Annotated in this window: 107 protein-coding genes and 1 pseudogene (1 of these 108 cut by a window edge); 49 read left to right on the top strand and 59 right to left on the bottom strand. The window is 68.4% G+C overall.

Annotated features, from left to right (window positions below):
* From ileS to WG902_RS11905, 3 genes are all read left to right on the top strand, one after another.
* Positions 1-2,678 carry the 3' portion of an isoleucine--tRNA ligase gene (ileS, locus tag WG902_RS11915; protein WP_340060302.1) on the top strand. The gene continues 208 nt to the left of window position 1, outside the view, so the window shows 2,678 of its 2,886 coding nt (coding positions 209-2,886); its start codon lies off the left edge, out of view; the stop codon is at positions 2,676-2,678.
* On the top strand, positions 2,678-3,199 hold the full coding sequence (gene lspA / locus WG902_RS11910) for a signal peptidase II (RefSeq protein WP_340060301.1): 522 nt from the start codon (positions 2,678-2,680) through the stop codon (positions 3,197-3,199). Before ileS ends, lspA begins: the two co-directional genes overlap by 1 nt.
* 105 nt (positions 3,200-3,304) lie before the next feature.
* Entirely contained in the window at positions 3,305-4,972 is a 1,668-nt protein-coding gene (locus WG902_RS11905; RefSeq protein ID WP_340060300.1) for a Na/Pi cotransporter family protein, read from the top strand.
* On the opposite strand, the gene WG902_RS11900 is transcribed toward WG902_RS11905, so the two are convergent.
* From WG902_RS11900 to WG902_RS11870, 7 genes are all read right to left on the bottom strand, one after another.
* Entirely contained in the window at positions 4,932-5,360 is a 429-nt protein-coding gene (locus tag WG902_RS11900; protein ID WP_340060299.1) for a response regulator, read from the bottom strand. The two genes, WG902_RS11905 and WG902_RS11900, sit on opposite strands and share 41 nt — an antisense overlap.
* 109 nt (positions 5,361-5,469) lie before the next feature.
* On the bottom strand, positions 5,470-6,264 hold the full coding sequence (gene pcaD, locus WG902_RS11895; RefSeq protein ID WP_340060298.1) for a 3-oxoadipate enol-lactonase: 795 nt from the start codon (positions 6,262-6,264) through the stop codon (positions 5,470-5,472).
* A complete protein-coding gene (locus tag WG902_RS11890) occupies positions 6,261-7,361 on the bottom strand; it encodes an LLM class flavin-dependent oxidoreductase (RefSeq protein WP_340060297.1) in 1,101 nt (366 codons plus the stop codon). The genes pcaD and WG902_RS11890 overlap by 4 nt, the downstream gene beginning before the upstream one ends.
* A complete protein-coding gene (locus tag WG902_RS11885) occupies positions 7,358-8,476 on the bottom strand; it encodes a flavin reductase (RefSeq protein ID WP_340060296.1) in 1,119 nt (372 codons plus the stop codon). Before WG902_RS11885 ends, WG902_RS11890 begins: the two co-directional genes overlap by 4 nt.
* Positions 8,477-8,495: 19 nt before the next feature.
* Positions 8,496-9,635: an amidohydrolase family protein gene (locus WG902_RS11880; RefSeq protein WP_340060295.1), complete on the bottom strand. Its 1,140-nt coding sequence runs from the start codon at positions 9,633-9,635 to the stop codon at positions 8,496-8,498.
* A gap of 50 nt (positions 9,636-9,685) precedes the next feature.
* Complete coding sequence (locus tag WG902_RS11875) at positions 9,686-10,732, bottom strand: CobW family GTP-binding protein (RefSeq protein ID WP_340060294.1); 1,047 nt, start codon at positions 10,730-10,732, stop codon at positions 9,686-9,688.
* 9 nt (positions 10,733-10,741) lie between these two features.
* Complete coding sequence (locus WG902_RS11870; RefSeq protein WP_340060293.1) at positions 10,742-11,989, bottom strand: LVIVD repeat-containing protein; 1,248 nt, start codon at positions 11,987-11,989, stop codon at positions 10,742-10,744.
* A 112-nt stretch (positions 11,990-12,101) separates the two neighbouring features.
* Between WG902_RS11870 and WG902_RS11865 the strand changes: the two genes are divergently transcribed.
* The 3 genes from WG902_RS11865 to WG902_RS11855 are packed head-to-tail and all read left to right on the top strand — an operon-like array spanning position 12,102 to position 14,756.
* Positions 12,102-13,091 (top strand): Bug family tripartite tricarboxylate transporter substrate binding protein, encoded by a 990-nt coding sequence (locus tag WG902_RS11865; RefSeq protein WP_340060292.1) that lies wholly within the window; start codon positions 12,102-12,104, stop codon positions 13,089-13,091.
* Between the two features lie 10 nt (positions 13,092-13,101).
* Positions 13,102-13,830 carry a TetR/AcrR family transcriptional regulator gene (locus WG902_RS11860; RefSeq protein WP_340060291.1) on the top strand — a complete coding sequence of 243 codons (729 nt, stop codon included), beginning with the start codon at positions 13,102-13,104 and terminating at the stop codon, positions 13,828-13,830.
* The gene (locus tag WG902_RS11855) at positions 13,827-14,756 is read left to right on the top strand and encodes an NAD(P)-dependent oxidoreductase (RefSeq protein ID WP_340060290.1); all 930 of its coding nucleotides are present in this window, start codon (positions 13,827-13,829) and stop codon (positions 14,754-14,756) included. The genes WG902_RS11860 and WG902_RS11855 overlap by 4 nt, the downstream gene beginning before the upstream one ends.
* On the opposite strand, the gene WG902_RS11850 is transcribed toward WG902_RS11855, so the two are convergent.
* A complete protein-coding gene (locus tag WG902_RS11850) occupies positions 14,746-15,555 on the bottom strand; it encodes an NUDIX hydrolase (RefSeq protein ID WP_340060289.1) in 810 nt (269 codons plus the stop codon). The genes WG902_RS11855 and WG902_RS11850 overlap by 11 nt on opposite strands.
* Positions 15,552-16,535, bottom strand: coding sequence for a quinone oxidoreductase family protein (locus tag WG902_RS11845; protein WP_340060288.1), 984 nt, complete (start codon positions 16,533-16,535; stop codon positions 15,552-15,554). The genes WG902_RS11850 and WG902_RS11845 overlap by 4 nt, the downstream gene beginning before the upstream one ends.
* A 64-nt stretch (positions 16,536-16,599) precedes the next feature.
* Here WG902_RS11845 and WG902_RS11840 point away from each other — a divergent pair, with 64 nt between their 5' ends.
* Both WG902_RS11840 and WG902_RS11835 read left to right on the top strand, forming a co-directional pair.
* Positions 16,600-17,499, top strand: a complete 900-nt coding sequence (locus WG902_RS11840) for a DMT family transporter (RefSeq protein ID WP_340060287.1) — start codon at positions 16,600-16,602, stop codon at positions 17,497-17,499.
* A 411-nt stretch (positions 17,500-17,910) separates the two neighbouring features.
* Positions 17,911-18,450: an REP-associated tyrosine transposase gene (locus tag WG902_RS11835; protein WP_340060286.1), complete on the top strand. Its 540-nt coding sequence runs from the start codon at positions 17,911-17,913 to the stop codon at positions 18,448-18,450.
* A gap of 100 nt (positions 18,451-18,550) precedes the next feature.
* On the opposite strand, the gene WG902_RS11830 is transcribed toward WG902_RS11835, so the two are convergent.
* Positions 18,551-19,468 carry a sugar kinase gene (locus WG902_RS11830; protein WP_340060285.1) on the bottom strand — a complete coding sequence of 306 codons (918 nt, stop codon included), beginning with the start codon at positions 19,466-19,468 and terminating at the stop codon, positions 18,551-18,553.
* A gap of 8 nt (positions 19,469-19,476) precedes the next feature.
* Positions 19,477-20,274 (bottom strand): SDR family oxidoreductase, encoded by a 798-nt coding sequence (locus WG902_RS11825; RefSeq protein ID WP_340060284.1) that lies wholly within the window; start codon positions 20,272-20,274, stop codon positions 19,477-19,479.
* Positions 20,275-20,305: 31 nt separating this feature from the next.
* On the opposite strand from WG902_RS11825, the gene WG902_RS11820 reads away from it, so the two are divergent.
* On the top strand, positions 20,306-20,881 hold the full coding sequence (locus tag WG902_RS11820) for an SH3 domain-containing protein (protein WP_340060283.1): 576 nt from the start codon (positions 20,306-20,308) through the stop codon (positions 20,879-20,881).
* Positions 20,878-21,777, top strand: coding sequence for a M48 family metalloprotease (locus WG902_RS11815; RefSeq protein ID WP_340060282.1), 900 nt, complete (start codon positions 20,878-20,880; stop codon positions 21,775-21,777). The genes WG902_RS11820 and WG902_RS11815 overlap by 4 nt, the downstream gene beginning before the upstream one ends.
* Before the next feature lie 95 nt (positions 21,778-21,872).
* Here WG902_RS11815 and WG902_RS11810 read toward each other — a convergent pair whose 3' ends face one another.
* The 6 genes from WG902_RS11810 to WG902_RS11785 all read right to left on the bottom strand — a co-directional run bounded on the left by WG902_RS11810 (position 21,873) and on the right by WG902_RS11785 (position 28,883).
* Positions 21,873-22,769: a DMT family transporter gene (locus WG902_RS11810; RefSeq protein ID WP_340060281.1), complete on the bottom strand. Its 897-nt coding sequence runs from the start codon at positions 22,767-22,769 to the stop codon at positions 21,873-21,875.
* Positions 22,769-24,052, bottom strand: a complete 1,284-nt coding sequence (locus WG902_RS11805) for a DUF3422 family protein (protein ID WP_340060280.1) — start codon at positions 24,050-24,052, stop codon at positions 22,769-22,771. Before WG902_RS11805 ends, WG902_RS11810 begins: the two co-directional genes overlap by 1 nt.
* Before the next feature lie 68 nt (positions 24,053-24,120).
* Positions 24,121-25,632, bottom strand: a complete 1,512-nt coding sequence (locus WG902_RS11800) for a tripartite tricarboxylate transporter permease (protein ID WP_340060279.1) — start codon at positions 25,630-25,632, stop codon at positions 24,121-24,123.
* A gap of 16 nt (positions 25,633-25,648) precedes the next feature.
* Positions 25,649-26,137 (bottom strand): tripartite tricarboxylate transporter TctB family protein, encoded by a 489-nt coding sequence (locus tag WG902_RS11795; RefSeq protein WP_340060278.1) that lies wholly within the window; start codon positions 26,135-26,137, stop codon positions 25,649-25,651.
* Between the two features lie 117 nt (positions 26,138-26,254).
* Positions 26,255-28,042: a GspE/PulE family protein gene (locus WG902_RS11790; RefSeq protein WP_340060277.1), complete on the bottom strand. Its 1,788-nt coding sequence runs from the start codon at positions 28,040-28,042 to the stop codon at positions 26,255-26,257.
* Between the two features lie 91 nt (positions 28,043-28,133).
* Positions 28,134-28,883 (bottom strand): spermidine synthase, encoded by a 750-nt coding sequence (locus tag WG902_RS11785; RefSeq protein ID WP_340060276.1) that lies wholly within the window; start codon positions 28,881-28,883, stop codon positions 28,134-28,136.
* A gap of 131 nt (positions 28,884-29,014) precedes the next feature.
* On the opposite strand from WG902_RS11785, the gene WG902_RS11780 reads away from it, so the two are divergent.
* Positions 29,015-29,947: a hypothetical protein gene (locus WG902_RS11780; protein WP_340060275.1), complete on the top strand. Its 933-nt coding sequence runs from the start codon at positions 29,015-29,017 to the stop codon at positions 29,945-29,947.
* A gap of 76 nt (positions 29,948-30,023) precedes the next feature.
* Here the strand turns inward: WG902_RS11780 and WG902_RS11775 are convergent, their stop codons facing one another.
* Complete coding sequence (locus tag WG902_RS11775; protein WP_340060274.1) at positions 30,024-30,842, bottom strand: TatD family hydrolase; 819 nt, start codon at positions 30,840-30,842, stop codon at positions 30,024-30,026.
* Positions 30,843-30,960: 118 nt separating this feature from the next.
* On the opposite strand from WG902_RS11775, the gene WG902_RS11770 reads away from it, so the two are divergent.
* Genes WG902_RS11770 through WG902_RS11755 form a run of 4 tightly spaced genes read left to right on the top strand, consistent with a single transcriptional unit; the run spans position 30,961 to position 35,028 of the window.
* Positions 30,961-31,950, top strand: a complete 990-nt coding sequence (locus tag WG902_RS11770; protein WP_340060273.1) for a S1C family serine protease — start codon at positions 30,961-30,963, stop codon at positions 31,948-31,950.
* A 39-nt stretch (positions 31,951-31,989) separates the two neighbouring features.
* On the top strand, positions 31,990-32,997 hold the full coding sequence (locus WG902_RS11765) for an AAA family ATPase (protein WP_340060272.1): 1,008 nt from the start codon (positions 31,990-31,992) through the stop codon (positions 32,995-32,997).
* Positions 32,978-33,973, top strand: a complete 996-nt coding sequence (locus tag WG902_RS11760; protein ID WP_445263681.1) for a DUF58 domain-containing protein — start codon at positions 32,978-32,980, stop codon at positions 33,971-33,973. Before WG902_RS11765 ends, WG902_RS11760 begins: the two co-directional genes overlap by 20 nt.
* A 14-nt stretch (positions 33,974-33,987) precedes the next feature.
* The gene (locus tag WG902_RS11755; protein ID WP_340060271.1) at positions 33,988-35,028 is read left to right on the top strand and encodes a VWA domain-containing protein; all 1,041 of its coding nucleotides are present in this window, start codon (positions 33,988-33,990) and stop codon (positions 35,026-35,028) included.
* Between the two features lie 111 nt (positions 35,029-35,139).
* Here WG902_RS11755 and lolD read toward each other — a convergent pair whose 3' ends face one another.
* Together lolD and WG902_RS11745 are read right to left on the bottom strand one after the other, a co-directional pair.
* Positions 35,140-35,838 carry a lipoprotein-releasing ABC transporter ATP-binding protein LolD gene (lolD, locus tag WG902_RS11750; protein WP_340060270.1) on the bottom strand — a complete coding sequence of 233 codons (699 nt, stop codon included), beginning with the start codon at positions 35,836-35,838 and terminating at the stop codon, positions 35,140-35,142.
* Positions 35,831-37,084, bottom strand: a complete 1,254-nt coding sequence (locus WG902_RS11745; protein ID WP_340060269.1) for a lipoprotein-releasing ABC transporter permease subunit — start codon at positions 37,082-37,084, stop codon at positions 35,831-35,833. The genes lolD and WG902_RS11745 overlap by 8 nt, the downstream gene beginning before the upstream one ends.
* Positions 37,085-37,136: 52 nt before the next feature.
* Here WG902_RS11745 and WG902_RS11740 point away from each other — a divergent pair, with 52 nt between their 5' ends.
* Both WG902_RS11740 and recJ read left to right on the top strand, forming a co-directional pair.
* Positions 37,137-38,090, top strand: a complete 954-nt coding sequence (locus WG902_RS11740) for a hypothetical protein (protein WP_340060268.1) — start codon at positions 37,137-37,139, stop codon at positions 38,088-38,090.
* On the top strand, positions 38,087-39,796 hold the full coding sequence (recJ, locus tag WG902_RS11735) for a single-stranded-DNA-specific exonuclease RecJ (RefSeq protein ID WP_340060889.1): 1,710 nt from the start codon (positions 38,087-38,089) through the stop codon (positions 39,794-39,796). The genes WG902_RS11740 and recJ overlap by 4 nt, the downstream gene beginning before the upstream one ends.
* 133 nt (positions 39,797-39,929) lie before the next feature.
* On the opposite strand, the gene WG902_RS11730 is transcribed toward recJ, so the two are convergent.
* Together WG902_RS11730 and WG902_RS11725 are read right to left on the bottom strand one after the other, a co-directional pair.
* Complete coding sequence (locus tag WG902_RS11730) at positions 39,930-40,253, bottom strand: hypothetical protein (RefSeq protein WP_340060267.1); 324 nt, start codon at positions 40,251-40,253, stop codon at positions 39,930-39,932.
* Positions 40,254-40,261: 8 nt separating this feature from the next.
* Entirely contained in the window at positions 40,262-40,591 is a 330-nt protein-coding gene (locus WG902_RS11725) for a hypothetical protein (protein ID WP_340060266.1), read from the bottom strand.
* A gap of 114 nt (positions 40,592-40,705) precedes the next feature.
* Between WG902_RS11725 and WG902_RS11720 the strand changes: the two genes are divergently transcribed.
* On the top strand, positions 40,706-41,608 hold the full coding sequence (locus WG902_RS11720) for a delta(1)-pyrroline-2-carboxylate reductase family protein (protein WP_340060265.1): 903 nt from the start codon (positions 40,706-40,708) through the stop codon (positions 41,606-41,608).
* 36 nt (positions 41,609-41,644) lie between these two features.
* Here WG902_RS11720 and dcd read toward each other — a convergent pair whose 3' ends face one another.
* From dcd to WG902_RS11670, 10 genes are all read right to left on the bottom strand, one after another.
* On the bottom strand, positions 41,645-42,211 hold the full coding sequence (dcd, locus tag WG902_RS11715) for a dCTP deaminase (protein ID WP_340060264.1): 567 nt from the start codon (positions 42,209-42,211) through the stop codon (positions 41,645-41,647).
* A 56-nt stretch (positions 42,212-42,267) separates the two neighbouring features.
* The gene (gene guaD, locus WG902_RS11710) at positions 42,268-43,554 is read right to left on the bottom strand and encodes a guanine deaminase (RefSeq protein WP_340060263.1); all 1,287 of its coding nucleotides are present in this window, start codon (positions 43,552-43,554) and stop codon (positions 42,268-42,270) included.
* A gap of 5 nt (positions 43,555-43,559) precedes the next feature.
* Positions 43,560-44,633: a BMP family ABC transporter substrate-binding protein gene (locus WG902_RS11705; RefSeq protein ID WP_340060262.1), complete on the bottom strand. Its 1,074-nt coding sequence runs from the start codon at positions 44,631-44,633 to the stop codon at positions 43,560-43,562.
* Between the two features lie 98 nt (positions 44,634-44,731).
* A complete protein-coding gene (locus tag WG902_RS11700) occupies positions 44,732-45,769 on the bottom strand; it encodes an adenosine deaminase (RefSeq protein ID WP_340060261.1) in 1,038 nt (345 codons plus the stop codon).
* Positions 45,766-46,746: an aromatic ring-hydroxylating dioxygenase subunit alpha gene (locus WG902_RS11695; RefSeq protein WP_340060260.1), complete on the bottom strand. Its 981-nt coding sequence runs from the start codon at positions 46,744-46,746 to the stop codon at positions 45,766-45,768. The genes WG902_RS11700 and WG902_RS11695 overlap by 4 nt, the downstream gene beginning before the upstream one ends.
* A gap of 50 nt (positions 46,747-46,796) precedes the next feature.
* Positions 46,797-47,969 carry a BMP family ABC transporter substrate-binding protein gene (locus tag WG902_RS11690; RefSeq protein ID WP_340060259.1) on the bottom strand — a complete coding sequence of 391 codons (1,173 nt, stop codon included), beginning with the start codon at positions 47,967-47,969 and terminating at the stop codon, positions 46,797-46,799.
* Between the two features lie 48 nt (positions 47,970-48,017).
* Entirely contained in the window at positions 48,018-48,938 is a 921-nt protein-coding gene (locus WG902_RS11685; RefSeq protein WP_340060258.1) for an ABC transporter permease, read from the bottom strand.
* 1 nt (position 48,939) lies between these two features.
* Positions 48,940-50,013 carry an ABC transporter permease gene (locus tag WG902_RS11680; protein WP_340060257.1) on the bottom strand — a complete coding sequence of 358 codons (1,074 nt, stop codon included), beginning with the start codon at positions 50,011-50,013 and terminating at the stop codon, positions 48,940-48,942.
* A complete protein-coding gene (locus WG902_RS11675; protein WP_340060256.1) occupies positions 50,000-51,589 on the bottom strand; it encodes an ABC transporter ATP-binding protein in 1,590 nt (529 codons plus the stop codon). Before WG902_RS11675 ends, WG902_RS11680 begins: the two co-directional genes overlap by 14 nt.
* A gap of 15 nt (positions 51,590-51,604) precedes the next feature.
* The gene (locus WG902_RS11670; protein ID WP_340060255.1) at positions 51,605-52,537 is read right to left on the bottom strand and encodes a LysR family transcriptional regulator; all 933 of its coding nucleotides are present in this window, start codon (positions 52,535-52,537) and stop codon (positions 51,605-51,607) included.
* Positions 52,538-52,629: 92 nt separating this feature from the next.
* Between WG902_RS11670 and xdhA the strand changes: the two genes are divergently transcribed.
* Together xdhA and xdhB are read left to right on the top strand one after the other, a co-directional pair.
* Positions 52,630-54,126, top strand: a complete 1,497-nt coding sequence (gene xdhA, locus WG902_RS11665; RefSeq protein WP_340060254.1) for a xanthine dehydrogenase small subunit — start codon at positions 52,630-52,632, stop codon at positions 54,124-54,126.
* Positions 54,123-56,420 carry a xanthine dehydrogenase molybdopterin binding subunit gene (gene xdhB, locus WG902_RS11660; protein ID WP_340060253.1) on the top strand — a complete coding sequence of 766 codons (2,298 nt, stop codon included), beginning with the start codon at positions 54,123-54,125 and terminating at the stop codon, positions 56,418-56,420. Before xdhA ends, xdhB begins: the two co-directional genes overlap by 4 nt.
* Positions 56,421-56,519: 99 nt before the next feature.
* Here the strand turns inward: xdhB and WG902_RS11655 are convergent, their stop codons facing one another.
* The 3 genes from WG902_RS11655 to WG902_RS11645 form a co-directional block, all read right to left on the bottom strand.
* Entirely contained in the window at positions 56,520-58,619 is a 2,100-nt protein-coding gene (locus WG902_RS11655; RefSeq protein ID WP_340060252.1) for an alpha/beta hydrolase, read from the bottom strand.
* A 64-nt stretch (positions 58,620-58,683) separates the two neighbouring features.
* Positions 58,684-59,043, bottom strand: coding sequence for a hypothetical protein (locus WG902_RS11650; protein WP_340060251.1), 360 nt, complete (start codon positions 59,041-59,043; stop codon positions 58,684-58,686).
* Positions 59,044-59,162: 119 nt separating this feature from the next.
* Positions 59,163-60,302 (bottom strand): alpha/beta hydrolase family protein, encoded by a 1,140-nt coding sequence (locus WG902_RS11645; RefSeq protein WP_340060250.1) that lies wholly within the window; start codon positions 60,300-60,302, stop codon positions 59,163-59,165.
* Between the two features lie 116 nt (positions 60,303-60,418).
* On the opposite strand from WG902_RS11645, the gene WG902_RS11640 reads away from it, so the two are divergent.
* Positions 60,419-60,865, top strand: coding sequence for a helix-turn-helix domain-containing protein (locus WG902_RS11640; protein ID WP_340060249.1), 447 nt, complete (start codon positions 60,419-60,421; stop codon positions 60,863-60,865).
* An 86-nt stretch (positions 60,866-60,951) separates the two neighbouring features.
* Complete coding sequence (locus tag WG902_RS11635) at positions 60,952-61,260, top strand: hypothetical protein (RefSeq protein ID WP_340060248.1); 309 nt, start codon at positions 60,952-60,954, stop codon at positions 61,258-61,260.
* Here the strand turns inward: WG902_RS11635 and WG902_RS11630 are convergent.
* The 3 genes from WG902_RS11630 to WG902_RS11620 are packed head-to-tail and all read right to left on the bottom strand — an operon-like array spanning position 61,250 to position 64,060.
* Positions 61,250-62,143: a LysR family transcriptional regulator gene (locus tag WG902_RS11630; protein WP_340060247.1), complete on the bottom strand. Its 894-nt coding sequence runs from the start codon at positions 62,141-62,143 to the stop codon at positions 61,250-61,252. The two genes, WG902_RS11635 and WG902_RS11630, sit on opposite strands and share 11 nt — an antisense overlap.
* 34 nt (positions 62,144-62,177) lie before the next feature.
* Entirely contained in the window at positions 62,178-62,864 is a 687-nt protein-coding gene (locus WG902_RS11625) for a c-type cytochrome (RefSeq protein ID WP_340060246.1), read from the bottom strand.
* Positions 62,864-64,060, bottom strand: a complete 1,197-nt coding sequence (locus WG902_RS11620; RefSeq protein WP_340060245.1) for a PQQ-dependent sugar dehydrogenase — start codon at positions 64,058-64,060, stop codon at positions 62,864-62,866. Before WG902_RS11620 ends, WG902_RS11625 begins: the two co-directional genes overlap by 1 nt.
* A gap of 194 nt (positions 64,061-64,254) precedes the next feature.
* On the opposite strand from WG902_RS11620, the gene WG902_RS11615 reads away from it, so the two are divergent.
* From WG902_RS11615 to WG902_RS11600, 4 genes are read left to right on the top strand one after another with little or no spacing between them, the layout of a single operon-like run.
* Positions 64,255-66,408 carry an indolepyruvate ferredoxin oxidoreductase subunit alpha gene (locus tag WG902_RS11615; protein ID WP_340060244.1) on the top strand — a complete coding sequence of 718 codons (2,154 nt, stop codon included), beginning with the start codon at positions 64,255-64,257 and terminating at the stop codon, positions 66,406-66,408.
* Entirely contained in the window at positions 66,405-68,021 is a 1,617-nt protein-coding gene (locus WG902_RS11610; protein ID WP_340060243.1) for an indolepyruvate oxidoreductase subunit beta family protein, read from the top strand. The genes WG902_RS11615 and WG902_RS11610 overlap by 4 nt, the downstream gene beginning before the upstream one ends.
* Positions 68,022-68,056: 35 nt before the next feature.
* A complete protein-coding gene (locus WG902_RS11605) occupies positions 68,057-69,052 on the top strand; it encodes a Bug family tripartite tricarboxylate transporter substrate binding protein (protein WP_340060242.1) in 996 nt (331 codons plus the stop codon).
* A 2-nt stretch (positions 69,053-69,054) separates the two neighbouring features.
* Positions 69,055-69,474, top strand: coding sequence for an acyl-CoA thioesterase (locus WG902_RS11600; protein WP_340060241.1), 420 nt, complete (start codon positions 69,055-69,057; stop codon positions 69,472-69,474).
* A gap of 50 nt (positions 69,475-69,524) precedes the next feature.
* Here the strand turns inward: WG902_RS11600 and WG902_RS11595 are convergent, their stop codons facing one another.
* The 4 genes from WG902_RS11595 to WG902_RS11580 all read right to left on the bottom strand — a co-directional run bounded on the left by WG902_RS11595 (position 69,525) and on the right by WG902_RS11580 (position 72,886).
* Positions 69,525-70,121: a cysteine hydrolase family protein gene (locus tag WG902_RS11595; RefSeq protein WP_340060240.1), complete on the bottom strand. Its 597-nt coding sequence runs from the start codon at positions 70,119-70,121 to the stop codon at positions 69,525-69,527.
* 112 nt (positions 70,122-70,233) lie between these two features.
* On the bottom strand, positions 70,234-71,190 hold the full coding sequence (locus WG902_RS11590) for a tripartite tricarboxylate transporter substrate binding protein (RefSeq protein WP_340060239.1): 957 nt from the start codon (positions 71,188-71,190) through the stop codon (positions 70,234-70,236).
* Between the two features lie 116 nt (positions 71,191-71,306).
* A complete protein-coding gene (locus WG902_RS11585) occupies positions 71,307-72,377 on the bottom strand; it encodes a tartrate dehydrogenase (RefSeq protein WP_340060238.1) in 1,071 nt (356 codons plus the stop codon).
* 98 nt (positions 72,378-72,475) lie between these two features.
* Positions 72,476-72,886, bottom strand: a complete 411-nt coding sequence (locus WG902_RS11580) for a hypothetical protein (protein WP_340060237.1) — start codon at positions 72,884-72,886, stop codon at positions 72,476-72,478.
* Between the two features lie 2 nt (positions 72,887-72,888).
* On the opposite strand from WG902_RS11580, the gene WG902_RS11575 reads away from it, so the two are divergent.
* From WG902_RS11575 to WG902_RS11565, 3 genes are all read left to right on the top strand, one after another.
* Entirely contained in the window at positions 72,889-73,206 is a 318-nt protein-coding gene (locus WG902_RS11575) for a hypothetical protein (protein ID WP_340060236.1), read from the top strand.
* Positions 73,207-73,255: 49 nt separating this feature from the next.
* On the top strand, positions 73,256-73,684 hold the full coding sequence (locus WG902_RS11570) for a hypothetical protein (protein WP_340060235.1): 429 nt from the start codon (positions 73,256-73,258) through the stop codon (positions 73,682-73,684).
* Positions 73,685-73,768: 84 nt separating this feature from the next.
* Positions 73,769-74,650, top strand: a complete 882-nt coding sequence (locus WG902_RS11565; RefSeq protein WP_340060234.1) for a LysR family transcriptional regulator — start codon at positions 73,769-73,771, stop codon at positions 74,648-74,650.
* A 125-nt stretch (positions 74,651-74,775) separates the two neighbouring features.
* On the opposite strand, the gene WG902_RS11560 is transcribed toward WG902_RS11565, so the two are convergent.
* The 3 genes from WG902_RS11560 to xdhC form a co-directional block, all read right to left on the bottom strand.
* Positions 74,776-76,092: a glycerate kinase type-2 family protein gene (locus WG902_RS11560; RefSeq protein ID WP_340060233.1), complete on the bottom strand. Its 1,317-nt coding sequence runs from the start codon at positions 76,090-76,092 to the stop codon at positions 74,776-74,778.
* Positions 76,093-76,108: 16 nt separating this feature from the next.
* The gene (locus tag WG902_RS11555) at positions 76,109-77,308 is read right to left on the bottom strand and encodes a urate hydroxylase PuuD (RefSeq protein WP_340060232.1); all 1,200 of its coding nucleotides are present in this window, start codon (positions 77,306-77,308) and stop codon (positions 76,109-76,111) included.
* A 112-nt stretch (positions 77,309-77,420) separates the two neighbouring features.
* Entirely contained in the window at positions 77,421-78,224 is an 804-nt protein-coding gene (gene xdhC, locus WG902_RS11550; protein WP_340060231.1) for a xanthine dehydrogenase accessory protein XdhC, read from the bottom strand.
* Between the two features lie 121 nt (positions 78,225-78,345).
* Between xdhC and WG902_RS11545 the strand changes: the two genes are divergently transcribed.
* A complete protein-coding gene (locus WG902_RS11545; RefSeq protein WP_340060230.1) occupies positions 78,346-78,882 on the top strand; it encodes a hypothetical protein in 537 nt (178 codons plus the stop codon).
* A gap of 91 nt (positions 78,883-78,973) precedes the next feature.
* On the opposite strand, the gene uraH is transcribed toward WG902_RS11545, so the two are convergent.
* The gene (gene uraH / locus WG902_RS11540) at positions 78,974-79,327 is read right to left on the bottom strand and encodes a hydroxyisourate hydrolase (protein WP_340060229.1); all 354 of its coding nucleotides are present in this window, start codon (positions 79,325-79,327) and stop codon (positions 78,974-78,976) included.
* Positions 79,328-79,392: 65 nt separating this feature from the next.
* Here uraH and puuE point away from each other — a divergent pair, with 65 nt between their 5' ends.
* Genes puuE through WG902_RS11520 form a run of 4 tightly spaced genes read left to right on the top strand, consistent with a single transcriptional unit; the run spans position 79,393 to position 84,281 of the window.
* On the top strand, positions 79,393-80,337 hold the full coding sequence (gene puuE, locus WG902_RS11535; RefSeq protein WP_340060228.1) for an allantoinase PuuE: 945 nt from the start codon (positions 79,393-79,395) through the stop codon (positions 80,335-80,337).
* 1 nt (position 80,338) lies between these two features.
* Positions 80,339-82,129, top strand: coding sequence for a 2-oxo-4-hydroxy-4-carboxy-5-ureidoimidazoline decarboxylase (gene uraD, locus WG902_RS11530; RefSeq protein WP_340060227.1), 1,791 nt, complete (start codon positions 80,339-80,341; stop codon positions 82,127-82,129).
* Positions 82,126-83,349, top strand: a complete 1,224-nt coding sequence (locus tag WG902_RS11525) for a M20 family metallopeptidase (RefSeq protein ID WP_340060226.1) — start codon at positions 82,126-82,128, stop codon at positions 83,347-83,349. The genes uraD and WG902_RS11525 overlap by 4 nt, the downstream gene beginning before the upstream one ends.
* Positions 83,346-84,281: an MYG1 family protein gene (locus WG902_RS11520; RefSeq protein WP_340060225.1), complete on the top strand. Its 936-nt coding sequence runs from the start codon at positions 83,346-83,348 to the stop codon at positions 84,279-84,281. Before WG902_RS11525 ends, WG902_RS11520 begins: the two co-directional genes overlap by 4 nt.
* 160 nt (positions 84,282-84,441) lie before the next feature.
* Here WG902_RS11520 and WG902_RS11515 read toward each other — a convergent pair whose 3' ends face one another.
* The 6 genes from WG902_RS11515 to WG902_RS11490 all read right to left on the bottom strand — a co-directional run bounded on the left by WG902_RS11515 (position 84,442) and on the right by WG902_RS11490 (position 90,147).
* Positions 84,442-85,419 (bottom strand): SMP-30/gluconolactonase/LRE family protein, encoded by a 978-nt coding sequence (locus WG902_RS11515; protein ID WP_340060224.1) that lies wholly within the window; start codon positions 85,417-85,419, stop codon positions 84,442-84,444.
* Positions 85,420-85,428: 9 nt separating this feature from the next.
* Entirely contained in the window at positions 85,429-86,439 is a 1,011-nt protein-coding gene (locus WG902_RS11510) for an NAD(P)-dependent oxidoreductase (RefSeq protein ID WP_340060223.1), read from the bottom strand.
* Positions 86,436-87,719, bottom strand: a complete 1,284-nt coding sequence (locus WG902_RS11505; RefSeq protein ID WP_340060222.1) for a TRAP transporter large permease — start codon at positions 87,717-87,719, stop codon at positions 86,436-86,438. The genes WG902_RS11510 and WG902_RS11505 overlap by 4 nt, the downstream gene beginning before the upstream one ends.
* A complete protein-coding gene (locus WG902_RS11500) occupies positions 87,719-88,249 on the bottom strand; it encodes a TRAP transporter small permease (protein WP_340060221.1) in 531 nt (176 codons plus the stop codon). The genes WG902_RS11505 and WG902_RS11500 overlap by 1 nt, the downstream gene beginning before the upstream one ends.
* Before the next feature lie 61 nt (positions 88,250-88,310).
* Positions 88,311-89,294, bottom strand: a complete 984-nt coding sequence (locus WG902_RS11495; RefSeq protein WP_340060220.1) for a TRAP transporter substrate-binding protein — start codon at positions 89,292-89,294, stop codon at positions 88,311-88,313.
* Between the two features lie 37 nt (positions 89,295-89,331).
* Entirely contained in the window at positions 89,332-90,147 is an 816-nt protein-coding gene (locus WG902_RS11490; RefSeq protein ID WP_340060219.1) for an NAD-dependent epimerase/dehydratase family protein, read from the bottom strand.
* 113 nt (positions 90,148-90,260) lie between these two features.
* Between WG902_RS11490 and WG902_RS11485 the strand changes: the two genes are divergently transcribed.
* The 8 genes and pseudogenes from WG902_RS11485 to WG902_RS11450 all read left to right on the top strand — a co-directional run bounded on the left by WG902_RS11485 (position 90,261) and on the right by WG902_RS11450 (position 99,610).
* Positions 90,261-90,977 carry a FadR/GntR family transcriptional regulator gene (locus tag WG902_RS11485; RefSeq protein ID WP_340060217.1) on the top strand — a complete coding sequence of 239 codons (717 nt, stop codon included), beginning with the start codon at positions 90,261-90,263 and terminating at the stop codon, positions 90,975-90,977.
* 113 nt (positions 90,978-91,090) lie between these two features.
* Entirely contained in the window at positions 91,091-92,002 is a 912-nt protein-coding gene (gene kdgD, locus WG902_RS11480; RefSeq protein ID WP_340060216.1) for a 5-dehydro-4-deoxyglucarate dehydratase, read from the top strand.
* Positions 92,003-92,028: 26 nt separating this feature from the next.
* A complete protein-coding gene (locus WG902_RS11475) occupies positions 92,029-92,985 on the top strand; it encodes a Bug family tripartite tricarboxylate transporter substrate binding protein (protein ID WP_445263692.1) in 957 nt (318 codons plus the stop codon).
* A 16-nt stretch (positions 92,986-93,001) separates the two neighbouring features.
* Complete coding sequence (garD, locus tag WG902_RS11470; RefSeq protein ID WP_340060214.1) at positions 93,002-94,561, top strand: galactarate dehydratase; 1,560 nt, start codon at positions 93,002-93,004, stop codon at positions 94,559-94,561.
* Between the two features lie 13 nt (positions 94,562-94,574).
* Positions 94,575-95,900, top strand: a complete 1,326-nt coding sequence (gudD, locus tag WG902_RS11465) for a glucarate dehydratase (RefSeq protein ID WP_340060213.1) — start codon at positions 94,575-94,577, stop codon at positions 95,898-95,900.
* A 122-nt stretch (positions 95,901-96,022) separates the two neighbouring features.
* Complete coding sequence (locus WG902_RS11460) at positions 96,023-97,462, top strand: aldehyde dehydrogenase family protein (RefSeq protein WP_340060212.1); 1,440 nt, start codon at positions 96,023-96,025, stop codon at positions 97,460-97,462.
* 58 nt (positions 97,463-97,520) lie between these two features.
* Positions 97,521-98,614 (top strand): annotated as a pseudogene (locus WG902_RS11455) (SMP-30/gluconolactonase/LRE family protein).
* A gap of 21 nt (positions 98,615-98,635) precedes the next feature.
* Positions 98,636-99,610: a Bug family tripartite tricarboxylate transporter substrate binding protein gene (locus WG902_RS11450; protein ID WP_340060211.1), complete on the top strand. Its 975-nt coding sequence runs from the start codon at positions 98,636-98,638 to the stop codon at positions 99,608-99,610.
* Here WG902_RS11450 and WG902_RS11445 read toward each other — a convergent pair.
* The 3 genes from WG902_RS11445 to WG902_RS11435 form a co-directional block, all read right to left on the bottom strand.
* On the bottom strand, positions 99,597-100,640 hold the full coding sequence (locus WG902_RS11445; protein ID WP_340060210.1) for an NUDIX domain-containing protein: 1,044 nt from the start codon (positions 100,638-100,640) through the stop codon (positions 99,597-99,599). The genes WG902_RS11450 and WG902_RS11445 overlap by 14 nt on opposite strands.
* Positions 100,641-100,683: 43 nt before the next feature.
* Entirely contained in the window at positions 100,684-101,349 is a 666-nt protein-coding gene (locus WG902_RS11440) for a hypothetical protein (RefSeq protein ID WP_340060209.1), read from the bottom strand.
* A gap of 131 nt (positions 101,350-101,480) precedes the next feature.
* Complete coding sequence (locus WG902_RS11435; RefSeq protein ID WP_340060208.1) at positions 101,481-102,869, bottom strand: lytic murein transglycosylase; 1,389 nt, start codon at positions 102,867-102,869, stop codon at positions 101,481-101,483.
* A 94-nt stretch (positions 102,870-102,963) separates the two neighbouring features.
* Here WG902_RS11435 and WG902_RS11430 point away from each other — a divergent pair, with 94 nt between their 5' ends.
* Complete coding sequence (locus tag WG902_RS11430) at positions 102,964-103,932, top strand: 2-hydroxyacid dehydrogenase (protein ID WP_445263691.1); 969 nt, start codon at positions 102,964-102,966, stop codon at positions 103,930-103,932.
* A gap of 104 nt (positions 103,933-104,036) precedes the next feature.
* Here WG902_RS11430 and WG902_RS11425 read toward each other — a convergent pair whose 3' ends face one another.
* The gene (locus WG902_RS11425; RefSeq protein WP_340060206.1) at positions 104,037-104,306 is read right to left on the bottom strand and encodes a GlsB/YeaQ/YmgE family stress response membrane protein; all 270 of its coding nucleotides are present in this window, start codon (positions 104,304-104,306) and stop codon (positions 104,037-104,039) included.
* A gap of 338 nt (positions 104,307-104,644) precedes the next feature.
* On the opposite strand from WG902_RS11425, the gene WG902_RS11420 reads away from it, so the two are divergent.
* The 6 genes from WG902_RS11420 to WG902_RS11395 all read left to right on the top strand — a co-directional run bounded on the left by WG902_RS11420 (position 104,645) and on the right by WG902_RS11395 (position 108,975).
* Positions 104,645-105,679, top strand: a complete 1,035-nt coding sequence (locus tag WG902_RS11420; protein ID WP_340060205.1) for an ABC transporter substrate-binding protein — start codon at positions 104,645-104,647, stop codon at positions 105,677-105,679.
* Positions 105,676-106,509 carry an ABC transporter ATP-binding protein gene (locus tag WG902_RS11415; RefSeq protein WP_340060204.1) on the top strand — a complete coding sequence of 278 codons (834 nt, stop codon included), beginning with the start codon at positions 105,676-105,678 and terminating at the stop codon, positions 106,507-106,509. Before WG902_RS11420 ends, WG902_RS11415 begins: the two co-directional genes overlap by 4 nt.
* A complete protein-coding gene (locus WG902_RS11410; RefSeq protein ID WP_340060203.1) occupies positions 106,506-107,276 on the top strand; it encodes an ABC transporter permease in 771 nt (256 codons plus the stop codon). The genes WG902_RS11415 and WG902_RS11410 overlap by 4 nt, the downstream gene beginning before the upstream one ends.
* Positions 107,277-107,280: 4 nt before the next feature.
* Positions 107,281-108,111, top strand: coding sequence for an urease accessory protein UreD (locus WG902_RS11405; RefSeq protein ID WP_340060202.1), 831 nt, complete (start codon positions 107,281-107,283; stop codon positions 108,109-108,111).
* A 137-nt stretch (positions 108,112-108,248) separates the two neighbouring features.
* Positions 108,249-108,713: a hypothetical protein gene (locus tag WG902_RS11400; protein ID WP_340060200.1), complete on the top strand. Its 465-nt coding sequence runs from the start codon at positions 108,249-108,251 to the stop codon at positions 108,711-108,713.
* Between the two features lie 19 nt (positions 108,714-108,732).
* Positions 108,733-108,975 (top strand): hypothetical protein, encoded by a 243-nt coding sequence (locus WG902_RS11395; protein ID WP_340060199.1) that lies wholly within the window; start codon positions 108,733-108,735, stop codon positions 108,973-108,975.
* Positions 108,976-108,984: 9 nt separating this feature from the next.
* On the opposite strand, the gene urtE is transcribed toward WG902_RS11395, so the two are convergent.
* The 3 genes from urtE to urtC form a co-directional block, all read right to left on the bottom strand.
* On the bottom strand, positions 108,985-109,677 hold the full coding sequence (gene urtE / locus WG902_RS11390) for an urea ABC transporter ATP-binding subunit UrtE (protein WP_340060198.1): 693 nt from the start codon (positions 109,675-109,677) through the stop codon (positions 108,985-108,987).
* Between the two features lie 160 nt (positions 109,678-109,837).
* Complete coding sequence (urtD, locus tag WG902_RS11385) at positions 109,838-110,713, bottom strand: urea ABC transporter ATP-binding protein UrtD (protein ID WP_340060197.1); 876 nt, start codon at positions 110,711-110,713, stop codon at positions 109,838-109,840.
* Complete coding sequence (gene urtC / locus WG902_RS11380; protein ID WP_340060196.1) at positions 110,710-111,714, bottom strand: urea ABC transporter permease subunit UrtC; 1,005 nt, start codon at positions 111,712-111,714, stop codon at positions 110,710-110,712. The genes urtD and urtC overlap by 4 nt, the downstream gene beginning before the upstream one ends.
* Positions 111,715-111,916: the final 202 nt, after the last annotated feature.

Raw genomic sequence — 111,916 nt, 5'->3', positions numbered from 1 at the left:
GGCACGCCGTCAACAAGGTGCTCAAGGACATGATCGTCAAGTCGCGCCAGCTCCAGGGGCTGGACGCGGCGTACATCCCGGGCTGGGACTGCCACGGGCTGCCGATCGAGAACGCGATCGAAAAGAAGTTCGGCCGCAACCTGCCGCGCGACGAGATGCAGGCCAAGAGCCGCGCCTTCGCCACCGAGCAGATCGGCATCCAGATGGCCGACTTCAAGCGGCTGGGCGTGCTGGGCGACTGGGACCATCCCTACAAGACGATGGACTTCAGCAACGAGGCCGACGAGATCCGCGCGTTCAAGCGCGTGGTGGAGCGCGGCTTCGTCTACCGCGGGCTGAAGCCGGTGTACTGGTGCTTCGACTGCGGGTCTTCGCTGGCGGAGTTCGAGATCGAGTACGCCGACAAGAAGTCGCAGACGCTGGATGTGGCGTTCCAGGCGGATGATGCTGCCAAGGTCTATGCGGCCTTCGGCCTGCCCTCACCCCAATCCTCTCCCGCAAGCGGGAGAGGGAGTCCTGACTTCCTCCCTCTCGGTGACATCTTCGCCGTCATCTGGACCACCACCGCCTGGACCATCCCCGCCAACCAGGCGCTGAACCTGAACCCGGACATCGTCTACGCGCTCGTCGACACGCCGCGTGGCAAGTTGATCCTGGCCGAGGTGCTGGTGGAAAAAGCGCTGGCCCGCTACAAGCTCGAAGGCAAGGTGCTCGGCACCACCCTCGGCAAGAACCTCGCCGGGCTCGAATTCCGCCACCCGCTGTACGACGTCGACGCAGGCTACAAGCGCCTCGCGCCGGTCTACCTGGCCGACTACGCCACCGCCGAAGACGGCACCGGCATCGTCCACTCCTCGCCCGCCTACGGCCTGGACGACTTCAACAGCTGCGTGGCGCACGGCATGAAGTACGACGACATCCTGAACCCGGTGCAGGGCAACGGATCGTACGCACCCGACTTCCCGCTGTTCGGCGGCGAGAACATCTGGAAGGCCGTGCCGCACATCATCGGCACGCTGGACAAGGCCGGCCGGTTGCTGACGACCGAGAACATCGTCCACAGCTACCCGCACTGCTGGCGCCACAAGTCGCCGGTGATCTACCGCGCCGCGGCGCAGTGGTTCATCCGCATGGACGAAGGCGTGGGCGTGTTCACCAGGGACAAGGCGCCCGACACGCTGCGCAACATGGCGCTGGCCGCCATCGAGGAAACCAGCTTCTTCCCGGAGAACGGCAAGGCCCGCCTGCACGACATGATCGCCGGCCGCCCCGACTGGTGCATCAGCCGCCAGCGCAGCTGGGGCGTGCCCCTGCCCTTCTTCCTGCACAAGGACACGGGCGAGCTGCATCCGAAGACGATGACGATCCTGGACCTGGCCGCCGACATGGTGCAGGCCGGCGGCATCGAGGCGTGGAGCAAGGCGACCGCCGGGGAGATCCTCGCCAAGGTGGGCGCCGCGGCCGACGCGCCGCAGTACACCAAGAGCACCGACATCCTGGAGGTGTGGTTCGACTCCGGCACCACGCACACCACGGTGCTCAAGCGTTCGCATGAAGGCGCCGCGCACGAGAACGGACCCGAGGCGGACCTGTACCTGGAAGGGCACGACCAGCACCGCGGCTGGTTCCACTCCTCGCTGCTCACCGCGTGCGCGATGTACGGCCGCGCGCCCTACCGCGGCCTGCTCACGCACGGCTTCACGGTGGACAGCAAGGGCATCAAGATGTCCAAGTCGCTGGGCAACGGCATCGAGCCCCAGCAGGTGAGCAGCAAGCTCGGCGCCGAAATCATCCGCCTGTGGGTGGCCGCCTCCGACTATTCGGGCGACATCGCCGGCGACGACAAGATCCTGGCCCGCGTGGTCGACGGCTACCGCCGCATCCGCAACACGCTGCGCTTCCTGCTGGCCAACGTCAGCGATTTCGACCCGGCCAAGGACGCCGTGCCGGTGGCCGAGATGATGGAGATCGACCGCTACGCGCTGTCGCGTGCCGCGCAGTTCCAGGCCGAGGTGCTGGCGCACTACGAGGTGTACGAGTTCCACCCCGTCGTTGCCAAGCTGCAGGTGTACTGCTCGGAAGACCTGGGCGCGTTCTACCTGGACATCCTGAAGGACCGCCTGTACACCACGGCACCCAAGTCGCTGGCGCGCCGCAGCGCGCAGACGGTGCTGTGGAACATCACGCACGCCATGCTGCGCTGGATGGCGCCCTTCCTCAGTTTCACGGCGGAGGAAGCGTGGAAGGTGTTCGGCAACTCCGAGTCGATCTTCATCGAGGAATACGCGGAGATCGGCAGCCCCGACGCCGCGCTGCTGGCCAAGTGGAACCGCATCCGCGAGATCCGCGATGTGGCCAACAAGGAGATCGAGGCGCTGCGCTCCGAGGGCAAGGTGGGCTCGTCGCTGCAAGCCAACCTGGTGGTGACGGCCGGGCCTGACGACCACGCGCTGCTGGCCGGGCTGGGCGACGACCTCAAGTTCGTCTTCATCGCTTCGGCGGTGGCGCTGGAGCGCGGCGACGCACTGGCGGTGCGCGCCGTCCCCAGCACGGACGCCAAGTGCGACCGCTGCTGGCACTGGCGGGCCGACGTCGGCGTCGATCCGCAGCATCCCGCCCTTTGCGGCCGCTGCGTCGCCAACCTGTTCGGTCCCGGTGAGCCCCGGGTGCACGCCTGATGGCCCGCGGAAAAACCTTCTCCTCCCTCGGTAGCGGCGGCAGCCAGGGCAGCATGCTCCCCTGGCTGGGCCTGGCGCTCATCATCCTGATCGCCGACCAGTTCACCAAGGTGCTGATCCTCGGCTACTACCAACTGGGCGACTCCACCACCATCACGTCGTTCTTCAACATCGTGCGGGCCCACAACACCGGCGCGGCCTTCTCCTTCCTGGCGGGCGCCGGCGGCTGGCAGCGCTGGCTGTTCACCGGCATCGGGGTGGCCGCCACGCTGTTCATCCTCTATATGTTGCGCAGCCATGCGGGCCAGAAGCTGTTCTCGTTCGCGCTGGCCTGCATCCTGGGCGGGGCCATCGGCAACGTGATCGACCGGGTGCTGTATGGCTACGTGGTGGACTTCGTACAGGTCCACTGGCAGGAGCGCTGGTACTTCCCGGCCTTCAACATCGCCGACGCGGCCATCACGATCGGGGCGGTGAGCCTGATCCTCGACGAGTTGTTGCGGGTGCGGCGCAGCCGGTAGCGCCCCAGCGCCCCCACCCCACCCCTCCCCCGATGGGGGAGGGAGAGGCATCCACGCCACAGGTTTACCCAGTCCACCTGCAGCCCGGCGTATCATTGTTCAAAAATGAAGCATCTGCTGAACCTGCTGGCAGCCGTCGCGCTGTTGGTCTGGGGCACGTATCTCGTTCGCACCGGCATCCTGCGCGTCTTCGGCGCCAACCTGCGGCACGTCCTGGCCCGCAGCATCGGCACCCGGCCCGCGGCGGCGCTCGCCGGGCTCGGCGTCACGGCCCTGGTGCAATCCAGTACCGCCACCGCGCTGATCGTCTCCTCGTTCGTGGGACAAGGCGTGGTGTCGCTCGCCACCGCCCTGGCCGTCATGCTGGGCGCCGACATCGGCACCAGCCTGATGACGGTCGTCTTCTCCTTCGACCTGTCCTGGCTGTCACCGCTGCTGATCTTCGTCGGCGTGCTGCTGTTCATCGCCCGCCAGTCCACGCCCGTGGGCCGCGTCGGCCGGGTGCTGATCGGCCTGGGCCTGATGCTGCTGGCCCTGCGCCTGGTCTCCGAGTCCACCGCCATCATGGTCAAGGCGCCGGCCGTGCGGGCGTTGCTGTCCTCGCTGTCCAGCGACATCCTGCTGGAGATCACGGTGGGCGCCGTGCTGGCCGTGGTCGCCTATTCCAGCCTGGCCATCGTGCTGCTCACCGCCACGCTGGCGGCGTCCGGCGCCATCCCGCTGGACGTCGCCATCGGCCTGACGCTCGGCGCCAACCTGGGCAGCGGCCTGCTGGCCGTGCTGGCCACCGCCAACTCCACGGTGGAGGTGCGCCAGGTGCCGCTGGGCAACCTGGTGTTCAAGGCTGTCGGCGTGCTGCTGGCCGCGCCCTTCGTGGGGCTATGGCTGCGCTACACCAAGCCCTACCTGCTGGACGCGCAGACCGCCGTGGTCCTGTTCCACCTCTCGTTCAACGTGGCGATCGCGCTGATCTTCATCGCCTGGGTGCACGTCGTGGCGCGCTGGGTGGAGCACTGGCTGCCCAAGGCCGACAAGTCGATGGTGGCGGGACGCCCGCATCACCTGGACCCGTCGGCGCTGGCGACGCCTTCGCTGGCCATCTCCAACGCCGCGCGCGAGGCGCTGCACCAGGCCGACGTGGTGGAGACCATGCTGCTCGGCATGCTGCGCGTGATCAAGGACAACGACCTGCGGCTGGCCGAAGAGCTGCGCAAGATGGACGACACCGTCGACCAGCTCTATTCGGCGATCAAGTACTACCTGACCAAGATCTCGCGCGAGGCGCTGGGCGAAGAGGAAAGCCGGCGCTGGACGGACATCATCAGCTTCACGATCAACATGGAGCAGATCGGCGACATCATCGAGCGCATCCTGCTGGACATCGAGGACAAGAAGATCAAGAAGGGCCGCAGCTTCTCGGACGCCGGCATGGCCGAGATCTGCGAGCTGCACGCGCGGCTGCTGGACAACCTGCGCCTGGGGATGAGCGTGTTCCTCAACGGAACGGTGCGCGACGCGCAGAAGCTGTTGGAGGAGAAGGCGCGCTTTCGCGACCTGGAGCGCGCCTACGCGGGCACGCACCTCACGCGGCTGGCCGAAAACACCGTGCAGAGCATCGAGACCAGCTCACTGCACCTGGACCTGATCAGCGACCTGAAGCGGATCAACTCGCACATCTGCTCCATCGCCTACCCGATCCTGGACTCGGCCGGGGCGCTGTCGCATACGCGCTTCAGGCAGGTGCTGCCGGAAGAGCGTTCCCAGCCGCTGTAGCCGCCGCGTCCGCATCGTCGCTCTTCTGCCGCAGGCGCGAGCAGTACTCCATCAGCGCCTCCAGCTCCGTCGACTTGTCGAACACCGCATCGGCGCCCAGCTGCATGCAGCGCCAGCGCACGTCGCGCGAGGAATGGTTGCTCAGCACCACCACCTTCTGGCCGGCGGCCCGCACGCGGCAGGCGTCCAGCACGTTCATGCCGCTGCCTTCGCGCAGGAACAGGTCGATGATGGCCAGGTCCCAGGGGTTCTGCGCCAGCCAGCGCTTGGCTTCGTGCTCGGATTCGGTGGTGCCGACCGGCTCCACTTGCGCGAGCTCCTTCAGCGTGTCGATCAGGTTCTCGCGGATCGTCGAGCTGTCCTCGACGATGTAGGTGCGAAACGTCATTGGCGTCCTTCTGCAGCCCCAGGCACGGCCCGGGTACGGGGAGGACTTTAGGCGGCGAACCCCAGGCGCCCTGCAAGCACCCTAGCCGTGGTCGTGTAGGAGGCCTACCTCATGTGTGGGCGGCGACGAATTCGCGCCAGGCCGTGCAAAAGGCCTGCGGCTGCTCGACCGCGCCCTGGTGGCCAGTGGGTAGCGATACCAGCCGGGCGCCGGGCACGAGTTGCGCGATCTTCGCGGTGGCAGCCGGGGGCATCGCCGTGTCCTCGGTGCCGGCGACCACCAGGGTCGGGACGGCGATCCGGGGCAACAGGTCGAGCTGGGCGAGGTCGCGCACGGCCGCCGCGCAGCCGACATACCCTTCGACCGACGTGCCCAGCAGCAGATCCGTCATGCGCTGCACTTCGGCCGCATGGGCCTGACGCCACGCTTCGGTGAACCAGCGCTGCATGGTCGGCTCCGCCAGTGCAGCGACGCCCCGCTCCCGCGCCACGTCGATGCGTTCCTGCCACGCGGCCGCGGCGGCCTGCGCGGCGCCGGTATTGGCCAGCGTCAGCGTCAGCAGCCGGTGGCCATGGCGCGCGCCCACCTGCTGGCCGATCATGCCGCCGAGCGAACTGCCGACGAAGTGCACGCGATCGATGCGCAGCGCGTCCAGCAATTCGGGCACGTCGGCGGCGAGTTGCTCCATGGTGTAAGGCGCGGGGGGCGCCGTGCTGCCGCCGTGGCCGCGCACGTCGTAGCGCAGCACGGCAAAGTCCGCGCCCAGGTCCGCCGCCACCGCGTCCCAGGCCCGATGGTCGGTGAGGATGCCGTGCACCAGCAGCACCACGGGCGCGCCCTTGCGGCCCTCCAGCCGGTAGGCAACCTGCTGGCCCCGCAGGCCGATCGCGGAAGGAGCCGTCATGGCTTGCTTTCGGCGGCGATGGCGGCATTGACGCGCGGCATCACCTGCTCGGCCATCAGCTCCATCGAGCGCCTGGCCAGCGCCGGGTCCACCCAGTCGTGGCAGGCGTACAGCAAGGTGCCGAAGTCGCCGACCTGTTCGCGGAATGCGAGCAGCTGGTCGACCACGCTGTTCACCGTGCCGGCGATGGCCAGGCGGTTGGTCACGTAGTCGGGCGTGATCTCGCTGTCAGGCTGCGCCTGGTCGAGCTTGAACAGGTTGGAGCGGCCGCCGCCCACCAGCTTGCGCGAGAGCTGCTTGAAGTAGAAGTGGTACGGGCCTTCGCTGCCCTTGCCGTAACGTTGCGCGACGGATTCGTCGTCGGCGACGAAGATCGACTTGGCCACGCGCCATTCGGCCGGCGCCGCCTTGGCGCCCGCCGCCTCGCGCCCCTCCACGTACTTGGGCCAATGCGTCTTCACCCACTCGGGCAGCAGGAAGTTGGCGGAGATCGGCTGCCAGCCGCGCTTGGCCATCTCGGTCACGCCTTGCGAGAACGGCGCCACCGCGGTGCCGACGATGCGCGGATGCGGCCGCTGGTACGGCTTGAGGATGAGGCCCTGGCCGATCTCGGGAATCGCGGTCTGCCTGGTCGACACCTTGAAGAACTCGCCCTGCAGGTCCATCGGGCCTTCGCTTTCCCAGATCTTCAGGATCATGTTGATGCTCTCGACGAACATCGCATTGCGGTTCTTCTGGTAGTTGCCGAACACCTCGGCATCCGACATCAGCCCGCCCGGGCTGATGCCCATGATGAAGCGGCCCTTCAGGATGTGGTCCAGCATCGCCACCTGCGCGGCCACGGCGGCCGGGTGCGTGTTGGGCAGGTTGAGGGTGCCGCTGCCCAGCACGATGTCCCGGGTTTCGTGCGCCAGGGAGGCCAGGAACATCAGGCTGGAGGTGACGTTCTCCGCAAGATCGGTGACGTGCTCGCCGACGAACGCTTCGCAGTAGCCGAGCTTGTCCGCCAGCAGGATCGCCTCGCGGTCTTCGGCCAGCGTCTGCGTCGCGTTGCGGCCCGGCGGATGCAGGGGCATCATGAAGGTGCCGAGTTTCATTCGGGGTTCTCCTGGGAAGTCCGGGTGGAGGAAGTGGGGGGCGCGGAAGCGCCGAGCCGGCGCGACAGGGTGGCCGCGCATTCGCGCAGGCCCTTGACCAGCCGGCCCTCTTCACTGATGTCGAGGCGTAGCGTGCTGCCCAGCGCGGTGAGCGCCAGCACCATGCCGCCGGAGGGGTCGAACACCGGCACGCTCAGCGCGCTGATGCTGGCGCCGTACAGGTCGGCAAACGCATCGGTGCCCACCAGCCGCACGATGCCGGTGGTGCGGATCAGGTCCAGTTGTTCGGTGACGCCGGCGCTCGACGCCGTGGCGCCCGCCATGCCGCCTTGCGCGAGCTCCGCTTCGATGAACGGCGCGGTGGTTTCGGGCGGCAACCAGGCGGCGAAGGCCAGCCCCGTGGCGGACGCCAGCACCGGCAGCACGAGGCCGGTGCGCAGGTTGTCGCTGACCGGCTGGCTGGCTTCTTCCCAGCGCACGATGGTCGGGCCCTTGTTGCCCCACACGCCGAGGCCGAGCGTTTCGTCCAGTTCGTCGGACAGTTCCACCAGCGCGCGCGTGGCCAGCCGCACCGCCTGCAGCCGCGCGATGTTGGCGCCGCCCGCGGCGGGAGCGCCCATGTCGTGCGGCTGCGCGACCAGGTAGCGGCCGCCGCCGAACACCAGCGGCTGCCGGCCGCTGCGCTCGATGCGGTCGACCTGCCCGAGGAACACGACGTGGTCGCCGCCCGGAAAGCTGTCCATGCGCCGGCATTCCAGGTACGCCGAGCAGCCCTCGATGAGGGGGACGCCGCCGAGACCGGGGCGCGTGGCGCAACCCGAAAACTTGTCGGCGCCGCCGCGCGCGAAGCGCTGCGACACCTCCACCTGGTCATCGGCCAGGATGTTGACCACGAAGCGCTCCGCCGCGCGGAACACCGGATGGCTGGGAGCGGTGAGCGACTGGCTCCACAGGATCAGCGGCGGATCGAGCGACACCGAGCTGAACGAGTTGGCGGTCAGTCCGTGCGGGCGGCCCTGCGCATCCAGCGTGGTGATCACCGTGACGCCGGTGACGAACGCGCCGAGCACCTGCCGCAAGGCGCGGGCGTCGAAGCCGTTGTCGCTGTCCGCCATCGTGGTTCCCGCGTCGCCGTCAGAACTTGATCTTGAGCAGCCGCGCGGCGTTGCCGCCGATGATCAGGTCGCGGTCGGCCTTCGGCAGGCGCTTGACCTGCTTGACCAGGCCCAGCGGATCGTCCTCGCCCATGTCGTACGGGTAGTCGGTGCCCAGCACCACGTGGTCGGCGCCGTACTTGTCGATCAGGTGCTTGAGCATCTCCGGGTCGAACGTGATGGTGTCGAAGTAGAACTTCTGCAGGTAAGAGGACGGCGGCCGCTTGATGACGGTGCGGCAGTCCGGCCGCGCCCGCCAGGCGTGGTCCATGCGCGCCCAGTAGTGCGCGATGAAGCCGCCGCCGTGCGCCACCAAGATCTTCAGCTTGGGGTGGCGCGCCATCACGCCGTCGAAGATCAGGTGCGACACCGCCACCGTCGATTCCAGCGGGTTCCCGATCACGTTGCTGAAGTAGTGCTCCGTGAGCCGATCCCCGTGCGTGAAGCCCAGCGGATGCATGAAGATCACGATGCCCAGTTCCTCGGCGCGGGCGAAGAACTTCTCCAGGCCCAGCGACGGATCGGTGAGGTTCTTGCCGTTGACGTTGGTGCAGATCTCGACACCGCGCAGCCCGAGGTTCTTGACCGCGTAGTCCAGCTCGCGCACCGCCAGTTCGGCGTTCTGCAAGGGCACCGAACCGAGGCCGACGAAGCGATCCGGCGTGTCCGCGACCAGCCTGGCGATGCCTTCGTTGACCTCGCGCGCCAGCTGCGCGCCGTAGTCGGGCTCGGTGAAATAGAAGAAGTGGTACGGCGCCGGGCACACGGCCTGGATGTCCACGCCCATGCGGTCCATGTCCTTCAGCCGCTCGGTGATGCCGGTCAGCTTGGGGGCGCGCGTCTTCATCTGCTTGACGTTGGTTTCGCGCGTCAGCTCGTTGGCGAAGGTCACCGTGGGGTCGTACTGCGCCGCGTTGAGGTGTGCCGTCTTGGCGTTCACCTCCGGGTTCAGGTAGTGGCAGTGCAGGTCCACCACCTTGGCCTTGTTGCCGCGGCCACCGCGGACCACCGTCTTCACGGCGGTGGCGGCGCGCGCGCCGGGCAGCTTCAGGTGCGCCGAGCGGGCGCGCCCGTGCTGGTGGCGCGGGTCCGTGCAGTCAGGGGTACACGTGTAGAACAAGGCGTCTCCTTTTTGTTGATCGTATGATAATTTATCTGGCCGCGCGCCTGTCAAGCGGTGCTCGCCACCTGCGCCACGGCCTGCAGCAGGTTGCGGATGGTGTCGGCCTCGATGCGGCGCGTGATGAACACCAGGCGCGTGCGGGTGTCGTCGCCCGGCCAGCGGTCCAGCGTGACCGGCGGATGGAAGATGTGCTGCACACCCTGCACCACCACCGGCTTGCCTTCGACGTTGACGATGCCCTTGACGCGCAGCAGGTCGGGCCCGCGCAGCGTCGCCAGCAGTTCGAGCGCGGCCGACAGGCTGCTCCAGGTGAAAGGCTGGTCGAAGCGCAGCGACAGCGTGCGGATGGAGCCGTCGTGCAGCGCCGGCCGCCGTCCCAGCCGTGCCTCCCCGCCTGACCCTTCGCCTTCGAGCGGCTCGCCCAGGAACCGCAGCGTCGCGGCACCCGCCCGCGCACTCGCGAGGCCCAGGTTCACCAGGTCACGCGGTTCGACTTCGCCGTTCAGCACCGGCATCACGCCGGCGCCGGGATTGATCTCGTGGATGGCTTCGGTGAGCGCCGTGACCTGCTGCGCGCTGGCGAGATCGGTCTTGGTGAGCAGCACGCGGTCTGCCAGCGCGATCTGCTTGGCGGGTTCCGCGTGGTTGGCCAGTTGCGTGGCGCCATTGACGGCGTCCACCAGCGTCACCACGCCGTCCAGCCGGAAGTGCGCCGCGATCAGCGTGTCGCCGGCGAGCGTCTGCACCACCGGCGCCGGGTCGGCGAGGCCGGTGGTTTCGATGATCACGCGGTCGAAGTCCGCGATCTCGCCCACCCGGCGGCGCGCGAACAGGTCGCGCAGCGTTTCCTGCAGGTCGGTGCGCACCGAGCAGCAGATGCAGCCGTTGGCCAGCAGCGCGATGTTTTCGGAGGACATCGCCACGATGTCGTGGTCGATGCCGATCTCCCCCACCTCGTTGATCACCACGGCCACCCGGTTCATGTCGGGATGGCGCAGCAGCTTCGAGATGAGCGTCGTCTTGCCGCTGCCCAGGAAGCCGGTGATCAGTGTCACCGGCAGCTTGCCGGCCAGCGGGTCGCGCACCGTGTTCACGCCAGTGCCTCAGATCTCCAGCTGCAGCACGTACAGGCCGCCGGTGAAGCGGTCCACCGTGTAGACGATGCGGTTCTCGTCCACGTACACGTCGTTCAGCTGGACGGCGCCGGCGGGCGACAGCTTGGGCGCGCCGGGGACGTAATAGGCGATCTCTTCCACCCGATAGGGATCGGTGGTGTCGTACACCCGCACGCCGGCGTTGAAGAAGGTGCCGATCATGATGGTGTCGGAGCGGAAGGAGCCCGGCACCGGCAGGTTCTCGTGCAGGTTGTGCGCGCCGAAGCGGCCGCCGCGCTTGGCGAAGGCCTGGAAGGGCGGCGCCGGAAAGGTGCCGATGGGCACCGGGTTGGCCTCGTTGCGCGCGTCGATCACCCACACCAGCTTGGGCCAGTCGGCGCCCTCGTCCAGCACGCACTCGTCGCTGACGATCCACAGGCCGCGGTCGAAGAGGGGCAGCACCGTGTGGGTGAAGCCGTTGAAGGGCGGCGACGGATTCCACTGCGACACCACCTTGATGCGCGCGGGGTCCGAGATGTCCAGCACGAAGGCGCCGCCGTCGATGTAGCCGACGTAGGCGCGGTCGGGCCGCTCGGGGAACACGTTGGTGTTGTGGGCGCGAAAGCCCATGTCGAACTTCTTGGGCAGGCGCGCCGGCGCCGGCGCTTCGTCGCCCTCGCGGGTGCCGGGATACCACCAGCGCCCCTTTTCCACCGGCTTCGAAGGGTTCGACACGTCGAGGATGCGGTAGAACTGGTCGTCCAGCGGATTGCGCGGCTGGAAGTCGGCGGAGCCGGCCGACATGTGGATGGTGGTGCCGTCGACGAACCACAGCGCGTGCACGCCGCGCGAATGCGGGCCGGAACAGTCGAAGTGCGAAATCAGGCGCGGCTTCTCGGGCACGCTCACGTCGAACAGGTCCACCCCCGCCGGCTTGATGCCGACGGTGCTGGCCTGGTAGGCCACGGCCAGCGTGTCGCCCACCAGGTCGAGCGAATTGGAGCGCAGCTTCATGTGCGGCAGGTCGGTCTGCACGATCAGCCGCGGCTTGCGCGGATCGGTGACGTCCACGCCGGAAAAATTCTTGGGCGCCGATTCGTGCGCCAGCCACAGGATGCGGCGGCCGTCCTTGGTGAGCTGCAAGGCGACGCCTTCGCCCAGGCCGCCGTAGCCCTCCAGCTCATGCTGGGCCAGCAGCGTCATGTTGAGCGACAACGTCTGGTCGGCGCGCGATCCGGGGGAAGAAGGTTGGTACATGCGGGAAAGTACGGGAGTCCTTGTTTAGCAAACGATAATAGATTGGATCGGAACGCGGCGCCACGGGGTTTTTTCCGGGCGCGCGACGTCACACCATCCAAGGAGCGACCCGATGAGACAAGTCTTCCCCTTCCGCAAGAGCGTGCAGGGCTTCGTCCTGGCCTGTGCCTGCGCCGCCCTCCTGCCCATCGCCGCGCATGCGCAGAAGTTTCCCGACAAGCCTGTCAAGCTGGTCGTGACGTATCCCGCGGGCGGCAGCTCCGACCTGATGGGCCGGATCATGGGACAGAAGCTCAGCGAGTACTGGGGGCAGCCGGTCATCATCGAAAGCAAGCCCGGCGCGGCCGGCTCGATCGGCATGGAATACACGGCTCGGCAGCCGAACGACGGCTACACCTTCGTGGTGGGGAACCTCGGCCCGGTGGCGGTGAATCCGCTGATCACCAAGGTGCCGTACAGCATCGACAAGGACTTCGTCCCGGTCGCGCTGACCGCGACGGGGCCCAACGTGCTGGTGGTGCCGGCCTCCTCGCCGTACAAGAACCTCAACGACATCCTCGCCGCCGCGCGCGCGAAGCCGAGCACCCTCACCTTCGGCACCAGCGGGCCGGGCAGCATGGCGCACCTGGGCGGCGAGATGATCATGCGGCAGGGCAAGGTGAAGATGAACGGCATCAACTACAAGGGCGGCGGCCAGGCGGTGAACGACCTGCTGGCGGGCCACATCGACATGATGGTCGCCGACGCGTTGCCGGTCTCGCAGCACATCAAGGTCAACAAGCTGCGGGCGATCGCCGTGACGAGCGGCACGCGCAACCGCAACTTCCCCGACGTGCCGACCTTTGCCGAAGCCGGCCTGCAAGGCCTGGTGGCAGAGAACTGGTGGGGCGTGTTCCTGCCGGCAGGCACGCCCAAGGCGATCGTGGACAACTACCACGCGGCGCTGGTGAAGGTGATGGCCGACCCGGACCTGAAGCAGAAATTCGCCGACCTCGGCGTGGAGGCCCACGCCAGCACGCAGGATGAATTCCGGACCTTCCTGGCCGCGGAAATCGGCAAATACGCCAGGCTCGTCGCCGACAACAACATCAAGGGCGAGTGAAGCCACTCTGATGCCAGGAAGCCGGACGCCACAGCGCCAGCGCACCGGAACCGCCGGCAAGCTGCGGCTCGCTCCGGGCGACCGCGAGCGCCAGATCATCGACGGGGCCATCGCCTACTTTTCGGAGGTCGGCTTTTCGGGCCAGACGCGCGAACTCGCCAAGCGGCTAGGCGTGACCCAGCCGCTGCTGTACCGCTATTTCCCCAACAAGCAGGCGCTGGTCGAGCGCGTCTACCAGACGGTGTTCGAGGGCCGCTGGAACCCGGCGTGGATCCCGCTGCTGCAGGACCGCAAGGTGCCGCTGCGCGAGCGGCTGGTGGAGTTCTACCGGCAGTACGCGGCCGCGACGTACCGGCCCGAATGGATCCGCATCTACATGTATGCCGGCCTGTCGGATCCGACGCTGAACCGCCGCTACATCCAGCTGGTGCGCAAGCACCTGCTGCCCGCCTACTGCCGCGAAGTGCGCCACGCCTGCGGGATTCCCGACACGGACGCGCCAATCGTCGAAGAGGAGATGGAATTCGTGTGGAGCCTGCATGGCGGCATCTTCTACATGGCGATGCGCGAGCACGTGTACCAGATGAAGATCAACGTCGACTTCCTCACGCAGGTGGGCTTTGCCGTCGACAACTTCCTGGCCGGCGCCCGCACCACCTACCCGCAACTGCTGGAGCGCTTCGCACCCGAGGCGCTGGGCCGCCCGCGCGCACGCGCCATGAAATCGAGGACCGGATGAACAAGAAGATGAAAGAGGCCACGGCCGTCACCGTGGGCGTGATCGGCCTGGGCATCATGGGCTCGGCCATGTCCGCCAACCTGCTGAAGGCGGGCTTCCCCGTGGTGGGATACGACCCGGTGGCCAAGGCTCGCAGCAGGCTCGCCAAGGCGGGCGGCGTCGCGTGCGACAGCGCCGCCGAAGTCGCGCAGCGCTGCGGCTTCATCGTGCTGTCGCTGCCCAGCGAGCAAGCGCTCGAGGCCGTGTGCAACGAGCTGGCCGCATCGCGCGCGAAGAAACTGATCGTCGCGGAGACCAGCACGCTGCCGGAAGCCGCGAAGCTGCGCGCGCACGGCGTGCTGGACAAGGCCGGCATCACGCTGCTGGACTGCCCGCTGTCCGGCACCGGCGCGCAGGCCGTCACCGGCGACCTCGCCGTGTACGCCAGCGGCGACGCCAAGGCGATCCAGGCCTTCGCGCCGGTCTTCGCGGGGTTCTCGCGCGCGCGCTACGACGTCGGCGCTTTCGGCAACGGCATGCGCATGAAGCTGGTGGCCAACCTGCTGGTGGCCATCCACAACGTGTCCACGGCCGAGGCGATCCTGATGGGCGCGCGCTCCGGCCTGGACCCGGCGACCATCGTGAAAGTGGTGGCCGACGGCGCCGGCGGCTCGCGCATGTTCCAGGTGCGCGGCCCGTCGATGGTGGACCGTTCGTGGGACAAGGTGACCATGAAGGTGTCGACGTGGCAGAAGGACATGCGCCTGATCAACGACGCCTTGACCGCCAGCGCGACGGCAGCCCCGCTGTTCGCCGCCACCCTGCCGATCTACAACGCGGCGATGGCCCTGGGCCACGGCGCGGACGACACCGCGGCCGTGTATTCGGTGCTGGAACACATGATGGGCGACGCGCCCGCGGCGAAGCGCAAGCGCGTCAGCCGCTGACCGGCGCCGTCGGCGCGAAGGCGGCCACCAGGATCGCCGCCGCGTCCAGCGTGAACTCGCCGGCTTGCAGCCGCCGCGCGACTTCATCGTCCTGCATGGCGCGGAACTCGTCGACCTCGCCGTCCTGGTTGGCCGGCTGCATGCCGGCCGGCACGTTGCACAGATACCAGTCGAGCACCTCCACCACGTAGCCGTGCGGCACTTCCGGCGAAGGCCGGCGCGTGATCACCTGCCCGCCGTACCGCATCTCGTGCAAGTCCGCCAGCCGCAGCCCCGCCTCCTCCCAGGTTTCGCGCTCTAGTGCCTGCGGCACCGTGTCGCCGGCCGGCACCATGCCGCCCACCAGGGTGTCCCACAGGCCCGGGTCCGTGGGCTTGCTCGAAGCGCGCCGCTGCACCCAGTGATGGCCGTGAGGATCCAGGCCGACCAGGTGCACGGCATGCGTCGGCACGCCCAGCGGCCGCACGGCGGCGCGCTCGACGGTGCCGAGCACGGCGCCGGTGTCATCGCGAACGGCCAGCAGCTCGTCGCGCCAGGTGTGGGTGAGGCGCCGCTCGCGCAGCCGGTTGGCGAGTTCGGCCAGCGACTGCGACAGGTCGTCGCCCTCGACGTGCCAGCCGGCCGCGCTGCCGCGCACCAGTCCGCCGCCGGCAATGCCTGCGTAGGGAAAGAAGCCAGGCTCCACCGACCCGATGCGCTGGCCGTGCCACCACAAGGGCACGCGCGGGCGCATCGGCGGGCGCTCCAGCAGCGACTGCAACCGCGCCCGCCAGGCGGCCGTCAGCTGCAGCCTGTTCACAGGGTGAGGATCGTGCAGCCGGTCGTCTTGCGCGCTTCGAGCGCGACGTGCGCCTCGCGCACCTTCGCCAGCGGGAAGGTCTGGTCGATGCGGATCTTCACCTTGCCGCTGGTGACGGCGGCGAACAGGTCGTCCGCCATCTCCTGCGTGGCCTCGCGCGTGGCGATGTGGGTGAACAGCGTCTGGCGCGTGACGTAGATCGAGCCCTTCGCACCCAGGATGCCGGGGGCGAACGGGGGCACCGGGCCGGAGGCGTTGCCGAAGCTGGCCATCAGGCCGAAGGGCTGCAGGCAGTCCAGCGACTTGTCCCAGGTGTCCTTGCCGACCGAGTCGTACACCACCTTCACGCCGCGGCCGCCGGTGATCTGCTTGACCCGCTCCTTGAAGTCTTCCTTGGCGTAGTTGATGACGTGCGCGGCGCCGAGCGACTTGGCCAGCGCGCACTTCTCGTCGCTGCCCGCCGTGCCGATCAACTGCAGGCCGAGTGCCTTGGCCCACTGCACCGCGATCAGGCCGACCCCGCCGGCGGCGGCGTGGAACAGGACGAAATCGCCCTCCTTCAGGCCGCCCTGCGGCAGCGTGCGCTTGAGCAGGTATTGCGCGGTGAGCCCCTTGAGCATCATGGCGGCGCCCGTCTCGAAGCTGATCGCCTCCGGCAGCTTGACCACGCACTTGGCGGGCATCACGCGCACTTCCGAGTACGAGCCTGGCGGCTGGCTGGCGTACGCCGCGCGGTCGCCGGCCTGGAGGTGCTTCACGCCGTCGCCCACCGCCTCGACGATGCCGGAGCCTTCCATGCCCAGCGTCAGCGGCATGGGGAAGGGGTAGAGGCCGGTGCGCTGGTAGACGTCGATGAAGTTCAGGCCGACCGCGCGATGGCGGATGCGGATCTCGCCGGGGCCGGGATCGCCGACTTGCACGTCGACGATCTCCATCTCCTCCGGGCCGCCTGTCTTTCGGATCTGGACTGCCTTGGTCATGGGAGGTCTCCTGTTTTGTGGTGCGTGCCGCGCATCCTACCGCGTGGGCTAAAGTCGCGCCTCCATGCACCAGCGCCTGACTTTCTCCACCGCCTTGCTGCTGACGGTGCCGCCGCTGCTGTGGGCCGCCAATGCCGTGATCGGCCGCGCGGTGGCGCCGCTGGTGCCGCCGCTGGCGCTGAACTTCCTGCGCTGGGCATTGGCCTTCGTGATCCTGCTGCCGTTTGCCTGGCAATTGCTGCGCGCCGACAGTCCGCTGTGGGGCCGCTTCGGCCGCTTCGCGGTGCTGGGCTTCCTGGGGGTCGGCAGCTACAACGCATTGCAGTACCTCGCGGTGAAGACCTCGACGCCGGTCAACGTCACGCTGGTCGCGTCCAGCATTCCCGTCTTCATGCTGGCGCTGGGTGCGCTGTTCTTCGGCCAGAAGATCACCGCCCGGCAATTGCTGGGCGCGGCGCTGTCGATTGCGGGCGTCGTCGTGGTGCTAGCGCACGGTGACTTCGAGCACCTCGCGCAGGTGCGGTTCGTGCGGGGCGACCTCTACATGCTGGTGGCGACGGCGGCATGGGCGCTGTACAGCTGGCTGCTGACGCGGCCCGGCGATCCGGCGGAGATCCGCTCGGACTGGGCGCGTTTCCTGATGGCGCAGCTGGTGCCGGGCCTGCTGTGGTCCGGACTGTTCGCCGCGGTCGAGGCCGGAGTCACCACGCAGTCCATCCAGTGGGGGTGGCCCCTGGCGGCTGCGCTGGCCTTCATCGCCACCGGGCCGGCCATCATGGCGTATCGGGCCTGGGGCCTGGGCGTGCAGAGGGTGGGCCCGAACATCGCCGGCTTCTTCTCCAACCTCACGCCCTTGTTCGCCGCGCTGTTCTCCGCCGCGTTCCTTGGCGAGCCGCCGCAGCCGTATCACGGCGTTGCGTTCGCGTTGATCGTGGGTGGGATTGTGGTGTCGTCGCGGAGATGAGGCTGGCGGCGACCTGATCTTCCTCCCGCTCCCTTTGGGGGAGGGCCGGGGGTGAGGGCTGTCGCCCGGTCACCGGGGTTCGCCTTCGGGCTCACCGCCGGCCTACGGATGGATCGGCGCTCATCGCTCACCGGGGTTCGCCTTCGGACTCACCGCCGGCCTACGGATTGACTGGCGCTCATCGCTCACCGGGGTTCGCCTCCGGGCTCACCGCCGGCCTACGGATGGATCGGCGCCCATCGCTCACCGGGGTTCGCCTTTGGGCTCACCGCCGGCCTACGGGTAGGCCGGGGTGACCTCGTAGGCCGGGGTGACCTCGTAGGCCGGGGTGAGCGCGAAGCCGAACCCCGGTGACCGGCGTCCTCCCCCGCTCGGAGGACGCCCGCCACGCCGCGCACGCGTTGTACCTGCATGCCCCGCTACATCCGCAGCAAAGCCGAAGGAGCGACCTTCTTCTTCACCCTGGCGCTGGAAGACCGGAGTGGCCGCCATCTCGTCGACCACGTCGCCGAGCTGCGCGCCTGCATGGCCGCGGTGCGTTGCCGTCGCCCCTTCACCATCGATGCGATCGTGGTGCTGCCCGAGCACCTGCACGCCATTTGGACCCTGCCGCCTGGAGACAACGACTACGGCACCCGCTGGATGCTGCTGAAGCAATCCTTCACCCGGCGATTGCAGGCTGGCGGCGCGCTCCAGGAGGCGGCATCCGGCACGCGACGCCGCAAGGGCGAGCGCAGCTTGTGGCAACACCGCTTCTGGGAGCACCAGATCCGCGACGAGGAAGACATGGCCCGCCACATCGACTACATCCACTTCAACCCGGTGAAACATGGATGGGTGCTGCGAGCACGGGATTGGCCGTATTCCAGCTTGCACCGCTACACCCGCGAGGGGAAGTTGCCGTTGGATTGGGGGATCAGCGCGGCGATCACGGGACAGTTTGGGGATTAGAAGCGTTTGGCGGATTTCGAATTCGTAGGCCGGCGGTGACGACAGGAACCCCGGTGTCCAGCCGCCAGCCACCGGGGTTCGCCTCCGGGCTCACCCCGGCCTACGGGAGAGCCGCCCGCACCGCGGCTGCTCGCGGAATCGGATCCACGGCGCCGTACCCCTCCGTAGATAGCGCCGCTGCCACCGCCGCATAGCGCCCTGCGGTCTCCAGATCATCACCCGCCACCAACCGCGCGAGAAACGCACCTCCGAACGTGTCCCCCGCGCCCGTCGCATCCACCGGCCTGCAGGGATGCGGCGCAATGCGGATGCGCCGTTGGCCGTCGGCCAGCAAGGCGCCCTGCGCGCCGAGCTTCAACGCCACCATCTTCGCCCCGAGCGCCAGGCAAAAATCCGCCAGCGCGTCGGCGTCGTCCAGGCCGCTGATCGCACTGATGTCCTCCTGGCTTGGCAGGCAGATGTCCGACTGCCCGATGAAGTCGCGCATCACGGCGCGCGCCCGCGCGATCGGCCAGAGCTTCAACCGCAGGTTGGTGTCGAAGCACACCCGCACGCCGGCCGCCCGCGCCGCATCGACCGCCGCGAAGCAGGTGTCGCAGGCCGAATCGGAGATGGCCGCGGAGATGCCGGACAGGTGCAGCACCTTCGCCTGCCGGATCTGCTGCAGCGGCAAGTCGGCCGGGCGCATGCGGCTGGCCGCGGAGCCTTGGCGGAAGAAGCTGAAGTGATGGCCCCGCGCGTCGTGATTGACGAAGTACACGGCCGTGAAGGCCTGCGGGTCCGTCCGCACGCCGCCGTGGTCCACGCCCTCCCGCGTCCACAGTTCCCGCAGCATGCGGCCATAGACATCGTCGCCCACGGCCGAGAGGTAGCCGACGCGGGCGCCCTGCCGGGCGGCGGCGATCGCCGCATTCGACGTGTCGCCGCCGAATCCCTGCAGGTAGGTGCGCCCGCCCTCGTCGCCCGCCTGGTTGAATTCCACCATGGGCTCGCCCAGGGCGAGGATGTCCGTCGCCACCGTAGAACTCAGTAGGTGCCCGGGTATGCGCCGCCGTCGATCAGCAGGTTCTGGCCCGTGAGGTAGCTGGCCTGCGCGCTGCACAGGAACGCGCAGGCCGTTCCGAATTCATCCGGCGTGCCCAGGCGCTTCGCAGGGATGGTATTCATGCGCGCCTGGCGCACCTCCTCCACCGTCTTGCCCGTCTTCTTGGCCGAGCCTTCCAGGGTGGCCTTGATGCGGTCGGTGTCGAACGACCCAGGCAGCAGGTTGTTGATGGTGACGTTGGCCGACGCCAGCTTGCTGGTGCGCGCCACGCCCGCCACGAAGCCGGTCAGGCCGCTGCGCGCGCCGTTGGACAGGCCCAGGATGTCGATCGGCGCCTTCACCGAGCTGGAGGTGATGTTGACGATGCGCCCGAAGCCGCGCGCAGCCATGCCGTCGACGGTTGCCTTGATCAACTCGATGGGCGTCAGCATGTTGGCGTCCACCGCCTTGATCCAGGCGTCGCGGTCCCAGTCGCGGAAGTCGCCAGGCGGCGGGCCGCCGGCATTGGTCACCACGATGTCGAAATCCTTGCGGAAGGCGAACACCTTGGCGCGGCCCTCCGGCGTGGTGATGTCGGCGGCGATCGGCTCGACCTGCGTGCCCTTCGGCACCTCCGGGTCGGCGCGCAACCGCTCGGCCGCTGCCTGCAATGCGTCGGCCGTCCGTGCCACGATGACCACATGGGCGCCTTCGCGCGCCAGCGCCTGCGCGCAGCCGTAGCCCAAACCCTTGCTGGCGCCGCAGACCAGCGCCCATTTGCCTGTAATGCCCAAATTCATACAATGCCCGCGTGTTTGGAATGAGCCGCACATGATACGCACCGTCCTCCTCCACGCCCTGTGCGTGGTTGTCCTGGCCGGCGGGCTGCTGCCCGCTGCCTCAGCGCAGGAGGCGGCCGTGACGCGTCGGGCGACCGATCTGCGCGACGCCCCCGGCGACAAGGGCAGGAGCATCGCCGCGCTGCCCGCGCAGGCCGCCGTCGCCCGCACCGGCGAACGGCAAGGCCCGTGGGTCCAGGTCCGCACGGACGCAGGCGCAACCGGCTGGGTGCACCTGTTCGACATCGGCCCCGCCAGTGCGGCCAAGGAAGGCGGCAGTACCACCGGCAATGCCCTGCGGGGCGTCACCGGCCTGTTCGGCGGCAACCGCCAGACGCAGACCGGCAGCACCGCCGGCATCCGCGGCCTGGACGCGCAGGACCTGGCCAATGCGCAACCCAACCCCGGCGCGGTCACGCGCATGGAAGGCTTGCGCCAGAGCGAAGCGGATGCCCGCACCTTCGCGCGCAATGCCGACTTGCGCACGGCCACCGTCGAGGCGCTGCCCGAGCCGTCACGCCGCACCGCCTCGCCCGCCGGCAACCCGGGCCAGCAGGTCGCGCCATGAAGAACCCCGCCTCGCTCCTGCAAGCCGCCGCCTGCGCCGCGTGCATCGCCTTGGCGTCCCCGGCGCACGCGCAGTTCGGCAACATCCTGCGGCAGCTGCCGGGCAACATCGCCATCCCCGGCGTCACGTCGGCCGGCCCTGCCGCAGCGAACAGCGGCGACGTGTACCAGTTGCTGCAGCAGTCGGTGGAATCCATCGACGAGCCGAAGGAAATCGAGATCGGCCGGCAGCTTGCCGCGGTCTTGCTGGGCAGCAAGCCGCTGCACCCGGACGCCGCGCTGCAACGCTACGTGAACCGGCTGGGCCGCTGGATCTCGCTGCATTCCGACCGGCCGCAGTTGCCGTGGACCTTCGGCGTGCTCGACGATCCCGGTTTCAACGCGTTCGCCGCACCGGGCGGCTACGTCTTCGTCACCAAGGGGCTGGTGGACAGCGTCGACGAGGCCGAGCTGGCCGGCATCCTGGCGCACGAGATCACCCACGTGACCGAGAAGCACCACCTGCGGGCGCTGTCGGCCAAGGCGCGCTCCGGGCTGGCGACGCAGCTGATCGCCTCGCAACTGCGCAACAACGTGGGCGGCGTGATTTCCGCGCAGATGCTGGCGCTGGGCAAGAACCTGTATTCCAGCGGCCTGGACCAGGCGGACGAATTCGCGTCGGACCGCCAGGGCGTGGCGCTCGCGGCGCGCGCGGGGTTCGATCCGTATGGCCTGCCCGCCGTGTTGCAGCAGTTGCGCACCGCGGCGCCGGACAACCCCTTGTTCTCGCTGACGCTCAGCACGCATCCGCCGGCGCAGCAGCGGTTGGAGCAGTTGGAGGTCGCGATGGGCAATCGCCTCGATGCGCACACCGGCAAGCCGTCGGTGACGATTCCGCAGCGGGTGCGGATGCGGTGAGAGCGCCGGGGTGCGCTTCGCGCAACCCGGCCTACGGGGCCCCACGTTCGTAGGGCGGGTTCGCGAAGCGACCCCGCCGTTTCAAACCCCGCACCTCACCGCGCCCCGCGCGTGAAAACAAAAATCCCCGCGATCACCAGCACCGTCCCCGCTGCCAGCCACGCCGTGAACGGTTCGCCCAGCAGCCAGACGCCCAGGAAGATGGTCGACAAGGGTCCGACCATGCCCGCCAGCGAAGTCGTGGCGGCCCCCACGCGTTCGATTGCCATCATCACCAGCAGCACCGGCACGGCCGTGCCGAGCACGGCGTTGATCACCGACAGCCAGATCACCTGCGGCGCGACCGCGAAGGCAGCGGACAAGGGCCGCAGCGCGACGAACTGCGCGATGCACAACAGGCAGGCCACGCTGGTGGCCAGCCCCACCAGCCGCAGCGAGCCGAGCCGGCGCACCACCTGCCCGCTGTAGACCATGTACAGGGCATAGCTGATGGTGCTCAGGAACACCAGCAGGGCGCCCAGCGGGACGTTGCGTCCCTCCAGCCGCAGTTCCTGGCCGAACACCAGCAGCACGCCGGCGTAGCTCACGGCCATGCCGGCCAGCTGGGCCCGCGTCCACGGGCGGCGGTACAGCAGCCATCCGAGCAACAGGACCAGCGTCGGGTTGAGATAGACGATCAGGCGCTCCAGCGAGGCGGAGATGTACTGCAGGCCCAGGAAGTCGAGGAAGCTCGCCAGGTAGTAGCCGCTGAAGCCCAGGCCGGCGACGGCTGCCCAGTCGCGGCCGGACAGCGGCGGCTGGCCGCGGCCGGCCCACCAGGCCATCGCGGCGAAGATCGGCAGCGCGAACAGCATGCGCAACATGATCAGCGTGACCGCATCGACGCCGTACCGGTACGAGAGCTTCACGAGAATGGCCTTGCCGCTGAAGGCGATGGCGCCGAGCAGCGCCAGCACCAGCCCCGACATGCGCTGTTCGCGCGCGTCCGGCATCAGCCGGCCAGCAGCCGCGCGTGCAGCCGGCGCAGCGCCAGCCACACCGCGATCGCCACCACGGGGATCGCGCAGGCGGCGGTGCTCTCGGCGCTGAAGGGCCAGCCGATCGCGCGGGCGCCCCGGGCCAGGTAGCTCACCAGCCCCACGATGTAATAGGTGATGGCGGCGACCGACAGGCCTTCCACCGTCGCCTGCAACTTCAGCTGCAGGTCCTGCCGCCGGTTCATCGTGGCCAGCAGGGCCTGGCTGCTTTGCTGCTGCTCGATCTCCACCCGCGTGCGCAGCAGGTTGCTGATGCGCGAGACGCGCTGCGACAGCGCGTCCTGGCGCCGCACCGACCACGCGCAGGTGGCGCGCGCCGGCGACAGGCGCCGCTCGATGAACTCGCCCAGCGTCTGCAGCTCGCCCAGCTTGGCCTCGGCGATGTCCTGCACCCGCCCATCGACCAGCTCGAAATACGCGGCGCTGGCGCTGAACCGCGCGTGCGTGGCGGCGTAGTGGCTTTCCACCTGGCCGGCCAGGCGCGTCAACCGGTCCAGCAGCTGCGGCTCCTCGTGCCGGCCGGCGATGCGGATGGACTCGGCCAGCGACGCCAGCTCGATCTCCGCCAGGCCCAGCAAGGCGGACGACTCGCGCGCGGCCGGCAATCCCAGCAGTGCGGCCATGCGGTAGGTGTCGATCTCCAGCAAGCGCTGCACCAGCCGGCCCAGGCGCCGTGGCTGCAGGCCGTCGGCCTGCAGCACGATGCGCGAGTAGCCGTCGGCGTGGATCGCGAAGTCGGTGAACACGGCGCCGCGCCCGTGCGCCACCGTGGAGCCGACCAGGGACTCTTCGCGCAGCAGCTGGCGCGTCAGCGCGGATTGCGCCAGTTCGCGCGTGGGCAGCACCCACAGGTGCAACGCGGCAAGGCATTGCCCCGGCAGCGCCGCCAGCCAGTCCTGCGGCACCGCCTGGATGGCGGTGGCCGGCTCCTGCTCACCGAAGCCGGCGTCGTCGAACGGCCGCGAGAACGTCCAGGTGACGAATTCGGTGTGCAGCTCCCAGCGGATGCGAAAGCCGCCCACCTCCAGCCGGACATGCGTGCCCTGCGCATCCGGCTGCGGCAGGTGGTGGTCGCGCAGCAGCGCCGCCAGGTGTGCGCGCGAGGCCTCGCGCCCGGCGGCATCGGCCACCATGACGATGTGCGACAGCACCAGCGGCGCGGCCATCGCCGCGGGTGGGCGCGCGTGGATCTCGTTGTGCAGCGCCACCCGTTGCGGGTGGGCAGTGAGCTGGGCCATGTGCGGATTGTCGCGCAAAGAAAAAGGCGCCCGGTGGGCGCCTTTTCATGAGCGAGCAGGCAGCGCGTTCATTCCTCGACGAAGGCTTCCTCGCGTTTGCTCTTCACCGCGGGCAAGGCCACGATGACGATCAGCAGCAAGGCAGCCGCGAGCAGGCCGGCGGACAGCGGCCGCGTGACCAGCACGCTCCAGTCGCCGCGCGACAGCAGCAGCGCGCGGCGCAGGTTCTCCTCCATCATCGGCCCCAGGATGAAACCGAGCAGCAGCGGCGCCGGCTCGCACCCGAGCTTGATGAACAGGTAGCCGATGACGCCGAAGATCGCCACCATCCAGATGTCCCACGTGTTGTTGTTCGTGGAGTAGACGCCGATGGCGCAGAACAACACGATGGAGGGGAACAGCCAGCGGTAGGGCACGGTCAGCAGCTTGATCCACATGCCGATCAGCGGCAGGTTCAGGATGACCAGCATCAGGTTGCCGATCCACATCGAGGCGATCAGGCCCCAGAACAGCTGCGGGTTGCTGGTCATCACCTGCGGGCCGGGCTGGATGTTGTGGATCGTCATCGCGCCCACCATCAGCGCCATCACGGCGTTGGGCGGGATGCCCAGCGTGAGCAGCGGGATGAAGGAGGTCTGCGAGCCGGCGTTGTTGGCCGCTTCCGGCGCAGCGACGCCGCGGATGTTGCCCTTGCCGAACGGCACTTCGCCCGGATGGATCTTGGTCTTCTTCTCGATCGTGTACGCCGCAAAGGCCGACAGCAGCGCGCCGCCACCCGGCAGGATGCCCAGCGCGGAGCCCAGCGCGGTGCCGCGCAGGATGGCGGGCCACATGCGCTTGAAGTCTTCCTTGGTGGGGAACAGGCCGGTCACGTTGCCGGTGAACACCTGGCGCTCGTCCTCGTGCTTGCCCAGGTTGGAGATGATCTCGCCGTAGCCGAACACGCCCATCGCGATGACGATGAAGCCGATGCCGTCAGTGAGTTCCGGGATGTCGAACGAAAAGCGCGCCACGCCGGAGTTCACGTCGGTGCCGACCAGGCCGAGCAGCAGGCCCAGCACGATCATGCCGATGGCCTTGACCAGGGAGCCGGAGGCCAGCACCACTGCGCCGATGAGGCCCAGCACCATCAGCGAGAAGTATTCGGCCGGGCCGAACTTGAACGCCACTTCCGTCAGCGGCGCCGCGAAGGCGGCCAGGATCAGGGTGGCGACGCAGCCGGCGAAGAACGAGCCGATGCCCGCCGCGGCAAGCGCCGGGCCCGCGCGGCCCTGCCTTGCCATCTGGTAGCCGTCGATCACCGTCACCACCGAGGACGACTCGCCTGGCAGGTTCACCAGGATGGCGGTGGTGGAGCCGCCGTACGAGGCACCGTAGTAGATGCCGGCCAGCATGATCAGCGCCGCCACGGGGGGCAGGGCATACGTTGCGGGCAGCAGCATGGCGATGGTCGCCACCGGGCCGATGCCGGGCAGCACGCCGATGGCGGTGCCGAGCACGCAGCCGATGAAGCAGTACAGCAGGTTGATCGGCGTGAAGGCCACGCTGAAGCCCAGCGAAAGGTTCGAGATCAGATCCATGTTCTTCTTTCTTCCGTCAGGCGGTGAGGAAGCTCGGCCACACCGGGAACTGCAGCTTCAGCAGCAGGATGAAGGCGACGTAGCTCATGACGGCCAGGACGACGGAGAGGATGAACACCTCCTTGGCCTTGAACTCCTCGCCGGCCAGGGCGGCGACGAAGGTCAGCGCAAAGATGCCGACGATCAGGCCCATGGCGGGAACGCCGATCTTGGGCAGGCCGCCGATGCAGATGCCGAAGACGACGTTGGAGGCGATGATGAAGAACAGCGGCTTCCATGCGGCCTTGCCGATCACCTCGCCGTCTTCGGTCTCGACGACCATGGCTTCGAACACGATGAACACGCCGATGAGCGTCAGCAGGATCCCGAGCACGAGCGGGAAGTAGCCGGGTCCCATGCGGGCGCCCTCGCCGATCGTGTAAGTGGTGGCTCCCCATGCGAAGGCGATGCCCATCGCCATGAACAGGAGTCCCGAATAGAAGTCCTTCTGGCTCTTTATTTTCATAGTGTTGTCTCCTGGAACGGATATAGACCGGCGGATTGTGGGGGAACAACCCGCCGTCCCCCATGTGGGTATCACCTACAGCCGGTTACGTTACCAATTGCGAGACCCCGGCGGGGATCACTCCAGCGGAGGCGTGGCGCTGAGCACCTCTTCCACGGTGGTCAGGCCTTCGGCCACGCGCAGGGCCCCGGCCAGCCTCAGCGGTCGCATGCCGTCGGCAATGCCCTGGCGCTTGAGCGGCAGGATTCCGGGCTCCTTGGTCACCTTGTCCTTGAAGCCCTCGGAAACGGTGAGCAGCTCGTACAGGCCCATGCGGCCCAGGAAGCCGGTCATGCGGCAGTCCACGCACCCGACTGCCTTGTAGGGCTGCCAGTTGCCGCTGATCTTCCACGGCTTGACGATCTCGTCCAGCGCCGAGCGCGGCGTGGCTTCGTCCGGCTGCTTGCACTGCTTGCACAGCGTGCGCACCAGCCGCTGCGCCAGGACGCCGATCATCGTGGCGTTGATGAGGTAGGGCGGAATGCCCAGCTCCATCAGGCGGGCGATGGCCGAGGGCGCGTCGTTGGTGTGCAGCGTGGAGAAGACCAGGTGGCCGGTCAGCGCCGCCTGCACGGCCATGTCGGCGGTCTGCAGGTCGCGGATTTCGCCCACCATCAGGATGTCCGGGTCCTGCCGCATCAGCGCCCGCAGGCCCTCCGGGAAGCCGAAGTCCAGCTGCACCTGCACCTGCGTCTGGTTGAAGGCGGGCTCGATCATTTCGATCGGGTCCTCGATCGTGCTGACGTTGACCTCCTCGGTGGCCAGGCGCTTGAGCGTCGAATACAGCGTGGTGGTCTTGCCCGAGCCGGTGGGGCCGGTGACCAGCACGATGCCGTGCGGTCGCTTGACCAGCTGCTCCCAGCGCTGCGCGTCGTGGGGGGAGAAGCCGAGCGCATCCAGGTCCTTGACCGCCGTGTCGGGGTCGAAGATGCGCATCACCATCTTTTCGCCGAAGGCGGTGGGCAGCGTGGACAGGCGCATTTCCACCTCGTCGCCGCGCGGGTTGCGCGTCTTGATGCGGCCGTCCTGCGGCCGGCGCCGCTCGACGACGTCCATGCGACCCAGCAGCTTGATGCGCGCGGTCATCGCGGTGATGACGGTGATGGGCATCTGGTAGACCGGATGCAGCACGCCGTCGATGCGAAAGCGGATCACGCCCTGCTCGCGCCGCGGCTCCAGGTGGATGTCGCTGGCGCGCTGGTCGAAGGCGTATTGCCACAGCCAGTCCACCACCTGCACCACGCCCTGGTCGTTGGCATCGAGCTGCTTGTTGCTCTTGCCCAGCTCCACCAGCTGTTCGAAGCTGGCGCCGGTGTTGCCGCCGCTTTTCTGCGCCTGGCGCACGGACTTGGCAAGGGAGAAGAATTCGGCGGTGTAGCGGTGGATCTCCTGCGGGTTGGCCACCACGCGGCGGACGCTGCGGCGCGACTGGCGTTCCACCTCCTCGACCCAGTCGGTGACGAAGGGCTCGGCGGTCGCCACCACCACCTCGTTGGGCGTCACCTGCACCGGCAGCACCTTGTGCCGCTCCGCGTAGCCCGCGCTCATGGTGTCCGCCACCTTGGCCACATCGACCTTGAGCGGATCGATGCGCAGGTAGTCGAGGCCGGCGCGCTGCGCGACGTACTGGCACAGCGCCTCGATGTCGAGCGGCTTGCCGTCGGCGGAGCGCGTCATGGACACCGTGGACAGGCGCACCAGCGGGTGCTGCATGCTTTCGGCCTGCGAGCAGCGCGCGATGGTGCGCCGCGCCTCCTCCGCCGAGATCACCCCGTCCTCCGACAGCCACTCGACCAGCATCTGCCAGTGCAGCGGCCCCCGCGGAAGGGTCCGGGCCGAGATGGTGGTCTTGGGCTGCGCGCTCATGGGTACATGGTACCCACGGTGCAGCGTACGCTCACCTTTGCGGCCGGGCGGTGTGGCGTGGATGTCATTAGCCGCCATTGCGGCATCCAATTCACGTCGCCTTGAACACCCGCAACCACTTCTTCGCCGGCAGCCCCCAGCGGGCCTCGATCTCGTCGGCGCGCTGCGACATCTGGGCGCGGGTGGGTTGCATCGGCTCGCGCAGCGCCAGCACCACGGTGTTGCCTTCGCGCGTGGGCTTGAACGCCCACACGGCCTCGGCGCCGAAGGCCGAACGGATCCGCTCCAGGCTGCGCTCATAGCTGGAGGACCGCCCGAACAGGTTGACTGTCATGCAGCCGTCTTCCGTCAACAGCCGGCGGCAATCCCGATAGAAGCCTTCGCTGTCCAACACGGGCGCCGCCGCCTCGTGGTCGTACAGGTCCACCTGCAAGGCATCGATGCGGCCTCGCCAATGTTCGTGCGCCACCACCTGCGCCGCATCACCCAGCACCACGGACAGGCGCGCGTCGTCCTTGGGCAGCTTGAACCACAAGCGGCACGCCGCCACGACCTGCGGGTTCAGCTCGATGGCCGTCGTCGTCATGCGCAGCTTCTTGTGGCAGAACTTGGTGAGCGATGCCGCGCCCAACCCGAGCTGCATCGCATGGCGCTTCGCGACGCCCTGCGGCTCCACGAACAGCAGCCAGGCCATCATCCGCTGCACATATTCCAGCTCGATCTCGTACGGCGCGTCGAGCAGCATCGACCCCTGGATCCACTCCGTCCCGAGATGCAGGTAACGCACGTCCCCCTGGTCGGAGAAATTCACTTCGGGGAGCTTGGGTGCGACGGACTTCACGGCCGCGGATTATGCGTGTGCACCACACGCGGGCGACGCACGACCTTTCCGTGAAGGAATGCTCGCGCGATTGCAGCCCATCCGTTACAGAATGTATTCCAGCACGACAACGACAAAGAAGAACGATGCCCATGACGGATTACCTGCAGGATTCCGCCCGCCCGCCACTCAACCCGCCTCCGTTTTCCGCCTGGTCCTCCGGCCCCGTCACCCAGGAAGCATCGCTCCCACCCCGGTCGTCCGCCGCCGCGCTGGCCTCCAGCCTCAACGAGTTGCTGGCGGGCATCGCCGCGCGCCGCATTCCGCACCTCGAGGCCTTGCGCTACCGGCTGCAGGAAGTTCATGCCGGCACCGAGCTCGCGCAGCTGCAGCACTGCCTGAAGATGGTGCAGGACAGCGCCAGCGCGGTGGACGTGCTGTCCGCCCGCGCCGGCGGCGAGGAGGCGGACCAGTTCATGCAGCAGGTGGCCGCGCTGGCGGAGAACACCCACCAGCTCACTTTCGTCGGCGGCAGCTTCCTGCAACGCAACCAGCCGGTGTCGTCGGTGGCGCGCGCGGTCTGCATGGGCCTGAAGCTCGAGACCGAGGCGCTCATGGAACGCGTCCAGCAAGGCATGCGCTGGCTGCACGACATGGAGCAGGACGTGATGGAGCGGCGCGATTCGGCCACCGCCGAAGTCAGCCAGGAGGCCTTGCGGGAGCTGGCCCGCCGCGGCAGCGTGCTGCAGGAACGGCTGCGCCAGGTGGACCGCCTGTGCGGCCACGCGCGCAGCGCCCTGGAGCTGGCTGAACAGTTCTACGCCCAGCGCGCGGCGCTTTGCGACATGCTGCAGCGGCGCGTGCGCCCGCGCAGCCGCCGCTTGCACGAAGTGCTGCGTCCCCTGCTGCAGGCCGACGCCCGGACCCCGCAGTCGGCGGAATTGATGGCCGTGGTCGAGTCGCGGCACGAGCTGCAGGTGGTGCTGACGGAAGCCGGCGCCGACATGGCCGCGCTGCGCGCCTTCGACCGCGAGCTCGTCGCGCACCTCGACGAGATGGAGCAGGCCCTGCAGCCGGCGGCCTGAGCAGTCTTGCAGGGGGGGTTCGCGCAGCGACCCCGCCATTTCGCCGCCCATGGCGGGGTCGCTGCGCGAACCCGCCCTACGGAGGCAAAAGCGCCCGCAAGCGAGGCAGCGCCGTGCAGGCGTTGGCTGTGGTTGCCGCGGCCAGGTCGCCCGCCGCCATCCCCCGCAGCGCTGCCAGCTCGGCCCCGATCGCGGGCAACTCCCCCGGTTCGTTGCGCCCCTGGGCGGCGCCCGCCGCACGCTCCTGCGCCGTCTTGTAAAGCCAATGCGGCGGGATGTCGGGCGAGTCGGTCTCCAGCACCAGCGCGTCGAGCGGCAGCGTGCGCGCCAGCCGGCGGATCTGCAGCGACCGTTCGTACGTCACCGTCCCGCCGAACCCCAGCTTGAACCCCAGGTCCACGAAAGCCGCCGCCTGCTGGTCGCTGCCGTTGAAGGCGTGGGCGATCCCCGTCACCGGGATGCGGCGCAGGTGCTTGAGCAACAGGTCGGCCGAGCGGCGCACGTGCAGCAAGACGGGCAACCCGTGCCGCTGGGCCAGCAGGAGCTGCTCGCGATAGAAATGCTCCTGCCGCGCGGCATCCAGGCCCGGCACGAAGAGGTCGAGGCCGATCTCGCCCACCGCCACCAGCCGTGGATCGCTGCGGTGCCTGGCCAGGGCGCTGTCGAGCAAAGCCAGGTCCCCGTCGAGGGCATCCGGCGTGCACAGGGGATGGATGCCGAGCGCGTAACTGTCCCCATGCCGGTGCGCCAGTTCGCGAACCGTGTCGAAGTTGGAAACGGCCACCGCCGGCAGCACGCAGTGCACCACGCCCGCTTGCGCCGCGCGCTGGCGCACCAGCGCCGTGTCGGCCGCGAATTCGGCCGCATCCAGATGACAGTGCGTATCAATCCACATCCGCCGCCCATGATGCCGCAAGCGTGCAGGGCCCGGAAAACCGTGATACCGTGTGTCGTCGCCAGGGCTGCAACGGCGTGGCCCCCGTGTGTTTTCCAGGAAAGCCCAAGGATCTCGGATGCGCAGGCCCGCCCTCTACAGTTCCAGCCGCCCGACGCGGCCCGCCGCTTCCGCGACGCCGGAGGCGCCGGCGCCACAGTCCGACCAAGCCGGCGCGCCTGCGGCCAGGCGCCGCCTGAAGCTTTCCCCCAACCATCCGCTGCTCCTGTGGAGCGCCATCCTGCTGCTCGGCATCGCCCTGCTGGCCAGCGTGCTCGTGCACCAGCCGCAACGCCGCCTGACGCAGGAGGACATCAACGCCGCGGTCCTCAAGACCATGGAAACGCAGGTGATGCCGTCGGAGTACGCGCGGGCGTACGACAAGATCCGGCCGTCCGTGGTGCGGGTGGTCAGCTACGTCAAGAAAAGCCGCCTGAAGGAGGCCGAGGCCAAGCTCGCCGCCAAGACCGGGCCGAACCCGAAACCGCTCGGCCCCGCGCAGGCCGACATCACCGGCGATGACGACGAGATAGAGAACGGCGTGGGCACGGGCGTGGTGATCATCGACAAGGGCGTGATCCTCACCAACCTGCACGTCGTCAGCGGCGCCGACCGCATCAAGGTCATCTTCCACGACGGCCTGGAAAGCCCGGCCACCATCAGCGGCGTGCAGGCCGAGAACGACCTGGCCGTGCTGCAGGCCGCCAAGATCCCCGACGACATGATCGCCGCGACCATGCGCTCGACCGGCGACCTGGCGCCAGGCGACAAGGTGATGGCCGTCGGCTTCCCGTTCGGCATCGGCCCCTCGGCATCGGGCGGCGTCATCTCCGGCCTGGGCCGCGTGTTCCGCTCGCCCGAGGGCAAGCAGGAAATGAAGAACCTCATCCAGTTCGACGCGGCGGCCAACCCGGGCAATTCGGGCGGCCCGCTCGTCACCATGGACGGCGAGGTCGTGGGCATCGTCACCGCCATCCTCAACCCGACCTCCGCGCGCACCTTCCTCGGCATCGGCTTTGCGGTGCCCATCGAGAACGCCGCTTCCGCCGCCGGGCTGCCGCCGTTCTGACGGCGCTGTCCCTTTCCCCTTCCACTTCCCGCAGGACCCATGGAAACCAGCAGCCGCACCGACAGCGCCACGGCGCAGATGATGGAACAGATTCTCTACGAGGTGAAACGCGTCGTCGTCGGACAGGACCGTTTCCTCGAACGCGTGATGGTCGCCATGCTCGCGCAAGGCCACCTGCTGGTCGAAGGCGTGCCCGGCCTGGCCAAGACGCTGACGGTCAAGACGCTGGCCAACACCATGCGCGGCCAGTTCAAGCGCATCCAGTTCACGCCCGACCTCGTTCCGGCGGACCTGGTGGGCACGCGCATCTACAACCAGAAGACCGGTGACTTCTCCACCTCGCTGGGGCCGGTGTTCGCCAACCTGCTGCTGGCCGACGAAATCAACCGCGCCCCCGCCAAGGTGCAAAGCGCGCTGCTCGAGGTGATGCAGGAGCGCCAGGTCACCATCGCCGGCGAGACGCACAAGGTGCCCAGCCCCTTCCTGGTGATGGCCACGCAGAACCCGATCGAGACCGAGGGCACCTACCCGCTGCCGGAAGCGCAGGTGGACCGGTTCATGATGAAGGTGCTGGTCGACTACCCGACGGACGAGGAAGAGTTCGTCATCGTCCAGCGGGTCACCGGCCCGGCCGTGGACGTGACGGCGGTGGCCAGCACCGACCAGCTCGCCATGCTGCAGCGCGAATGCCGCGAGATCTATGTCGACCCCTCGCTCGTGCAATACGCGGTGCGGCTGGTGTCGGCCACGCGCTGGCCCGACCGGCACGGCCTGAAGGAACTGGCGCCGTACATCACCTACGGAGCGAGCCCGCGTGCCACCATCAACCTGGTGGAAGGCGCGCGCGCCCTGGCCATGCTGCGCGGCCGCGGCTACGCGCTGCCCGAGGACATGTCGGACCTGGTGCCCGACGTGCTGCGGCATCGCGTGGTGCTGTCATACGAAGCGCTGTCCGATGGCCTGACCTCCGATGCGCTGATACAGAAGATCATGGCCAGGATCCCGGCCCCGGCCAAACCCCTTGAACATGAGAAATTGGCTGCGTAAAAAGCCCGCTGTGGCTCCCGTGGCGGAGGCGCCTCCCGCCACGGCGACGGGTGCCCACCACGCCGAGCAGGTGTTCCGCCGCCTGGAGTGGAAGGTGATCCGCCGCCTGGACGGCCTGCTGCAGGGCGACTACCGCACGCTGCTGCGCGGCACCGGGCTGGACCTGGCGGACCTGCGCGAATACCAGTTGCACGACGACGTGCGCCACATCGACTGGAACGTGACGGCGCGCATGCAGTCGCCGTACGTGCGCGTGTTCCTGGAAGACCGCGAGATGTCGGCCTGGTTCCTGCTGGACCTGAGCCCCTCGGTGGACTTCGGCTCCGGCGAGCTGCGCAAGCGCAACGTCTCCGCCGAGTTCGTGGCCGTGCTGGCGCGCCTGCTCACGCGCCATGGCAACCGCGTGGGGGCGATGCTGTACGGCGCCGGCGTGGACACCGTGATTCCCACGCGCACCGGCCGAACGCACGTCCTGCACCTGCTGCACAGCATGCTCGACCGCGCGCAGTCCACGGAGAGCGGACCGACGCGGCTGCAGGACCTGCTGGCGCAGGCCGCGAACATGATCAAGCGCCGCTCCACCATCTTCGTCGTGTCCGACTTCATCAGCGAGCCCGGCTGGGAAAAGGGGCTGGCCCAGCTAGCGCAGCGCCACGAGGTGGTCGCCGTGCGCGTGATGGACCCGCTGGAGCTGGAGCTGCCCGACCTGGGCCTGCTGACGCTGCGCGACGCCGAGACCGGCGAGCAGATCCTGGTCGACACCCACGACGCCGGCTTTCGCAAGCGTTTTGCGCGCATCGCGGCGCAGCGCGAGGCGGAGCTGCGCGAGTCGCTGGTTCGCAGCAATGTCGATGCGCTCGAACTATCCACCGATGCGGACCTGGTGGACGCCATCGTCCGGTTCGTCGAAATGCGCAAGCGGCGCACGCAGTTGTCCGCCGGTTCGATGCCGGCCCACCTGCGGCGCGCCGCCTGATCGCGGAGAAAGCCATGCAATTCCTCTGGCCGCAGTTCCTCTGGCTGCTTCTCGCCCTGCCCCTGCTGGTAGGCCTGTACGTGCTGCTGTTGCGGCGCAAGAAGAAGATGGCCGTGCGCTATGCGTCGCTGTCGATCGTGAAGGAAGCGATGGGACGCGGCCAGCAGATGCGGCGCCACATCCCGCCGGTGCTGTTCCTGCTGGCGATGGCCGCGCTGCTGCTGGCCGCTGCACGCCCGGTCGCGGTGATTACGCTGCCGTCCAACCAGCAGACCATCATCCTGGCCATGGACGTGTCCGGCAGCATGCGCGCCACCGACGTGCAGCCGAACCGCATGGTCGCGGCGCAAAACGCCGCCAAGGCCTTCCTGACCGAGCTGCCGCGCCACGTGAAGGTGGGCATCGTGGCGTTCGCCGGCTCGGCCCAGGTGGCGCAGCTGCCGACGGTGAACCGCGAAGACCTGGTGACGGCCATCGACCGCTTCCAGCTGCAGCGCGCCACGGCCACCGGCAACGCCATCGTGATCTCGCTGGCCACGCTGTTCCCGGATGCCGGCATCGACCTGGAGTCGATGCAGACCGGCCGTGACCGGCAGCGCGGCTTCTCGCTGGACAAGGAAAAGGCAGCGAAGAGGGAGTTCACGCCGGTCGCGCCAGGCTCCTATCCCTCCGCCGCGATCATCATGCTCACCGATGGCCAGCGCACCACCGGCGTCGACCCGCTGGAGGCCGCCAAGCTGGCCTCCGAGCGCGGCATCCGCGTCTACACGGTGGGCATCGGCACGGTGGATGGCGAGACCATCGGCTTCGAAGGCTGGTCGATGCGCGTGCGGCTGGACGAGGAAACGCTCAAGGCGATCGCCAACAAGACGGCGGCCGAGTACTTCTATGCCGGCACCGCGCAGGACCTGAAGAAGGTGTACGAGACGCTCAGCTCGAAGCTGACCGTGGAGAAGAAGGAGACCGAAGTGTCGGCGCTGTTCGCGCTGGCCGCCGCGGCGCTGGTGCTGATGTCGGCGGGGTTGTCGCTGCTCTGGTTCAACCGGATTTTGTAGGTCACCGACCACCGGGGTTCGGCTTCGCGCTCACCCCGGCCTACGAGCCAGCCGTGCCTGCCGTTCGGGCCTTCGCAGGCCGGGGTGAGCGCGCCAGCCGAACCCCGGTGATCAGGCGTCCAACTTCCCCGACGTCAACCGCACCATCCGCCCGCACCGGGCCGCCAGCTGCTCGTCGTGCGTCACCATCACGAACGCCGTGCCGCGGTCGCGAGCCAATTGCAACATCAGCTGGAACACCCCGTCCGCCGTGCCGCGGTCCAGGTTGCCGGTGGGCTCGTCGGCCAGCACGCACGCCGGATGCGCCACCAGCGCCCGGGCGATCGCAACCCGCTGGCGCTCGCCGCCGGACAGCTCCGAGGGCCGATGCTTCATGCGGTGCTCCAGGCCCACGGCCGCCAACATCTCCTGCGCCGCCTTGTTCATCGCTTCCGCCGGCAACCGGCGAATCCGCAGCGGCATGCTCACGTTGTCCAGCGCGCTGAACTCCGGCAGCAGGTGGTGGAACTGGTAGACGAAACCGAGGAAGCGGTTGCGCAGGCGGCCTTGCGCGGCGGCGTCCAGCTTCGACAACTCCTCGCCCATGAGGCGGACCGATCCGGCGGTCGGCGCATCCAGGCCGCCCAGCAGATGCAGCAGCGTGCTCTTGCCGGAGCCGGAAGCGCCGACGATGGCCAGGGTCTCGCCGGCATGCACCTGCAGGTCCACGCCGCGCAGCACCTCGACATCCAGCGGCCCCTCGTGGAACCGCTTGGCCAGCCCTTGCGCGTCGATGACCAGGCCGCTGTGCGGCGCCTCTTGCTCACTCATAGCGCAAGGCCTCCGCCGGATTGACGCGCGAGGCGCGCCAGCTGGGATACAGCGTGGCGGCGAAGGACAGCACCAGCGAGATGATGGCCACCGGCATGATGTCCGAGGACTGCGGCTCGCTCGGCATGCGGCTGATGAGGTAGATGTCCTTGGGCAGGAAGCTGGCATTGAGCATCTGCTCCAGCGCCGGCACCAGCACGTCGATGTTGGTGGCGATGGCCAGGCCGAACAGCAGGCCGGCCAGCGTGCCGATCACCCCTACCGCGGCGCCCTGCACGACGAAGATGCCCATGATGCTGCCCGGGCTGGCCCCCAGCGTGCGCAGGATGGCGATGTCGGCGCGCTTGTCGGTCACCGTCATCACCAGCGTGCTCACCAGGTTGAAGGCGGCCACCGCGACGATCAGCGTCAGGATGATGAACATCATCCGTTTTTCCAGCTGCACGGCGGAGAACCAGGTGCGGTTCTGCCGCGTCCAGTCACGCACCAGGAAGTCGCCACTGAGGGTGGTGGCCAGCTCCGCCCCGACCTCGCGCGCCCGGTTCAGGTCGCGCAGCTTCAGGCGCACGCCGGTGGGACCTTCCAGCCGGAAGATGCGCGCCGCGTCGTCGACGTGCACCAGCACCAGGCCGCTGTCGTATTCGAAGTGGCCGGAGTCGAAGGTGCCGACCACCGTCATCTGCTTCAGGCGCGGCACCACGCCCGCCGGCGTGACCTGGCCACCGGGGGCGATCAGGGTGACCGCATCCCCGGTGCGCACGCCCATGGCGCGCGCCAGTTCGGCGCCGAGGACGATGTTGAACTGCCCGGCCACCAGCTTGTCCAGCGTGCCCTTGCCCGCCGCCGCCAGGTCCGTCACCTGCGGCTCCAGGGCCGGCTCGATGCCGCGCACGATGGCGCCGCGCATGTCCTCGCCGCGCGCTATCAGCGACTGGGTGGTGATGAAGGGCGCCGCGCCCACCACCTCCGGGTTCCTGCGCACTTCCTCCAGCGTGCGATTCACGTCCGGCAGCATGCCGCCGCCGGGGCCGTACACCTCGATGTGCGAAACCACGCCGAGCATGCGGTCGCGCACCTCCTTCTGGAAGCCGTTCATCACCGACAGCACGATGATGAGGGCGGCCACGCCCAGTGCGATGCCCAGCATGGACACCCCGGAAATGAAGGAGATGAAGCCGTTGCGGCGGGTGGCCCGGCCGGCGCGGGTGTAACGCCAGCCCAGCACGAGCTCGTAGGGGAGGGCCATCTAGTTCGCGGTTTCCATCGGGCCGCATTGTGGCATCCCCGACAATACGCAGGTGCCAGACGCCGTCCACTTGCTCGTTCCCTTCGCCATGGCGGCGGACGAGGGCTGCCGCACGGCCGCGCGGGGGCTGCGGCTGCCCCAGCTCCAGCGCCTCCTGGGGCGGCTGGCAGCGCACGACACCGAAACCACGGGGCTGGACACCTTGTCCCCGCCGCACGATCGCATGCTGGCCCGCGCCTGGGGCCTGCCCGAGGTGGACGGGCTGATCCCGTTTGCCGCCCTGCAGGCCGCCCAGGCCGGCGACGCCGCGCGCACCGAGGGCTGGGCCTGGATCACCCCCGGCCACTGGCGCGTGGGCCGTGACAACATCGTGCTGGCGCACCCGCAGGAATTGCAGCTGGATGCGGATGATTCGCAGACCCTGCTGCAAGCCATGCAGCCTTACTTCGCCGAAGACGGCATCACGCTCACCTTCGACGCCCCGCTGCGCTGGCTGGCCCGCGGCGAGATCTTCCGTACGCTGCCGACAACGTCGCTGGACCGGGTGATCGGCCGCCGGATCGACGGCTGGATGCCCGCGGGCGACGCCGGCCGGCCGCTGCGCCGGCTGCAGCAGGAGATGCAGATGCTGCTGTACACGCTGCCCCTGAACGACGAACGCCAGCGCGGCGGGCTGCTGCCCGTGAATTCCTTCTGGGTCAGCGGCACCGGCGCCCTGCCCGCGGGCTACGATGTGGCGCTGGCCCGCGGCCTGCAGGTGAGCCCCTATCTGCGCGACGCCGCGCTGCAGGACGACTGGGCCGGCTGGTCGGCCGCATGGCAGCAACTCGATGCACGCGAAGGCAAGCGCCTCGCGGGCGAATTGGAACAGGGCCGCGAGGTGCGCATCACCTTGTGCGGCGAGGCGGGCGCGCGCACCTGGACGTCCGCGGGCGCCGGCGGCTGGCGGCGCTGGGCCGCGCGCTTGCGCACCCCGTCGGTCGAAAGCTTGTTGGAGGGCCTCTGAAGATCATCACCCGCGACGTCCCGCCGCGCGCCGCCTGGGCGCTGGAGCAGGCCGGCATCCATCCGCTGCTGGCGCGCCTGTATGCGGCGCGCGGCGTGCTGGGCAAGGATGAACTGGACAACGGCCTCGCCCGCCTGCTGCTGCCCGCCGGGCTGAAGGGCGCGGCCGAAGCGGCGCGCCTGCTGGCCGATGCGATCGCCGCGCAGCGCCGGTTGTGCATCGTGGCGGACTACGACTGCGACGGCGCCACGGCGTGCGCGGTGGCCGTGCGCGGCTTGCGCCTGCTGGGCGCGCAGCACGTGGATTACCTCGTGCCGGACCGCGTCGTCGACGGCTACGGGCTCACCCCGCCGATCGCGCAGCGCGTGAAGGCCAAGGGCGCCGACCTGCTGATCACCGTGGACAACGGCATCGCCAGCATTGCCGGCGTGGCCGAAGCGGTGAAGCTGGGCCTGCAGGTGCTGGTGACCGACCACCACCTGCCCGCCGCCGAACTGCCGCAGGGCGCGCTGATCGTCAATCCCAACCAGCCGGGTTGCGCCTTCGAGAGCAAATCGATCGCCGGCGTCGGCGTGATGTTCTATGTGCTGCTGGCGCTGCGCGCCGAGCTCCGCGCACGCGGCGTGTTCGACGAGCGCACGCAACCCAAGCTCGATGCCCTGTTGCCGCTGGTGGCGCTGGGGACGGTGGCCGACGTGGTGAAGCTCGATGCCAACAACCGGCGGCTGGTGGCACAGGGGCTGAAGCGCGTGCGCGCCGGCGCGCTGCCCTGCGGGTTGGCGGCGCTGTTCGCCGCTGCCGGGCGCAAGGCCGATGCAGCCACCACCTTCGACTTCGGCTTCGCGCTCGGCCCCCGCATCAACGCCGCCGGCCGGCTGGCCGACATGACGCTGGGCATCGAATGCCTGCTGACCGACGACCCGGGACGCGCCGACGAACTGGCGCGCACGCTGGACGGCATCAACCGCGAGCGCCGCGAGATCGAGGGCGACATGCGCGAGCAGGCGCTGGCCATGGCGGAGTCGCTGTTCGACGAGGGCGAGGAGCCGCCGCCGGCGATCTGCGTGTTCGATCCCGACTTCCACGAAGGCGTGGTCGGCATCGTGGCCTCGCGCATCAAGGACAAGTTGCACCGGCCCACCTTCGTGTTCGCCGCCAGCCAGGCGCCGGGCAAGGAACACGAGCTCAAGGGATCGGGCCGCTCCATCCCCGGGTTCCACCTGCGCGATGCGCTCGACCTGGTGGCCAAGCGCCACCCCGGCGTGCTGCTGCGCTTTGGCGGCCACGCGATGGCGGCGGGCTGCACGGTGGCCGAGGAGCACCTGGACACTTTCGAGCAGGCACTGGCGCAGGTGGCGCAGGAATGGCTGGATGCGGCCACCTTGCTGCGCCGGCTGCACACCGACGGGCCGCTGGATCCGCAATACCGGCGCGCCGACCTGGTCGACACGCTGCACGGCGAGGTCTGGGGCCAGGGCTTCGCGCCGCCGGTGTTCAGCGAGGAGGTGGAGATCGTGTCGCAGCGGCTGGTGGGCGAGAAGCACCTGTCGATCAAGCTGCGTCACCAGGGGCAGCCGGTGGACGGCATCTGGTTCGGCCACACCGAGCCGCTGCCGGCCAGGGTGAAGCTGGCGTTTCGCCTGGACGCGGACGAGTGGCAGGGCACGCGGCGCGTGCGCTTCCTGGTGGAGGGGGCGGAGTTCTGAAACGGCGGGGTCGCTGCGCGAAGCCGCCCTACGCGATGCTCGCCGGAAACGGCGGGGTCGCTGCGCGAACCCGCCCTACCCGACGCTGCCCGTCGTCATCCCCGCGAAGGCGGGGACCCAGGGCGTCCGCTTTCTAGGCGGTGCCGAGGACCGGGATCTCGCTGTGCAGCGGATCGTCGAAATAGAAGAAGAGTCGGGCGGCGAGCGTGACCAGCTCCGCGTCGTCGGTTGCGCGGGCGCAGGCCAGTTGCCACATCGCGTATTCGCGGTCGCCCAGCATCATGTCGGTGTTGACGCAGCGGCCGCGGCCCGCCATCAGCAGCGCGAAAGCCTGCAGCAAGCCGGTGGGACAGTAGCGCGGCGCAGCGATGATGTCGAAGTCGTCGGAAGACTCGAGCGAGCCTGCCGTTGCCGCGGGCGCGGCGCCGGGTGCGCGGTGGGTGTGCAGGTGGTTCATGACAGTCCTCAGCGATAGCTAAAGCCGACCGGCTGCGCCCCGGCCACGGCACGATTCACGGACGCGCTGGCCTGCGTGTTCCGCGCGGCGTTGGGACCGAGGCGGCTGCCGCAGCTGGCGATGGTGGAACCCGGGATGAACTGCAGGCAATCCGCCAGCGCCATCTGTTGCACGGTCATTTCGTTCTGCCGTGCCTCGGCGACGCGCACCTGGTGGCTGCACAGGAGCCAGAACGCGATCAACTGGCCCGCGGCAAGCGCACCGAGCACCATCCAGAACATTCGGCTGCGTTGTTGTTGCGTGGCGGAATCGGCGATGGCAGCGGTGTGGATGGACATGGCAGGCTTTCTTGAATGGCTCGATCGTAGGTAGCCTCTTTTTCAAAGGTAAGCGCAGCTGGCTCGACGTGGTGTAGGACAGAATCTCTACGGAACAGCTTGTCCCTTTTCGACATGACCGAACTCCTCGACGCACCTGCCACCGCTGCTCGCTTACCCTATGACGCGTTGGTGCGCGAACTCGTTGCCGTCCTGCACGACTCCGTTGCGCGCGTGCCACCACGTTTGGTGCAGGCGCTGCCCGGCGGTGGCAGCTTGTTCGTGATGCCGGCGTTCGACGCCCAGGTGGCGATCACCAAGCTGATCACGTTCACGCCACGCAACGTCGGCACGAAAACGCCGACGATCCAGGGTGATGTCGTGGTGTTCGATATCGAAACGGGCCAGCGGCGCCTGGTGCTGGACGGACCGACCGTCACGGCCCGGCGCACCGCCGCCGTCTCGTTGCTGGCCGCGCAGTGGCTCGCACCCAACACGTCGGGGCCCCTTCTCGTGGTGGGTGCGGGCGCCCAGGGGCGCGCCCACCTGGAGGCATTTGCCCAATGGGGCGTTCGGGAGGTGCTCATCCATTCGCGTTCCGAAGCGAGCGCCCACCTGTTGGCCACCCGCGCGCGTGAAATGGGACTGCACGCGGAGGTCGTCGGCGATGTGGATGCGGCATTGGCGCGTTGCCCGTTGGTGGTGACGTGCACACCAGCCCATGGCGTGGTGCTGCGCGCGCTGCCGCGCGCCGATGCATTCATCGCGGCCGTCGGCGCCTTCACGCCGCGGATGATCGAGCTGGATCCGGTGGTCACGCAGCACGTGGCGCGCACGGGTCGCATCGTGGTGGACACGCGCGATGCGGACCATGAGGCGGGGGACTTGCTGCAGGCGGGGATCGATGTGGCTTCGCTCCCGTCGTTGCGCGACGTCGATCCCGCTGCGCCGCGCGCGAGCGGGCCCGTGTTGTTCAAGAGTTGCGGGTGGGCGGGGTGGGACCTGGCTGCGGCGCGGACGGCGTTGCGGATCCAGTGAACCGGTCACCGGTCCGGCTTCGCGCTCACCACCGGTCTACGCCCTCGGCAGCGTGACCCCCGTCTGCCCCTGGTACTTGCCGCCGCGGTCCTTGTAGCTCACCTCGCACTCCTCGTCGCTCTCGAAGAACAGCACCTGCGCGCAGCCTTCGCCGGCATAGATCTTCGCGGGCAGCGGCGTGGTATTGGAGAACTCCAGCGTGACGAAACCTTCCCACTCGGGCTCGAACGGCGTGACGTTGACGATGATGCCGCAGCGCGCGTACGTGCTCTTGCCCAGGCAGATGGTCAGCACGTTGCGCGGGATGCGGAAGTACTCCAGCGTGCGCGCCAGCGCGAAGCTGTTGGGCGGGATGATGCAGACGTCGTCGTGGAAGTCGACGAAGCTCTTCTCGTCGAAGTTCTTCGGGTCCACCACCGTGCTGTGGATGTTGGTGAAGACCTTGAACTCCGGCGCGCAGCGGATGTCGTAGCCGTAGCTCGATGTGCCATAGCTGATGACACGCCGCCCGTCCACCTGCCGCACCTGGCCGGGCTCGAACGGTTCGATCAATCCATGCTGCTCCGCCATGCGGCGGATCCACTTGTCGCTCTTGATGGTCATCGGGGCACTCCTCGCGGCATTTTATGTTGCCGGGGTTCGCTGCCGCGAAACCCGGCCTACGAGGATTGCCCGCCGATGATCACCGAGGCCACGGCGCGATCGTCGCCGAGCACGATCAGCGAGAACAGCAGTTCGTCCAGGTCGCGCGCATGCGCGGTCTTGCGTGCCAGCAATGGCGTGGCCTGTGGATCCAGCACGATGAAGTCCGCTTCGCAGCCCGGCGCGAGATTGCCGACGACGCCTTCCAGCCCCAGCGCCCGCGCGGCGCCGGCCGTGTGCTGCCACCACAGGTCCTGCGGGCCCAGGCTGACGCCCGGCTTGGTCTGGCCTTCGCGACCCACGTAGTACGCCGCCAGCATCGTGTGGAACGGGCAGAAGCTGGTGCCGCCGCCGACGTCGCTGGCCAGCCCGTGCCGGAAGCCGATGCGGTGCGCGCCCTCGTAATCGAAGAAGCCGCTGCCCAGGAACAGGTTGCTGGTCGGGCTGACGGCGGCCGCGGAGCCGGTGTCGCGCATCAGCGCGCGGTCGTCGTCGTCGAAGTGGATGCAATGCGCGTAGATCGCGCGCTCGCGCATCAACCCGAAGTCCTGGTAGATCGAGAGGTAGCTGCGCGCCGCGGGAAACAACTCCCGGGCCCAGCGGATCTCTTCCTTGTTCTCCGCCACGTGCGACTGGATCCACACGTCACCGTACTGCGCGGCCAGCTCGCCCGCGCCGCGCAGCTGCGCCTCACTGCAGCTCGGTGCGAAGCGCGGCGTGATCGCGTAGCCCAGGCGGTCCTTGCCGTGCCAGCGCCGGATCAACGCCTCGGTGTCCAGCAGGGACTGCTGCGTGTCGTCGCGCACGCCGTCGGGAGAATGGCGGTCCTGCAGCACCTTGCCGGCGATCATGCGCAGGCCCCGCTGCTGCGACGCCTCCATGATCGCGTCCACGGAATGCGGATGCGAAGTGCAGAACGTGAGCGCCGTCGTCACGCCGTTGCGCAGCAGCTCGTCGAGGAAAACCTTCGCCACGCCGGCTGCGTAGGCGTGGTCCGAAAAGCGCGCCTCGTGCGGAAAGGTGTAGTCCTCCAGCCAGGGCAGCAGGCCCTCGGAGGGCGACCCGATCACGTCGGTCTGCGGAAAGTGCACGTGCAGGTCGATGAATCCCGGCGCCAGGATCTTGCCCGGCAGGTGCGTCACCTGCACGCCCGGGTAATTGCCCACGAGCGACTGGTAGTTGCCCGCCGCCCGGATCACCTTGCGGCCGTCGCTGCCGGGGCCGACGACCAGCAGGCCGTCCTGCTCGTAGCGGGCGGAGCCGTCGTCGGCGAAGCTCAGGAGGGCGGCGCGGTATCCATGCATGCCCGTTATTGTGGGACCTTCCCCTGGGCGCCCGATACCAGAAACTTCATATCCAGTATCTGCGCGTCGGTCATCGCCTGCCCCTTGGCAAGCACGGCCTTGCCCTGGTTGTCCACGATCGGCCCGGTGAAGGGCTTCAGCGTGCCCGCCGCGATGTCCTTCTGGCGCGCCAGCACCTCCTCCTGCACCGCCTTGGGCACCTTCGATCCGAACCAGCCGACGCGGATCATCCCTTCCTTCACGCCACCCCAGACCTTGCCCGGCTTCCAGGAGCCGTCCAGCACCGCCCGCGTGCGCTGGGTGTAGTGCTCGCCCCACTGGTGCGTGACGGCCAGCACCTGCGCGTCCGGCGCCACCTTGCGCATGTCGGAGTGGTAGGCAATGGCCAGCTTGCCGCGTTCCTGGGCCGCGGTCATCACCGCCGTCGACGCGGTGTGGAAGGCCAGCACGTCGGCGCCCTGGTCCATCAGCGCCATCGCGGCGTCGCGCTCCTTGCCGGGGTCGAACCAGGCGTTGAGCCACACCACCTTGACCTGCGCTTGCGGATTCACCGAGCGCATGCCGAGCGTGAAGGCATTGATGCCTTGCAGCACTTCGGGGATGGGGAAGCCGGCGACGTAGCCCGCCACGCCGGTTTTCGACATGCGTGCGGCCGCGATGCCCGAGAGGTAGCGGCCCTCGTAATAGCGCGCGTTGGCGGCGGCGACATTGGGTGCGGTCTTGTAGCCGGTGACCGACTCGAAGCGAACGGCCGGAAAGTCCTTCGCGACCTTCAACGTCGGCTCCATGTAGCCGAAGCTCGGCGCGAAGATGAGCTTGTGCCCGGTCTGCGCCAGGTCGCGGATCACGCGCTCGGCATCCGGCCCTTCGGCGACGTTCTCGACGAAGGTGGTCTTCACGCGTTCACCGAGGGCGGCCTGCACAGCCAGCCGCGCCTCCTCGTGCTGGCGCACCCAGCCGGCATCGGTGAGGGGAGCGACGTAGACGAAGCCCACCTTCAGGGGCTCGTTCTTCTGCGCGTGCGTGGGGAATGCGAAGCAACTGGCCGCCATGGCAATGGCAGCGAGGTTTTTGTACATGGTGTTCCTCTACATGGCCCCGGGGAACAGGGACGCCGGGGCGGCGTCGTGTTGTGATCTTACGCGCACCGGGGTTCGCCGGTGGGCTCACCGCCGGCCTACGCGAAGGTGGCGAACACCTCGTCGAGCCGATCGACATACCGCCGCTTCTCCTGCGCCGAGGCGAAGCTGCCCTCGAAGCTGTTGCGCGCGAGGCGATGCGCATGCTGCGCGTCCAGGCCCGTCGCGGCGAACGTCTGCAGGAAGTTCTCGTTCATGTAGCCGCCGAAATACGCGGGGTCGTCCGAATTCACCGTGGCCATCAGCCCGGCGTCGAGCAACTCGCGCAGGTTGTGTTGCTCCAGCCTGGGAAACACGCACAGCTTCAGGTTCGACAGCGGGCACACCGTCAGCGGGATGCGGTCCTGCGCCAGCCGCTTCATCAGCGCCGGGTCCCGGGTGGACTGCACGCCGTGGTCGATGCGCTCGACCTTCAGCACGTCGAGCGCGGCCCACACGTACGCCGGCGGCCCCTCCTCGCCCGCATGCGCCACCAGGTGCAAGCCCTGCTTGGCGGATTTCGCGAAGACCCGCGTGAACTTCTCCGGCGGGTGGCCGACTTCGCTGGAATCCAGCCCGACGCCGATGAACTTGTCGCGAAACGGCAGCGCCTGCTCCAGCGTGTCGAAGGCCTCTTCCTCGCTCAGGTGGCGCAGGAAGCACAGGATCAGCTCCGCATCCACCCCGATCTTGCGCGCGTCCCGGCAGGCGCGGTGCAGGCCGTCGATCACCGTCTCCATCGCCACGCCGCGGGCCGTGTGCGTCTGCGGGTCGAAGAAGATCTCGGCGCGGATCACGTTGTCGGCCGCCGCCCGCTGCAGGTAGGCCCAGGCCATGTCGTAGAAGTCCTGCGCCTGCAGCAGCACGCTGGCGCCGGCGTAGTAGATGTCCAGGAAGCTTTGCAGGTTGGTGAAGGCATAGGCACGCCGCAGTTCCTCCACGCTCGCATAGGGCAGCGCCACGCCATTGCGCTGCGCCAGCCGGAAGATCAGCTCCGGCTCCAGCGAGCCCTCGATGTGGATGTGCAGTTCGGCCTTGGGCATCGCCGCCAGCAGTGCCGGCAAGCGGTCGGCGGAGACGGGGGGAGCGGTGGTCATCGGGTGACTCCGAAGGTGATGTCCAGGCGCGAAAGATAGCGCCGGTAGGCGGACGAGGCACGGTCCGCCGGCGAGTGCAGTTCGGCCCGCAGGTCCACCGGCAGGCGCTTGGGGCGTTGCGATTCCAGCACCGGCTGGTCCTGCCGGAAGATCGTGTCCTGGAAGTCCCGCAGCTTCTGGTCGGGCGAGTCGAAGTCGGCGACGGCGAGGCGGAACCAGGCCACCGTGCGCTCGGTGTCCACCGGACAGAGGAACAGGGCGATCGACTCGCGCCAGTCCGGCAGCGCGACGCTGCCCGGGTCCGGAATCTTGGTCAGGATGGCGGTGTAAGGCGCGTTCACCTCGTAGGTGTACTCCACCTGCGCAGGTGCCGTGGAATGCAGGTTGGATTGCGGCTGCCAGGCCTTGCACTGCGTGGCGCGCAGGCCGGTCGGCGTCTCGTCGACGCGGTAATCGTCGATGGCGCTGGCGCCGCGCTGGCCGAGCCAGCCTTCGTGCACGAAGGCGAAGTGCGCCATGTCGAGGAAGTTCTCGACGAGTCGCGGCGCGCTCGTCTCCACCGTGTACGGGCCGCAGTTCAGCTTGCGCAGGCGCGCGTCGCCTTCGGCGGTGAAGGCGGGCAAGTCGTGCGCGCCGTCCGCAAGGCGCACCCAGACCAGGCCGTACGCTTCACGCACGGCGAAGGTTCGCACGCAGTGCGTAGCAGGCGGCGTGAAAGCCGGGACGGCGGGCACGTGCACGCAGCGTCCGGAAGCTTCGAATTGCCAGCCGTGATAGGGGCATTCGAGCCGTCCGCCGTCGACCCGCCCCAGCGACAGCTTGGCGCCGCGGTGCGGGCAGCGATCGGGCCAGGCGTGCGCGGCGCCGGTGGCGTCGCGCCAGAGGACGAGGTCGTCGCCGAGCAGGCGGGCGGCAACGGGCTGCGTTCCGATGGCCTCGGCCGCGGCGACTGGATGCCAGTGTTGGTGTTCGATCATGGAATGAAAAAGGGCCGCACGCAGCGGCCCTTCCAGTTTGCCCCAAGCGCTTACTTCTTGTCGCCGCCCGGGACCTTGCCCTCGACGCCCTTGACGTAGAAGTTCACGCCGCCCAGGAACTTGTCGTCGGCGACCGCGTCCTTGCCGAGCAATTCCTTGCCGGTGTTGTCGACGATCGGGCCCTTCCAGATCGAGAAGCTGCCGTCCTTCAGGCCGGCCTTGATCTCCTCGATCCGCTTCTTGGTGTCTTCCGGCACGTCGGCGGCGATGGACACCATGTCGATCGCGCCCTCCTTCACGCCCCACCAGCTCTGGCCCGTCGCCCACTTGCCTTCCAGCGCCTCGCGCACCGCCTTGATGTAGTACGGCGACCAGTTGATGACGGCGGAACCCAGGTGCGCCTTCGGGCCGTACGCCGTCATGTCGCTGTCCCAGCCGAAGGCGCGCTTGCCCATCTTCTCGGCGGTCTGCAGCACGGCCGACGAGTCGGTGTTCTGCATCAGCACGTCGGCGCCGCCGTTGATCAGCGCGGTGGCCGCTTCGGTTTCCTTCGGCGGATTGAACCAGTCGCCGACCCAGACCACCTTGGTCTTGACCTTCGGGTTCACCGACTGCGCGCCCATGGTGAAGCTGTTGATGTTGCGCACCACCTCGGGGATCGGGATGGAGCCCACCACGCCCAGCGTGTTGGTCTTGGTCATCTTGCCGGCGATCACGCCGGCCATGTACGCGCCTTCGTAGGTGCGGCTGTCGTAGGTGCGCAGGTTCTCGGACGTCTTGTAGCCGGTGGCGTGCTCGAACTTCACGTCCTTGGAGTCGGCCGCCACCTTCAGCATCGGCTCCATGTAGCCGAAGGTCGTGCCGAAGATCAGCTTGTTGCCCTGGCCGACCATGTCGCGCATCACGCGCTCGGCGTCGGCGGATTCCGGAACCTTCTCGACGAAGCTGGTGACGACCTTGTCGCCGAATTCCTTCTCCACCGCCTTGCGGCCGTTGTCGTGCGCGAAGGTCCAGCCGCCGTCGCCCACCGGGCCGACGTAGGCGAAGGCGATCTTCAGTGGCTCGGGCTTCGGCGCCGGAGCGGGGGCGGCCGGGGCTGCGGCCGTGGGCGCCGGCGCGGGCGCGGGCGCCGGCGGCTCGGTCTTGCTGCAGGCGGCGAGGCCCGCCACGGCGGCTGCAAGCGCTGCGGCCTGCAGCAGGGTGCGTTTCTTCAGGTCGGTCATGAGTTCCCTCGTTGGTAATCTTTGCGATGGCGGGGCGGAAAGCGTGGATTATGAGCCGGGATAGAAGGGCTTTCCAAGCGACGCCGGCATGTTGACGCGGATCCACGCCGGGTTGCGCGAGATCAGGGCCAGCACCAGGATGGTCGCCAGGTAAGGCAGCATGTTCAGGAATTCGCTCGGCACCTCGACGCCGCTGCCCTGCAGGTGGAACTGCAGCATGGTCACGCCGCCGAACAGGTAGGCACCAAGCAACACGCGTGCCGGACGCCAGGTGGCGAAAGTGGTCAGGGCCAGGGCGATCCAGCCCTTGCCGGCCACCATGCCTTCCACCCACAAGGGCGTGTAGACGATGGAGAGATAGGCGCCGGACAGGCCGCACAGCGCCCCGCCGGCGACCACGGCCATCAGCCGGATGCGCCGGACCGGATAGCCCAGCGCATGCGCCGATTCGGGCGACTCGCCCACCGAACGCAGCACCAGGCCCGCGCGGGAGCGATACAGGAACCACACCAGCCAGGCCACCAGCGCGATCGCCAGGTACACCATCGGGTGCTGGCGGAACAAGGCCGGGCCCAGCACCGGGATGTCGCCCAGCAGCGGGATCGAGAAGTGCGGCCGCTCCGGCAACTTCTCCTGCACGTACTTGATGCCGGCGAACGCCGAGAACCCGGCGCCGAACAGGCTGAGCGCGAGCCCCGTGGCGTACTGGTTGGTGTTCATCCAGATCACCAGCAGGCCGAAGGCGGCTGCCAGCAATGCGCCGGCGCCCATGCCCGCCAGGAAGCCGAGCCAGTCGTTGCCGGTGTGCACCACGGCCGCGAAACCGGCGATCGCCGCGCACAGCATCATGCCTTCGGCGCCGAGGTTGACGATGCCGGCCTTCTCGTTGATCAACAGGCCGAGGGCCGCGAGCGCCAGGACCGTGCCGGCGTTGAGCATGGAGGCGAAGAGGAGTGCGTAGCTGTCCATGTCAAGCCTTCGCGGGCATGCCGGAAGTGAAGCGGATGCGATACGCCATCAGCGTGTCGCACGCCAGCAGCGTGAACAGCAGCAGCCCCTGGAACACGCCGGTCAGCGACTTGGGCAGGCCGAGGCGCGACTGCGCCAGCTCGCCGCCGATGTAGAACATGCTCATGAGGATGGCGGAGAACACCATGCCGACGGGGTGCAGGCGGCCGACGAAGGCAACGATGATCGCCGCGAAGCCGTAACCGGCAGGCACGTAGGGCGTGAGCTGGCCGATGGGGCCGGCCACTTCCAGCGCGCCGGCCAGGCCGGCGGCGCCGCCGGAAACCAGCAGCGCCGTCCACAGCGCCTTGCGCGAGGAAAAGCCCGCGTACCGCGCCGCTGCCGGCGCCAGGCCGCCGACCTGCTGCGCGAACCCGGCGCGGGTGCGGAACAGGAACACCCACAGCGCCGCCACGCCGGCCAGCGCGATGAACACGCCGATGTTCACGCGCGAGCCCGCCATCAGTTTCGGCACCTGCGTGACCGCCTCGAAGGTCTTGGTCTGCGGGAAGTTGTAGCCCTGCGGATCCTTCCAGGGCCCGAACACCATGTAGTTCAGGACCAGCACGGCAACATACACCAGCATCAGGCTGACCAGGATCTCGTTGGCGTTGAACTTGTCGCGCAGCACCGCGGTGAGCCCGGCCCACGCCATGCCGCCCACTACGCCGGCCAGCAGGATCGCGATGACGATCAGGCGGCTGCTGTCCTTGCCGGCCATCAGGGCGACGCCGCCCGCCACCAGCGCGCCGATAACGAACTGGCCCTCGGCGCCGATGTTCCACACGTTGGAGCGAAAGCACACCGCCAGCCCCAACGCGATCAGCAGCAGCGGCGTGGCCTTGACCATCAGCTCGCCCAAGCGGTAGCCGGAACTGATCGGCTCCCAGAAGAACACCCGCAGCGCCTGCACCGGGTCCTTGCCGAGCGCGACGAACAGGACGGAGCCCAGCACCACGGTGATCAGCAGCGCGAGGATGGGAGACGCGATGCTCCAGAACTTCGACGCCTCCGGCCTTGCTTCAAGCTTGATCATTCTTCCCTTCCAGGACTTGCTCCCTCCCCCACTGGGGGAGGGCGGGGGTGGGGGCGCCGAGGGCACCGAGCGGCACCTCCTCCTTCCACAACCCGCTCATCCACTCGCCAACCTGCGACACCGTCGCCCGCGCGCGGTCCACCGACGGCGACAGCCGCCCCTTCGCCATCACGTGCAGGCGGTCGCTGATCTCGAACAACTCCTCCAGTTCCTCGCTGACGACCAGCACGGCGCAGCCGGCATCGCGCAGCGCCAGGATGGCGCCGCGGATCTGCGCCGACGCGCCGACGTCGACGCCCCACGTCGGCTGCGACACGATCAGCAGCCTGGGATTGGCGTCGATCTCGCGGCCGACGATGAACTTCTGCAAGTTGCCGCCGGACAGCGACTTGGCGGCGGCGTCCGGGCCGCCGGCCTTGACGTTGAAGCGCTGGATGATGGCGGCCGCCTGCCGGCGCAGCGCGCCGGTGTCGATCCAGCCGCTGCGGCTGACGGCGTCGGTGCGCGTGAGCAGCAGGTTCCGCGCAAGGCCGAGGCCCGGCACGGCGCCGCGGCCCAGGCGTTCCTCGGGCACGAAATGCAGGCCGAGGTGGCGGCGATGCGCCGGGCCGAAGCGTCCCACCGGCTTGCCGTCCATCTGCACCATGGGCGCCGCTGCGCGTTGGTCTTCGCCGGACAGCGCGAACAGCAGCTCGCGCTGTCCGTTGCCGGACACCCCGGCGATGCCGACAACCTCGCCGGCGCGCACCTCGAAGGAGATGCCGTCGAGGTCGACCCCGAACTGGTCCTCGCGCTGCAGCACCAGGCCCTGCACGCGCAACACCACCTCCCCCGGCGTGCGCGCGTGGTGCTCCAGCTGCGGCGGCTCCGCGCCGATCATCAGGCGCGACAGCGAGGCATTGCTTTCGCTGCGCGGATCCGTGGTGCCGGTCACCTTGCCCGCGCGCATTACCGTGCAGGCGGTGCACAGCTCGCGGATTTCGTGCAGCTTGTGGCTGATGTAGAGGATGCTGCAGCCTTCACTGGCCAGCTTCCGGAGCACCACGAACAGCCTCTCCACCGCCTGCGGCGTGAGCACCGAGGTGGGCTCGTCCAGGATCAGCAGCTTGGGATGGGTCAGCAGCGCGCGGATGATCTCCACCCGCTGCATCTCTCCCACCGACAGCGTGTGCACCGGGCGCGACGGGTCCACATCCACCCCGTACTCGCGCGCCTTGGCGGTGATGCGGTGCGTCACCTGTTCCAGCGTCAAGCTCTTGTCCAGCCCGAGCCACACGTTCTCCGCCACCGTCAGCGTGTCGAACAGGCTGAAGTGCTGGAACACCATGCTGATGCCCAGCGCCCGCGCTTCCTGCGGATTGCGGATGTGCACCGGCTGGCCGTCGAACAGCACGCTGCCTTCATCCGGCTTGACCGAGCCGTAGATGACTTTCATCAGCGTCGACTTGCCTGCGCCGTTTTCGCCCAGGACAGCATGCGTCTCGCCGGGCTGGACCACCAGCGACACGTCGCTGTTGGCGACGACCGACGGGTAGCGCTTGGTGATGTGGGCGAGCTGCAGCCGCGGGGTGCTCAATCCGTGGTCTCCTGGTCAGGCCGGTTTCAGCGAGGCCGCGACGCCCTTGATCCGCTCGCGCAGCCAGCGGCCGGCGGCGGACTGGTGGGTCCGCTCGTGCCACAGCTGGTAGTAGACGAGGTCGGGAAAAGGCACCGGGCATTCCAGGATCTGCACGGGCAGCATGCTCGCATAGCGCTCGCAGAACTGCCGCCCGGTCGTCAGCACCAGCAAGCTCGATGCCACCATGCGTGGCAGCAGCCCGAAGTGCGGGCAGCGCGCGGTGATGTTGCGCACCAGCCCCAGGCCTTCGAGGTATTCGTCGATGACGCCGCGCGCACCGGGATGGGTCGGCGTCGGCGCGATGTGCTCGGCCTCCAGCCAGCCTTCCTGCGTCCAGCCGCGCTTCACCGCCGGATGCTCACTGGACACCATGCAGACGATCCGGTCCGAAAAAAGCTTGCCCAGGTGCAGCTCCTCGGGCGGCTTCAGCCAGTTGCCGACCACCACATCCACTTCGCCTTGCGCAAGCTGGGCGTGATAGTCCGAGGCGGCCGTCAGCGGGTGGATCTCGATCTGGCTGCGCGGGGCCAGCGACTTCACCTGCGAGACCAGCTGCGGCAGGAAGTGCGGATCCAGGTAGTCGGCGGCGGCGACGCGGAAGGTGGTGGCGTCGGCCTGCGGCTCGAAGCCGCGGGCATCGGAAAACAGGACTTGCGCGGCACGGAGGATGCTTGCACTGGGCTCGACCATGCGAAGCCCGGCATCCGTGGGCACCATCCCGGCGCCCGAGCGCACCAGCAGCGGATCACCTGCCAGTTCGCGCAGCCGCTTCAGCGAGGCCGACACCGCCGGCTGGTACATGCCCAGCTTCAATGCCGCCCTGGAGACGCTGCGTTCGGTCAACACGGTATGCAAGACCCTGATCAAGTGGAGGTCTATCTTGTCGAAAAGCTGCTGGTCTCTCATACCTTTGCCGGCATCCCGCCCATAAGGCAGGCCGTATGCAAAGCCTGCGGGTCTCCCCTAACCTCACTGCAAATGGACCGATACTGAATCGCATGGAATCGAAGACGATCCGATTTGTCCGGCAAGGCGAACTCGTCAGCCTGGGCAATGTACCACCCGAGCGGACGCTGCTGGAAGTGCTGCGCGAGGACCTGGGCTGCACCGGCACCAAGGAGGGCTGCGGCGAGGGGGATTGCGGCGCGTGCACGGTCGTCATCGCGGAGCGCGATGACGGCGCCTTGAAGTACCGGGCCATCAACAGCTGCATCCGGCTGGCGCATTCCGTCGACGGCATGGCGCTCTGGACGGTGGAGGACCTGGCTGCCGCCGACGGCACGCTGCACCCGGCCCAGGAGGCGATGGTCCGGTGCCACGGCTCCCAATGCGGCTTCTGCACGCCCGGCTTCGTGATGAGCCTGTTCGGCATGTACCAGAACCACGTCTGCCGGGGCGAAGCGGTCACGCGCGAGCTGGCGCAGGAGGAGCTGTCGGGCAACCTGTGCCGTTGCACCGGCTACCGGCCGATCCTGGACGCTGCGCAGCAGATGGCACGCTTGCCGGCCGCCAGGGTGGACGAACGCGCCATCCTGGCACAGCTGGACCAGGCCGCTGCGCTGCGCGCGCAGGCGCCCGCATCGGGCGCGTACCTCGCGCCCACCTCGCTGGCTGAACTGCTCGCGCTGCGCGCCGCGAATCCGCGGGCGCAGATCGTCGCCGGCTGCACCGACGTCGGCCTGTGGGTCACCAAGCTGCACATGCAGTTCGCGCAGGTGCTGGACGTCACCGGCGTGCGGGAACTGCGCCGCGTCGAAACGTACGACCGGCACCTGGCCATCGGCGCGGCGGTCACGCTGACCGACGCGTTCGAGGCACTGGTCGCGCAGTGGCCGCAGCTCAAGACCTTCGCCAACCGCTTTGCCGGGCTGCCGGTGCGCAACTCGGGCACGCTCGGTGGCAACGTCGCCAACGGTTCGCCGATCGGCGACTCCATGCCGCTGCTGATCGCACTGGGCGCGCATGTGGTGCTGCTGTCCGCGCGCGGCCATCGCGACATGCCGCTGGAGCAGTTCTACACGGGGTATCGAAAGAACGTGCTGGCGCAGGATGAGGTGGTGGGGTGGATCAAGGTGCCCACAACCCCTCACCCCGGCCCTCTCCCGCAAGCGGGAGAGGGAGCTTTTGTGCGTGCCTACAAGATCTCGAAACGCTATGACGACGACATCTCCGCCATCTGCCTCGTGATCTCGATGCGCATCGAGAACGGTGTCGTGCAAAACGTCGGCATCGGCGCCGGCGGCGTGGCTGCCACGCCGGCGCGCGCCGTGCAGGCCGAAGCCGCGCTGCGTGGACGCGCCTGGACGCTGGAGGCCGCGCAGCAAGCCGCTGCCGCCCTGCGTTCCGAATTCCAGCCGATCAGCGACATGCGCGCGTCCGCCGCCTACCGCGCCGAGGTGCTCGGCAACCTCCTGCAGCGCTTCTGGCTGGAAAGCCAGGGCGTGCAGCAGATCAACCTGGAAAACTTCCGCGTCGAGGAGGCCAGCCTGCCATGAACGCGCCCGAGAAATTCCTCGCCAAGCCGGCCACCGGCAGCTCGCACTTCCACGAAAGCGCACGCGCCCAGGTGGCGGGCGGGGCCACTTACATCGACGACGTCGCCGAGGTGAAGGGCACCCTGCACGCCGCGCCCATCCTCTCCAATGTCGCGCACGGCAAGTTGCGCGGCGTCGATGCGTCGCAGGCGTCGACGATGCCGGGGGTCAGGGGGATCGTCCTGGCGAAGGACATCCCCGGCGACCCCATCCTCGCCACGTTCGTGCACGACGAGACCGTGTTCGCCGTGGACACGGTCGAACACATCGGGCAGGTGATCGGCCTGGTGGTGGCCGACACCGTGATGCAGGCCCGGCGTGCCGCGCGCAAGGTGCAGCTGGACATCGCGCCGCTGTCGGCCATGCTCGACCTGCGCGAGGCCGTGAAGGCGCGCAGCTTCGTGCTGCCGCCGGTGACGGTGCGGCGCGGCGAGCCCGAGCGCAGCATCGCCGAGGCGCCGCACAAGCTGTCCGGCGCCTTCGACGTCGGCGGCCAGGAGCACTTCTACCTCGAAGGCCAGGTGGCGTATGCGCTGCCGCTGGAGCAGGACAACTGGTGGATCTATTCCAGCACGCAGCACCCGGCCGAAGTGCAGCACTGGGTGGCGCATGCGCTCGGCCTGGACAACCACGCCGTCACGGTGGAATGCCGGCGCATGGGCGGCGGCTTCGGCGGCAAGGAAACGCAGGCCGGCCACATGGCGGTGTGGGCCGCGTTGGCCGCCAGGAAGTTCAGGCGGCCGGTGAAGCTGCGGATGGACCGCGACGACGACTTCATGGTCACCGGCAAGCGGCACCCGTTCGCCTACGACTACGAGGTGGGCTTCGACGACAGCGGCCGCATCCTGGGCATGAAGCTGCTGCTGGCCGCCAACTGCGGCTTCAGCGCGGACCTCAGCGGCCCGGTCGTGGACCGGGCGGTCTTCCACGTCGACAACGCCTACTTCCTGGGCGACGTGGAGATCGTGTCGTACCGCTGCAAGACCAACGTGCAGAGCCACACGGCCTTCCGCGGTTTCGGCGGGCCGCAGGGGATGATCGTGACCGAGGCGATCCTCGGCGACATCGCCCGGGCGCTGGGCAAGGATGCGCTCGACGTGCGCAAGGCCAACTTCTACGGGATCGCCGATCGCAACGTCACCCACTACCAGATGCCGGTGGAGGACAACATCCTCGACCCCCTGGTCTCGAAGCTGGAGCAGACCTCGCAGTACCGCGCGCGCCGCGCCGCCATCGCGAAGTGGAACGCGCAGAGCCCCGTGATCAAGCGCGGGCTGGCGCTGACGCCGGTGAAGTTCGGCATCTCCTTCACCGCCACCTTCTTCAACCAGGCGGGCGCGCTGGTGCATGTGTACACCGACGGCAGCGTGCACGTGAACCACGGCGGCACCGAGATGGGCCAGGGCCTGCACACGAAGGTCTGCCAGATCGTGGCCGACGAACTGGGGGTGCCGTTCGACAAGGTCCGGATCAGCGCCACCGACACCAGCAAGATCCCCAATGCCAGTGCGACCGCGGCGTCGAGCGGCACCGACCTGAACGGTCGCGCCGCCCAGTTCGCCGCGCGGGAAGTGCGCCAGCGCCTGGCCGCGTACGTGGCCGACAAGCAGAAGTGCCGGCCCGAGCAGGTGATCTTCGCGCACGGGCAGGTCAGCGGCCCGGACGCGGCGATGAGTTTCGAGCAGGTCGTCGACGATGCCTTCCACTCGCGCGTGCAACTGTGGAGCGACGGCTTCTACAAGACGCCCAAGATCCACTACGACAAGCACACGCTCACGGGGCGGCCGTTCTACTACTTCTCCTATGGCGCGGCTTGCACGGAAGTGGCGATCGACACGCTGACCGGCGAGAACCGCGTGCTGAAGGTGGACATCCTCCACGACGTCGGCAGATCCATCAATCCGGCCATCGACATCGGCCAGATCGAAGGCGGCTTCGTGCAGGGCATGGGCTGGCTCACGACCGAGCAGCTGGTGTGGAACGAGAAGGGCCATCTGGCCACGCACGCGCCGAGCACGTACAAGATTCCTGCCACCGGCGACGTGCCGGAGCATTTCAAGGTGGCGTTCTGGCACGAGGCGAACCCGGAAGACAACGTGGGCGGCAGCAAGGCGGTCGGCGAGCCGCCGCTCATGCTGGCGATCAGCGTGTTCGAGGCGCTGCGCGATGCGGCCGCCGCGGCGCGCGGGGATGGGCCGGTGCGCATGGATGCGCCGGCGACGGCGGAGAATGTGTTGCGGGCTTTGAGGAAGTAGTGCCTTCCTCCCTCTCCCCTCTGGGGAGAGGGCTGGGGTGAGGGGCATGCGCGCCACCACCCTCACCCCAACCCTCTCCCGCAAGCGGGAGAGGGAGCTTCAAGCACTCGCCCAATGCCGGTTCTCCATCACCGCGAGAATCTGCTCCGCCGCCCGCACCGCCCCATCCGTCTCCACCGCCTTGTAGCGCACGGGCGCGTGCATCGTCTGCAACGCCTTCTCCGCCAGTTCCTGCACGGTCACTTCCCGGAACCGCACCGCGCAATCCGCGCAGTAGTTGTGCAACCGGTTCTGCACGTGGATGCACTGCTCGAAATGCCGCTCCAGCGGAAAACTCAGGAAGGGACGCCGGGTCGCCACGAGTTCCATGCAGGTGCTCAGGCCGCCCTGCACCATCGCCAGGTCGGCACAGGCCAGGTGCTCGAACAGGTTGTGCACGTAGGGCAGCACGTCCAGGCCCTCGTGCACGGGAAGGCTCTCTCGCGGCACCCGCGGCCCGGCCACCAGCACCATCCGCAAACCCGGCTCCTGCTTCTTCATCAGCGGGAAAGTCTCGGCAATCTTCTGCAGCAGCGGCGCACCCACCGCGGTGCCGCCGACCGCCGCGATCACCAGCTTGTCGTCGCGGCGGTAGCCATGCCGTGCGCGCAGCGCCTGCGTATCGGCCAATGACGCCGGATCGAACGGCAGCGCATAGCCGCTGAAGGTGAAGTTGCGCCGCGTCCAGTCGCGTATCACCGGCAGGCCGGGGCCGAAGGGCAGGTCCGGCACGTCCTCGACGTTGCCCACGAAGATGGCGCGGTCGCGGATCCACGGATAGCGCGCGACGTGCTCGATCTCGTCGGCGTTGCGGTCGGCGCAAAGGAAGGCCTCGCGTTCGTTGCCCTCTTCCATCGGCAGGCAACCGACGAAATCCGTGAGGAAGACGAAGGGCTGGCGCTTGAGCTCCGGGTTCTCGTGGAAGTGGTAGTCCACCTCCCACGCCTCGTCGCCGATGACGATGTCGTAGTGCTCCTCGCGCAGCAGCTCGGCGAAGACCATGAAGTTGCGCGCCATCACTTCGTCCATGGTGCGCAAGGCGAAGAAGGCCTGCAGGTCGTGCTCTCCCGCCAGACTTTCGAAGTGCCGGCTTTCATTGGCCAGCCGCGCCGTGATGGGATGCAGGCGCTCGCCCTCGCGTTCGAGGTAGGTGGATGCCGGCGGCACGGTGAACCAGTCGATCTCCAGGTCGGGCTGCTGCGCCCGCATGGCCCGGGCGATGGCCAGGTCACGCTGCACGTGGCCCAGGCCGATGGCGCTGGAGACGAACAAGGCTTTGCGCTTGCGCGCCATGGCCCGCACCCATGTCGAACGGGGCGGCGCCACCGCGGTGAACTCGTCGAGCATGCGGCAGAAAGCGACGGGGTCGCGCGCGGGCAGCAGGTGGCCACCCTCGCCCACCGTCACCAGGCGCGCGCCCGGAATCAGCCGTGCCGCCAGTTCGCCTTGCGCATACGGGACACGGCGGTCGTCCGTGCCGTGGATCACCAGCGTGGGGCAACGCACGGTGGCCGCCGCGGAGCGCATGTCGTGCCCCATCCAGCCGGTCACGCCCATGGCCACCACCTCGCCATCGGTACAAGAGCCGTCGATCACCCCGTCCTCGAACGGCTTGGTCGAGTGCGCCTCCGGAAAGCACAGGCCGAAGAACTCGTCCAGGTAGGCAGGCCAGTCGGCGCGCATGCGCGCGAGATTCGCCTGGAACGCTTGCACCGCTTCCGGCTTCTCCAGCCGCCGCTCGACCCAACCGCCCGCCAGCACCAGGTGCGAGACGCGCTGCGGCTGCTCGCTGGCCAGCCGGATGGCGGTCATCGCCGTCGCGGAGATGCCGACCACCACGGCGCGGTCAACCTCCAGCCGGTCCAGCACGGCGACGAAGTCGGCGTAGTAGTGGTCGAAACTGTAGTGGTCCTGCGTGCGCGGCCGGTCCGATCGGCCGTTGCCGCGCAGGTCCATCACCACCACCCGGTATTGCTGCGACAGGTAGGGGACCACGCCGCGCAGCAGGTGCGAGTGGGCGATCTGGAAGATCGGGGCGAAGGCCAGCCAGGGCCCCTCGTCACCGTACTGGGCGTACCAGGACTTGACGCCTCCGCGCTCCACGAAGCCCTCGCGGCGCGGGGTGACGGTTTCGAAGGTTTGAACGCCTGGTTTATCCACTCGTTCAATTTAGTGGCCCGGCGCGGCCCGCGTCAAGGCCATCCGCCGGGCGGCCGGGCGCGAATCAGCCGATGACCACCACGCGCGCGTTCGGGAAGCGCGTGTAGGGGTCATAGCCACGCAGGCCCTGGCGCAGGGCCGGCTCGTGCTGGGTGGCGATGCTCACGCGCTGCTGCAGTTCGGCTTGCCGCATCGTGTCCACCAGCGCCTGGTCGAACCGCAGCATGACTGGGGCGGCGTACGCGTACTTCGCGTGCGGATCCTCGACGATCGACCAGGAGATCACGACGCTGCCGTTGGACGTCTGTGCGGCGATGGTGTGCGGTGGAAAGAGGTGCCGATAGCACTGCCAGAACACGCTGCGCACATCGTCCAGCGCGCCCAGCGCCACCTTGGGTGGCCGGGTGACTGGAATGGGTTTCATGCGCGCTCCTGGAACAGGGAAAGTCCATGCTAGGAGCGGGACGCGAACCGTCGTGTAGGACAAGGCCCACAGGCTTGTCAGACACACGCCCCCAAGCGACCCCCGATGTGAGCAGGAAATCACGCTTTCAGCATGAACTCAGCCATCGCGTCCGCCACCTCTTCCACCAGCCGAGGCTGCCCTGCGAGGTAGTGATTGCCTCCGACGATGTCCAAGTCCTGGACGCGGTCCGCCCCGGCGGCCAGCCAGGCCGCGCGCGTGCTGGGAAAAGTCGACTGGTCGGCGGTGTAGGTGCACAGCAGCACCGGCACCGAGGTGCGCGCCAGGTTGGTCGGCCCGTCCGCATGGCTGCGCGGCGACCATTGCGACAGCCAGGCGCCGAGCGACGTCACGCGGCCCATCTGGCTGGCCGCGTAGTTGACCGATCTCGCACCCGTGGCTCCCTGCCCCCAGACGCTGCCGACCTGGCGATCGTTCGGGTCCAGCGACAGGTCCAGGAAGCGCGGATCCGCGTGCGTGCGGTGGACCACGAACACTTCGTCCCGCGCGCTGCCGGCGGCCGACTGGCTGCGCAGGTGGCGCAGCCGCTCCCCCACCCATCGATCGATGCGTTCGTAGCGCGCCTGCTGCGCGCCGCGAAAGCGGTCCAGGAAGTCGCGGCCATAAGGCGGTCCATGCCGTGCGTCGTACATGTCCAGCGCCGCGTCGCACGAGAGCGCGTCGCGCTCGTCGGTCACCGACGGGTCGATCCAGTTGCGCATCAGGGTGGAGCGGCCCTCGTGCGCCGCGCACAAGGCCAGGCCTTGCACGCAAGGCAGGTCCTCGGGCGAAAGCCCCGCGGCGTCGCCGTCCGGCAAGTGCTCGATGGTCAGCCGCTCGGCCTGCGCCTGGTAGAAGGACACCAGTGCCGCGCCGCCGGAATTGCCGACCAGCACCACCTTGTCGTAACCCTGTGCGCGCAGGTACTGCACGCCGGCGCCGAGGTCCTGGATCACGCGTTCCATCAGCAGCAGCGTGTCGTTGCCGGCGTAGCGCGAATTCAGTCCCATGCAGGCGACGCCCCGCGCCGCCAGGGGTGCGATGAGGTAGTGCCCCATGAAGTTGCTGGTGGGGTGCATCACGATCGCCGCCACGCGCTTCGGCCCGGCCGGCTGCATCCAGGCGCCGTAGATCCGCGGCCGCAGCATCTGCAGACCCGACTGGCTCTCCAGCGCCGCGCCGGGCTTGACGTCGATGGTGGCGAGCTGGAGGTCGGGCATGGGCGAATTGTGTCAGTCGGCGCCGCAGCCGCGCCCGGCTATGATGGGCTTTCGAGGGAGCAGATCGACCAGCAGGCTCAGCCACCAGAGCGCGCCGCCGGTCCTACCATCGCCACATGCCCAACATTGCAGCCGTCCTGAAAACGGAGATCGCCCGCATCGCGCGCAAGGAAGTGCGCAGCCAGACCGACGAAATCCGCAAGTCGTCCGCCCAGTACCGCAGCCATATCGCCGCGCTGCGCAAGCGCATCGACGAGCTCGAGCGCCAGCTCAAGCGCGTCGGCAAATCGGCAGGCCGCGCGGCGCCGGCCAGCGCCGAGTCCGAAGACGACCAAGGCACCTCCCGCCGGTTCAGCGCGGCGCGGCTTGCCGCGCAGCGCCAGAAGCTCGGCCTTTCCGCTGCGGACTTTGCGACCCTGCTCGGCGTGTCCGGCCAGTCGGTCTACAAATGGGAACATGGCGAATCGCGGCCGCGGGCCCGCCAGCTCGAGGCCATCGCCGCCGTGCGCGGCATCGGCAAGCGCGAAGCTGCCGCCCGGCTGGCCAAGCTGCGGGAGCGCTGAACCTGCGCCGCGCGGCGGGGCTGTCCTAAGCGGCGACCCGCCTCCTTCCGACAAGACCGGCGAACGCCTGCGCCAACACTGGCGTCATGGAAGCACCCAAGGTCGACCTCGCCCGCACGGAACTCGATTTCCTGCACCGCCTCTTGCTGGAACTGCAAAAGAGGCTGGCGCAGCCGGACTCGGCCACGCCCGGCGGCGACGACGAAAAAATCGCGGCCCTCGAACTGGCGCTCGCGATGCTCCACTGGGACGGCGCCACGCCGCCCGGCTTCGACCAGCAGCTCGGACTGGGCGCGGCCGTGGAGCTGAAGCTCGGCGCCGATGCCATGTGCGCCTATCGCCAGTGGCGCACCGAGCGGCGCAAGCGCACGGCCGGCGTGAGCGTCACTCCTTGAACAGCTCCACGATCAACTGGCGCAGCCAGCGGCTGGCCGGGTCGGCTTCGAAGCGCCGGCTCCAGTGCAGCGACACCAGGAAGTCGCGTTGCGGGAACGCCGGCTCGACGATGGCATAGCCGCCGCCGAATCCACGCGCAATATTGCGCGGCATGATGGCCGCGAGGTCCGTCGCCCTGACGATCTCCGGCAGCACCAGGAAGTGCTCCGTCACCAGGCGCAAACGGTCCTGCAACTGCATCTGCTGCACGATGCGCAAGGTGTCGGCGTGCGACCGCACCGCCACGAATTCCAGCTCGCGCAGCGCGGCCAGCAGCGCCTTGCCGCCCAGCCGCTTGCGCGTGAACGGGTGCTTTTCGCGCAGCAGCACCACGTAGCGGTCGCCGAGCAGGCGCACCTGTTGCGTGTCCTTCAGCCCCGGCAGGAAACCGAAGGCCAGGTCGATGCGGCCGGCGTCCAGCGCCTCCCCCACGTCGTCGCGCGGCACCGGACGCGTTTCGACGCGCAAGCCCGGTGCGCGCTCGCGCAGCGCCACCATCAGCTGCGGCAGGAAGCGCCCTTCGCCGATGTCGCTCATGTGGATGTGGAAGGTGCGGCTCGACTGCGCCGGCTCGAAGCCGGCGGTCTCGCCCAGCGCCTGTTCCAGCATGGCGAGCGCCTGCCGCACGGGCTCGGCCAGGCGCTGCGACTTCGGTGTGGGCTGGACGCCGCCCGCGCTGCGCACGAACAGCGGATCGTGAACGAGCGTGCGCAGCCGGCTCAGGCCCTGGCTGGCGGCAGGCTGCGTGAGGTCCAGCAGTTCCGCCGCGCGGCTGACGTTGCGCGTGCGGTAGACCGCGTCGAACAGCCGCAGCAGGTTGAGGTCGATGTCCTTGATATGCATCGGCTGGATGAAGCTCCGGCCGATTATGCTTTCGCTATCTGGCGGCGGGCGCTGCAGCGGGGCCGGTGAAGCGCGCCGCGAAATACGCCAGCGTGTCCAGGTCCGCCACCGGGATCTGGCTGACGGCCGCCGTCATGGCCTGGGTGTACCCCGGCCGCGTGCCGGCGTGGAAACCGCGCAGGCTTTCCTTGAGGTAGGCCTCGTGCTGGCCGCCGATGCGCGGCACCTGCTGGCCGCCGCCGAGGTCCGCCCCGTGGCAGAACGTGCACTTGTGCTGCTCCGCCAGCACCCGTCCCTTGGCCATGCGGCCCGCGTCGGGCGGCGCGGGTGCCGGCGCTGCAACAGGCGGCAATGTCCCGATGTAGTCGGCAAAGCCGCGCATGTCGTCGTCGGTCATGGTCTTGGCGACGGCGGTCATGGCGGGGTCGCTGCGCCGTCCTTCCCGAAACAGGAACAGCTGCGTGATCGCATAGAGCGAAGGCTGGCCCGCCAGCACCGGCGTCAGCGGGACGTCACTGCGGCCATTGGCGCCGTGGCAAGCCGCGCACAGCCCGGCAAAGCGCTGGGCGTAGTTGGCCGCTGCGGGGGCTGCGGCCACCTTGGGTGAGCTGGCCGCAGCCCGGGCGGCAGGGGGCTTCTGCTGCCCCTGGACGCCCGGAGAAACCATCACCAACGCCAGCGCCGCGGCGCACGACAACAGGCCGGCGGCGCTGCGCGTCATCACTTCCCGTAACTGATGCGGTAGATGGCGCCCGCGTGGTCGTCGCTCACCAGCAGCGAGCCGTCCTTGAGCATCAGGAAGTCCACCGGGCGGCCGAGGTAGGTGTTGTTCTCGACGAAGCCGGTCATGAAGGGCTCGACGCGCGCGCCGCCCTTGCCGTCAGGCCAGGCCACCGAGACGTCGGCGTACTTCTTCGTCCGGTTCCACGGGCCGTGGCGCGCGATGAACATCGCACCCTGGTACTTCTTCGGGAACATCTTGCCGGTGTAGAACGTCATGCCCAGCGCGCCCGCATGCGGCCCCAGGAACGCTGCCGGCTTGACGTAGTCGTCGCACGACTTGCCCCAGCCGAATTCGGTATCGGGCAGGTTGCCCTGGTGGCAGTACGGATAGCCGAAATGCTCCTTGCCCGGCGTCTTGACGTGATTGAGTTCGTCGTTCGGCAGTTCCTCGCTGAACCAGTCGCGGCCGTTGTCGGTGAACCAGAGGTCGCCGGTCTTCGGGTCGAAGTCGAAGCCCACGGTGTTGCGCACGCCCGAGGCGATGGTCTCCATGCCGCTGCCGTCCAGGTTCATGCGGTAGATCTTGGCGTAGTCGCCCGGATCGCAGATGTTGCACGGCGCGCCGATGGCGAAGTACAACTTGTCGTTCTTGATGCGCAGGTACTTCCAGCTGTGGTCGGTGCCGCCGGGCAGCTTGTCGTAGATGACCTTGGGCTCGCCCAGGTTGTCCAGGCGGCCATCGACGTTGTCCCAGCGCATGATCTTCGTGTTCGTCGCCAGGTACAGGCTGCCCTTGTGGTATTCGATGCCGGTGGCCAGCGGCATCTTGTCGACGATCACCTTGGCCTGGCGATTGCCTTGCTCGGGCACCACGTAGACCTTGTTGGCCACGAACAGCGAGCTGACGAAGATGTTGCCGCCAGGTCCCTGGCGCATGCCGCGGGCGTCCAGGATGCCTGAAGCCCAGGTCTCCACCTTGAAGCCGGGCGGCAGCTTGAACTTGGCGGTGGGCAGCTTGTCGGCCGCCGTCGGAATCGGGAACGCCGGCACCGGGGCCATCCGCATGGCGTCGCTGTTGGCCTTGGGTCGCCCCTTGGCCCACCCGGGTTCCTCGGCCGGTGGCGTCTGCGCCACTGCGACAAGGCCGGTACAGCAAAGCGTTGCAAGCACGGCGAGCGCGCGTAACTGCTTCATGTTTGTCTCCTCGGGGTTCTGGGGAGGCCGATTCTGTGCCCAACCCAGCAGGCGGGCAACAGGGCAAATGGGGGGGCCGGCCCGCCTAGGAAAGATTCTTAGGATGCATGCAATGCATACAACTTAGTCGGCTCATGGGATTGAGCTATGAGCCGCAATCCGCGACACTGCGCGGTTCTGCGGGAGACAACAGCTTGGAAGTTTCGTTCGGCAAGGAGATCGAGTCGCTGCGCCTGGGCGCGGGCGACACGTTCCACGGGGAGGGCATCCTCGCCATCACCAAGGCGCTGCTGCAATCGGGCGTGGCCTACATCGGCGGCTACCAGGGGGCGCCGGTGTCGCACCTGCTCGACGTGATGGTGCAGGCCAAGGGCTACATGGACGAGCTGGGCGTGCACGTCGAAGCCTGCTCCAACGAGGCGTCGGCGGCGGCGATGCTCGGCGCCTCCATCCATTACCCGCTGCGCGGCGCGGTCACCTGGAAGTCGATCGTGGGCACCAACGTCGCCTCCGATGCGCTGTCGAACCTCAGCTCCCCCGGCGTGATGGGCGGCGCGCTGATCGTGGTGGGCGAGGACTATGGTGAGGGCGCCTCGGTCATCCAGGAGCGGACCCATGCCTACGCACTGAAGTCGACCATGTGCCTGCTCGACCCGCGGCCCGACCTGGCCGTGATGGCACGGATGGTGGAAGAAGGTTTCCGGCTCTCCGAGACCTCCAACATGCCCGCCATCCTGGAACTGCGCATCCGCGCGTGCCACGTGCGCGGCAGCTTCCAGACCAAGGACAACGTCAAGCCGCTGGTGTCGACGCGCAACCTGATGGACAACCCCTCCGGCTTCGACTACATGAAGCTGGCGCACCCGCCCGTGACTTTCCGCCAGGAAAAGCTGAAGACCGAACGGCGCATCCCCGCCGCCCGCAAGTACATCCTGGAGCAGAAGCTCAACGAATTGTTCGACGGTCCGCAGAAGGACCTGGGCATCATCGTGCAGGGCGGCCTGTACAACGCGTTGATCCGCAGCCTGCAGCAATTGGGCCTGGCCGACGCGTTCGGCGAGACCGAGATCCCGATCCTGTGCCTGAACGTCACCTATCCGCTGGTGCCGGAGCAGGTGGCCGAATTCTGCGTGGGCAAGCGCGCGGTGCTGGTGGTGGAAGAAGGGCAGCCCGAATACATCGAACAGGAAATCGCCACGCTGCTGCGCCGGCGGGACATCCAGACCCGGTTGCACGGCAAGGACCTGCTGCCGTCCGGCGGCGAGTACAGCGTGGAGGTGCTGGCCAATGGGCTGCTGCACTTCGCCACCAGCTACCTGCCCACCCCCGCGACCGACGCGGCGCGGCGCTGGCTCACCGGCAACACCGACCGCCGGCAGGCCGCAGCCGCAGCCCTGGACGCACCGCTGCCCGCGCGTCCGCCCGGCTTTTGCATCGGCTGCCCCGAGCGGCCCGTGTTCTCCGCGCTCAAATTGGCGCAACAGGAGATCGGCAACGTGCACATCGCGGCCGACATCGGCTGCCACGCCTTCGGCACGTTCGAGCCCTTCTCGATGGGCCACTCGATCCTGGGCTACGGCATGTCGCTGGCCTCGCGCGCGGGCGTGTCGCCGATGATGCAGAAGCGCACGCTGGCCATCATGGGCGACGGCGGCTTCTGGCACAACGGCCTGCTCACCGGCGTGCAGAGCGCGCTGTTCAACGGCGACGACGCGGTGCTGCTGATCTTCAAGAACGGCTACACCTCCGCCACCGGCACGCAGGAGATCCTCTCCACGCCCTCCGAGGCGACCAAGGATGCGGCGCACGACAAGGCCGCGAGCGTTGTCCACACCAACCAGACCATCGAGTCCGCGCTGAAGGGACTGGGCGTGCAATGGATGCGCACCGTGAACACCTACGAGGTGGAGCAGATGCGCGGCACGCTGACCGACGCCCTCACCAGCGACTTCAACGGCCTGAAGGTGATCATCGCCGAGGGCGAATGCCAGCTGGAGCGCCAGCGCCGCATCAAGCCCTGGATCCAGGGCCTGCTGAAGAAGGGCAAGCGCGTGGTGCGCGTGAAGTACGGCGTGGACGAGGACGTCTGCAACGGCGACCACGCCTGCATCCGCCTGTCCGGCTGCCCGACGCTGACGTTGAAGGACAACCCCGATCCGCTGAAGGTGGATCCGGTGGCCACCGTCATCGACGGCTGCGTCGGCTGCGGCCTGTGCGGCGCCAACGCCCATGCCGCCACGCTGTGCCCCAGCTTCTACCGCGCAGAGGTCGTGCAGAACCCCAGGTGGCACGAGCGGCTGGTCAACTCACTGCGCGGCGCCGTCGTGCGCGCGCTGCAAACCGCATGAAAACCCGTCCCACCTCCCTGTTGATCTGTGCGCTCGGCGGCGAAGGCGGCGGCGTGCTGACCGAATGGCTGATCGACATCGCCCGCCACGCCGGCTATGCCGCCCAGGCCACATCCATCCCCGGGGTCGCCCAGCGCACCGGCGCCACCACCTACTACATCGAGGTGTTCCCGGTTCCGATGAAGGACCTGGGCGGCAAGCGCCCGGTGTTCAGCCTGAACCCGGTGCCGGGTGCGCTGGACGGGATGGTGTCGTCCGAGCTGCTCGAGACCGCTCGGCAGATCGGCAACGGCATGACCGCGCCGGATCGCACCCTGGTGCTGACTTCGTCGGCCCGCACGCTGACCACCCAGGAGCGCATGCAGCTCGGGGACGGCCGCACCGATCCGTCGGACCTGCTCAAGCTCGTGCGCCAGTTCAGCCGTGCGCACCAGGTCTTCGACATGGCCGCCATCGCGAAGGAAAGCGGCACGGTGGTCAGCGCCGTGATGCTGGGTGCCGTGGCCGGCAGCGGCTTGTTCCCGTTCCGCCGCGAAGACTACGAAGCGGTGGTCAAGGCCGGCGGCAAGGGCGCGGAAGCCAGCCTGCGCGGCTTCGCGCGTGCGTTCGACATCGTGGCCAAGGGCCGCGAGCAGACCGAGTTCGTCGCGCAGGTGCTCGCGCCGGCGGTGCCCGCAGGGACGCTGGCGCCGCAGGCGTCGCCGCCGCAGCATCGCCACGCGGGGACTTTTCCCCAGACCGTGCAGGAGATGTTCGGCCTGGGCCATGCCCGCCTGCTGGAATACCAGGGCCAGGACTATGCCGACCTGTACGTGCAGCGCCTGCAGCAGGTGCTGGCCGCGGAGCGCGAGGCCGACCCGCAAGGCGAGCGCGGCCACGCGACCACGAAGGAGATGGCGCGCTGGCTGGCCTTGTGGATGGCCTTCGACGACATCGTGCGCGTGGCCGACCTGAAAAGCCGCGCCTCGCGCTGGCAGCGCGTGCAAGGCGAAGTGAAGGCAGGCGAAGACGACTTGCTCAAGCTGTATGACCACTTCAAGCCCGGCGTGCCGGAGTTCGCGGCGCTGCTGCCGCCGGCGATGGCCGGCAAGCTGGTGGCCTGGGACCGCAAGCGCATCGCGCGGGGCAAGCAGGCCTGGGCCATGCCGTTGAAGATCGGCACCCACAGCGTGTTCGGCATGCTGGCGCTGCGCACGCTTTCCAGCCTCAAGTGGCTGCGCGTGCGCGGCAGCCGCTTCGCCGTCGAACAGCAGATGATCGGCGAGTGGCTCGACGGCGTGGTGCAAGGCACCCGGCGCGGCTGGGAGCTGGGCCACGAAATCGCGCTGTGCGGCCGCCTGATCAAGGGCTACGGCTCCACCAACGAACGCGGCAAGGACAACCTGCTGCACGTGCTGCGCCATCTCGCCCAGGGCGGCGTCGCCGCGGACGCGGCACGCGCGGTGCGGACGGCGCGCGAAGCCGCGCTCACCGACGAAGGCGGCAAGGCCCTGGACGCCGCGCTGGTGCAGCACGGCGCGCCGCCGCGCCCCGTCAAGGCCGTGCCGATCCAGTGGATGCGCAAGCCGCGCGGGCTGGCCGCCGCCGACGATGCGCGCGCCCGCGTGCAATGATTCACCGTCCATTTTTCCCGCCAGGAGCCGGAACGATGTCAACCACCCCTTCCCTGCGGCGCGCGAGCCGTCGCACCCTGCTGGCCGCCGCCCTTGCCGCCTGCGCCCTGCCCGGCGCGGCCTTCGCGCAGGCCTATCCCAACAAGCCGGTGCGCGTCATCGTGAGCTTTCCGCCCGGTGGGGCTGCCGACCAGATCGCGCGGGCGGTGTCGGAGCCGCTGGCGCAGGCGCTCGGCCAGCCGGTCGTGGTGGAGAACCGCGCAGGCGCCAACGGCAACATCGCGGGCGACTACGTGGCCAAGCAGCCCGCCGATGGCTACACGCTGCTGATGTCGTCGGGCGGCACGGTCGCGATCAATCCGCACCTGTACGCGAAGATGTCGTTCGACCCGACGAAGGACCTCGTGCCGGTCGCTGCCGCCGCGCGCGTGCTGGTGTTCCTGGAAGTGAACCCGCAGAAGGTGCCGGTGCAGGACGCCAAGGGATTCCTGGCCTACCTGAAGGCCAACCCCGGCAAGCTGTCGTACGGGTCGCCCGGCAACGGCAGCTCGCCGCACCTGGCCGCCGAAATGATGAAGGCGCAGACCAACCTGTTCGCCACGCACATCCCTTATCGCGGCGCCGCGCCCGCGATGCAAGACCTGCTGGGCGGCCAGATCGATTTCATGTTCGACCCGGGCATCGGCCTGCAGCACGTGAAGTCCGGCAAGCTCAAGCTGCTGGCCGTGGGCAGCCCGCGTCGCTCGCCGCAGTTCCCCGATGTGCCCACGCTGGATGAAGTCGGCCTGAAGAACTTCGACGCCGACACCTGGTTCGGCTTCTATGCCGCCGGCGGCACGCCGCCGGCCGTGGTGGGCCGCCTGAACACCGAGATCAACAAGGTGCTGCGCAGCCAAGCCTTCATCGACCGCATGAACGCCATCGGCGCGATCCCCGCCCCGATGAGCGCATCGGACTTCGGCGCACGCGCGCAGATCGACAGCATCCGCTACGGCGCGTTGATCCGGGCGCGCAACATCAAGGGCGACTGAGCTTGGCCCGGACCGTCAGCTACGCCGTAAGGGTGGAGTTCGGGCACTGCGATCCGGCACGGATCGTCTGGTTCCCCAACTTCTACCGCTGGATCGACCACGCGTCGCGCCATTTCTTCATCGAATGCGGCGTGCCCCCGTGGCACGAAACCGAAAAGACGATGGGCGTGATCGGCACGCCGATCGTCGATTCGCATTCGCGCTTCCTGAAGACCGCCACCTACGGCGACGAGCTGGTGTTCGAAGTCAGCATTCCGGAGTGGCGCGGCAAGAGCTTCGTGCAGCGCTATCGCTGCGTTCGCGGCGCGGACGTGATCATGGAATGCGACGAGGTGCGCATCTTTGCCGGCCGCAAGGAAGGCGAGCCGGAGGCGATCAGGGCGCTGCCGATTCCGGAAGACATCAAGAAGCTTTGCGCGTAGCGCGACGCCGGGGTTCGCTGCGCGAAACCCGGCCTACGGGGCGCGGCGGGTCATGTCTTCGCAGGCCGGGTTGCGCGAACGCGCACCCCGACGTTGCGTGAACCACGCACGTCGCACTTCAGCACATCCTTCATGTACTTCACGCTCGCCGCCTTGGCCTGCGGCGTTTCCGCGGCGGTGCAGTCCGGCGGCACCCACACGCCCTCATAGCCGCGCAGGAAGGCGTCCGCCGCCGTCATCTGCACGCACATGTCGCTCGACAGCCCCGCCAGGACCAGCTCGCGCGCACCCATGTCGGCGAGCAGCAGCTCCAGCGCGGTGCAGTAGAACGCCGAGTGGCGCGGCTTGAGCAGCGTGATGTCGGTGGCCCGCGGCGCCAGCAGCCGCGCGATCTCGCCGCTGGTGTCGTCCCGTTCGCAGCACTGCGCCACCAGGCTCTGGAAATCCGACTGCCACACGCCGTAGTTGTCGTTGGCGTAGACCACCGCCACCTTCTGCCGGTCGAGCGCGGCCCGCAGGCGTGCGGTCGCGCGCGCGGCGGCGAGCGCCGGCCTGGCGAGCTTTTCCGCCCCGGGAAAGTTCAGGGGATTGATGAAGTCGACGAGGATCAGGACACGCGGGCTGCGCGGGACCTTGGCGGGTTTCATGGCGGAATGCTAGGACGATGCCCGCAAGGTGGTTGTCGGACGCTGCCCAGAAAAAAAGCGGCCTCGCGGCCGCTTTCGGAAACCCTGGGTCCCCGCATTCGCGGGGATGACGTCATTTCTTGCCGAGATTCAGCAGGGCCGCGCCTTCGGTGTACAGCTTGACCTTGGTGGCCATGAACCCGTCCATCTCCTCGAGGCCGACGTTCACCAGCTCGAAGCCGCTCTTGGCCGCCAGGTCCTTCATATCCGCGTCGTTGTTCAGCGCGCGCCACAGGTCCGACAGCCGCTTGCGCTCGGCCTGCGGTGTGCCCTTGGGCACGCCGATGCCGCGATAGGCGCCGTCGACCCAGTCGACCCCGAGCTCCTTGAAGGTGGGCACGTCGGGCATCAGCGGATGGCGGCGGTCCATCGCGACGGCCAGCGGGCGGATGCGTTCCTTGTTGTTGATGGCGAAGGCGGTGTACGTCATCGCGCCATCCACTTGCGCGCCCATCACCGAGGTGGCCATGTCGCCAGTCCCCTTGAACGGGACGTAGATCGTCTTCACGCCGAACGCCTTGTTGAAGCGCTCGTGCGCCGCATGGTTGGCGGAGTTCTGGCCGGAGCCGCCGAGGCTCAGCTTGCCGGGGGTCGCCTTGGCCGCCTTGATGAAGTCGTCGAACGTCTTGATGGGGCTTTGCGAGGGCACCACCAGGATGTCGGGCGTGTAGTGGAACCAGAAGACCGGCGTGATGTCCTGGGTCTTGTACTGGACCTGGCCTTCGATGGGCTGGAAGACGATGTGCGGCAGGTTGACGCCGACCACGTTGGCGCCGTCGGCGGGCAGCGTGTTGATCTGCGTCCACATCAGCGCGCCGCCGGCGCCGGCCTTGTACTGGATGATCGTCTCGATGTTGGGGCACTTCTTCTTCAGCACGTTCTGCTGGTGCCGCGCCGAGAGGTCGGACTCGCCGCCGGGTGGAAAGGCCTGCCAGTAGTTCACGTTCTTGTCGGGGCAGGTGACGGCCTGGGCCATCGCGCCGGGGGCGACCAGCGCGGCCAGGGCCAGCGTCGATAGGATGCGTTTCATGTCTTGTCTCCTTGAGTGTTGTGCGTGTCGGGGTGCGGCACAGCCGCAACCCGACCTACGACAGGGTGTCGGGTTGCACAGGCAGCAACCCGGCGAACTGGGATGGTGACCGAGGGTCAGCGGTTCTTCAACCGGGAAACCACTGCCGCCGTGACGTCAACCGTCTTCGCCTTTCCGCCGAGGTCGCCGGTGTGCAGCTTCGGGTCCGCGGTGATCTGCTCGATGGCCTTCATCAGGCGCGCGGCCGCTTCGTTCTCGCCCAGGTGCTCCAGCAGCATCACGCAGCTCCAGAAGGTGCCCACCGGGTTGGCCAGCCCCTTGCCCATGATGTCGAAGGCCGAGCCATGGATCGGCTCGAACATGCTGGGATAGCGGCGCTCCGGATCGATGTTGCCGGTGGGCGCGATGCCCAGGCTGCCGGCCAGCGCGGCGGCGAGGTCGCTCAGGATGTCGGCATGCAGGTTGGTGGCGACCAGCGTGTCCAGCGATGCGGGACGGTTGACCATGCGGGCCGTGCACGCATCCACCAGTTCCTTGTCCCACTTCACGTCGGGGAACTCCTTGCTCACCTGAACGGCGATTTCGTCCCACATCACCATGGCGTGGCGCTGCGCGTTGGACTTGGTCACCACGGTCAGCAGCTTGCGCGGCCGCGACTGGGCGAGCTTGAACGCGAAGCGCATGATTCGCTCGACACCGGCGCGCGTCATCATGCTGACGTCGGTGGCCACCTCGATCGGGTGGCCCTGGTGCGCGCGGCCGCCGACACCCGCGTATTCGCCCTCGGAGTTCTCGCGCACGATCACCCAGTCCAGGTCTTTCGGCGTGCAGCGCTTCAGCGGCGCGTCGATGCCGGGCAGGATGCGCGTCGGGCGGACGTTGGCGTACTGGTCGAAGCCCTGGCAGATCTTCAGGCGCAGGCCCCACAGCGTGATGTGGTCGGGGATGTGCGGGTCGCCGGCGGAGCCGAAGAGGATGGCGTCCTGGCCGCGCAGCGCGTCGAGGCCGTCGTCGGGCATCATCTTGCCGTGGGCGCGATACCAGTCGCCGCCCCAGCCGAAGCTGGTGAATTCGAAAGCGAAGCCGGCGCCGGATGCGGCCAGGGCCTGCAGCACTTCCTGGCCGGCGGGAACGACTTCCTTGCCGATGCCGTCGCCCGGGATGCAGGCGATCTTGTACGTCTTCATGGGGGATCCTTTCAAGCCGCCACTCTAGGCGAATGCGGCTGGAAAGAACGCTTGCGGATTCATGCCATTGTTCACCCGCAGGGAAACAATGGACCGCGTCAGATCGCGCGGTTGAGGTCCACCGCGATGCCGGCTTTCTTCATCTCGCGGGCCAGCATCAAGCGCCACAGGCCGCCGTCGTCCATCTGCTGGCGCGGCAGGTCGGCCACGCCGCTGCCCTCGCCCGGCTGCAGCACGACCAGCTTGGAGCGGCCGAGCGCGGCCAGCAGGAAGCCCAATTCGAGCTGGCGGTCCAGCTGGAGCACAACTGCGAATTCGGCGTTGCGCAAGCCTTCCAGTGCGTCGAACGATGCGGCCGAGGCCGGTGGCTGGACGATCACGGGTTCGAGCCCGAGGTCGGCGATGAACGTGGTGACCGCCTGGCCTGCCGCATCGTCGTGACACAGGATGGCGATACGCGGCGTGCGGCCGGAGGTTGCGGATGCGGGTGCAGGAGAGGAAGGAGCCATGGGTGCGGGTGCGGGTGCGGGTGCGGGTGCGGGTGCGGGTGCGGGTGCGGGTGCACGTGCGGGTGCAGGCGCAGGTTTGGGGGCTGGGGCAGGCGCAGGCGCCGCCTTCGGGGACGGTGCGGGTGCCGGTGCGGGTGCGGGTGCCGGTGCCGGTGGTGGTGGTGGAGCCGGTGGCGGCGGGGGCGGCGGCGGTGGTGGAGCCGGTGGCGGTGGCGGTGGCGGTGGCGGTGGCGGTGGCGGTGGCGGTGGCGGTGGCGGCGGCGGCGGCGGCGGCGGCGGCGGTGGCGGTGGCGGTGGCGGCGGCGGTGGTGCGGGCGTAGGTGCCGCAGCCGCCGGAGACACCGCAGGCGCAGGCGCAGGCGGCGCCGCTTGCCTGACGGGCTTGCCGGGGTTGGCGAGCCGCTCGCCGAGCAACTCGCTCACCGCGGTGAGCCGCGTGCCCGCCTCGGCCAGGGCCTTGCGCACCTCGTCGTGGAATTCCTCCTGCGTGTAGCGGTCACCGAAGGTCTGGTCGAGTGCCGCACCCAGCGGGGGGATGGCGTACTGCTTGTACTGCTCGCTGCCCGAGCCCACGGCTTCCGCCACCAGCTTGTTGACGGCCTTCTGGGTGTTCTCCAGTCGTTGGTCCCAGCGATCCTGGATGCCCGCGACGTTGAAGCTTTTCAGCTCCTTGATGCGGCGGCCGATGCGTTCACGCACCGCCTCGATCTCGGCTCGCTCCTCGGCACCCGCGGCCGTCTTGCTGTTGGACATGCAGCACTCCTCCTGCAGCATGGGACTCTAACAGCGGGAGCGTGAAAGCGATAGCGACATGATCGCGGCAGAATCGGTTGATTCTTTCCACGTCGCTCACCAGTGCCCAACGCAGCTGCCTCCCAGGAAATGCAATTCTTCAGCGTCCTCATGCGCTGCGGCAGCCTGGCCGCCGCGGCGCGGGAACTGCAGGTCAGTCCGCCGGCCGTCAGCAAGCGGCTGGCCGCGCTGGAAGCGCGCCTGGGCGTCAGCCTGCTGCACCGGACGACCCGCCGGCTCGCGCTCACCCATGAGGGCGAGACCTACCTGGCCCACGCGCGCCGGATCCTCGGCGAGATCGACGCCCTGGAGCGCGAACTGCAGGGCGCGCGCTCCGAGCCCAGCGGGCTGCTGCGCGTGAACGCGACGCTCGGCTTCGGACGCATGCATGTCGCGCCCGCCATCGCCACCTTCAGCCGGGCCCACCCGAAAGTCGAAGTCCAGCTGCAGCTCTCGGTCAATCCGCCGCCGCTGTCGGACGACGCCTTCGACGTCTGCGTGCGCTTCGGCGAACCGCCGGACGCGCGCGTCGTCGCGCGCCTGCTGGCGCCCAACCGGCGGCTGCTGTGCGCGTCGCCGGCCTACCTGCAGCGGCACGGCGCACCGCGCACGCCGCACGACCTGGCCGGCCACAACATCATCGCCATCCGGCAAGGCGACGAGACGTTCGGGCTCTGGCGGCTGCGCGCGGGCAAGCGCACGGAGAGCGTGCGCGTGCGCGGCAACCTGGCCACCAACGACGGCGAGATCGCAGTGAACTGGGCGTTGGCCGGCCTGGGCCTCGTGCTGCGCGCCGAGTGGGACATCGCGCGCTACCTGCGCAGCGGGCGGCTGCGGCAGGTGCTGGAGAACTGGCAGGCGCCGCCCGCCGACATCCATGCGGTGTATCCCGCGCGGCACCAGGGAACGGCGAGGGTGCGGGCTTTCGTGGATCACCTCGCGACGCATTTTTCCACCGGGCTGCCGACTTGATGCCGGGGTGCGGCTTCGCGCGCAACCCGGCCTGCGACTTGACCGGGGTGCGGCTTCGCGCGCAACCCGGCCTGCGATGCGTTCCGTAGGTCGGGTTGCGGCGAACGCCGCACCCCGACACCCGGTCACAACACCAGCATCGCCCGGAAATCATTCACGTTGGTGTGCGTCGGCCCCGTCACGACCAGATCCCCGAGCGCGCTGAAATAGCCATACGCATCGTTGCGCGACAGGAAGGCGTCGACCTTCATGCCTTGCGCAACCGCCCGCTGCAAGGTGTCGGGCCCGACGAACGCGCCGGCGTTGTCTTCCATGCCGTCGATGCCGTCGGTGTCAGCCGCCAGCGCCCACACGCCCTGCTGCCCCTGCAGGGCCTGCGCCAGGCCGAGGCAGAACTCGCCCGCCCGGCCCCCGCGACCCCGCGACGTGCCCTCGGCCTGCTTGCGCACCGTCACGGTGGTCTCGCCGCCGGACAGGATGACGCAGGGACGGCGGAAGGGCTGGCCGCGCAAGGCCACCGCGCGGGCCAGCGCCGCGTGCACCTTGCCGACCTCGCGCGACTCGCCTTCCATCTCGTCGCTGAGGATGTGCGCATCCAGCCCGGCGGCGCGTGCCGCCACGGCTGCGGCTTCCAGCGACTGCTGCGGCGTCGCGATCATGTGCAGCTGGTGTCCGGCAAACATCGGATCGCCCGGCTTGGGCGTCTCGAGCACGCCCTGCTGCAGCAACTGCATGATGGGCGGCGGCACTTCGATCGCATAGCGGCGAAGGATCGCGACCGCGTCCGCGCAGGTGGTGGCGTCCGCCACCGTCGGACCACTGGCGATGACCGACGGGTCGTCGCCGGGGACGTCGCTGATGGTGAGGGTGACCACTTGCGCGGGCGCGCAAGCCGCGGCCAGCCGCCCGCCCTTGATGCGTGACAGGTGCTTGCGCACGCAGTTCATCTCGGTGATGTTGGCGCCGGAGTCCAGCAGCTCGCGGTTGATGCGCTGCTTTTCCTGCAGCCCCAGGCCCTCCGCCGGGAGCGTGAGCAACGCCGAACCGCCGCCCGAAATCAGGCAGAGGACCAGGTCGTCCGGCGTCATGCCCTGCGCCAGTTCCAGGATGCGCTCGGCGGCGCGCAGCCCCGCGGCATCGGGAACCGGATGCGAAGCCTCGACCACTTCGATTCGTTCGGGCACCCCGGCAGGACGCGGGGGCGTGTGGTGGTAACGCGTGACGACCAGGCCCGACAGTGGCGCGTCCTGCGGCCACAGGGCCTCGACCGCCTGCGCCATCGCACCGCCGGCCTTGCCGGCGCCCAGCACCAGCGTGCGGCCGCGCGGCGGCGGCGGCAGGAACTGTTGGGTGTTGTGCAGCGGCAGCGCACGGTGCACGGCCGCGCGGTACAAGTGCTCCAGGAAAGCGCGGGGCTGGGTGCGGGGGTCGGGCGCGGCCATGCGCGATTGTGCCAACTCAATCCACCTTCGCGCCGCCCTCGAACCAGCGGCCGATCAGTGCCCGCTCCGCATCGGTGATTTGCGTCGCGTTGTTGAGCGGCATGGTCCTGGCGACGACGGATTGCTGGAACACGGCCTGTGCGTGCTGCTTTACGGCGGCCGGCGAATCGAGGCGCACGTTCTTCATCTGCACTTGCGCCCCATGGCATTGGTAGCAGCGCTGCTCGAGCACCTTCTGCAAGGCGGGGTAGTCGGCCGGGGCCGAGGCCACCCGGGCCGCCGCGCTGGTGTCGGGGGCCAGCCAGGCCAGCGTGGCTGCGATCACCGCCACTCCCACGGCGGCGTAAGGCGCTGGGTGCCGGTTGCGGCCCAGCTTCCAGCCGTGGCGCAGCACGAAGAACTGCCGGATCGCGGCGCCCGCAAACATCATCAGCACCAGCACCACCCAGTTGTGCGGGTGCGTGTAGAGGAAGCCGTAGTGGTTGGACAGCATCGCGAACACCACCGGCAGCGTGAAGTAGGTGTTGTGCACGCTGCGCTGCTTGCCGCGCCAGCCGTGCACCGGGTCCGGCGGCTCGCCTGCCTCGATGGATTTCACCACCTTGCGCTGGCCCGGAATGATCCAGAAGAACACGTTGGCGCTCATCGCGGTGGCGACCATCGCGCCCACCAGCAGGAATGCGGCGCGTCCGGCGAACCAGTGGCAGGCCAGCCAGGACGCCGCGCAGACCAGCCCCAGCACGAGCGCGCCGACGATCGCGTCCCCGTTCCTGCGCTGCCCGAACAACTGGCAGATCGCGTCGTACAGGATCCAGAACACCACCAGGAAAGACAGCGCCACCGAGACCGCCGCGCCCGGCGACCAGTTCATCAGCGACCGGTCGACCAGGTAGGTGCCGGCGTTCCACAGGTACGACACCGTGAACAGCGCGAATCCGGACAACCAGGTGGAATAGGCCTCCCAGTAGAACCAGTGCAGGTGCGGCGGCAGCGCGGGCGGCGCCAGCCCGTATTTCACCGGGTGGTAGAAGCCGCCGCCGTGCACGGCCCACAGCTCGCCCGTCACGCCTTCTTCGCGCAGCTTCGGGTCCGCCGCGGGCGTGAGGCTGCTGTCCAGGAAGACGAAGTAGAAGGAAGAGCCGATCCACGCTATCGCGGTGATCACGTGCAACCAACGCAGCAACAGGTTGGCCCAGTCGAGAAGATAGCTTTCCATGGTGCCGTCTATCCGCGGGACCTGCTCACCACTGCGGGCGCTCTGAGCAGAAAAGGGCCGCGCCGATGTGCGCCGCTGCGACCTGTGGACGGGAGTGTATCGCCTGGAGCGCTCATGGCAGTGGGGCCTGCAGCAGTTGCGCCGCCACCGCGATGGCGATGACTTCGGGCTCCTTGCCGCGCACGCCAGGCACGCCGATCGGGCAGGTCACCTGCGCCAGCTCCTGCTTGCGAAAGCCGCGCTCTTCCAGCCGGTGCCGGAACGTCGCCCATTTGGTCTTGCTCCCGATCAGGCCGACGTAGGGGAGGTCGCCGCGTTCGCGCAAGCGCGTCAGGCATGCGGCCACGACGTCCAGGTCCTCGGCGTGGCTGAAACTCATGATCAGCACGCGCGAATGCGGCGCGAGGTCCGCCACCGCCGCCTGCACCGGATCGGAATGTTCGCACCGCACGTTCTCGGGAACCTGCGCCGGAAAGATCTCGTCGCGGCTGTCCACCCAAGTCACTTCGACCGGCAGCGTGCCCAGCACGGTCACCAGCGCCCGGCCGACGTGGCCGCCTCCGAACAGCGCCACGGGGGCATGCCGGGAACGCAATTTCTCCGGCAGCCCCGCGGCATCGGCGGCGCCGATGCGCTCGAAACGCAGGTGCACGACGCCGCCGCAGCACTGGCCGAGGGAGGGGCCCAATGGATAACGCACGACCGGATCGCCGCTCGTCCCGGACAGGCGGCCGCGCGCTTCGTGGATTGCCGACAACTCCAGGTGACCGCCGCCTATCGTGCCAATCACTCCGTCCGGGAACACTGCCATCCAGGCGCCCTGCTCGCGCGGCACACTGCCTTTGGATGCGTCGACCCGCACCAACACCGCATCCGCGGTGGCCAGTTTGGTCGTGATTTCCTTGACGGGCAGCATATTGTTTACAGTGCAAGGCCTCCAGGGGAAGCGGTCGGTCCGGTAACCCGGGTCATCATCGAGGGGCGGGTCGTCCGAGGATTCGCCGGCGTTTTTTTCCGCCAACGGAGGAGGATTCAACATGAAGTATCGCCCGTCTCTGTATTCCGCGACGACCGCGCTGCTCGGCGCCGTCGCCTTGCTTGCCGCCTGCAGTTCCACGTCGCCGCCGCAGGAGCCCGTGGCCAGGCCGCACCTGCCCGCGCCCCAGGCGCCCGCAGTCGTCGCGGCCGCACCCAAGGCCGCACCGAAACCCGCTCCCACCATGGTGATCAAGACGTCGAACGCCACCAACCCGCGCGCCTATCGCTCCGATGCGGCCAGCCACCTCTACGCCCTGAACAAGGAACGCATCTACAAGGGCCGCATGCCGCCGCTGCTGTACGCCATCGGCGTGTTGCAGGTGGAGGTGGACGAACACGGCCAGGTCCGCAATGTGAGCTGGATGCGCGCACCGAACCACGCGCCGGAAGTCATGAAGGAAATCGAGAAGACGGTGCGTGCCGCGGCTCCATTCCCCGCGCCGGCGAAGATGGGCAAGGTGGTCTACACCGACACCTGGCTGTGGCACAAGAGCGGCAGGTTCCAGCTGGATACGCTGACCGAGGGGCAGGACTGAGTCCATGGCGGGGTCGCTTCGCGAACCCGCCCTACGACGAGGGCCGTGACCTGTAGGGCGGGTTCGCGACAGCGACCCCGCCGTTTCTTTTTCAAGACCCCCGATACGTCGAATAACTCCACGGACTGACCAGCAAGGGGACGTGATAGTGCTGGTCGGCGTGCGCGATGCCGAAGTCGAGCGTCACCCGGTCGAGGAACGGCGGCTGCGGCAGGTCCACGCCGCGCGAGCGGAAGTAAGCTGCCACGTCGAACACCAGCCGGTAGGTGCCCGTCTTCAGGCTGGCATTGTCGAACAGCGGACCGTCGGGGTTGCGGCCGTCCGCATTCAGCACGAACCTCTTGACCTGCACCGGCGCGGCACCACCCATGGCATGAAGCTCGACGGTCATGCCCGCGGCCGGCGTGCCGTGCATCGTGTCGAGGACGTGGGTGCTCAGGCCCATGGGATCTCCGCTTGGATTGTCCGCCGCAGTGTATACAGTTCAAGCTTCATTTCGCCGGTCCTCGCATGACATCCACCTACGACAGCACCAAGGCGTACCCGCGCGACCTGGCCGGCTATGGCCGCAACCCGCCGCACGCGCAATGGCCCGGCAACGCGCGGGTCGCGGTGCAGTTCGTGCTGAACTACGAGGAAGGAGGCGAGAACTCGGTGCTGCACGGCGATGCCGGGTCCGAGCAGTTTCTGTCCGAGATGTTCAACCCGCCCGCCTTTGCCGACCGGCACATGAGCATGGAGGGCATCTACGAGTACGGCTCGCGCGCCGGCGTGTGGCGCCTGCTGCGCGAATTCGAGCAGCGCGGGCTGCCGCTGACCGTGTTCGGCGTCGGCATGGCGCTTCAACGCTGCCCCGACGTGACGCAGGCCTTCGTGGCGCTCGGCCATGAAATCGCGTGCCATGGCTGGAAATGGATTCACTACCAGCACGTGGACGAGAGCACCGAGCGCGAGCACATGCGCCTGGCCATGCAGGTCATCGAGAAGATGACCGGCCAGCGGCCGCTGGGCTGGTACACGGGGCGCGACAGTCCCAACACGCGCCGGCTGGTGGCCGACTACGGCGGCTTCGAATACGACAGCGACTACTACGGCGACGACCTGCCGTTCTGGATGAAGGTGCGCAAGACGGACGGCGGCACCACGCCGCAGTTGATCGTGCCGTACACGCTGGACTGCAACGACATGCGCTTCGCGCTGCCGCAGGGCTACTCGCACGCCGACCCGTTCTTCCAGTACATGAAGGACACTTTCGACGTGCTGTACGCCGAGGGCGACGAATCGCCGAAGATGATGAGCATCGGGATGCACTGCCGCCTGCTCGGCCGGCCGGGGCGCATCACCGCGCTGCAGCGCTTCCTGGACCATGTCGCGCGGCACGATCGCGTGTGGGTCTGCCGCCGCCTCGACATCGCCCGCCACTGGAAACAGGTGCATCCTTACCAACAGGCCTGACATGCCCATCACCATCGAACAGATCAACGCGGCGTCCGTGGCCGATGCGGCACAACTGCTGGACGGCGTGTACGAACATTCGCCCTGGATTGCACGGCAGGCGGTGGAGCAGCGGCCGTTCCAATCGCCCGCCCACTTGAAGCAGGTGATGGCGGACATCGTGCGCCACGCGCCGCAAGACCGGCAACTGGCACTCATCCGTGCCCACCCGGAGCTCGCCGGCAAGGCCATGGTGGCGAAAACGCTCACGGCCGAATCGACCAACGAGCAGGCCAAGGCGGGCCTGACGCAGTGCTCGCCCGACGAGTTCGCGCGCATCCAGCAGCTCAACGCCGACTACAACGCCAAGTTCGGCTTCCCCTTCATCCTGGCCGTGCGCGGGCCGCGCGGCACGGGTTTGCCGCGCCGGCAGATCATCGATACCTTCGCCCGCCGCCTGGACAACCATCCGGAGTTCGAGCGCGCCGAGGCGCTGCGCAACATCCACCGCATCGCGGAGATCCGCCTGAACGACAAGCTCGGCAGCGAGCCCGCGCTCGGCAACCTGGTCTGGGACTGGCAGGAACAGCTGGCGCAGCACAGCGACCCCGGCTATGCCGAGAAGGGCCAGCTGACGGTGACGTACCTCACCGACGCGCATCGCGCCGCGGCGAAGCAGATCGCGGCGGACATGCGGGAGTGCGGGTTCGACGAGGTGGAGATCGACGCGGTGGGCAATGTGGTGGGGCGGTATCGGGGAGCATCCGCCGATGCGAGGACCCTCTTGACCGGCTCGCACTACGACACGGTGCGCAACGGCGGCAAGTATGACGGCCGCCTGGGCATCTTCACGCCGATGGCGTGCGTGCGCGAGCTCTCGCGCGCCGGCACGCGCCTGCCCTTCGGCATCGAGGTCGTCGGGTTCGCCGAGGAGGAAGGACAGCGCTACAAGGCCACCTTCCTCGGTTCCGGCGCCTTGATCGGGCACTTCAACCCGGCCTGGCTGGAGCAGAAGGACGCCCAGGGCATCACGATGCGCGAAGCGATGCGCCACGCGGGCCTGCCGGCGTCGGTGGAAGCGATCGCAACGCTGCGACGCGACCCCGCCCGCTACCTGGGCTTCGTGGAAGTGCACATCGAGCAGGGCCCCGTGCTCAACGCGCTCGACATCCCGCTGGGCGTCGTCACGTCCATCAACGGCGGCGTGCGGTACCTGTGCGAAGTGACCGGCATGGCCAGCCATGCCGGCACGACGCCGATGAACAGCCGGCGCGACGCCGCCGTGGCGGTGGCCGAACTGGCGCTGTTCGTCGAGCAGCGCGCCGTGCGGGATGGCGACTCGGTGGGCACGATCGGCATCCTGGAGGTGCCGAACGGATCGACCAACGTCATCCCCGGCCGTTGCATCTTCACGCTGGACCTGCGCGCCCCCACCGATCCGCAGCGCGACGCGATGGTGGCCGACGTGCTGGCAAAGCTCGAGGAGATCTGCCAGCGGCGCGGCGTGCGCTTCTCGATCGAGGAAACCATGCGCGCCGCCGCCGCACCCAGCGCACCGGCCTGGCAGGCCCGCTGGGAACGCGCGGTGCAGGCGCTCGGCGTGCCGCCGCATCGCATGACCAGCGGCGCCGGCCACGACGCCATGAAGCTGCACGAGGTGATGCCGCAGGCGATGCTGTTCGTGCGCGGCCAGAACGCGGGCATCAGCCACAACCCCCTGGAGTCCACCACCAGCGACGACATGCAGTTGCTGGTCGAGGCCTTCCGCCACCTGCTGCAGGACCTGGCGAGCGACTTGGAAAACGAACGATGAGCGATTACGAAAAACTGGACGCCTGGGTCGACGCGCACTTCGACGAGGAAGTGCGCTTCCTGCAGGAGCTGGTGCGGGTGCCCACCGACACGCCGCCGGGCAACAACACGCCGCATGCGGATCGCACCGTGGACCTGCTCAAGGCCTTCGGCATGCACGCGGAAAAGTACCCCGTGCCGCAGGACGAAGTGCAGGCGCAAGGGCTGCAATCCATCACCAACGTGGTCGTGCGGCGCCACTACGCGCCGGGCCGCACCATCGCCCTGAACGCGCACGGCGACGTCGTTCCGCCCGGCGAAGGCTGGACCCGTGACCCGTATGGCGGCGCCGTGGAAGACGGCATGCTCTACGGCCGTGCCGCGGCGGTGAGCAAGAGCGACTTCGCCAGCTTCACCTTTGCCGTGCGCGCGCTCGAATCGCTGCAGGCCAGGTTGAAGGGCAACGTCGAACTGCACTTCACCTACGACGAGGAATTCGGCGGCGAGCTCGGCCCGGGCTGGCTGCTGAAAAAGAAACTGACGAAGCCGGACCTGGTGATCGCCGCCGGCTTCAGCTACGAGGTGGTGACCGCGCACAACGGCTGCCTGCAGCTGGAAGTGACGGTCAACGGCAAGATGGCGCACGCCGCCATCCCGTCCACCGGCGTGGACGCGTTGCAGGGTGCGGTGCGCATCCTCAACGTGCTGTACGGCCAGAACGACATGTACCGGCAGGTCACCTCGCGCGTCGCCGGCATCACGCACCCGTACCTGAACGTGGGCCGCATCGAAGGCGGCACCAACACCAACGTGGTCCCGGGCAAGGTCGTCTTCAAGCTGGACCGCCGCATGATCCCGGAAGAGAACCCGGTGGATGTGGAGGCGACGATCCGCAAGGTGATCGCCGATGCGGCGGCCGGCTGCCCCGGCATCACCGTGGAGATCCGGCGCATGCTGCTGGCCCGGCCATTGCAGCCGCTGCCCGGCAACCAGCCGCTGGTGGCCGCGATCCAGAAGCATGGACGCGAGCTGTTCGGCCAGGAGATCCCGGCGATGGGCACGCCGCTGTACACCGACGCGCGTCTCTATGGCGAAGCGGGCGTGCCGGCCGTGATCTACGGGGCCGGTCCGCGGACGGTGCTGGAGTCGAACGCCAAGCGCGCCGACGAGCGCCTGCATCTGGAAGACCTGCGGCGTGCCACCAAGGTCGTCGCCCGCACCCTGCTCGACCTGCTCTCGTGACCCGCAGCATCGTCACCCACAGCGGGTCCTTCCACGCCGACGACGTGTTCGGCGTCGCGGTGCTGGCCGCCCTGCATCCTGATCATTCGCTCACTCGCACACGCGACACGGCCGCGATCGCCCAGGCCGACTTCGCGGTGGACGTCGGCGGCGAATGGGATGCCGCGCGCGGCCGCTTCGACCATCACCAGCGCGGCTTCGAGGGCGCCCGCCCGGGTGGCGAAGGCTATGCCAGCGCCGGCCTGGTCTGGCGTGAATTCGGAACGGCGTACGTGCGGCAGGTCGCCACGGGGTTGAACGCGACGCTCGCTCCCGCGGCCGTGGAGGCCATCGCAGCCGACCTCGACGCATCGCTGGTGCGCTACCTCGACATGGTGGACACCGGTGTGGCCATGGTCGCGCCCGGCGTCTTCGGCCTGTCCAGCCACGTCGCCGCCCTGAACAGCACCTGGCTCGAGGACCAGGGCCTTTCCGTCGACCAGCAAGGCGCGCTGCAACTGGAACGGTTCCGCGAGGCGATGGCGCTGGTGCAGCGTTTCCTGCAGCGCCTGGTGCTGCGGCGCGTGGGCCAGGAGCTGGCCGCCGACCGCGTGCGCGCGGCGCCGCGCCTGTTGGACGGCCGCGTGCTGCACCTGGCCGAGGGCGGCATGCCGTGGACCCGGGTGGTGCTGGACGAGATGCCGGACGTGCTGTTCGTGCTGTACCCGGAGCGCGACGACCAGGGCGGGCGTTACGTGCTGCGGACGGTGCCGGTGAAAGCCGAGTCGTTCGAAGCCCGGCGCGACCTGCCGCGGGCGTGGGCCGGCTTGCGCGATGCGCAGTTGGTGCAGGCGAGCGGGGTCTTCGACGCACTGTTTTGCCACACCAACGTGTTCATCGCAGTGGCGCGAAGTTTCGAGGGGGCGCTCAAGCTGGCGGAACTCGCCCTGTGAATGTCGGGGTGCGCTGGCGCGCAACCCGACCTACGAAGAGAGACCGGTAGGTCGGGTTGCGCGCAGCGCACCCCGACAACACGTCACGCACACCCCTGCGTGTTCAAATACAACGCATAGCAACTCGTAGGTCGGGTTGCGCGAAGCGCACCCCGACACGTCACGCACATCCCTGCGTGTTCACATACAGCGCATAGATCGAATGGCTCGCCGCCATGAACAGGCGGTTGCGGTGCCTGCCGCCGAAGCAGACGTTGGCGCAGCGCTCCGGCAGGTGGATGTGCGCGATGGCGGAGCCGTCCGGCGCGAAGACGCGCACGCCGTCCAGGGCCTCGAGATCCGCGCCTGCCGATCCGTTGCTGCCGAAGCCGCACCAGAGATTGCCCTCGACGTCGACGCGGAAGCCGTCGAAAGCGCCCGGCCCGTTGGCATCGGCGGCCACCCGCTTGTTCGACAGCTTGCCATCGGCCGCATGGTCATAGGCCCAGATGCGGCGATGCGGCACCGCGCGGCTCTCCACCACGTACAGGATCTTTTCGTCGGGTGAGAAGGCCAGGCCGTTCGGGGCCTGCAGGTCCGTGATCGCCTGTTGCAGCTTTCCGTCCGCACCGATGCGGTACACCGCGTGCGGCAATTCCGCTTGCGCCGGCTCGCCCTCCCAGTAGCCGGAGATGCCGAAGCTCGGGTCCGTGAACCAGACGGATCCGTCACGCGTGCAGACGATGTCGTTCGGCGAGTTCAGCCGCTTGCCGTCGTACCGGTCCGCCAGCACCGTGATGCTGCCGTCGTATTCGGTGCGCGTGACGCGTCGCGTCAGGTGCTCGCAGGTGAGCAGCCGTCCCTGCCGGTCACGGAAGTTGCCGTTGCCGTTGTTCGATGGCGCGCGAAAGTCGCTCACCGCGCCCGAGGCTTCGTCCCAGCGCACGATCCGGTTGTTGGGGATGTCGGACACCAGCAGGTAGCGGCCATCGCCGAACCACACCGGCCCCTCGGCCCAGCGCAATCCCGTGGCGAGGCGCTCGACCGATGCACTGAACAGGCGCAGCTTCAGGAAGCGGTCGTCGAGCACCTCGATGCGCGGGTCGGGGTACCGCGAGCTCGGCTCGAAGCGCGCATTGGCGCTGTCTGGGACATTCATCCGGTCACCTCAGGCTGCAGGAAGAAGGTGCAGGCGCGTCGCCTGCCCCGGGTTGAGCGCGCCGACGGGCATGCGGCCCGCCAGCAGTTCGGTCAACTGTGCCACGGTTTCGTGCGACTGGTGTTCTGCTGCCTCGGGCGTGAGCCCGGCGATGTGGGGCGTGGCCAGCACCTTCGGATGGCGCGCCAGCGCGGGCGACGGCATCTGGTCGGGAGCGCGGCCGACATCCATGGCGCAGCCGGCCAGGCGACCGCCGTCCAGCGCCCGCAACAGCGCGGCCTCGTCGACCAGCTCGCCGCGCGATGCATTGATGAAGCAGGCATCCTGCTTCATCGCGGCGAAGCGGCCGGCATTCATCAGGTTCTCGGTTTGCGCGTTCGCAGGTGCCAGGCACGCCACGTGGTCGGCCTGCGGCAACAACTCATCCAGCGCCAGCAGCGTGGCCGGCGCGTCCACCGCCTTGGCAAAGGGATCGCTCACCACGACGCGCATCCCCAGCGCCGCGCCCAGCTCGCCCAGCCTGCGGCCGATGACACCGTAGCCGATGATGCCGAGCGTCGCACCACGCAGCTCGCGGCCCATGCGCACCTCGGGTGGCACGCCGGTGCGATAGGCATGCACCGCATCCGCCTGGTGGCGGGACAGCGAGACCATCGCCCCGACGATCCACTCGGCGACTGAATTGGCGAAGCCCGGACTGGCATGCGTCACCAGCACGCCGGCCGCACTGGCTGCGGGCACGTCGACGTTGCGGACGTCCACGGCGCAGCGCTGGAAAACGGCCAGGCCCGGCAACTGCGCGAACAGCGTGGCGGGCGCGGCCGCCTGCCGGTCGCTGATGATCACCTGGCAGTCGCGCGCGGCCTCGACGAGCGCGTCGCCGAGCAGGGGCGCCTCGCCCGGATTCAGCCGCACCTGCGCGATGGCCTGCAACGCGGCAAGCGGCGCGGCCCCGTAATAGTAGCGGCGCGCCGTCTCCCCGTGGGTCAGCAGCACGCGCGGCTTGATGGCCGTGCTCACTTGAACATCAGGTTGGGCAGCCACAGCGAAATGGCGGGCACGTACGTCACCAGCATCAGCACCAGCAGCATCGCGCCAAAGAAGGGATAAAGCGCCTTCACCACCGCCTCGATCTTCAGCTTGGCCACCGCCGCTCCCACGAACAGCACGGCGCCGACCGGGGGCGTGAGCAGCCCGATGCCCAGGTTCACCATCATGATCATGCCGAAGTGCACCGGATCAACGCCCAGCTTGACCACCATGGGCAGCAGGATCGGCGTGAGGATCAGGATCAGCGGCGCCATGTCCATCAGCGTGCCCAGCGCCAGCAGCAGCACGTTGATCATCATCAGGATGACGTAGCGGTTGTCGGACAGCGTCGAGAAGAAGGCCGTCACCTTCAACGGGATCTGCATCAGCGTCATCAGGTAGCCGAAAGCCGCCGCGAAGCCGATCAGGATCATCACGATCGAGACCGTCTTGACCGTGCGGTGCACCAGCCTGGGCAGATCGCGCCACTTGTAGTCGCGGTAGATGAACATCGTGACGAAGAAGGCCCACACCACCGCGATCGACGCCGACTCGGTGGCGGTGAATACGCCGCTCAAGATGCCGCCCAGGATGATGATGATCGTGGCCAGGCCCCAGAGCGCGTCGATGCTGATGCGCACCGCCTGCTTCAGGGGGATGACCTCGCCCTTGGGGAAGTTGCGCTTCTTCGCGATGAACAGGCACAGGATCGCCAGGGTCAGGCCCAGCAGCAGCCCCGGCATCACTCCCGCCATGAACAGCGCGCCGATAGAGACGCCGCCGCCCGCCGCCAGCGAGTAGATCACCGCGTTGTGGCTGGGCGGGATCAGGATGGCCTGCACCGAGCCGCTCACCGTGACGGCGGTGGCGAAGTCGCGCGGATAGCCCTTGCGCTCCATCTCCGGAATCAGTACCGAGCCGATCGACGCCGTGTCCGCCACCGATGATCCGGAAATCGCGCCGAAGAAGGTGGACGCCAGGATGTTCACGAGCGACAGCCCGCCGCGGATGAATCCCACGAACACCGCGGCGAATGCCACCAGCCGTCGCGACATGCCGCCTTCGGCCATGATCGCGCCGGCCAGCACGAAGAAGGGGATGGCCAGCAGGGAGAACTTGTTGACGCCCGAGGCGATCTGGATCATCACCGCGTCCAGCGGCAGCTCCATCCAGAGCGCGCCGGCGAGCGCCGCCAACCCCAGGGAATAGGCGACCGGAACGCCGACGATCATCAACAGGAAGAAGCTTCCGAGCAGGACGAGCGTATCCATCAGATGGCCTCCTCGGCGACGCCGGCTTCATGGTCGAAGGTGCAGATCGGCCGCGCGTGCTGCGAACCGAACACCATGTGTTCCAGCACGAAGATGACCGTCAGCAGGCTGCCGAGCGGCAGCGCAAGGTAGGTGACACCGACCGGCAGCCACGGCAGTTCGCTGATGGTCTGGCCCATCATTGCCTGCACCAGCTTGGCGCCCCAGATCACGACGAAGCCGCTGACCAGCAGCATCGCCGCGTGGACGAACCACGCGCAACTGCGTTGCAACGACCGCGGCAGCCGGTCGGTGAGCATCTGCACCGCGATGTGCGCCCCGGCGCGATACGCGGCGGCGGCGCCGAAAAAGGTGAACACCACCATCATCAGGATGGCGATGGGCTCGGGCCACTGCGCGCCGTGCCCGAACACGTAGCGGGCGACCACGCCGATGGGGATGATGGTGCACATCACCAGCAGCGCGATGCCGGAAACCCAGATGCACGCGAGGTACAGCGCGTCAAGGAGGCGAGCGACGGGATGGATCATGGCGGTTCCGTGAAAAAAAGCCGCCTGCGGGGTGCAGGCGGCGTGGGCGTTGCGCGGAGCGTTACTTGACGTCGTTGATGCGTTGCATCAGGCTGGCGAACTGCGCGCCGTACTTCGCGCGGACCGGCGCCGTCGCGTCATAGAAGGGCTTGGTGTCGGTGTTGATGAACTCGATGCCGGCGGCCTTGAGCTTCTGGGTGTATTCCGCGACGCTCTTGTCCCACAGCGCGCGCTGCTCCATCTGCGCCTCGCGCGAGAACTTCATCACCAGGGCCTGCTCGTCCTTCGACAGCTTGTCCCAGGTCACCTTGGACATCACGAAGATCTCGGGGATGATCAGGTGATTGGTCTGCGTGTAGTATTTGACGGTCGTGTACTGGTTGGAGGTGAACAGCGTGGGCGGGTTGTTCTCGGCGCCGTCGAGGATGCCTGTCTGGAGCGCACCGTACACCTCGGTGTGGCCCATGGAAATGCCGTTGCCGCCCATCGCGTTCATGGTGTCGACGAACAGCGGGTTGCCCATCATGCGGATCTTCTGGCCCTTCAGGTCCTCGGGCTTGCGCACCGGCTTCTTGGTGTACAGGCTGCGGGAGCCGGAGTCCATGTAGCCCAGGGCCACCAGGCGGGCCGGGCTGTTGGTGATCTTCTCCAGGATCTCGGCGCCGATCGGGCCATCGATGACCTTGCGCATGTGCGCCTCGTCGCGGAAGACGAAGGGCATGTTGAACACGTTGACGTCCGGCACCACGGGGCCGAGCACCCCCAGCGAGATGCGCGCGATCTGGATGGCGCCCACCTGGGTCTGCTCCACCACCTCCTTCTCGCTGCCCAGCACGCCGCCGGGGAACATCTGCAGCTTGATATGGCCCTTGGTTGCCGCCTCGAGCTTCTTGCCCAGGTTCTCCACCGCGACCACGTTCGGGTAGCCGGCCGGGTGCACGTCGGAGGCCTTGAGCGTGATGGTGCCCTGCGCGGCGGCGGACCAGGCCGCGCCGGCCATGGCCGCGGCTGCGGCGATCCGGATGATGTGACGTCGTTTCTGCATGCTTGTCTCCTTGGGGTTCACGGTTTGCCTTGCGGCGTTATTCGAAAGGGCCCATGCGCACATAGGCGCCGCCCTGCAGCAGGACCGCCGGATCCTGCAGGTCCAGCGTGGGTTGCGCCGCCTCGCGCGCCGCGCGGTACGGTTCGGAACTGTCCTGCGGGCGAAAGCCGATGTGGCGCGCTGGGGTGTTGTCCCACCAGGTCGTCGTGTTGCCGGACATGCCGTAGACGATGCTGTGGCCGACCACGGGCGCGGTCAAGCTGGCAATCACCAAGCGCTCGAGGTCGTCGTAGCTGAGCCAGGTGGCCAGCATCCGGCGGTCCTTCGGTTCGGGGAAGGAGGAGCCGATGCGCAGGCAGACCGTTTCGATGCAGTAGCGGTCGAAGTAGAAGCGCGACAGGTTCTCGCCGAAAGCCTTGGACACGCCGTAATAGCCGTCCGGCCGCACCGGCATGGTGGCGTCGATCACCTCGTCCTGCCGGTAGAAGCCGGTGACGTGGTTGGAGCTGGCGAAGACGATGCGCTTGACGCCGTGCTGGCGCGCGGCCTCGTACAGGTTGTAGACGCCGATGATGTTGGCCTGCAGGACGGGGTCGAAGGCCTGCTCGGTGGAAATGCCGCCCAGGTGGACGACCGCATCGATTCCCTTCAACAACGCGTGGATGGCGGCCTTGTCTTCCAGCGCGGCCTGCACCACCTCTTCACCCGAATTGGCGGCTTCCATGGCGGCGACGTCGCTGACGCGCAGCAAGGTGCAATGGGGAAGCAGGCGCGGGCGCAACTGGCGGCCGAGGGCGCCGGCGGCGCCGGTCAACAGGAGCCGGCCGAGGGCCGCGGAAGGGGCTGTTTTCATTTCGTCCTTGGGGGGGCGGCCTGCTACAGTGCGCCGAAAAAGCTTGTCATCCGTTATCAGTCGTCGTACAAGTATGGCTACGGCGACCTCGCCGGCAAGAGAGGGTTTACCCGATGAATGAAGTGGTCCGTCGCCGTCCCCGCGGACTGGCCCATGACCTGGTCGACACCCTGGGCGGGCGCGTGCGCGACGGCTCGCTGGCGCCGGGCGAGAAGCTGCCGACCGAGGCGGCCATCATGGAGGAGTTCGGCGTCAGCCGCACCGTCGTGCGCGAGGCGATCTCGCGCCTGCAGGCCGCCGGCCTGGTGGCCACGCGCCACGGCGTGGGCACCTTCGTGGTCGGCATGGGAGACGCCACCACTTTCCGCATCACGCCCGACAAGCTGGGGACCCTGCAGGACGTCATCGCCGTGCTGGAACTGCGCATCGGCGTGGAGACGGAAAGCGCCGCCCTGGCAGCCAGCCGCCGTACGCCGGAGAACCTGGCCACCCTGCGCCATGCGCTGCAGGCCTTCATCTCCGCCCTCGAAGAAGGGCGCGACGCCGTCGGGCCGGACTTCCAGTTCCACCTGGAGATCGCCAAGGCCACCCAGAACCATCACTTCGTGGACTTGATGGCGACGCTGGGCGGAATGATGATCCCGCGCGCCCGGCTCGAACCCGGGCCGCTGACGCCGGAGCGCCAGGCCTACCTTCGGCGCGTGAACGCCGAGCACGAGAACATCGTGGACGCGATCTCGCGCCAGGATCCGGAGGCCGCGCGCGCGGCCATGCGCACGCACCTGGCGAACAGCCGGGAGCGCCGCAAGCGGCTGGCCGAGCAGCGGTAAAGGCTGCGCAGAGCGCGCAGTTTCTGGATCCCCGCCTTCGCGGGGACGACGGTCGCGGTTGCACCGCTATTCCGTCGGTTGTATGATGTCCTATCTCTTCGACCGGAATCACCATGTCCCCCTCCGAACTGAAAAAGGCCCTCTCCTCCGGCCTGCTCTCCTTCCCCCTGACCGATTTCGATAGCCAATTGCGCTTCGAGCCCAAGGGTTACGCGGACCGCCTTGAATGGCTGATGCCTTATGGCGCCACCGTGCTGTTCGCCGCCGGCGGCACCGGTGAGTTCTTCTCGCTCGAGCCGCAGGAGTACGGCCAGGTGATCAAGGTCGCCGCCCAGACGTGCAAGGGCCGCGTGCCCATCGTCGGCGGCGCCGGCGGCGGCACCACCCTGGCCATCAAGTACGCGCAGGAAGCGGAACGCAATGGCGCGCAGGGCGTGCTGCTGCTGCCGCACTACCTGACCGAAGCCACGCAGGACGGACTGGTGCTGCACGTCGAAGCGGTCTGCAAGAGCGTGAAGATCGGCGTGGTCGTCTACAACCGCGGCGCGACCCGCCTGACCGCGGAATCGCTGCTGAAGCTGGCCGAGCGCTGCCCCAACCTGATCGGCTTCAAGGACGGCACCGGCGACATCGAGCGCATGGTCTCCATCCGCCAGAAGCTCGGCGACCGCTTCGCCATGATCGGCGGCATGCCGACGCACGAGGTCTATGCCCACGCCTACAAGGCACTCGGCGTACCCACGTATTCGTCGGCCATCTTCAACTTCATCCCGCGCACGGCGATGGAGTTCTACAACGCCTACTGGGCCGGCGACACCGCCACCACGGGCCGCCTGATCGACGAATTCTTCCTTCCTTACCTGGCCATCCGCGCCAAGGGCGAGGGCTACGCCGTGTCCATCGTCAAGGCCGGCGCCACCATCGTCGGCAAGTCGGCCGGCCCGGTGCGCCCGCCACTGTCGGACCTGAAGCCGCAGGAAGTGGAAGAACTCGCCGCGCTGATCCGCAAGCTCGGCCCGCAATAAGCCAGACCCAAGGAGACCACACCATGATCAAGAAGACGCTGATGGGACTGGCGATCGCCGTGTCCGCCGTGACCGCCCTCGCTGCCTACCCCGAGAAGACCGTGACGCTGGTCGTGCCCTTCCCGCCCGGCGGCTCCACCGACGCCATCGCCCGCGTGATCGGACAGAAGCTGCAGGAGAAGCTGGGCCAGAGCTTCATCGTCGACAACAAGGCCGGCGCCACCGGCACCATCGGCGCGGCGTTCGTCAAGCGCGCGCCCGCCGACGGCTACACCTTGTTCGTGTCCTCGCTCGGCCCGTTCGTGATCGCGCCGCACCTGATCAAGGGCGTGCAGTACGACGCGCTGAAGGACCTGGACCCGATCACGGTGGCCGTGCAGGCGCCCAACGTGCTGGTGGTTCCCGCCAATTCACCCTACAAGAACGTCGCCGAAATGCTCGACGGCCTGAAGAAGAACCCGGGCAAGGTGAGCTTCGCATCGTCGGGCAACGGTTCCTCCGACCACCTGTCCGCCGAGCTGTTCTGGCAGCAGACCAACACCACGGGCCTGCACATCCCGTACAAGGGCGGCGGCCCGGCCATCAACGACCTGCTCGGCGGCCAGGTGGACTCCGCGTTCGTCAACATCAACAGCATCATCCAGCACATCAAGGCGGGCAAGGTGCGCGCGCTGGCCATTTCCTCGGAGAAGCGCAACCCGCTGCTGCCCGACGTCCCGACGCTGCAGGAGCAAGGCGTCAAGGGCGCCGAGGTGCAGTCCTGGCAGGCCGTGGCCGGCCCGAAGGGCTTGCCGGCCGACGTCAAGGCCAAGCTGCAGGCCGAGATCAAGGCGGCGCTGAACGACCCGGCCGTCAAGGAAAAGCTGCTGGCCCAGGGCTTCGAGATCGTGGCCAACACGCCGGATGAGTTTGCGCGTTTCCAGGCCGTCGAATTCGCCAAGTGGAAGAACCTGATCGAAACGCGCAAGATCACGGCCGATTGAACTGCAGCAGGTCGCCATGAATTCGACTCCCCGCCGCATCCGCATGCACGAGGCGGACAACGTGGCCATCGTCGCCAACGATGGCGGCCTGGCCGAGGGCGCCGCGTTCGAGGATGGGCTGGTGCTGCGCGAACGGGTGCCGCAAGGCCACAAGGTGGCGCTCGCCGACATCCCGTCCGGCAGCGAAGTGCGGCGCTACGACGTGGTGATCGGCCGCGCGCTGAAGGACATCCGCGCCGGCAGCTGGGTGCACGAGCGCCTGCTGGCGATGCCGGATGCGGCGGGCCTGGAAGGCCTGCCGATGGCCACCGTCAAGCCGGCCGCGCAGGAGCCGCTGGAGGGGTACACCTTCGAGGGCTTCCGCAATGCCGACGGCAGCGTCGGCACGCGCAACATCCTGGCGATCACGCAGACGGTGCAATGCGTGGCGGGCGTCACCGAATTCGCCCTGGAGCGCATCCGCAAGGAACTGCTGCCGCGCTATCCGAACGTCGACGACGTCGTCGCGCTGGAGCACGGCTACGGCTGCGGCGTGGCGATCGACGCGCCGGATGCGGTGGTGCCGATCCGCACACTGCGCAACATCAGCCTGAACCCCAACTTCGGCGGCGAAGTGATGGTGGTGAGCCTGGGTTGCGAGAAGCTGCAGCCCGAGCGGCTGCTTCCTCCGGGCACCATTCCGCTGATCGACCAGCGCCAGGAAGGGAACGCCGCGCTCGACGTCGTGCGGCTGCAGGACGACGCCCACGTCGGCTTCATGTCGATGGTGGAGTCCATCATGCGGCAGGCCGAAGTGCACCTGAAGAAGCTGAATGCGCGCCGCCGCGAGACGGTGCCGGCGAGCGAGCTGGTGGTCGGCGTGCAGTGCGGCGGCAGCGACGCCTTCTCCGGCGTCACGGCCAATCCGGCCGTGGGGTATTGCACCGACCTGCTGGTGCGCGCCGGCGCCACCGTCATGTTTTCCGAAACAACCGAGGTGCGCGACGGCGTCGCGCAGCTCACCGCACGCGCCAGCACGCCCGAGGTGGCGCAGGCCATCGTGCGCGAGATGGCCTGGTACGACGCGTACCTGCAGCGCGGCAGCGTCGACCGCAGCGCGAACACGACGCCCGGCAACAAGGCCGGCGGCCTGTCGAACATCGTCGAGAAGGCGATGGGCTCGATCGTCAAGTCCGGCAGCGCGCCGATCTCCGGCGTGCTTTCGCCCGGCGAGAAGCTGCCGCACAAGGGCCTGTTCTACGCCGCCACGCCGGCCAGCGACTTCATCTGCGGCACGCTGCAACTGGCCGCCGGCATGAACCTGCACGTCTTCACCACCGGCCGCGGCACGCCTTACGGCCTGGCCGAGGTGCCGGTGATCAAGGTGGCCACGCGCAGCGACCTGGCGCGCCGCTGGCACGACCTGATGGACCTGAACGCCGGCGTCATCGCCGACGGCGAAGCCACCATCGAGGACGTGGGCTGGCAACTGTTCCGCCTGATGCTCGACGTGGCCAGCGGCCGCAGGAAGACCTGGGCCGAGCAATGGAAGCTGCACAACGCCCTGGTGCTGTTCAACCCGGCTCCCGTGACCTGATTCCCTTTCCTTCATGACCGCCCCCATCGTCAAGAGCATGCGCGTCGTCCCCGTGGCGGGACGCGACGGCATGCTGCTCAACCTCTCCGGCGCGCACGCGCCCTTCTTCACCCGCAACATCGTCCTCGTCACCGACAGCGCCGGCCACACCGGCCTGGGCGAAGTGCCGGGCGGCGAGAAGATCCGCCAGACGCTGGAGGACGCCCGCCCGCTGGTCGAAGGCCAGGGCATCGGCAACCTGCAGGCGGTCCTGAATGCCATGCGCGCGAAGTTCGCCGACCGCGATGCCGGCGGTCGCGGCAACCAGACCTTCGACCTGCGCACGACCATCCATGCGGTCACGGCCGTCGAATCGGCGCTGCTGGACCTGCAGGGCCAGCACATGGGCGTGCCGGTGGCGGCGCTGCTCGGCGAAGGCCAGCAACGTGAAGCCGTGCAGATGCTCGGCTACCTGTTCTACGTCGGCGACCGCAAGAAAACCAACTTGCCGTACGCATCCGAGCCCGACACCCGGGACGACTGGCTGCGCCTGCGGCACGAGGAAGCGATGACGCCCGAGGCGATCGTGCGGCTGGCCGAGGCCGCGCATAAGCGCTACGGCTTCCAGGACTTCAAGTTGAAGGGCGGCGTGCTGGGCGGCGACGAGGAAGTCGAAGCCGTCACCGCATTGCATGCGCGCTTTCCGCAAGCGCGCGTCACGCTGGACCCGAACGGCGGCTGGCTGCTCAAGGATGCCATTCGCCTGGGCAAGAAGATGCAGGGCATCGTGGCCTACGCGGAGGACCCCTGCGGCGCCGAAGATGGTTTCTCCGGACGCGAAGTGATGGCGGAGTTCCGCCGCGCCACCGGCTTGCCGACGGCCACCAACATGGTGGCGACGGACTGGCGCCAGTTGGCCCATTCGCTCGCGCTGCAATCGGTGGACATCCCGCTGGCCGACCCGCACTTCTGGACCATGGCCGGCTCGGTGCGCGTGGCCCAGACCTGCCGCGACTGGGGCCTGACCTGGGGCTCGCATTCCAACAACCATTTCGACATCTCGCTTGCGATGTTCACCCACGTCGGCGCCGCGGCGCCCGGCAAGGTGACCGCCATCGACACCCACTGGATCTGGCAGGACGGCCAGCGCCTGACGAAGGCGCCGCTGCAGATTCGCGGCGGCTACGTCGAGGTGCCGAAGAAGCCCGGCCTGGGCATCGAGATCGACGAAGCGGAACTGGCGAAAGCCAACGCCCTGTACCAGCAGCACGGCCTGGGCGCGCGCGACGATGCGATCGCCATGCAGTTCCTGGTGCCGGGATGGAAGTTCGATCCGAAGCGGCCGTGCCTGGTGCGGTGATGCATTGCTCCCTCTCCCCTCTGGGGAGAGGGCCGGGGTGAGGGGCATGCGCGCCACCACCCTCACCCCGACCCTCTCCCGCCAAGCGGGAGAGGGAGTCGTCTTTCAAGGAGACCGAACAAATGTTCAAGAACCTCATCAACGGCGAGTGGGTCGAAGCGACCCGCGTCTCGCGCAACATCAACCCGTCGGACACGCGCGACCTCGTGGGTGAGTACGCGCAGGCGGACGCCGGGCAGGCGCGCGCAGCGATCGGCGCCGCCGCCAAGGCACAAGCCGCCTGGAGCGTCTCCACGCCGCAGCAGCGCTTCGACATCCTCGATGCCGCGGGCGCGGAGATCCTGGCGCGCCGCAACGAGCTGGGCGACCTGCTCGCGCGCGAGGAAGGCAAGACGCTGCCGGAAGCGATCGGCGAAGTCGCCCGCGCGGGCAACATCTTCAAGTTCTTCGCCGGCGAGGCCCTGCGCGTCGGCGGGGAAGTGGTGCCTTCCGTGCGCCCGGGTGTCGGCGTCGAAGTCACGCGCGAGCCCGTCGGCGTCGTCGGCCTGATCACGCCCTGGAACTTTCCCATCGCGATTCCCGCCTGGAAGATCGCCCCGGCGCTGGCCTTCGGGAACACCGTGGTGCTGAAGCCTGCCGACCTGGTGCCGGGCAGCGCCTGGGCCATCGCCGACATCCTGCACCGCGCGGGCCTGCCGGCCGGCGTGTTCAACCTGGTGATGGGCCGAGGCTCGGAAGTCGGGCAGGTGCTGCTGGATGACAAGCGCGTCAACGCCATCAGCTTCACCGGCTCCGTCGCCACCGGCCAGCGCATCGCGGCAGCCTGCGTCGCCCGCATGGCCAAGTTCCAGCTCGAGATGGGCGGCAAGAACCCGATGGTGGTGCTGGACGACGCCGACCTCGACGTGGCCGTGAACGCCGCCATCAACAGCGGCTTCTTCTCCACCGGCCAGCGCTGCACCGCCTCGTCGCGCCTGATCGTGACCGAAGGCATCCACGACCGCTTCGTCGAAGCGATGGCCGCGCGCATCCGCACCCTGAAGGTGGACGACGCCCGAAAGGCCGGCACCGAGATCGGCCCCGTCGTGGACGAGAAGCAGCTGGCGCAGGACCTGGAATACATCGCCATCGGCAAGAGCGAGGGAGCGCGCCTGGTCGCCGGCGGCGATGCGATGCAGAAGAACGCCGACGGCGCGCCCGGCTACTACCTGAAGCCGGCGCTGTTCGCGGACACCACGCCCGCCATGCGCATCAACAAGGAAGAGATCTTCGGCCCCGTGGTGAGCGTGCTGCGCGCGAAGAATTACGAGGAGGCGCTGGCGCTTGCCAACGACACCGAATTCGGCCTGGCCGCCGGCATCGCCACCACCTCGCTCAAGCACGCGACGCACTTCAAGCGCCACTCGCAAGCCGGCATGGTGATGGTGAACCTGCCGACGGCAGGCGTGGACTACCATGTGCCGTTCGGCGGTCGCAAGGGCTCCAGCTATGGCCCGCGCGAGCAGGGACGCTATGCGGCGGAGTTCTACACCACGGTGAAGACCGCCTACACCCAGGCCTGATCACGACCCGGCCCCCGTGCGGCCGGCCGCCGCAAAGAAAACCGTGGAGGAGACATCCATGCCACAAGAAGCATCCCGCCGCAGCCTGCTCAAGGCGATCGCGGCCACCGGGCTCGGCGCACTGGGCGGCAACGCCCTCGCGCAGGCCTTTCCCTTCACGCCGAACCAGCGCTATCCGGACCCTTCCGTCCTGATCCTGGATCCATCGTTCGCGCGCTATCGCATTTACAGCAGCACGGTGGAGCAGGTGGCCACGGGCATGCGCTGGGCCGAGGGGCCGGTGTACTTCCCGGAGGGCGGCTATGTGCTGGTGAGCGACATCCCGAACAACCGGATCATGAAGTTCGACGAGCGCACCAACGCGTTCTCGGTGTTCCGTGCGAACGCGAACTACGCCAACGGCAACGCCGCGACCGCCAGGGCCGCCTGCTCACCTGCGAGCACTCGGTGACGCGGCGCGTGACGCGCACCGAGCGCGACGGCCGCATCACCGTGCTGGCCGATGCGTTCGAAGGCAAGCGGCTGAACGCGCCGAACGACATCGTGGCGAGGTCGGACGACAGCATCTGGTTCACCGACCCCCTGTTCGGCATCAACGGGGAGTGGGAAGGCACGCGCGCGCGGCCTGACCAGGCCACCACCAACGTCTACCGCATCGGGTCGGATGGCCGCATCGGCGCCGTCATCACCGACCTGGTGAACCCCAACGGCCTGGCGTTCTCGCCGGACGAGAAGAAGCTGTACGTGGTGGAGTGGCGCGGCACGCCCAACCGCAGCATCTGGAGCTATGACGTCGGCGCCGACAACACGGTGTCGAACAAGACCAAGCTGATCGACGCGGCCGACCAGGGCGCGCTGGACGGCTTCAAGGTCGACCGCGACGGCAACCTGTGGTGCGGCTGGGGCAGCAACGGCGCGCTGCAGGCCGAGGCGACCGACGTCGGCAACCGCAAGGTGTTCCAGTTGCGCGGACGCTCCGAGGACCTCGACGGCGTGATGGTCTTCAATCCGCAAGGCAAGCCGCTCGCCTTCATCCGGCTGCCCGAACGCTGCGCGAACCTCACCTTCGGCGGCCCCAAGAACAACCGCCTGTACATGGCAAGCTGCCATTCGCTGTACGCCTTGTATGTCGAGAGCCACGGCGCCGCCTGAACGAACCCCCAAGGAGACTGCATGAAGAACCTCAACCGCCGCCAGGCCCTGTTGTCCACCGCCGCCGCGATCGCCGCGCCGGCCGCATTCGCCCAGGCCGACCGCTGGCCCTCCAGGGCGATCCGCATCGTCGTGCCCTACCCGCCCGGCGGCTCCTCGGACATCATCGCGCGCGCGATCAGCAACGTCCTTTCGGAGTCGCTCAAGCAGTCGGTGGTCGTGGACAACAAGCCCGGCGCCAACGGCAACCTCGGCGCCGACCTGGTGGCGAAGTCCGCCCCGGACGGCTACACGATGCTGCTGTGCGACGTCGGCGCGCTGGCGATCTCGCCTTCCATGTACCCGAAGCTGCCGTTCGATCCGTCGACGGAATTGCGCGGCGTCACCATGCTGGCGTATTCGCCGCACCTGCTGGTGGTGCATCCGTCGGTGCCGGTGAACAACGTCAAGGAACTGGTCGCGCTGTCCAAGCAGAAGGACCTGAACTTCGCGGTCAGCGGCACCGGCGGCGCACCCCACCTGGCGGGCGTCGCGCTGGCCCAGGCGGTGGGCGCGCGCTGGCAGTACGTGCCGTACAAGGGCGGCAGCCAGGCCATCACCGGCACCATCGGCGGCGAAACGCAGGTGATGATGAACGGGATGCTGGCGACCTATCCGCACGTGCAGGGCGGCAAGCTCAAGCTGCTGGCGGTGTCGAAGCGCACGCGCATGCCCCTCATCGGCGAAGTGCCGACGATCGCCGAACAGGGCGTGCCGGGCTTCGAGTCCGGCAGCTGGCAGGGCATGCTGGTGCCGAAGGGCACGCCGGACTCCATCGTGCAGAAGATCAACGCCGCCTTGATCGGCGCGATCCGCAGCGCCGACGTGCGCGCGCGCCTCACCGGCCAGGGCGCCGAAGTGGTGACGATGACGCCGGCGGAGCAGGACGCATTCTTCGCGCAGGAGCGCAAGCGCTGGGCCCAGGTCGTCGCACAGGGCAACGTCAAGCCGGAGTGATCCCCAGGAAGCTGTCGAGGATGTGGAAGTGGTCGTCGTGGAACTGGTCCTCCAGCGAGGGCAGTTCCGCGATGGGGACCCAGCGCGCCTCCTCGGCGTCGTCGCTGCCGGCGATCTCCGGCCGCATCCGGTCGCCCAGCTCGAAGTAGAAGGCGTGGGTGATCACCCGGCCGCGCTGGCTGCGGTCCGGGTGGTCGAAGATGCGCATCGCCTTGCAGGCATGCTCCATCTCCTGCGGCAGCAGCTCGAAACCCGTTTCCTCCTGCAGCTCGCGCAGCGCCGACTGGTAGGCCGTCTCGCGCTGCTCGATGAAGCCGCCCGGCACCGCCAACAGTCCCTTGCCGGGCACGCGGCCGCGCCGGATCAGCAGCACCTCGTCGCCGACGCGGACCACGGCATCCACCGTCACCAGCACCGGCGGGTAAGGCGAGCCGGCCCACTTGTCATTCTCCACGGCGAGCTCCCGCCATTCCTCGCGCAGGCGCGCAAAGAAGGGCAGCTGCGTCCACGCGCGCAGGAAATCGATCGTGCCGGGCGGGACCTGGCTCGAGATCGCGGCCAGCCCGCCCTCGGTGGTGTCGGCGCTGAACAGCGCGGCGCGCAGGGCCTTGCCATGCACTTCGCCTTGCCGGCCGACGTCGTGCACCGGCCAGCCGGGCGAGAAGTCATCGACGTATTCGCTGGTCGGGTCCTTGCGGTGGGCCACCAGCACGATGCGCGCATTCGGAGAGCCGGTCAGCCGCGCCATCTCCTTGCGCACCGACGCCACCCACCGCTTCTGGTCGTAGACGTCGCGCAGCGCGATGAACTCGACGCGGGCCCGTTCTTCTTCGGTCAGCGCCAGGCGGATCGTTTCGACGCGCTCGGCGAAGGTGAACGGGTTGCGAGGCGATCGCGCGTTGTGCGCCGAGCCGACCAGCACGGCGCAGCGCGGCGCCAGCCGCAGCGCCTCGCGCAGCATTGCGAGGTGCGCGGCATGGAAAGGCTGGAAGCGGCCGATGCAGACGGCCCATTCGTGGTTGGCGGACATGCCGCCCATTCTGCGGGAGCCCCGCGCCGCCGGGGCCCGCGCCTCAGAGCCGGCCGAGGCCCGCGAAGGTGCTCATCGCGGCGGATCGATGCGGCGCCAGCGTGATGCAGGCCTGCGTCACGCCCTGCTCGTCCATTTCCGTCGTGATGACCGCGTCGTTCACCGAATGGGCGAAGTCGCCGCCCAGCAGCTCGTGTGTTTCCGCCGAGACCAGGATGGTGCCGGCCGCCGTGCGCGCCAGCGCAGCCTCCGCTTGTTCCATCTCCGGCCCGACGACCATGCGATGGCTGCGGCCCCCCAGCTCGAAGCAGGCCACCATGCACAGGTCCGTGCTGACGGCGGTGCGCACGAGATGGCCTTCGGACAGGCGCTGCAGCACGACGGCGGCTTCCAGCGCTGTATCCGCCCTGGCGAACGACAGGACCAGGTCCGCGCGGGTCGCGATCTGCACCTCGCCGCCCAGGCACGCCGCCAGCCGCTCCAGCTCGCCGCGGTCGATGCCGGGCAGCGGCGCGTCGCAGGCCAGCAGCGTGAGCTGGCGCGCCTCGAACCGGATGGTGGTGCAAGCGTCGCCCAGGAACAGCTCGCGCCAGAAGCCGATGTCACCGCGCCAGAGCACCTGCTGCGAAAGCGATTCGAGCAGCATCGCGTCACGCCGGCCGCTCGCGTCCTGCCTGCGCCCCATCGATCCCGTCATGTCCCGGTCCATGTCCTGTCTCCCGTACAACGTTTGTTTGAATGCACCGGCAGCTCGGCCGGTGTTTCAAAGTGTTGCACCTGGCGGCACCGGCAACAAGCCTCGAAGCGCCTAAGCCATGCAGGCGTTCTACCTAAGCCTGGTCAGGGGGACATCAGCAGCTGCATGGTGCGCTGGCCCGCGCGCCGCGCCGGCGGCAAGCCCTTGGCCACCAGTTCCGCGGCGATGGCGTCCCGCGTGTTGCGGCCCATCACCCCATCTGCCCGGACCAGGGTGTGGCCGCGCTGCACCAGCCACGCCTGCAGTTCGCGCACCTGCGCGCGCGACAGCCCGGGATCGTCCGTGGGCCACGGTGTCACGAATCCGCTGCCACCGGCAAGGCGCGTGGCCAGCAGCGCCACCTCCATCACGTAACGCTCGGAGTTGTTGTAGCGGTAGATCGTGTTGAAGTTGCGCGAGACCAGAAAAGCCGGGCCGGGCAAGCCCACCGGCAGGAAGGGATAAAGCTCCGGATCGCCGGGCGCCTGCAGTGGCGCCGCCTGGCCGTTGGGCGCAAAGCCTGTCCAGCCCATGGCCACCCACTCCGAGAGTTTCCTCGCCTGCGCCTGCAGCCGGATCGACTTGCCGGTGGCGGCGAATGCGGCTTGCTGCTCCTTCGGGATCGTGACTTCCAGGTAAGGCGGCACGCCGGCCAACCAGCCGCCGCGCGTCTTCAGGTGGTTGGCGGTGGTGGCCCAGGAATCGGGCTCCGAGTTGATGATGTCGGACACGCCGTCGCCGTCGAAGTCCACGCCGAGCTGCTCGAAGCTGTCGGGAACGAACTGCGTGCGGCCGAACGCGCCCGCCCACGAGCCTTGCCAGTTCTCGGGGCGCACCTTGCGGTCGCGCACCAGCCGCACCGCGGCATAGGCGCGCTCGCGCGACAGGCAGGCCGTGGTGCGCTCGGGCGGGCAGGGCCGCAGGCAGGCAAGCGTCAGCGTCGAATCCAGCACCGGGATCCGGCCTTGCGCCGGGCCGTAGTTGGTTTCGATGCCGTAGATGGCGACGATCACTTCCCTGGGAATGCCGAACTGTGTTTCGACGCGCTGCAAGGTGGCAGTGTTCGCGGCCAGCACGCGCTGACCTTCGCGCACGCGGTCGTCGTCGGTCGTCGCCGCCAGTTCGTCCCACCAGAAGGTGGGCTCGCCGGCCTGCACCAGGAGCGACTGGCGCACGCGGTCGTCATAACGCGCACTGGCCGTGATGCGCAGGAAGTCCTCGCGCGCCAGCGGCCGGCCGGCCGAACCCGTCACCTCGCCGAGCTGCTGGACGCAGGCGGCGAACTGCTCCGGCGCCATCGCCTGGGCGATCAGCGGATTGGCAGACGCAGCCGCGGTGGGCGCCGACGAAGCCGCAGTCGGGGCCGACGCGGCCGCGGTGGAGGCCGACGCAGGCGGCGCCGGCGCCGGTGCTTGCGCTTGCGCGAAAACCTGGGTGACGCACAGCGCCACTGCGAAAACGGCTGCGCTACGCCTGGAAAAAAGCGGTGCCATGGTGGATGCCTGGGGGTTCGGCCCAGTATAGGGTGGCGGCCGGCGCTGCGGGGTCGATTGCACGACAATCGAATCCTCCGCCACCACCCTGGTCATCGCCGTGAGCCAACGCCCCGCCCTGCTGCAAACGATTTCGCTGCTGCCCTCCCTGGAACGCAAGCTTGCTGAAACCTACGACGTGCATCACCTGCCGGCGGCCGGCGCCGAACGCGACGCCTTGCTCGCCGCCCGCGGCGCGGAGTTCGTCGGGCTCGTCACCTCCGCGGGCAGCGGCGCCGATGCCGCGTTGCTCGGCGCGCTGCCGAAACTGCGCGTGATCTCCAGCTTCGGCGTCGGCCTGGACAAGCTGGACCTCGAAGCGGCGAGGAAGCGCGGCTTGCCGGTGGGCTACACGCCCGACGTGCTGAACGATTGCGTGGCCGACCTCGCGTTCGCGCTGATGCTGGCGATTGGCCGCCGCATCCCCGAAGGGGACCGTTACGTGCGAGCCGGCCGTTGGGTCGAAAAAGGCGCGCCGCCGTTTCCGTTCGGACGGCAGGTCAGCGGCGCCAGGCTTGGCGTCGTCGGCCTCGGCCGCATCGGCCGCACCGTCGCCAAGCGGGCGGGTGGGTTCGACATGGACGTGAGGTACCACAGCCGCCGCCCGGTGGAAGGCGTGGCGTGGCAGCACGAGCCGAAGCTGGTGGAGCTGGCGCGCTGGGCGGACTTCCTGGTGGTGATCACCGCGGGTGGCGCGGAAACCCGCCACCTGGTCAACGCCGAAGTGCTGGATGCCCTGGGCACCAAGGGCTACATCGTCAACGTGGCACGCGGCACCGTCATCGACGAAGCGGCGCTGGTGAGGGCACTGCAGGAAAAGCGCATCGGCGGCGCGGCGCTCGACGTGTTCGAGCGGGAGCCGCAGGTGCCGCCGGAACTTTTCTCCCTGGACAACGTGGTGATGGTGCCGCACATCGCGAGCGCCACGGTGCAGACGCGCGAGGCCATGGGCCAGCGCGTGCTGGACAACCTGGCCGCCGGCCTGGCCGGCCGTCCGATGCCGAGCGATGCGACGGCGGGCTGACGCGCAGCGACGCGCAACGCTGCGCCCAAAAGAAAAGGAGCGCCCGACCGGCGCTCCATGCGGGCGCGAGGCCCGCGGGAATTCGTTTCTTTTGTCTGTTCTGCTTAGCGGACGCGGCCGCGGCGGAACAGGTTCACGATGGCCAGCAGGATGATCGCGCCCACCAGGGACACGACGATCGAGCCGATGCTGATGTTGCCCGAGTTGATCGTGCCCACGCCCACCAGGGGGGAGATGAGCCAACCGCCCAGGAACGCACCGACGATACCCACCACAACGTTCAGCAGCATGCCCTGCTGGCCGTCGGTGCGCATGACGAGACTGGCCAGCCAGCCGACGATGCCGCCAATGATCAACCAAATCAGAAAACCCATATCGCACTCCTTGTGCCGCGAGCGGCGTGTTGTTGAAAAGGTCGGGCCGTGACCCCCGGGGGAGGCCCCTCCCACCTGCCCTTGGAGGGCCGGTGTGATCACTATGGTTGGGGCTCCGTGGCGCGGGCGTAGTCACGTGTAAAGCGAAGGGGTGCGGTCCCGGCGCGTGGCAGCGTCGGACAACGCCTCACCGGCGCGGGTTTTTTTCACGCCGGAAGCGCTCGAACCGGACCCGAATGGCAGCTGGGCCACAATATGCGGCTGCAACGACGGCTGGCGGCATCGATCTTGCTACCTGTCCGGGGTCTACTTCCACTTCCAGTCTTTCGGAGCTTCCAATGCAAAAGCGGGTCTTTCTCCAGCTGGCCGGCACGGCCGCACTGTTCGCCGCGGTCTCCGCCGCCGCCCAGCCGGTCACCCCCATCAAGTTCCAGCTCGACTGGCGCTTCGAAGGCCCCGCCGCCTTCTTCCTGCTGCCGGTGGCCAAGGGCTATTTCAAGGACGCGAAACTCGACGTCCAGGTCGACGCCGGCACCGGCTCCGGCGCCGCCGTGCAGCGCGTGGCCAGCGGCACCTACGACATGGGCTTCGCCGACATGGCGGCGCTGATGGAGTTCCACGCCAACAACCCCGACGCGCCCAACAAGCCGGTCGGCGTGATGATGGTCTACAACAACACGCCGGCCGCCGTGATGGTGCTCAAGAAGTCCGGCATCAAGTCCGTCGCCGACCTCAATGGCAAGAAACTCGGCGCGCCCGTGTTCGACGCCGGCCGCCGCGGCTTCCCGATCTTCCAGAAGGCCAACAACATCTCCAGCGTGACCTGGGTGTCGATGGACCCGCCGCTGCGCGAAACGATGCTGGCGCGCGGCGACGTCGACGCCATCACCGGCTTCTCCTTCACCTCGCTGCTCAACCTGGAAGCGCGCGGCGTCAAGGCCGAGGACGTGACGACCTTCATGTACCCGAACCACGGCGTCAAGCTGTATGGCAACGTCATCATCGCGTCGCCCAAGCTGATTCGCGAGAACCCGGCGGCCATCAAGGCGTTCCTGGCGGCTTTTGCCAAGGGCGCGAAGGACGTGATGGCCGATCCGGACGCGTCGGTGGAATACATCAAGCAGCGCGACGGCATCATCAGCACCGACCTGGAAAAGCGCCGCCTGCGCATGGCGATCAACGACGTCATCGCCAGCCCGGATGCCCGCGCGGAAGGCTTCGGCCAGGTGAACCCGGGCCGCATGTCGCTGATGGCCTCGCAAGTCTCCGACGCCTTCGCCACCAAGACGCGTGTCAATCCGGAGACGGTGTGGAACGGCTCCTTCCTGCCGACGAAGGCAGAGCTCAACGTGCTGTCCACCCCCAGGAAATGAGCGCGGGGAACGACAGCGCGTTCATCGATTTTCAGGACGTCTGGCTAGCCTACAACGACGAATTGCTCCGCGAGGGGCAGTTCGCGGTGGAGGCGATCGACCTGCAGGTGGGGCAAGGCGAGTTCATCGCCATCGTCGGCCCCTCGGGCTGCGGCAAGTCCACCTTCATGAAGCTCGCCACGGGGCTGCGCGGCCCGTCGCGCGGCCGCATCCGCATCGACGGCCAGCCGGTGACCGGCCCGCTGAAGATTTCCGGCATGGCGTTCCAGGCGCCGTCGCTGCTGCCCTGGCGCACGACCGTCGACAACGTGCTGCTGCCGCTGGAGATCGTGGAGCCGTACCGCAGCAACTTCAAGCAAAAGCGCCAGCAATACGAAGCCCGCGCCCGCGCCCTGCTGCAGAAGGTGGGCCTGGGCGGCTACGAGGACAAGTTCCCGTGGCAGCTCTCGGGCGGGATGCAGCAGCGCGCCAGCATCTGCCGCGCGCTGATCCACGAACCCAAGATGCTGCTGCTCGACGAGCCGTTCGGCGCGCTCGACGCCTTCACGCGCGAGGAGCTGTGGTGCATCCTGCGTGACCTCTGGACCGAGCAGCGTTTCAACGTGATCCTGGTGACGCACGACCTGCGCGAGTCGGTGTTCCTGGCGGACACCGTGTACGTGATGAGCAAAAGCCCGGGGCGCTTCGTGATCCGGCGTGAGATCGCCTTGCCGCGGCCACGCGAGCTGGAGGTGACGTACACCAAGGAGTTCACCGACATCGTGTACGAGTTGCGCGGCCACATCGGTGCGATGCGCGGCAGCCCGGCGGCGACGGTGGCGGCGCGATGAAGCCGCATCCGCATTTCGAGCGCTGGGCCCCGGTGCTGCTGGCCGCGGCGCTGGTGCTGCTGTGGCAGGTGGTGGTGACGGCGCTGGCCATTCCCGAATACCTGTTCCCCAGCCCTTGGCAGATCGCGCAGCAGTTCGTCGAGTTCAAGGGGCCGTTGCTGGCCGCCGCGTGGAGCACCTTGTGGGTGACGACGGTGGGCTTTGGCATCGCCATCGTGGTCGGCGTGCTGCTCGGCTTCCTCGTCGGCTCCTCGCGCATCGCCTACGCGGCGGTCTATCCGCTGATGGTCGGCTTCAACGCGGTGCCCAAGGCGGCCATCGTGCCGATCCTGGTGGTGTGGTTCGGCATCGGCATCGGGCCGGGCATCCTCACGGCCTTCCTGATCTCCTTTTTCCCGATCACGGTGAACATCGCCACCGGCCTGGCCACGCTGGAGCCGGAGCTGGAGGACGTGCTGCGGGTGCTGGGCGCCAAGCGCTGGGACGTGCTGGTGAAGGTGGGCCTGCCACGCGCCATGCCCTACTTCTACGGCTCGCTGAAGATCGCGATCACGCTGGCCTTCGTCGGCACGGTGCTGGCGGAGATGACGGCGGGCGACTCCGGCATCGGCAACCTGATCCAGACGGCGGGCAGCCAGCAGCGCATGCCGCTGGCCTTCGCGGGACTGGTCACCATCAGCGTGATGGCGATGGCCATGTACGAGATGTTCAGCTGGCTGGAGAAGCACACGACTGCGTGGGCACATCGCGGGTCCCAGGCCCACTGAGCCCATGTCCTGGCATGCCAGCCTGAAGCTGGACTACTCGCGCGAAGACGGCCGCAGCGTTGCCCGCTTCGCGCACGACGGACCGCTGCGCATCCTGCAAAGCCTCTGGCCGGAAGGCGATGCGATCTGCCACAACGTGCTGGTGCACCCGCCCGGCGGGCTGGTGGGCGGCGACACGCTGGAAGTGCGCGTCACGGGCGCCGAAGGCAGCCACGGCCTGGTGACCACTCCGGGGGCATCGCGCTTTTATCGCAGCGACGGCGACATCGCGCTGCAGGACGTGCGCATCCGGCTCGAAGCGGGCGCCAGGCTGGAATGGCTGCCGCTCGAAGCGCTGTACTACAGCGGCTGCAAGGCGCACAACAGGATGGTCATGGACCTGGCCCCCGGCGCGGAACTGCTCGGGTGGGACGTGGCCGCCCTCGGCCTGCCGCAGGCGGCGCAGCCTTTCGTGCGTGGCAACGTGTTGCAGCACATCGAACTGTCCGGCCATTGGCTCGAGCGCGGCCGCATCGCCGCGGAAGATGCGCGCCTGATGGACGGGCCACTCGGCCTGGCCGGCCATCGCTGCCTGGCCAGCCTGTTCTTCGCGGCCGGCAGCGAGTGGCCCCGCGCCCGGCGCGACGCGCTGCTGGACGCAGCGCGCGAGGTGATCGCGTCCCACTCGCTGGCCGCGAGCGCCGGCGCCACGTCACCCTGCGCGCAGGTGGTCGTGGTGCGGGTGCTGGCGCCGCTGGTGGAGCCGGCGATGGGGTTGCTGCAGGCGATCCGGCGCGCCTGGCGCCCGCTCGTGTGGTCCACCGAGGGCGCCGACCCGCGCGGCTGGGCCATCTAGGGCGACGGACGCTCGGCCGGAGAGGCCATGTCCTACCCGACCATGGGGCCGGGGCTCCCGCCATCTTGGCAACCCGCTGGCATGCAGGGGGCGGCTCGCGCAGCACACTGGCTTCATCGATTCAAGGAGCCAGAGAAATGAAATCCCAGGACGCACGTTCGAACAAGAGCCTCATTTCCTTCGGCGTGGCCGCCCTGCTGGCCGTGGGCGCCGCGACCGCACAGGTTGCGACCACCGGCATCGACGCCACCGGCCTTTATCAATCCGAGGTGCAGGCCTGCCAGAGCGGCCAGACCCAGCAAAGCCGCGAAGACTGCCTGAAGGAAGCCCGCAATGCGCGCGCCGACAAGCAGCGCGGCGTTCTCGAGAATTCCGGCACCCCCGCGGCGAACGCCATGGGCCGTTGCGACGTGCACACCAGCGGTGAAGACCAGGCGGCCTGCCGCGCCCGCACCATGGGCCTGGGCAGCGCGCAAGGCAGCGTCGCCGGCGGCGGTGTGATCCGCGAAGTCGAAACCGTCGTCATGCCGGCCGGCCAGACGTCGGTGACGATCCAGCCGCAGACGTCTTCCGACCCGGTGGTCCTGGTTCCCGCTCGGTGATCTGCGAAAGGGCGCTGCCATGAATGCCAACGACAACGATCGCAAGGACCCGGGGGAGGCCACTGGGGACGGCAGCGCGAAACACGGTTACCGCAATGAAGTGAGCTGGGACGGCGGCAAGGGCCGCCAGCCGTACACGAACCAGGGCAGCGAGGAACAGGGCGTCGACGCTGCGCCGGAAGCCGAGGCCGGCAATCGCGGTGACGCCTCCGGGCGCAACGCCGAGCAGCTGGACGACGTCAAGGGCAAGCCGCAGCGCTGAGCCGCTGCGCTAGATCGCCACCAGCTGGCGCACGCCCTGCGCTTCCATGTCCTTGCCCGCGCCGCGGGCCACCACTTCCCCCCGCTCCATGACCAGGTACGCGTCGGCCAGTTCCTGGGCGAAGTCGTAGTACTGCTCGACCAACAGGATGCCCATGTCGCCGCGGTCCGCCAGCATGCGGATGACGCGGCCGATGTCCTTGATGATGCTGGGCTGGATGCCTTCGGTGGGTTCGTCCAGCACGAGCAGGCGTGGCCTGGCTGCCAGCGCGCGCGCGATGGCCAGCTGCTGTTGCTGTCCCCCGGACAGGTCGCCGCCGCGCCGTTGCAGCATCTGCTGGAGCACCGGGAACAGTTCGTACAGCTCCGGCGGGATGGGCGTGCCGGACGGCTTGTACGACAGGCCCATGCGCAGGTTTTCCTCGACCGACAGCCGCGCGAAGATCTCGCGGCCCTGCGGCACGAAGCCGATGCCGGCGCGCGCCCGTTCGTAGGGGGTCATGCCGTGGATCGGCTTGCCTTCGAACGCGATGGAGCCGGTCTTGATGGGGACGAGGCCCATGAGCGACTTCAGCAGCGTGGTCTTGCCGACGCCGTTGCGCCCGAGGATGACGGTCACTTCCCCCGTCCTCGCCTCGAGGTTCACGTCCCGCAGGATGTGCGAGCCGCCGTAGTACTGGTTGACTTGTTTGATCGCTAGCATTGTTTACTGCCAACAGCCGGACGCAGAAGGCGCGGAAGTTACGCGGAAGGCGCAGAAGAAGACAGGGAAGAAAGAAAAGAAGAAGACAAAAAAACTCCCTTGGTTTTCTTTTGCGTCTTCTGCGCAACTTCTGCGCCTTCTGCGTCCGGTAGTTCGGTTTTCAACGCCCAAGGTACACCTCGATCACCCGCTCATCCGACTGAACCTGCTCGAGCGTGCCCTCTGCCAGTACGGACCCTTCGTGCAGCACCGTGACCTTCTCGGAGATTGCCTTGATGAAGCTCATGTCGTGCTCCACCACCATCAGCGAATGATGGCCCTTGAGGGTGAGGAACAGCTCCGCGGTGCGGGCGGTTTCCTCGTCGGTCATGCCGGCCACAGGCTCGTCGAGCAGCAGCAGCTTCGGGTCCTGCATCAACAGCATCCCGATCTCCAGCCATTGCTTCTGCCCGTGGCTCAGGTTGCCGGCCTGGCGATGGACGCTGTCGGCGAGGTGGATCGTGCGCAGCACCTGCGCCAGCAGGTCGCTCTGCGCCGAATCGGGCTTGAAGAACATCGAGGCCTTCACGCCCTTGTCCGTCTTCAGCGCCAGCTCCAGGTTCTCGTAGACCGTCAGGTGCTCGAACACTGTCGGCTTCTGGAACTTGCGGCCGATGCCCATCTGCGCGATCTCGGCTTCCTTGTAGCGCAACAGGTCGATGGTGCTGCCGAAGAACACCGTGCCCTCGTCGGGCCGCGTCTTGCCGGTGATGATGTCCATCATCGTCGTCTTGCCGGCGCCGTTGGGCCCGATGATGCAGCGCAGCTCGCCCGGCGCGATGTCCAGCGACAGCTTGTTGATCGCCTTGAAGCCGTCGAAGCTGACGCTCACGTCTTCCAGGTAAAGGATGCGGCCGTGCGCCACGTCCACCACGCCCGACGTCACGGGACGCGAGAAGCCGGCCGCGCGGCCGCCCGACTCCGTGCGGTTGCGCGCCGCCGACTTGCCGTAGGCCGAGGCGCGTCGGGCGCCTTCTTCCATCAGGTCGGGCGTCATGCAACCTTCCTGCGCAGTTTCTTCACCAGCCCCACCACGCCGTCCGGCAGGAACAAGGTGACGGCGATGAACAGCGCGCCCAGGAAGTACAGCCAGAACTCGGGCGCGAACACCGTCAGCCAGCTCTTGGCGCCGCTGACCAGGAAGGCGCCGACGATGGGCCCGACCAGGGACGCGCGGCCGCCCACCGCGGCCCATATGGCGATCTCGATGGAGTTGGCGGGACTCATCTCGCCCGGATTGATGATGCCCACCTGCGGCACGTACAACGCGCCGGCCACGCCGCACATCACCGCGCTCAGCGTCCAGATGGTCAGCTTGTAGCCGAGCGGGTTGTAGCCGGAAAACATGACGCGCGACTCCGCGTCGCGGATCGCCTGCAGCACGCGGCCGAACTTGCTGCCCACCAGCCAGCGCGCCAGCAGGAAGAAGCCGAGCAGCGTGAGCCCGGTGATCACGAACAGCGTCATGCGCGTCTGCGGCGTGGCGATGGCGATGCCGACGATGCGCTTGAAGTCCGTGAAGCCGTTGTTGCCGCCGAAGCCCGTTTCGTTGCGGAAGAACAGCAGCATCGCCGCGTAGGTGAGGGCCTGCGTGATGATCGAGAAGTACACGCCCTTGATGCGCGAGCGGAAGGCGAAGTAGCCGAACACGAAGGCGACGATGCCGGGCACCGCGACGATCAGGATGCAGGTGGCCAGGAAGCTGTCCGAAAACGTCCAGTGCCAGGGCAGCGCCTTCCAGTCCAGGAACACCATGAAATCCGGCAGGTCGCTCTTGTAGTTGCCCTCGCGGCCGATCTGCCGCATGAGGTACATGCCCATCACGTAGCCGCCCAGCGCGAAGAACAGGCCGTGTCCCAGCGACAGGATGCCGGTGTAGCCCCAGATCAGGTCCATCGCCAGCGCGCAGATCGCGTAGCACATGATCTTGCCGACCAGCGCCACCGCGTAGTCGCTCATGTGGAACGCACTGGTGGGCGGAACGACGAGATTCAGCAAGGGCGCGATGGCGCAGACGGCGATGAGGGCGGCGAGGAAGGCGGTCCAGCCGGAGCGGGTGAGGAGCGGCCTCCTCTGCGGCAGTTCCTCCCTCCCCCCCTGGGGGAGGGTTGGGGTGGGGGCGCCCGGTGGAGTGCCGCTCGCCGAAGCGGGCCCCCCCCCCCCCCCCCCCCGGGGGGGGGGGCGGGGGCGCGCCGCGGGC

This window comes from Ramlibacter sp. PS3R-8 (assembly GCF_037572435.1).
Lineage (GTDB): Bacteria > Pseudomonadota > Gammaproteobacteria > Burkholderiales > Burkholderiaceae_C > Ramlibacter.
This window is presented reverse-complemented; position numbering and strand designations above follow the sequence as displayed.

What these genes read in the sequence shown, in the direction of transcription:
- lspA (WP_340060301.1), top strand. Translation starts at nt 2,678, where the DNA reads ATGGCCCGCGGAAAAACCTTCTCCTCCCTCGGTAGCGGCGGCAGCCAG.
- WG902_RS11905 (WP_340060300.1), top strand. Translation starts at nt 3,305, where the DNA reads ATGAAGCATCTGCTGAACCTGCTGGCAGCCGTCGCGCTGTTGGTCTGG.
- WG902_RS11900 (WP_340060299.1), bottom strand. Translation starts at nt 5,360, where the DNA reads ATGACGTTTCGCACCTACATCGTCGAGGACAGCTCGACGATCCGCGAG.
- pcaD (WP_340060298.1), bottom strand. Translation starts at nt 6,264, where the DNA reads ATGACGGCTCCTTCCGCGATCGGCCTGCGGGGCCAGCAGGTTGCCTAC.
- WG902_RS11890 (WP_340060297.1), bottom strand. Translation starts at nt 7,361, where the DNA reads ATGAAACTCGGCACCTTCATGATGCCCCTGCATCCGCCGGGCCGCAAC.
- WG902_RS11885 (WP_340060296.1), bottom strand. Translation starts at nt 8,476, where the DNA reads ATGGCGGACAGCGACAACGGCTTCGACGCCCGCGCCTTGCGGCAGGTG.
- WG902_RS11870 (WP_340060293.1), bottom strand. Translation starts at nt 11,989, where the DNA reads ATGTACCAACCTTCTTCCCCCGGATCGCGCGCCGACCAGACGTTGTCG.
- WG902_RS11865 (WP_340060292.1), top strand. Translation starts at nt 12,102, where the DNA reads ATGAGACAAGTCTTCCCCTTCCGCAAGAGCGTGCAGGGCTTCGTCCTG.
- WG902_RS11860 (WP_340060291.1), top strand. Translation starts at nt 13,102, where the DNA reads ATGCCAGGAAGCCGGACGCCACAGCGCCAGCGCACCGGAACCGCCGGC.
- WG902_RS11855 (WP_340060290.1), top strand. Translation starts at nt 13,827, where the DNA reads ATGAACAAGAAGATGAAAGAGGCCACGGCCGTCACCGTGGGCGTGATC.
- WG902_RS11845 (WP_340060288.1), bottom strand. Translation starts at nt 16,535, where the DNA reads ATGACCAAGGCAGTCCAGATCCGAAAGACAGGCGGCCCGGAGGAGATG.
- WG902_RS11840 (WP_340060287.1), top strand. Translation starts at nt 16,600, where the DNA reads ATGCACCAGCGCCTGACTTTCTCCACCGCCTTGCTGCTGACGGTGCCG.
- WG902_RS11835 (WP_340060286.1), top strand. Translation starts at nt 17,911, where the DNA reads ATGCCCCGCTACATCCGCAGCAAAGCCGAAGGAGCGACCTTCTTCTTC.
- WG902_RS11825 (WP_340060284.1), bottom strand. Translation starts at nt 20,274, where the DNA reads ATGAATTTGGGCATTACAGGCAAATGGGCGCTGGTCTGCGGCGCCAGC.
- WG902_RS11820 (WP_340060283.1), top strand. Translation starts at nt 20,306, where the DNA reads ATGATACGCACCGTCCTCCTCCACGCCCTGTGCGTGGTTGTCCTGGCC.
- WG902_RS11815 (WP_340060282.1), top strand. Translation starts at nt 20,878, where the DNA reads ATGAAGAACCCCGCCTCGCTCCTGCAAGCCGCCGCCTGCGCCGCGTGC.
- WG902_RS11810 (WP_340060281.1), bottom strand. Translation starts at nt 22,769, where the DNA reads ATGCCGGACGCGCGCGAACAGCGCATGTCGGGGCTGGTGCTGGCGCTG.
- WG902_RS11805 (WP_340060280.1), bottom strand. Translation starts at nt 24,052, where the DNA reads ATGGCCCAGCTCACTGCCCACCCGCAACGGGTGGCGCTGCACAACGAG.
- WG902_RS11800 (WP_340060279.1), bottom strand. Translation starts at nt 25,632, where the DNA reads ATGGATCTGATCTCGAACCTTTCGCTGGGCTTCAGCGTGGCCTTCACG.
- WG902_RS11795 (WP_340060278.1), bottom strand. Translation starts at nt 26,137, where the DNA reads ATGAAAATAAAGAGCCAGAAGGACTTCTATTCGGGACTCCTGTTCATG.
- WG902_RS11790 (WP_340060277.1), bottom strand. Translation starts at nt 28,042, where the DNA reads ATGAGCGCGCAGCCCAAGACCACCATCTCGGCCCGGACCCTTCCGCGG.
- WG902_RS11780 (WP_340060275.1), top strand. Translation starts at nt 29,015, where the DNA reads ATGACGGATTACCTGCAGGATTCCGCCCGCCCGCCACTCAACCCGCCT.
- WG902_RS11775 (WP_340060274.1), bottom strand. Translation starts at nt 30,842, where the DNA reads ATGTGGATTGATACGCACTGTCATCTGGATGCGGCCGAATTCGCGGCC.
- WG902_RS11770 (WP_340060273.1), top strand. Translation starts at nt 30,961, where the DNA reads ATGCGCAGGCCCGCCCTCTACAGTTCCAGCCGCCCGACGCGGCCCGCC.
- WG902_RS11765 (WP_340060272.1), top strand. Translation starts at nt 31,990, where the DNA reads ATGGAAACCAGCAGCCGCACCGACAGCGCCACGGCGCAGATGATGGAA.
- WG902_RS11760 (WP_445263681.1), top strand. Translation starts at nt 32,978, where the DNA reads ATGAGAAATTGGCTGCGTAAAAAGCCCGCTGTGGCTCCCGTGGCGGAG.
- WG902_RS11755 (WP_340060271.1), top strand. Translation starts at nt 33,988, where the DNA reads ATGCAATTCCTCTGGCCGCAGTTCCTCTGGCTGCTTCTCGCCCTGCCC.
- lolD (WP_340060270.1), bottom strand. Translation starts at nt 35,838, where the DNA reads ATGAGTGAGCAAGAGGCGCCGCACAGCGGCCTGGTCATCGACGCGCAA.
- WG902_RS11745 (WP_340060269.1), bottom strand. Translation starts at nt 37,084, where the DNA reads ATGGCCCTCCCCTACGAGCTCGTGCTGGGCTGGCGTTACACCCGCGCC.
- WG902_RS11730 (WP_340060267.1), bottom strand. Translation starts at nt 40,253, where the DNA reads ATGAACCACCTGCACACCCACCGCGCACCCGGCGCCGCGCCCGCGGCA.
- WG902_RS11725 (WP_340060266.1), bottom strand. Translation starts at nt 40,591, where the DNA reads ATGTCCATCCACACCGCTGCCATCGCCGATTCCGCCACGCAACAACAA.
- WG902_RS11720 (WP_340060265.1), top strand. Translation starts at nt 40,706, where the DNA reads ATGACCGAACTCCTCGACGCACCTGCCACCGCTGCTCGCTTACCCTAT.
- dcd (WP_340060264.1), bottom strand. Translation starts at nt 42,211, where the DNA reads ATGACCATCAAGAGCGACAAGTGGATCCGCCGCATGGCGGAGCAGCAT.
- guaD (WP_340060263.1), bottom strand. Translation starts at nt 43,554, where the DNA reads ATGCATGGATACCGCGCCGCCCTCCTGAGCTTCGCCGACGACGGCTCC.
- WG902_RS11705 (WP_340060262.1), bottom strand. Translation starts at nt 44,633, where the DNA reads ATGTACAAAAACCTCGCTGCCATTGCCATGGCGGCCAGTTGCTTCGCA.
- WG902_RS11700 (WP_340060261.1), bottom strand. Translation starts at nt 45,769, where the DNA reads ATGACCACCGCTCCCCCCGTCTCCGCCGACCGCTTGCCGGCACTGCTG.
- WG902_RS11695 (WP_340060260.1), bottom strand. Translation starts at nt 46,746, where the DNA reads ATGATCGAACACCAACACTGGCATCCAGTCGCCGCGGCCGAGGCCATC.
- WG902_RS11690 (WP_340060259.1), bottom strand. Translation starts at nt 47,969, where the DNA reads ATGACCGACCTGAAGAAACGCACCCTGCTGCAGGCCGCAGCGCTTGCA.
- WG902_RS11685 (WP_340060258.1), bottom strand. Translation starts at nt 48,938, where the DNA reads ATGGACAGCTACGCACTCCTCTTCGCCTCCATGCTCAACGCCGGCACG.
- WG902_RS11680 (WP_340060257.1), bottom strand. Translation starts at nt 50,013, where the DNA reads ATGATCAAGCTTGAAGCAAGGCCGGAGGCGTCGAAGTTCTGGAGCATC.
- WG902_RS11670 (WP_340060255.1), bottom strand. Translation starts at nt 52,537, where the DNA reads ATGAGAGACCAGCAGCTTTTCGACAAGATAGACCTCCACTTGATCAGG.
- xdhA (WP_340060254.1), top strand. Translation starts at nt 52,630, where the DNA reads ATGGAATCGAAGACGATCCGATTTGTCCGGCAAGGCGAACTCGTCAGC.
- xdhB (WP_340060253.1), top strand. Translation starts at nt 54,123, where the DNA reads ATGAACGCGCCCGAGAAATTCCTCGCCAAGCCGGCCACCGGCAGCTCG.
- WG902_RS11650 (WP_340060251.1), bottom strand. Translation starts at nt 59,043, where the DNA reads ATGAAACCCATTCCAGTCACCCGGCCACCCAAGGTGGCGCTGGGCGCG.
- WG902_RS11645 (WP_340060250.1), bottom strand. Translation starts at nt 60,302, where the DNA reads ATGCCCGACCTCCAGCTCGCCACCATCGACGTCAAGCCCGGCGCGGCG.
- WG902_RS11640 (WP_340060249.1), top strand. Translation starts at nt 60,419, where the DNA reads ATGCCCAACATTGCAGCCGTCCTGAAAACGGAGATCGCCCGCATCGCG.
- WG902_RS11635 (WP_340060248.1), top strand. Translation starts at nt 60,952, where the DNA reads ATGGAAGCACCCAAGGTCGACCTCGCCCGCACGGAACTCGATTTCCTG.
- WG902_RS11630 (WP_340060247.1), bottom strand. Translation starts at nt 62,143, where the DNA reads ATGCATATCAAGGACATCGACCTCAACCTGCTGCGGCTGTTCGACGCG.
- WG902_RS11625 (WP_340060246.1), bottom strand. Translation starts at nt 62,864, where the DNA reads ATGACGCGCAGCGCCGCCGGCCTGTTGTCGTGCGCCGCGGCGCTGGCG.
- WG902_RS11620 (WP_340060245.1), bottom strand. Translation starts at nt 64,060, where the DNA reads ATGAAGCAGTTACGCGCGCTCGCCGTGCTTGCAACGCTTTGCTGTACC.
- WG902_RS11610 (WP_340060243.1), top strand. Translation starts at nt 66,405, where the DNA reads ATGAAAACCCGTCCCACCTCCCTGTTGATCTGTGCGCTCGGCGGCGAA.
- WG902_RS11605 (WP_340060242.1), top strand. Translation starts at nt 68,057, where the DNA reads ATGTCAACCACCCCTTCCCTGCGGCGCGCGAGCCGTCGCACCCTGCTG.
- WG902_RS11595 (WP_340060240.1), bottom strand. Translation starts at nt 70,121, where the DNA reads ATGAAACCCGCCAAGGTCCCGCGCAGCCCGCGTGTCCTGATCCTCGTC.
- WG902_RS11590 (WP_340060239.1), bottom strand. Translation starts at nt 71,190, where the DNA reads ATGAAACGCATCCTATCGACGCTGGCCCTGGCCGCGCTGGTCGCCCCC.
- WG902_RS11585 (WP_340060238.1), bottom strand. Translation starts at nt 72,377, where the DNA reads ATGAAGACGTACAAGATCGCCTGCATCCCGGGCGACGGCATCGGCAAG.
- WG902_RS11580 (WP_340060237.1), bottom strand. Translation starts at nt 72,886, where the DNA reads ATGGCTCCTTCCTCTCCTGCACCCGCATCCGCAACCTCCGGCCGCACG.
- WG902_RS11565 (WP_340060234.1), top strand. Translation starts at nt 73,769, where the DNA reads ATGCAATTCTTCAGCGTCCTCATGCGCTGCGGCAGCCTGGCCGCCGCG.
- WG902_RS11560 (WP_340060233.1), bottom strand. Translation starts at nt 76,092, where the DNA reads ATGGCCGCGCCCGACCCCCGCACCCAGCCCCGCGCTTTCCTGGAGCAC.
- WG902_RS11555 (WP_340060232.1), bottom strand. Translation starts at nt 77,308, where the DNA reads ATGGAAAGCTATCTTCTCGACTGGGCCAACCTGTTGCTGCGTTGGTTG.
- xdhC (WP_340060231.1), bottom strand. Translation starts at nt 78,224, where the DNA reads ATGCTGCCCGTCAAGGAAATCACGACCAAACTGGCCACCGCGGATGCG.
- WG902_RS11545 (WP_340060230.1), top strand. Translation starts at nt 78,346, where the DNA reads ATGAAGTATCGCCCGTCTCTGTATTCCGCGACGACCGCGCTGCTCGGC.
- uraH (WP_340060229.1), bottom strand. Translation starts at nt 79,327, where the DNA reads ATGGGCCTGAGCACCCACGTCCTCGACACGATGCACGGCACGCCGGCC.
- puuE (WP_340060228.1), top strand. Translation starts at nt 79,393, where the DNA reads ATGACATCCACCTACGACAGCACCAAGGCGTACCCGCGCGACCTGGCC.
- uraD (WP_340060227.1), top strand. Translation starts at nt 80,339, where the DNA reads ATGCCCATCACCATCGAACAGATCAACGCGGCGTCCGTGGCCGATGCG.
- WG902_RS11525 (WP_340060226.1), top strand. Translation starts at nt 82,126, where the DNA reads ATGAGCGATTACGAAAAACTGGACGCCTGGGTCGACGCGCACTTCGAC.
- WG902_RS11515 (WP_340060224.1), bottom strand. Translation starts at nt 85,419, where the DNA reads ATGAATGTCCCAGACAGCGCCAATGCGCGCTTCGAGCCGAGCTCGCGG.
- WG902_RS11505 (WP_340060222.1), bottom strand. Translation starts at nt 87,719, where the DNA reads ATGGATACGCTCGTCCTGCTCGGAAGCTTCTTCCTGTTGATGATCGTC.
- WG902_RS11500 (WP_340060221.1), bottom strand. Translation starts at nt 88,249, where the DNA reads ATGATCCATCCCGTCGCTCGCCTCCTTGACGCGCTGTACCTCGCGTGC.
- WG902_RS11495 (WP_340060220.1), bottom strand. Translation starts at nt 89,294, where the DNA reads ATGCAGAAACGACGTCACATCATCCGGATCGCCGCAGCCGCGGCCATG.
- WG902_RS11490 (WP_340060219.1), bottom strand. Translation starts at nt 90,147, where the DNA reads ATGAAAACAGCCCCTTCCGCGGCCCTCGGCCGGCTCCTGTTGACCGGC.
- WG902_RS11485 (WP_340060217.1), top strand. Translation starts at nt 90,261, where the DNA reads ATGAATGAAGTGGTCCGTCGCCGTCCCCGCGGACTGGCCCATGACCTG.
- kdgD (WP_340060216.1), top strand. Translation starts at nt 91,091, where the DNA reads ATGTCCCCCTCCGAACTGAAAAAGGCCCTCTCCTCCGGCCTGCTCTCC.
- garD (WP_340060214.1), top strand. Translation starts at nt 93,002, where the DNA reads ATGAATTCGACTCCCCGCCGCATCCGCATGCACGAGGCGGACAACGTG.
- gudD (WP_340060213.1), top strand. Translation starts at nt 94,575, where the DNA reads ATGACCGCCCCCATCGTCAAGAGCATGCGCGTCGTCCCCGTGGCGGGA.
- WG902_RS11460 (WP_340060212.1), top strand. Translation starts at nt 96,023, where the DNA reads ATGTTCAAGAACCTCATCAACGGCGAGTGGGTCGAAGCGACCCGCGTC.
- WG902_RS11450 (WP_340060211.1), top strand. Translation starts at nt 98,636, where the DNA reads ATGAAGAACCTCAACCGCCGCCAGGCCCTGTTGTCCACCGCCGCCGCG.
- WG902_RS11445 (WP_340060210.1), bottom strand. Translation starts at nt 100,640, where the DNA reads ATGTCCGCCAACCACGAATGGGCCGTCTGCATCGGCCGCTTCCAGCCT.
- WG902_RS11440 (WP_340060209.1), bottom strand. Translation starts at nt 101,349, where the DNA reads ATGGACCGGGACATGACGGGATCGATGGGGCGCAGGCAGGACGCGAGC.
- WG902_RS11435 (WP_340060208.1), bottom strand. Translation starts at nt 102,869, where the DNA reads ATGGCACCGCTTTTTTCCAGGCGTAGCGCAGCCGTTTTCGCAGTGGCG.
- WG902_RS11425 (WP_340060206.1), bottom strand. Translation starts at nt 104,306, where the DNA reads ATGGGTTTTCTGATTTGGTTGATCATTGGCGGCATCGTCGGCTGGCTG.
- WG902_RS11420 (WP_340060205.1), top strand. Translation starts at nt 104,645, where the DNA reads ATGCAAAAGCGGGTCTTTCTCCAGCTGGCCGGCACGGCCGCACTGTTC.
- WG902_RS11415 (WP_340060204.1), top strand. Translation starts at nt 105,676, where the DNA reads ATGAGCGCGGGGAACGACAGCGCGTTCATCGATTTTCAGGACGTCTGG.
- WG902_RS11410 (WP_340060203.1), top strand. Translation starts at nt 106,506, where the DNA reads ATGAAGCCGCATCCGCATTTCGAGCGCTGGGCCCCGGTGCTGCTGGCC.
- WG902_RS11405 (WP_340060202.1), top strand. Translation starts at nt 107,281, where the DNA reads ATGTCCTGGCATGCCAGCCTGAAGCTGGACTACTCGCGCGAAGACGGC.
- WG902_RS11400 (WP_340060200.1), top strand. Translation starts at nt 108,249, where the DNA reads ATGAAATCCCAGGACGCACGTTCGAACAAGAGCCTCATTTCCTTCGGC.
- WG902_RS11395 (WP_340060199.1), top strand. Translation starts at nt 108,733, where the DNA reads ATGAATGCCAACGACAACGATCGCAAGGACCCGGGGGAGGCCACTGGG.
- urtE (WP_340060198.1), bottom strand. Translation starts at nt 109,677, where the DNA reads ATGCTAGCGATCAAACAAGTCAACCAGTACTACGGCGGCTCGCACATC.
- urtD (WP_340060197.1), bottom strand. Translation starts at nt 110,713, where the DNA reads ATGACGCCCGACCTGATGGAAGAAGGCGCCCGACGCGCCTCGGCCTAC.